We start from the raw sequence: 115,343 nt of genomic DNA, 5'->3' as shown, positions 1-115,343 counted from the left end.
TCCAGGTGATGGTGTAGGCGGAGGCGGTGGCCTGGGTGATGGTGAGGGTTCCGTTGACGTAGGTGAAGGTGTAGTTCTTGGCGGAGAGGGTTCCTGCGGCAGCGGTGATGGGGTAGCTGCCGACGGGGCTGGTGACGGTGTCGGTGGAGGTGAGCGATGCGGAGCCGGTGGTGGCCGAGGCGGTGGTGTCTCCGTTGACGAAGCCGGTGAGGGTGGCGGAGTAGGCGGGGTCAGCGGCCCCGAAGGCGCGGGTGGCGTTGTTGGCGGTGACGGTGAGGACGGCGGGGGTGATGGTGATCTGGGCGGAGGCGGACTGACCGGCGTAGTCGGTGGTGTCGGTGGGGGTGAAGGTGGCGATGACGGCGACTGCCGGGCCGACGTTCAACACACCGGCGGGGCTGTAGGTGAAGGAGCCGGGGATGCTGGAGGTGGCCTGGAGGGTGGCGGATCCGAGGGCGGTGCCGTAGACCGCGGTCTGGTTCTTCCAGGTGATGGTGTAGGCGGAGGCGGTGGCCTGGGTGATGGTGAGGGTTCCGTTGACGTAGGTGAAGGTGTAGTTCTTGGCGGAGAGGGTTCCTGCGGCAGCGGTGATGGGGTAGCTGCCGACGGGGCTGGTGACGGTGTCGGTGGAGGTGAGCGATGCGGAGCCGGTGGTGGCCGAGGCGGTGGTGTCTCCGTTGACGAAGCCGGTGAGGGTGGCGGAGTAGGCCGGGTCAGCGGCGCCGAAGGCGCGGGTGGCGTTGTTGGCGGTGACGGTGAGGACGGCGGGGGTGATGGTGATCTGGGCGGTGGCAGACTGACCGGCGTAGTCGGTGGTGTCGGTGGGGGTGAAGGTGGCGATGACGGCGACCGCAGGTCCAACGTTCAACACACCGGCCGGGCTATAGGTGAAGCTGCCAGGGATCGAGGCAGTGGCCTGGAGGGTGGGCGAGCCGAGGGCGGTGCCGTAGACCGCGGTCTGGTTCTTCCAGGTGACGGTGTAGGCCGAAGCGGTCGCCTGGGTGATGGTCAGGTTGCCCTTCACGTAGGTGAAGGTGTAGTTCTTGGCGGCGAGCGTACCTACGGTGGCGGTGATGGGGTAGCTGCCGACGGGCGAGGTGACGGTGTCGGTGGAGGTGAGCGATGCGGAGCCGGTGGTGGCCGAAGCGGTGGTATCGCCGTTGACGAAGCCGGTGAGGGTGGCGGAGTAGGCCGGGTCAGCGGCCCCGAAGGCGCGGGTGGCGTTGTTGGCGGTGACGGTGAGGACGGCGGGGGTGATGGTGATCTGTGCGGAGGCGGACTGTCCGGCGTAGTCGGTGGTGTCGGTGGGGGTAAAGGTGGCGATGACGGCGACCGCGGGGCCGACGTTCAACACTCCGGAGGGGCTATAGGTGAAGCTGCCGGGGATCGAGGCAGTGGCTTGCAGGGTGGGCGAGCCGAGGGCGGTGCCGTAGACGGCGGTCTGGTTCTTCCAGGTGACTGTGTAGGCCGAAGCCGAAGCCTGGGTGATGGTGAGGGTGCCCTGGACGTAGGTGAAGGTGTAGTTCTTGGCGGCGAGGGTTCCTGCGGCGGCGGTGATGGGGTAGGAGCCGACTGGCGAGGTGACGGTGTCGGTCGAGGTCAGGGCCGCGGAGCCGGTGGTGGCCGAGGCGGTGGTGTCTCCGTTGACGAAGCCGGTGAGGGTGGCGGAGTAGGCGGGGTCAGCGGCGCCGAAGGCGCGGGTGGCGTTGTTGGCGGTGACGGTGAGGACGGCGGGGGTGATGGTGATCTGGGCGGTGGCAGACTGACCGGCGTAGTCGGTGGTGTCGGTGGGGGTGAAGGTGGCGATGACGGCGACCGCAGGTCCAACGTTCAACACTCCGGAGGGGCTATAGGTGAAGCTGCCGGGGATCGAGGCAGTGGCCTGGAGGGTGGGCGAGCCGAGGGCGGTGCCGTAGACGGCGGTCTGGTTCTTCCAGGTGACGGTGTAGGCCGAAGCCGAAGCCTGGGTGATGGTCAGGGTGCCCTGGACGTAGGTGAAGGTGTAGTTCTTGGCGGCGAGGGTTCCTGCGGCGGCGGTGATGGGGTAGGAGCCGACTGGCGAGGTGACGGTGTCGGTCGAGGTCAGGGCCGCGGAGCCGGTGGTGGCCGAGGCGGTGGTGTCTCCGTTGACGAAGCCGGTGAGGGTGGCGGAGTAGGCGGGGTCAGCGGCGCCGAAGGCGCGGGTGGCGTTGTTGGCGGTGACGGTGAGGACGGCGGGGGTGATGGTGATCTGGGCGGTGGCAGACTGACCGGCGTAGTCGGTGGTGTCGGTGGGGGTGAAGGTGGCGATGACGGCGACCGCAGGTCCAACGTTCAACACACCGGCCGGGCTATAGGTGAAGCTGCCAGGGATCGAGGCAGTGGCCTGGAGGGTGGGCGAGCCGAGGGCGGTGCCGTAGACCGCGGTCTGGTTCTTCCAGGTGACGGTGTAGGCCGAAGCGGTCGCCTGGGTGATGGTCAGGTTGCCCTTCACGTAGGTGAAGGTGTAGTTCTTGGCGGCGAGCGTACCTACGGTGGCGGTGATGGGGTAGCTGCCGACGGGCGAGGTGACGGTGTCGGTGGAGGTCAACGAAGCGGAGCCGGTGGTGGCCGAAGCGGTGGTATCGCCGTTGACGAAGCCGGTGAGGGTGGCGGAGTAGGCGGGGTCAGCGGCCCCGAAGGCGCGGGTGGCGTTGTTGGCGGTGACGGTGAGGACGGCGGGGGTGATGGTGATCTGTGCGGAGGCGGACTGTCCGGCGTAGTCGGTGGTGTCGGTGGGGGTGAAGGTGGCGATGACTGCGACCGCGGGGCCGACGTTCAACACTCCGGAGGGGCTATAGGTGAAGCTGCCGGGGATCGAGGCAGTGGCTTGCAGGGTGGGCGAGCCGAGGGCGGTGCCGTAGACGGCGGTCTGGTTCTTCCAGGTGACTGTGTAGGCCGAAGCCGAAGCCTGGGTGATGGTGAGGGTGCCCTGGACGTAGGTGAAGGTGTAGTTCTTGGCGGCGAGGGTTCCTGCGGCGGCGGTGATGGGGTAGGAGCCGACTGGCGAGGTGACGGTGTCGGTCGAGGTCAGGGCCGCGGAGCCGGTGGTGGCCGAGGCGGTGGTGTCTCCGTTGACGAAGCCGGTGAGGGTGGCGGAGTAGGCGGGGTCAGCGGCGCCGAAGACGCGGGTGGCGTTGTTGGCGGTGACGGTGAGGACGGCCGGGGTGACGGTGATCTGTGCGCTGGCAGTCTGAACGGCGTAGTCGGCGGTGTCGGTGGGGGTGAAGGTGGCGATGACGGCGACGGCAGGGCCGACGTTCAACACACCAGTCGGGCTATAGGTGAAGGACCCGGGGATGGAGGTGGTGGCCTTGATGCCGGTGCCGATGGCGGTGCCGTAGACGATGGACTGGTTGGGCCAGGTGATGGTGTAGGTTCCCTTGTTGATCGTGAGGGAGCCGTTGACGTAGGTGAAGGTGTAGTTGGTGGAGGCGAGTGTGCCGGGTGCAGCAGTGATGGTGTAAGTGTTAGCGGTTGCGGGAGCTGCCGGGTTGGTGGTCAAGGACGGAGCGCCGGTGGTAGCTGAGGCGGCGGTGTCTCCGTTGACGAAGCCGGTGATGGTTGCCGTATAGGTTGGGTCGGCGGTGCCGTAGGGGATGGTGTAGCTGTTGGCGGTGACGGTGAGGTTGACCGCGGTGACGGTAAGGGTTCCGTTGACGTAGACGACGTTGTAATTGCCGATGTTGGTGCCCGAAGCAGTAGGAACGATATTGTAGGTTCCGGCTGGGCTGCTCGTCGTGGCAGTGGTGGACTCGGAGAAGGTGAAAGTATCACCGCTCGCGGCGCCTGCGGCGGTTGCGGTGAAGGTTGGATTCGCTGCTCCATAGGCGCGGGTCGCGTTGCCTGCGGTGACGGTGAGAGTGCCCTTGGTGATGGTGAGGGTTCCGGTGACGTAGGTGAAGGTGTAGTTAGTAGAGGCGAGCGTTCCCGGTGCAGCGGTGATGGTGTACGTGTTAGCGGCTGACGGGGCTGCTGGGGTGGTGGTCAAAGACGGAGAGCCAGTGGTGGCTGAGGCGGTGGTGTCGCTGTTGACGAAGCCGGTGATCGTGGCGGCGTAGGTCGGGTCTGCGGTGCCGTAGGGGATGGTGTAGCTGGTTGCCGTTACGGTGAGGTTGGCCTTGGTGACGGTGAGGGTCCCGTTGACGTAGACGACGTTGTAGTTGGCGAGGTTGGTGCCTGAGGCCGTCGGAACGATGTTGTAGGTGCCGACTGGCGAGGTAGCGGTGGCGGTGGTGGTCTCCGAGAAGGTGAAGGTGTCACTGTTTACAGCACCGGTGGCAGAGGCGGTAAAGGGTGGGTTAGCTGCTCCGTAGACGCGGGTGGCGTTGCCTGCAGTGACGGTGAGAGTGCCCTTGGTGATTGTGAGGGTTCCGGTGACGTAGGTGAAGGTGTAGTTAGTGGAGGCGAGCGTTCCCGGTGCAGCGGTGATGGTGTAGGTGTTCGGAGCAGATGGAGCCGCAGGAGTGGTGGTCAGTGACGGAGAGCCTGTGGTGGCTGAGGCGGTGGTGTCGCCGTTGACGAAGCCGGTAATGGTTGCTGTGTATGCCGGGTCAGCGGTGCCGTAGGGGATGGTGTAGCTGCTGGCGGTGACAGTGAGGTTTGCCGCGGTGACGGTGAGGGTGCCGTTGACGTAGACGACGGTGTAATTTGCGAGGTTGGTGCCTGCAGCGGTGGGGACGATGTTGTAGGTGCCGACTGGGGAGGTGGCGGTCGCGGTGGTGGTTTCCGAGAAGGTGAAGGAGTCACCATTCATGGCGCCGGTGGCGGAGGCGGTGAAGGCTGGGTTCGCTGCGCCGTAGATGCGGGTGGCGTTGCCGGCGGTGACGGTGAGAGTGCCCTTGGTGATGGTGAGCGAACCGGCAACGTAGGTGAAGGTGTAGTTGGTGGAGGCCAGGGTGCCGGCTGCGGCGGTGATGGTGTAGGTGTTCGGAGCAGAAGGAGCCGCTGGGGTGGTGGTCAGCGACGGAGAGCCAGTGGTGGCTGAGGCGGTGGTGTCGCCGTTGACGAAGCCGGTGATGGTTGCTGTGTAAGTGGGATCTGCGGTGCCGTAGGGGATGGTGAAGCTGTTGGCCGTAACGGTGACGTTGGCTTTGGTGATCGTGAGGATGCCGTTGACGTAGACGACGTTGTAGTTGGCGAGGTTGGTGCCTGAAGCCGTCGGAACAATGTTGTAGGGGCCCACTGGCGAGGTGGCGGTGGCGGTGGTGGTCTCTGAGAAGGTGAAGGAGTCACCATTCATGGCACCAGTGGCGGAGGCGGTGAAGGGTGGGTTAGCTGCTCCATAGACGCGGGTGGCGCTGCCTGCGGTGACGGTGAGAGTGCCCTTGGTGATGGTGAGGGAGCCGTTGACGTAGGTGAAGGTGTAGTTGGTGGAGGCCAGGGAGCCGGCGGCAGCGGTGATGGTGTAGGTGTTCGGAGTAGAGGGAGCGGCAGGAGTGGTGGTCAGTAACGGAGAGCCTGTGGTGGCCGTTGATTGTGTGTCTCCGTTGACGAAGCCGGAGATGGTAGCCGCATAAGTTGGATCTGCGGTGCCGTAGGGGATGGTATAGCTGCTGGCGGTGACGATGAGGTTACGCTGATCGACAACTATTTGAACGGAGGCCGTTGCGGTGGTGTAGTCGGTAGTGTCGGTTGGGGTGAAGGTGACGGTGAGAGTGTGGGGGCCCGCAGAGAGAATGGTGCCTGCGGCCGGGCTGTATGAGAAGGTTCCTGCCACAGAAGCTGTCGCGTTCAATTGGCCGGCGGGAGCTTGAACAAGTGCCGTACCGTAGGTGATGTCGGCTGGATTTGCCCAGGTGATGACCGGGGTCGCTTTGGTGATCGAGAGCGTTCCCGTTGCGAAGGTCAAACTGTAGTTGGACGACGCGAGCGTTCCGGGGCCAGCGGTGATGATGTAGTTGTTCACCGTAGTGGGAGACGCCGGAGTGGTCGTCAAAGTGGGATTGCCTGTGTAAGCGGTCGAAGCGGTATCACCGTTGACGTAGCCGGTTACGGTGTAGGTGTAGGGAGGAACTGCTGTTCCGTAGACGGCCGTTTCGTTGTTAGCTGTGAAGAGCAGAGCTTGTTTGTTGACTACGAGGTTTACGGTTGCCGTGGCCGTTCCAAAGGCCGGGTTGGTTGGTGTGAACTGTACGCTGAGAGGGTTGGTACCTACCGGGAGAACCGTTCCTGCGGGGGGCGTGTACACATAGCTGCCAGGGATGACGGTCGGAGTCGCAGCGGTGTTGACCGCCATCGCCACGATGACAACGTTGCGGTTGTTTGGGAGAGTGATGCTCTGTACGGTTCTCGTGTTGTCGAGTGGAATTTGATAGCCGTAGAGGGCGACGGTATTACCGGTCCGGCCGCCACTGCCAGTGTTGATGTATGGAGTCTCATTCACGAGGCTCTCGCCGGTGTTGTAGACGTAATGCGTCCAACTGCTGAGACTTATTGTGGCGAATGCGGTGGTTCCATCGGTATAGGTGATGGTGAAACGTTGTGCGGTCTGTCCGTCTGTAGTTGCAGCGCCGATCATGGTTAGACCGGAGAAGACTCCCTGGGGAAGGGCGATGGTAGTGCTGGTGACGGCGTCCGGAAGATTTGCCGGTCCAAGGGAATAGGTCTGGCCATTCCAAGTGAGAGAGGTGCCGACCTGGTTCGAGGAGTAAGCGTTTCCGGCGTTATCAAAGCCTCCGGTTGAGAACACAGATCCATCCGACTGGAAGGCGTTGACGCGATAGTACGACGCGAGTGAGACGGAAGTTACGCTGGGAGTGGTCTCAGCGACGGCGTCGAGCTGTGTGGAGCTGAGCGGAGTGCCGTATGTGATTGGGGCTGGGGTGGGCCAGACGATTACAGTCGAACTTGCTGGATTGACGAGCAGAGGTACAGATCCGGTGGCGGGGGTGTAGTTGGTCGTGTTAGTCGGGGTGAAGCTGGCATTGAGAGTGTTTTCTCCAGTCGGTAGAACCGTGCCAGATACTGGGTTATAAACGAGATTGCCCGGAATGGGAGGAGAGACCATGTCCATGGCGAGGATCGAAACATCTCCTGGTCCGTTGTATGCGGGGAGCGTGATGCTCGCAGCAATTTTCGAGCTATTGAGCGGAATCTGATAGCCATAGACGCAGGTCAAGTGGGCATCCTGACCGCCACTGGAGGTGTCGCGGTACGGGACGCACGTTATTTCGGATTCGCCGGAGTAGTTCAGTGGGAAGACCCAGTCACTCAGGCTTTGAGTGAAGGTCGAAGTCGTTCCGTCGGTATAGGTGATGATGAATGGATTGGCCGCGGTAGTGTTGTTGACCATCGCGCCAAGCAGGTTAATGCTGGCATAGAATCCAGCCGGCAGGGGGATGGTCAGCGTAGTGCCTGTGCTGCTTAGTCCGGCAACTGCATCGGGTGCGTTGGCAGGTCCCAACTGATAGGTGATGTTGTTCCATGTGACGGAAGTTCCCAGCAGATTCGCCGAGTAGGAGTTACCGCTTTGATCGAAGCCACCGCTAAAAGTCCTGCCATCGCTGTTGATCGCGTTGAGGTTGTAGTACGAGCTCAACGGGACTGGCGTGTAGACGGCCACCGTAGCGTCAAGCTGAATATTGCTCAGCGGGGTGGGGTAGGTGATGGGCGCGGGCGACGGCCAGTTGATCTGCGGGTTTGCCTGGTTGACGACGAGGGTGACGCTGCTGGTCGCAGAGTTGTAATTTGCGGCGTTCGCGGCGCTCGGCGTGAAGGTAACGTTAAGCGTATACGTGCCGATCGGCAACAATGTGTATTGGGCGATGCTGTAGGCAAAGGTTCCCGCAACTGTCGTCGTTGCGTTCAGCTGCATGGGCGATACCAGCGTGCCATAGGCGATCGGTGCTGGAGTAGGCCATGTGATGACGGGCGTCGCCTTCGTGACCGAATAGTTGACGGCGGAAGATGTGCTGGTTACAAAGTTCTTGTCACTGTTCGACAGGTTGTAACTTGCCGTGAGGCTATCGATTCCTTCAGGCAAGGAGGTCACGTTGAAGGTTGCGACTCCGCTAGTAAGCTTGCTGGTACCCAGAACGGTGGTGCCATTCAAGAAGGTGACGAGATCGTTGTTCGTGGTGTAGTTGCCCAGAGAGAAGGGAGTCAACGTCGCAGAGAGCACAACCTGCTGGCCGAAAGGGGTCGTCGAGGGATTGGTTCCCAGCAGGGTCAAGGTTGAAATCGGGGTTCCGGTGAGACCTAAGGTCGTAGAGGTACTTGTTTTGAAGAAGGTCTCTCCCGGATAAAGCGCGTCGACGTTGTGTGTGTTGGCTGCTCCTTGAGGGACGTTGGGTGTGTTGAGAGTCGCCTTCGCGGTTTGGGTGATCTGGTCGATCAGGATCGAGACTTTACCGTTGCCCGTAGTTGGGTTTGGCGTTGGCGTCGCAATGTCTGGAAATCCGTCGCTGTTGAAGTCTCCTGCCAGAGTCGCGGTTCCATTCACTCCAACCGAGAAACTGGCTGGGGCTCCAAAAGTTCCGTCGCCATTTCCGAGCAGAACACTCTGCGTCTGGTTGCCGGTTCCGGCTGGATTTACAACCGTGAGGTCGGCGATGCCGTCACCGTTGAAGTCTGCGAGTGCGATTGCGGTCGGGCCAGTTCCAGCAGCGTAGGCTACGGCTGTTTTGAAGGTCTTGGTCGCGTCGCCAAGAAGGATGCTGACCTTGTTATCGCCCGAGCTGCTGATGGCAAGATCGATTAGTCCATCGCCGTTGAAGTCTCCGGCGACGAGACCCATGGGAGACGTGCCGGCAGCGAAGGGGGAGCCTGTGGGCTGGGTGAAACCGCCTGTGCCATTGCCTTCGAGAATGCTGACCGTGTTCGAGCCTTTGTTGGTCACAGCCAGATCGAGATTCGTGTCGGAGTTAAAGTGCGAGACGATCAGACTGGTGGGAGTGGTCCCGACGGCGATGGGCGAGCTGAGGGCTTGGCTGAAAGTTCCTGGGTCGACGCTGCTGTTGAGAAGAATCGTGACGTTGTTGCTCGTCTGATTTGCGATGGCCAGGTCGGCGTTTCCATCGTCGTTGAAATCGCCAACAGCGACCGCTACTGGTCCGGTTCCGACGTTGTAGTTGACCGCTGTCTGGAATCCACCGCCCGCCTTACCCAGAAAGATGCTTACATTGTTACTGCCGAAGTTGGCTACTGCGATATCGAGAATGCCGTCGCTGTTGAAGTCCCCCACTGCTACACCCGTTGGGGTCGTTCCGGCGGTCAGCGCGGTTGGAGCGGCAAAGGTTCCGGTGCCGGTGCCAAGGAAGATATTGACGCTGTTCCCGGAGGCGACGGCGATGTCCAGAGTGCCGTTGTTATTAAAGTCGCCCAGAGCTGCGCCTCGCGGCGGAGTTGTTGTGAAGGCGTTGGTGACCGTGGCAGCGGGGAATGTCTGCGTGCCTACTGGTGTCCCCAATGGCGCTGTGCCGAAGACGTAGTTGCCGTTCGAGGTGTCCTGAAAGGACACGGGAGCGGAAGGAGCGAGCTGCATTCCACCTTTGGCAGCGACGACGGAAGCGGTCAGGACGTAGTTGCTGACGGTGCCTGTGCTGGAGAGGCTTGTTGTAGTTGTGTAAGCGGTGCCGGTTACGGTGAGGGGTTGCGGAGAGGAGGTGCTGGTTGCGTAGAGAGTGGTGCCGCTGAAGATGGCTTTGTAGCTATGATTTCCGATGGCGGGCACAAAATGCAGGACGGCGGTGCCGCCGGAGGTCAGTTGAGCCGTTCCAAGGACGGCTGAGTTTACGCAGAAGGCAGCCGTAGCATCGCAGAAAGTGACCAAACCGGGGGAGACAGCTCCGCCTAAACCGTTCGCGACAGTGGCTGTGAAGGTCACGACGGTTCCGTTGGCAACGGAGGATGAAGATAAGGTTAGATCGGTCGTCGTTAAGGCGCCAAAAGCAAAGCTGGCTGGCGTGGCTGTCGTCGCCAGAAGCAAGGCGAGCACGGTCATGAAAACACGTGAGAGCGAACGCGGGCTGAACTTGTGATTCTCTGAGCGACTAAATGTGGAGCAGTGTGACGACATTCGTATCTCCGTGACGACCAATGACAGAAAGGAAGACTTTTCAGACAGACGGGTGCTCTTACGCAAAATTTCGGGTGGTTTGTGGCCACCTTCGATCTCGTGCGTTGTTTTCTACGAAGACTTTTTGAGCGAGAACTTTTTGGTATTGCTAGAGCCCGAAGAGAACCAAGAACTTTTTTGTGCTGTTCTTATCAGGCCAACGTGTTCGCCGATAGAGAATGGAATCGCATAAGAGAGTTATTGGGCCTCCTTTGCTCCTCACTAGAATCAACTAGCTGCGGCTTAGCATCCATAGTCCAAAGGTGTCAGCACAAATTTCGCGAAAATGCGGGGTTTTTTCCCAACTCGGGAAAACTTTTTGGGGGGAGTGACACAGAAGTGTCAGGAGTGGTTACCGAAAGTCGGGTAGGAAGGCGAGGGAGCTACTTCCTTTACACAGAGAGGATAGCCAAGAAAATGACAATTCCGGCACAGCATGAATTTCGAAAAAGTGGATATAACAGCAGACAGCACGCATCGAAGATTGAGTCGTAGGGTGCCCTCGTTCATCACCGTTGCGGCCGAGAAAGAGAGGAATTGAATGGACTCATCATCTGCAGCAGCAAACTCAGCTAAATCTGAAGTCGTAGAGACCAGGCTCTCGGGCTACGATCTGCTCCTTCATCCGGGACTTAATAAGGGGACCGCGTTTACGGAGGAGGAGCGAGATGCGTTTGCGCTCCACGGATTGCTACCACCGCATGTGGGTAATCTGGAGGATCAGCTGGAACGCCGCATGAAAGCTTTTGACGGTGAGACCAACAGCTTTGACCGCTACAACTTCATGCGCAACTTGCAGGATTCGAATGAGACGTTGTTCTATGCGCTGATTACTGGGAACGTCGAGAAGTTTTTGCCGATCGTGTATACCCCTACGGTGGGTGAAGGGTGTCAGCGATTCAGTGAGACCTGGCTTAAGCCGCGCGGGCTTTTCATTAGCTATCCCAACAAAAAGCGTATCGACCAGATGCTGGCCGATCCACGCTATGACAAGGTGCGGTGCATTGTTGTGAGTGATGGCGAACGGATTCTTGGTCTCGGTGATCAGGGAGCCGGAGGAATGGGAATACCGATCGGAAAGATGGCTTTGTATACGGCGCTCGGCGGGGTTCATCCGGAACACTGCCTGCCTGTACTTCTCGATGTTGGAACGGACAATGAGGATCGGCTGAAGGATCCTATCTATATTGGTTGGCGCAGTAAGCGAGTGAGGGGACAGGAGTATGACGACTTCGTGGAGGCGTTCGTATCGGCGGTGAAGCGACGCTGGCCACATATTCTTCTGCAGTGGGAGGACTTTGCCGGCTCGAATGCCAACCGCTTGCTCGAGCGGTATCGCGACCGGCTTTGCACCTTTAATGACGACATTCAGGGAACGGCGGCGGTGGCGACGGCCACGGTGCTGGGAGCGGTACAGGCGACCGGCATTCCGATGAAAGAACAAAGGATCGGCTTCCTTGGTTTCGGTTCGGCCGGCATTGGGATTGCCAATCTGCTACTTGCGGCGATGAAAGAAGATGGGTTGAGTGACGAAGACGCACATAAGCAGTTCTACCCGGTGGATAGATATGGGTTGATCCTTGCGGGGCAGGCGGGGCTTCGGCCGGATCAGGTGCGCTATGCGCGGAAGAAGTCGGATCTGGCGGGGTGGACGCTTTCCGGTTCGGAACAGGTTTCGCTTGCGGATGTGGTTCGTAATGCGAAGCTGACGGTGTTAATAGGAGTTTCGAGCCAAGCGGGGGCGTTTACGGAGGAAATCGTGCGCGAGATGGCGAAGCACACAGATCGTCCGGCTATTTTCCCCTTGTCGAACCCTACGTCCAAAAGTGAAGCTACCCCCGCGGACCTTACGAAGTGGACGAATGGGCGCGCTTTGATTGGCACGGGAAGTCCATTCCCTCCAACCGAGATCAACGGAAAGACCGTGGAGTTCTCCCAGACGAACAACTCCTATATCTTTCCAGGTCTTGCTCTTGGGATTCTGACGTCGAGGGCGAAACACGTTTCGGATGCGATGATTATGGCCGCCGCGAAGGCTCTCGCGGCTCTCTCTCCGACGTTGAAGAACAAAGAGGCGTCTCTGTTGCCTCCGATCACAGATTCTCGCAAGGTCAGCCTGCCAGTTGCGGAGGCCGTTGGGCAACAGGCGATCGCAGAAGGACTTGCAGGAGTGGCTGATGAGAAGTCATTCGAGAAGGAACTCCGCGAATATGTTTGGGAACCGGTCTATCGGCCGTACGTGCGTTTGAACGATTAGCGCAGCGGATCTGGCCGAGAGCGGATTCGCTTACCGGCCAGGATTGGCTGCTGGCGGCTTAAACCCGAGTGAGGTGATATGGCTACACAAGAGAAGTATGAACTGAAGCAGATTCCGATAGGGGTGGGTGCGACAGGGAAGCGGAAAGAAACAGACTCGATGGGGGAGGTTGAGGTTCCTGCAGATCACTACTGGGGGGCTCAAACCGAGCGCTCGCTGATTCACTTTGCCATTGGCGACGACCGCATGCCGAAGCAGGTGTATCACGCTTATGGCTATGTGAAGAAAGCGGCTGCTCAGGTGAATGCGGCTGCAGGGAGGCTCGATCAGTGGAGGGCCGACGCGATCTCGAAAGTTGCAGACGAGGTTATCGCCGGGAAGTTGGATAGCGAGTTTCCGCTCTTTGTCTGGCAGACGGGCTCGGGGACGCAGTCGAACATGAACGTCAATGAAGTGATCTCCAATCGTTCGATTCAACTGCTTGGGGGAGAGTTGGGGAGCAACGATCCGATCCATCCGAATGACCATGTGAACATGGCTCAGTCGTCCAATGACACCTTTCCGACGGCGATGCATATTGCAAGCGTGATTGAGGTAAAGAAGCATCTGCTGCCGAGGGTGGGGGCCTTGGCGACTGCGATTGAGACGAAGGCGAAACAGTGGCACGATGTTGTCAAAATTGGACGTACGCACCTGGAAGACGCCGTGCCTTTGACGGTTGGGCAGGAGTGGTCAGGCTATGCTGTTCAGATTCGTGATGCCTTTGCATTGATTGATAGCTCGATGGTAGGGCTCTACCAACTGGCGGCCGGCGGTACGGCGGTTGGTACCGGGCTGAATGCTCCCCCTCGTTTTGGCGAGGAGATTGCGGCGAAGATTGCGGAGTTGACGGGGCTACCCTTCATTACTGCGCCGAATAAGTTTGCGGCGCAGGGCTCGCTCGACGCGATGGTGAACGCGCACGCCGCTTTGCGCTCTCTTGCTGTTGCTCTGATGAAGATTGCCAATGATATGCGATGGCTGGCTTCGGGTCCTCGTTGCGGGCTTGGTGAGTTGGTGTTGCCGGCCAATGAGCCCGGGTCTTCGATTATGCCGGGTAAAGTGAATCCGACGCAGTGCGAGGCGATGGTGATGATCTGCATCCAAGTGATCGGGGATGATTCGGCCGTGGCCTTCGCAGGCTCACAGGGCAACTTCGAATTGAATGCGATGCGACCGATCATTATCAACAACTTTCTTCATTCGGCACGGATCCTGGCCGATGGGTGTGAGAAGTTCCGTGTCTTCTCGGTCGAGGGGACGACGTTGAATGAAAAACGTATCGCGCAATTTGTGCAGAATTCGCTGATGCTGGTGACTGCGCTCAGCCCGGTGATTGGATATGACAAGGCGTCGAAGATTGCCCATAAAGCGCTTGATGAAGAGACGACGTTGAAGCAGGCAGCGCTGGCAACCGGATGGATCGATGAGAAAACTTTTGATCGTGTGGTCGATCCAAAGACGATGGTGTTTATCAATAACTAAACGTCGTGATCGTCCGTGCGGCTTAGGGACGCGAGCTACGATCCCTGGGCCTGGGTTTGTGTTCGATGCCAACTGGGTAGCGGCACTGCCAATGCAATCGCCAAGCCGAGGGCAATTGCGGAGGTCAGAAGGATTGTGTAGATAGCGAGGGATATGGTTTCAGCGACAACTGGGCTTGGCGTGCTACCCGCTGCGTGGAGGATCTGAATGCCTCCGATGACTGCGCGGAACGCGTAAGAACCTGGAACCAGAGCGACGACACTGGGGAATGCAAACGTGGTGGGGGGAGCCCGGAAAACTTTTGAGAAGATATGTGCCAAAATGCCTGCGACCATTGAGCTGATGAAGGTTCCACTGACAATGTCCAGCCCCAAATGCATCAGGGTTGTTCGAAACGCGTGACAACACACGCCGCAAAGAACGCAAGCCCACGCGACGCGGAGCGTAACGTTGAAGAGGAAGACGTAACCGATCGTCGTCAGCGCAGAGAACGCAGCGTCTTCGAAGATCGGAAGCAACGCGGTGGGTCCCCATACGGGGATGCCTACACCTGTTATTGCAGTTGCCGCGAAGAGACCTGATGCTATTGCTACTACCACGAGTACGGCGAATGACAGCCTGGCAAGGCTCAGCACCATATTGTTATTGATCGCGTCTCGAATACCGTTAATCAATGGCACTCCGGGTACCAAAATCATTCCTGGTGCGATGAGGCATAAGGCCGGGGTTGCGCCAGGGTGCAGCCGCATCCCCAAACCTCCAATGACCCCGCTAACCAGCGCGGAGATGAACGGGATCGCCAACGGATGGACATGCCAGCGGCCGAGTTGCTGGCGTACTACGGTCCCGATGGTCGAGGCAACATAGACCGTGGCAAACACGGGCCAGTCACCTCCGAAAAGCCTGGAGAGGCTTGCCGCGGTCAGTCCAAGGGCCGCTGCGACGAGCCACCTGGAATAGAGAGGCTTGGTGTTCTCTAAAGCCGTGAGCCGCGAAGCCGCCGCGGCGGCGTCCAGGAGGCCGTACGCTGTCTCGTTGGCAGTTCGACTGAGTTCCCCCACCGCGGCCATATTCACGTTCGTCGCTGGGATATGTGAGCCGACCTTCGTACGGAACTCATCGTCTGCGATCAGAGTGAGCAGGAGCGACTCGTAGGTGATCAACAGATGGGTTTCGAAGCCTAGCCCGAGGGCGAAATGTTCCACGGCATCCCTGGTATGTGCAGTGTCAGCGCCGCTAGCCAATAACAGACGGCCTAACTTCAGAGAGAGATGTGCCGCCTCCTCAGTATTGGCGGCATTTGATGAGGTTGTGGTCATGCAAGCTCCGTCAACGCTGAAGGTTCCGCAAAGTCAGCTGGCGAAATGTACCAGAATGACCAAACTCTTTTGCAGATTTTATCTAATTACGAGGTCGGTGAAATCAGGGTAGGTTTCCATGGCGCGGCGGAGGCGCCTGCTCCGGGATATGTCAGGAAGCGTACGAGGTAAGTACTAGTGATATGGGATTAGCGGCCGCGGAAGATCTGTATGAGGAGCCAGAGGTTGAGTCCGGCGATCAGGAGTGCAACGGCGTAGCTCAGATATTTCAGCCAGATGTGATTGACGAACTCGCCCATCCTCTTTCGGTCGCTCGTTAACGCGACCAGTGGGAAGACGGCGAAGCTGAGCTGCATGCTCAAGATGACCTGGCTGAGGATAAGGAGATTTGCTGTACCGCGTTCGCCATACAGGAAGGTCACGATCACGGTCGGAATAATAGCGAGGGAACGTGTGATAAGGCGGCGCAACCACGGCGCGAGCCGTAGATGGATGAAACCCTCCATCACGACCTGTCCGGCGAGCGTGCCGGTGATGGTGGAGTTCTGTCCTGAAGCCAGCAGTGCGAGAGCGAACATGGTGCTTGCACCGGTGAAGCCCAACATCGGCGTGAGGAGTTTGTAGGCGTCGCCTATTTCTGCAACCTCGAAGTGGCCACCTTTATGAAAGACTGCAGCCGCCAGCACCAGAATGGCTGCATTCACAAAGAGGGCGAGCATCAGTGCGGTTGCGGAGTCGATGTTTGCGAAGCGGATTGCCTCTCGTTTTCCCTCCGACGTTCGCTTATAGTCACGCGTCTGAACGATAGAGGAGTGAAGGTAGAGGTTGTGAGGCATCACCGTCGCTCCGAGAATGCTGATTGCGATGTACAGCATCTTCGGGTTGGTGACGATGGCTGCGGACGGAACGACAAGGTTTCGCGCAATGGCTAGCCACTCCGGCCGCGAGAGGAAGATCTCGATGCCGAACAGAACTGCGATTGTGCCGATGAGTGTGATCACCAGCGCTTCGAGATAGCGGAATCCTCGATTCTGGAGGAGCAAGATCAGCAAAACGTCTGTCCCGGTGATGAGGACGCCAATCAAAAGTGGAATATGGAAGAGCAGTTGGAGAGCAATCGCCGAGCCAATCACTTCGGCAAGATCGCAGGCGCCAATCGCGACTTCTGCGAACAACCAGAGAAAGATAGCTGTTGGACGGCTGTAAGTCTCACGGCAGGCCTGCGCCAGATCTCTCTCAGAGGCGATACCGAGCTTAAGGGCAAGGCTTTGGAGCAAGATCGCCATCAGGTTCGAGATCATGATGACAGAAAGCAGAGTGTAGCCGTACCGGGAACCGCCTGCCAGATCCGTTGCCCAGTTGCCGGGGTCCATATATCCGACGGAAATCAGGAAACCTGGACCCAAAAATCCCAGGACACGCCTCCAGAACCCACGCGACTGTGTGAGGCGGACGGAAGAAAACACGTCGGGCAGGGACGGCCGTTGCTGGTGGTCGAGCTCTAGAACAGGGGGCATGAATGGCGTCGGCACTATGTGCCTAAACATAGTATGCCACAGTATGTTAACGCAGGTTAATAATTTTTATGTTGCTTAGGTTTATCGCCGGTTTTGAGGCGTACCCAGACCCTACCTGCGGCAGATTGACCCAGAGTCACAGGACCGTTAGGCGTCGCTACTAGAATCGTGTCGTCGTAGTTGCGTTCTAGCACGCGAATTGTGATCTTCGGCCCAATCCCGAGTTTGTGAAAAAATTCGAGGAGCCGTGAGTCGCGTTCGTAGAGGCTCGCCACAACATAGTCCGTCGCTTGCTGAGCGTCAGAAAGCGCGACCAGTCCCCGGCGTTTGATTTGGTCCGGGGTTTCAGGAAGAACCTTGTTGCCGTGGGGACAATCGCCCTCTTTTCCCAATTTTTCGATGAGCTTGGCTTCGAATGCGGGCGAGATAGCATGTTCCAGGCGTTCCGCCTCGGTGTGGATCTGATGCCACTCCATGCCGAACATCTCGGAAAGCATTCGTTCGACGAGATGGTGGCGCAGCGCAGTATGGTGAGCTGCTTCTCGCCCTTTCGCGGTGAGTTTCAGTGCTCCTTCTCGCCCTGCCTCAAGATATCCGTCTTCTCGCAGCCGCTTTACGGCCTTTGTGACTGCGGGTGCAGAGACCTTTAGCCATTGTGCCAGCAAAGCGGGAATGACCGTGTGTCCTTCGCTCTCGGCTTCAATAATGGCCTTGAGATAGTCTTCCCTCGAAGTTGTCATTCCCTGAGACATGATTTCAAGTTAACCATGGTAAACCGGATCTGTCACCGTGGGGTTCCAGCCTCCATGTTAAATGGGAGTTCTGTAGGTTTGTAATGTCGCCGTTAGGACAGGCAAGATGCTCACCAACAAGACAGTAAGTTCATCTACTGTTCATTAGCTCTCTTCAAGAGAGCTAGAATATCGGTCGAACGGTCGTATTCATTTGTCTACGTCGTGGAAGATGTGGTCGTTGGTGAGGCGGGCGCGATTTCAAGTGAGCCACTCGGTAGCGTGCGCACTCAGAAGTGCCGTGAGTCTGTTTTTGTAGCTTTGGGTTTTGTCAGGCTAACCGTCATTCGCTTTTCGACTATTTCAAAAGCACGGATGCTTTTCCGAGACGTCCTATGGCAACCTCGTCCGAACCAGCGACGCAGTCTCCACGTAACGCGGCAGACCGCCTCGTCGTTAAGCTTCGGATGGCGTGGCAGGATCTGAGCGGTTGTACCGATAGAGCAGCCGCTGCTGTTGTTCAGCAGGCTCCTGCCGGCCCGCAAAGTCTACAGGAGATACGTGCCTGGTACGAGGAGACGAGCGGGCAACTTTTGATGGATCCTCTTGAGCGCTTTCTCAAATTGCACCCTGTTAAAAGCGCACTAGATGCGCTCAGTATGCGCGATCCGGAGATATCTACTCGCGCACTTAATGCGCGGTCGCGAATCGATAGGAAGTTCCAGCGGATCCTGATTGCGACGGCGCTTGATCTTCCCGAACTCTGGCGGATCTTCCGCGCTGGAAACAATGTTGCCGAGTCGCAGTCATGGCAGAAGCGTCGCGAGGCGCACAACAAAGAGGCTTCGGCGGTTCTCGACCGCTATGCACGGTGGGCACAGAAGGCGATAGGCGAAGAGAAGAAGAGAGATGAAGCACCAAGAGATCCGAGAAACGACTTATGGTGGCGGCATCATCGTGCGTTGCTTGAGACCCTCCAAATAGAGATGGCATGGCGCAACCTTACGCTAACCTGGTTTTCTGCGACCGAGACGTTGATCGGCGATGTTCATCGGGAGAGTGAGGAAGCCTGCTCGTACAGAGCCGCAACGTTGCGATGGCTTGAGGGAGGCGCACGATCCGATCTAACTCAGGACAGTAGTTTTGCCCTCATCACACCGGAGGAACGCCTGCGCGGATGGGCTCTTCCGATTGAATCCGCGGCTCGCCTTAAGTTGGCCGAACGGACGGAGTTACTGGTAGGCGGCTTTCGCCCACGGTTGCGGCGTATCGCGATGCACTCTCGATTCCTAAGGGCTTTCGATACCTATGCGCGCAAACGAATGCGAGGGCTCATTGAACATTCCTGGCAGATGACCGCGCGTATGGTGCGTGGCGCGGAGCAGTCGAAGGAGATTGTCGCTTATTGGGGCGAAACGTCCCTGAACCGGCCAGGTGAGGCATCGCAGCTCATCGAAGAGACACGTCAGAACGCGATGATCGCACTCGTCGAGGAGCCCACGCTGGTTCCGGTCGAAGAACTGAATCGAGAAACTGTCGAAGCATTCTGGAGATGGCATCAGGCTGGTTCGCTCATGCTCGAAGCGAACCAGGATGGATGGGTTGCCTTCCTACGGCGGCCACGCGCTCGCAGTTTTCTTCCGACTGCTGCTGAAATGTTGCGATTGCAAAGCCGGACAGGTCTACTGCGGAGCGTCCACTGGGTCAGGGGGCGCGTAGAACGCACGATGGAGTCAGTGGGAGGCAGAGTACCGGCTCATCCCGTTTTGCCCCCGGTGATTCGACGGACAACCCTTCGGGATACCTTGGCGCTTCCGGCGGCAAAGCGCGAGTTGCCTCCGCTCTATCGACTGCTCTTTCGGTTGGCTCCAGTGGAGGACCGCCGCTTTCTAGTAGGTCGGGATCAGGAGTTGGCAGGAATCGATCAGGCTGTAACAGATTGGGAGGCCGGAAGATTTGCAGCATGTCTGTTGATTGGCGCGCGAGGTAGCGGCAAGACGAGCCTGCTGAACTGTGCCGTTCGAGGAACACTTGCTAATCATCGGTTGATTCGTTCGGAATTCAACGATCGACTGCTCCGCCCGGAACAACTGGATGCATTTCTTCGTTCGTTGCTGGGATTGCGCGATGACGCCGATCTGTTGGAGGCGCTCGCCTCGGAACGGCGCATTCTCATATTGGAAGAGGGTGAGCGAATTTTCTTGAGAACGGTGGACGGCTTTGCAGTGGTTCATCATTTCATGCACTTGATTCATCGCACCGCTGCGACGACCTTATGGCTTATCGTGATGAACGACAGGTCGTTTCGTGTGCTCGATGCCGCGACGCATCTTCATCGAGTCTTCTCGCACCGGATCAATGCCATGAGCGTCTCCCGAAGCGATCTTGAAACCGCGATTCTGGAGAGGCATCGGCTCTCCGGGCTGCGGTTGGAGTTCGCGCCTCCGCCGGCAGGAGATCCGAGGGTAAATCGAGCGAAGCGATGGGTTGGCATTGAGGATTCGCCACAAACGCTCTTCTTCGACTCTTTGTTGCAGCAGTCGGAAGGCATCTTTCGCTCTGCATTCGAGCTTTGGCTCAGCTCCATCGAGCGCGTAGAGGGCGACACGATTCATATTCGCCAGCCGCTTGATCCTTCATTCAACCTGTTTCGCAGCGAGCTTGCGCAGGAAGACCATTTCACATTGCTCGTGATTCAGGAACACGGCTCACTGACTCAGGAGGAGTTGGCCGAGGTTCTGTGCGAATCGCAGGACAAGAGCCGAGGCCGGACCGAGCGCCTGACTGCCTTGGGCTTGATCGAGTTGGATCCCGAACATCCTGGTCTGCGGGTAAAACCGGAGGCGCAGCGCTTCGTAAACGACCTCTTACGGCGAGCAAATCTGACATAAGGAATACTACGCATGCTAAACAACGAACCGAAGATACCTCAGTTGACTCAAGGGGGAGAGGCAAATGTGCTGGCTCAGTTGTCCCTCGTAAAGATTCTTATTGTGGTCGTGCTGGTTGTCGCGGCATGGGTGCTTCTTAGATGGATACGTGGCCTTTTCGATGGACTCGAAAAGCATAACCCGAGGTTGAGGTTTCTTTTGCGGCAGGTGGAACCGCCACTGCGTGTCGCAATCTGGTTTGCCGCGCTTCTTCTTTCCGCCGAGATTCTGGCTCCATCGAAGAGTGCATTTCTAGCGGCACTGGGATCTGCAGCTCTCGCGATCGGTTTGGGATTGCAGGATCTGATTAAGAATCTGATAGGAGGCTTTGTGGTCATTGTCGACCGTCCATTTCAGACGGGCGATCGAGTGGAGTTCGGAGAGGCGCGCGGTGAGGTGAAGCAGATCGGGTTGCGCAGCACTAAGGTGCTTGCGGACTCCGGAATGCTGGTCACGATCCCAAACGCGGATGTGTTGACGAAGCCGATATTCAACGCCAATGTGGGAGTGGCTGAGTGTATGGTCTCTGCTGAAGTGGCGCTCCCTGCTAGTGCCGATGTGGATGAGGCTTTGAAACTGTGTCGCCAAGTCGCGGTGTGTTGCCCCTACACATACCTTGGCCGTCACGTTGAAGTAGATCTGCATGAAGATAACAAACGACAGAAGATGACGCTGCTCGTGATCCAGGCATATGTCTACGATCATCGCTTTGCTTCGGCTATGAAGACTGAAATCCTGCGTCGCGCACAGCGGGAGTTTCTATCTCACGGGATTCTTACGCATACGGAGGGCACGGCGCATCATCACGGGGAGTAGCAGTCGGCGGTAGATCGAGAGTTGACGCCGTGGCGGAAACATCTACGAATCCGCCGCAGAATTATCGCTTGAGGGTTGGCAACTATGGAACAGCCGGCGTGCCTTCAGGCCGCTGCAGATGCGACACGACCTCCTTTGAAATTTCAGAGGCGGTACTTTTGATTGTCTTTTCCGGAGCGTTTTTTTCCATGACAAACTTTGCTGCGGCCACGTACGGATTCAGGGTGATCACGGCACCAGGCGTGTTTTTACTCGTATTCTCTTTGGCAGTTTCATAGAGCGGCTTTTGGGGGCTGGCCAAATTGGATAGAGTCACGTACAGGTCCATCTTCACGTCGCCCGCCCCAAAACCGATGATAGCGCGCTGGCGGCGATTCCCTTCATCAACCTGAGTAAAGACACCATGCACCCAAGCGCCGGAAGTCGGTTTTGGATCGTCGTTGCCCAGTCGTTGGGCTTTGTAACCGGCTTTCTGCAGATCACTGACGATACTTTGCGACATCGTATCGACCAGCTTCTTAGCCTGGGCCTGTGGATCTTTTTGCTCCTTCTTGCTCGGCCTCTCCAAAATACCGGGACGCAGATGACTTACACCTGACCCCTGGTCGACTTGTACATCCTGTGCGTCCAGATCAAAGTCGCTGACGTATACCGTCATGTCTTTCGTGAACAGTAAGGTCGGAGGTCTTTGCGGCGCGACAGGCGATTGGGCAGGCAAAACCTGAGCGGCAATGACGAGCGATACGAAGAGTAATGAGCGTGTAGAAGACAGTCGGATTCGTTTCATGGCGCCTCTATGTAAAGGATTGCCGATGTGCTCTGGCAAACTCGGGCCCGGCCGCTTATTGAATTGCGAAGAGTGGGAATTATAGGTGGAAATCAAATTACCAAGCAACACACTTATTTTGGACTACGATCCGTAAGCCGGGTAGAGGCCCTGATCTTAGTAGATTGTCTCGAAATCGGAGGCGACGCACATGCGGCTAACACATGGAAATTGATCTTGTTGACTATCTACAATTCAATGGTGTAGATAGTCATACTATGGGCAAGCCAAGCGATCTCGTGCAGGGCACTCTCGACCTGCTTATTCTCAAAACTATCTCGCTCGAGCCGAAGCACGGTTGGGCCATTGCCAAGCGTATTCAACAGATCTCCAATGAGGTTCTGCAGGTACAGCAAGGGTCTCTCTACCCTGCACTTCATCGGCTAGAGCAGCAAGGGTGGATACGTGCCAAGTGGAGCGAGACAGACACTGGTCGTCAGGCCAAATTCTATGGGCTTACCGCGGCGGGACGCGCGCAGTTGGAACGAGAGAAGGAAAGTTGGAACCGACTCTCAACCGCCATTAATTTGGTCGTCGAAGCTGGCTAGTCTGGGAGGTCGAGATGCGCTGGTTGGAACAATTCCGCATGGCAGTATTGATGCTTTTCCGGCGTAAGAGCGAAACCGCGCGACTGAACGATGAGCTGCAGTTTCACCTTGAGCAGCAGATTGCCGAAAATAGATCCAACGGTCTGGGTATGGATGAGGCACGCTCCGCAGCGCTCCGCACATTTGGCAACCCAACTTTACTTCGCGATCAGGCGCGTTCTACCTGGAGTTGGAACTGGCTCGAGATTTGTTTACGCGACATTCGATACGGCGCACGAACGCTTGCTCGTTCTCCAGGTTTCGCGATCATAGCCATCCTCGTCATGGCACTCGGTATCGGCGCCACAACGTCGCTTTTTACAATCGCGCGCGCGGTGCTGCTGAAGCCGTTGCCCTTCCGTGAGCCCAACAAACTTGTAATGATTTATGAGCATTTCCGCTCAGCCACTGCCGGTGATGGCTTCAATGTTGTTTCGCCACATGATTTTCGTGACTGGCGTGAGCAGACCCATGGTTTTGAGGATATGGCTGCGTGGCGTAATTACGGCTTCAACCTTACGAGTGAGCACGATGAGTTGCCGGAGGTAGTGAGAGCCGCGGGCGGATCCTGGAATCTGTTTTCGGTCCTCGGCGTACAGCCAGTTCTTGGCCGGGCTTTTACACCCCGCGAAGATCAGCCGGGCGCCAATCACGTCGTATTGCTTTCGTGGAGTCTCTTTCAAAGGCGTTTTGGAGGAGACGCTTCCATTCTTGGCAAACCGATTCGCCTCGACACCAATTCGTATACCGTAGTCGGCGTGCTTCCCCGCTGGTTTACCTATCCAGAACCGCGCGTTCAGCTCTGGGTGCCGTATGCTCAGACATTCACCACAGACGAGTACGCTGCGCATGATCAACATCAGAGCCATGTAGTTGCCCGGCTGCGGACGGGTGTTAGCGCATCCATTGTTACGAAGGAAGTGAGCGCCCTGCAGTATCAGTTGTATCAGGCAAACGCATCGAAGCCGGTAGCTGAAGACGCCGTATTTCGGCCAATGATCGACGACCTGGTGCAGGACGTAAAGACACCGTTGATCGTTCTGCTTTGTGCGGTTGGATGCATGCTCTTGATCGCTTGCCTTAACGTCTCGAATCTCCTAGTTGCACGAAGCGCGGCACGGCGCAAAGAAGTTGCGGTACGCGGCGCGCTAGGCGGAAGCCGACTTACACTGATTCGCGAGCAGATGACCGAAAGCATGCTCATCTGCGCGGTTGGGGGATTGCTCGGACTGGTGATTTCGATTTTGGCAACAAGTTGGTTCGCTAACAACTGGCAGGGCTTGCCCCGCGCCGAAACGATTGGAGTGGACGGCAGCGTTCTTGTATTCTCGATCGGGCTGGTTTTTTTGACCGCACTGCTGGCCGGGTTACTGCCCGCGATCTCAGCGACCGGTAGTTCAGTTCTGACCGCTTTGCAGGAATCTTCCCGTGGCATCGGAGGAAGCGCATCGCGCGCTGTTCTTCGAAAGATTCTGCTTGCTGTAGAGGTCGCGCTTACGGTAACCCTGCTTATTTCTGCTGGCCTGCTCTTCAAGAGTTTTCTGCATCTGCGCACCTCTGATCTCGGCTGCGTGACGGATCAGGTGCTTACCATCAAGTATGGTCTGCCAGAAAAGCAGTATGACACACGTGAGAAAGTAGCCGCTTTCCACGAGTCTCTGCTGCAGCAGGTGCGGAATCTTTCCGGAGTCCGTGCCGCTGCCTTGGTCTCCACGCCGCCTGGAGGCGGCTACGATGGCGACGACGTCTTTACTATTCCTGAGCGTCCATCGGACAAATTCAACCTTCAATACGATGCTATTTATCGCACAGCGGATCCAGAGTACTTCTCGGCCCTGCAGATCCCGCTTATCAGGGGCCGCTTCTTCGCCGATCAAGAACGTCTTACGCGGGACCACTACGTCATCATCAGCAAACAACTTGCGAGTCAATTCTTTTCCGGTGAGAACCCGCTCGGCAAACATCTCAAAGTCGCGTGGGGGAGTAAACCTGAAGACTTCGAAATCATAGGAGTAGTCGGCGACACGCTTTACGATGTGACTCAGCCGAGTAAGGCAATGATGTACTTTCCGATCCTCTCGGGCATTCCCAGTCAGACCAGCGGGGCCACAATCGTAGTTCGTACTTCAGGCGATCCGCTCGCGTTGTCGCTCCCGGTGCAGAAGCAGGTTGCAGCGCTCGATCCGGCGCTTCCTGTCTATGAAGTCTTTACTATGCAGCAGATTCTCGGCAACAGCACCGCGAGCCAAAGCTTCAGCGCGACACTTGTACTTGCTTTCGCTGGGCTGTCTCTACTCCTTGCCGCTATCGGCCTCTATGGCGTGCTCTCGTATCTTGTTACCCAGCGAATGACAGAGATTGGCATTCGGATTGCACTCGGTGCTCAAAAATTCGAGGTGCTGCGCCTGATTTTGCTCGACGGACTGCGTCCCGTAGTAATCGGGTCGCTCATTGGTCTTGCGGGCGGTGCGATAGCAGGAGCGTTCATGCGGTCCATCCTGTACGGAACAAGCCCGCTCGATCCGTTAGTCTTCTCGACCATGATTGGCGGCCTCTTACTTACCGCTGTTGCCGCGTGCGCGCTGCCCGCTCTTCGAGCAGTGAGGATCGAACCGATACAGGTCCTGCGGACCGAATAGAGGCTACCTTGCTGCCCCTTTAAGAGAGGCAGGATCAAGTAATCAAAAATCCCCATTGATCTTTGCTCACATTCGGTTCGAACAGCGACTAGTAATGCTCCCATGTGACTGACCAATGCTCATCAGGTTGAGTGGATTTGATGATTAAATGACCGTCCTGTGTGAACTGATAAGACCGGGGTAGGTCTTTGCCCACGAGAAGGTCTCGCGTGTTCGATGCCTGCACATGATGAGTCAACGTGTGAGTTGATTCATCCACGTCGTAGCTCCCGAAGGAGGCCTCGTATCCGTCGAGGATATATTCGTTGGAATGAGTGCCAGCGGACTTGGGATACATAAGCTGAACGGAGATGTGACCGTCGCGCGTATAGATCAACATTCCAACAGGTTGCGGCATGTCAACGGTCTTTCCGTCGGGACCAGGTGAATCGATGCGCGCGAGATGCCAGGCGCCGATCAGCTTCTCCTTGTCAGAGAGATGGGTATCGCGGCGCTTCGCGGGCTGCGCCCGACCCAGACCAGTCATTGCAATGGAACACGCAAGGGCAATCAGGCAAATCATTTTCATCTTCATTCCTTTCAACGGCGCAGCTTAGCGGCCGACCAGCTGTTCGTGGAATTTGGGATATCGTGCGCCCGCGAGCTTGATCTTCGAGGAGGCGTTTTCCAGTGCCAAAATATCCTCTGCGCCGAGGTCAACGCTCACTGCACCGATGTTCTCTTCAAGCGTAGGCATCACTGTCTGCTCCGGCTACCGCCAGAATAGCGAATACTCGCTTCGCAACGCGGCAACTGGTTGCACCGCATGGGCGCGGTGGATGGTTTGCGCGGCCGCTTCGGAGGGGCTTTGCCGATAACTTCTTCCGGGGCCCTGGATATCGGATGACGGTGTGCGCGGCGCGAAAAGATCAACGCCAGATTTCAGTTGATGATAATAGAGATCCACATTTCAATGAGTGCTGTAGCTATTTATAACTCGTTTGAGACGGTAGCTCGGCGCCGGGAGTGGCTCGAGAACCAAACGTCAAAGTAGAATAGACACTCTAAATCGGATAGCCCGCCTCCGTCGGAATCAGGAAAAGGCAGAGCAGATCTCCAGATTGTCGAGTAAAGATTCCAGGGACCGCAAAGGCGATAAGATGTCACGTCTTAAGGGCCACGTAGTTCTACAGGTTGATTTGCATTCAAACAAACTGACTGAACTCAAGTGAGTACATCGGAGGAAGGACATGGCAAATTTGAAGAACGAGGTTAAGAGTAACGACGCGACGAGCGTCGCTAGAATCGACATGAAGTTCGAGGTTGTCGTCATCCCAGTTTCGGATGTCGATCGTGCGAAGGAGTTCTACGTGAAGCTCGGGTGGCGGCTCGACGCCGACTATGCCACCGATAACTTCCGCGTAATTCAATTCACGCCGCCTGGCTCCCAGTGCTCCGTCATCTTCGGTAAGAACGTCACCGCTGCGGCACCCGGCTCCGCCCAAGGTCTATACCTGATCGTCTCAGATATCGCGGCCGCTCGCGCCAAGTTGCTCGGTCTTAATGTCAAGGTGAGTGAGGTGTTCCATAATGAAGGCGTGTACACCGGCCCGGACGAACCCTACCTATTCGGGCGAATGCGGGTCAGCGGTCCTGATTCCGAGCATCGCAGCTATCGCTCGTTCGCCTCGTTCCAAGATCCGGACGGCAACGGCTGGCTGTTCCAGGAGCTCACAACGCGACTGCCCGGTCGCATCGACCCTGGGTCGACGAGCTTCGCATCGGCCAACGATCTTGCGAGTGCGCTCCGGCGTGCTGGAGCGGCCCACGGCGAGCACGAGAAGCGCACCGGCGGGCAGCGGGACGAGAACTGGCCGGATTGGTACGCCCAGTACTTGGTGCGCGAGCAGTCCGGCGAAGAGCTGCCGCAATGAATCGAACACTACTTCCCGGATCAGCTGACACGCGTGGTTCGGCTTGCTGGAATCAGTAAGTCCTCGATACGAACCGGCAGATCACGTACACGAATGCCAGTTGCGTGGTATACCGCGTTCGTGATCGCCGCGGCAATTCCAGCAAGACCTATCTCGCCAACCCCTCGAGCTCCGAGCGCGTTAAGTTCGTAGTCCGGGTAGTCGAGAAAGGTGACATCGATGTCCGGCGTGTCCGCGTTTACGGCCACAACGTAGTCGGCAAGGTTGTTGTTGATTGGCGCACCCGAGCGCGGGTCGTACACCGTCTCTTCGAACATAGCCATGCCGACGCCCATCACCACCGCGCCTTCTATTTGGTTGCGTGCTGGCCGCGGATTCAGGATGCGACCAGCATCGATGACCGTAACGACGCGGCTGACACGAAGGCGTGCTATCTCAGGCTGCCAAGTCACTTCGGCAAACTGCGCTCCATAGGAATGGAATGAGAACTTCGGCTTTGAAGATCCAAAGGTACCGTCAGACTTGCCAGTGCCTGAAACTGACTTGACTCTTGCGATCCTCAGTATCTCTGCCATCGGAACCGCGCCCGATCCTTGCCCTTTCAGACGAACAGTTCCGTCGACAAGTTCGAGATCCTCCTGCTTCTTACCCTGGAATGGCGACCCATCTGATTTGATCGCCGCGAGTAATAGGGTCTTGCCAGCATTCTGCGCCGCGGCGAGGACCGCCGGCGTCATAGAGGCAGTAACCCAGGAGCCTCCCGAAATCGGTCCCGGCGGAAGCGAGGAGTCACCGAGTACGACATCGATCCTGCTGACCGGAATTCCCGTCTCGTGACTCACTACCTGAGCCATAACGGTATAGGTTCCTCCGCCAATGTCCTGAGTACCGCAGGCAACGCGCGCAGAGCCATCTTGTAGGAGTTCGACCGTTGCCTCCGTCTCAATTCGTGCCGCCAGCCACGAGCATGCTGCGACACCCCAGCCCAACGTAAGACCATCGTGCTTCATCGATCCGACCTCGGGAGTCCGCCGCGACCAGCCGAACTTCTCCGCCCCGACAGTGAGGCACTCCTTCATGTGCCGTGAAGAGAAGGGGATGTTCAAGCTCTCGTCCAGCGCAGGCTCGTTCTTCAACCGCAACTGGACGGGGTCCATCTTCAGCGCAATCGCCAACTCATCCATTGCCGATTCCAACGCGAACAGTCCTGGTACCGCGCCGGGACCACGCATTGCGGTTGGGTTGCCGACGTTACGGCGTGCGAGGCCTCCGGTCACAAGCAGGTTGGAAGTGCTGTACATGAAAGGAGTGACTTCGCCACAACCCTCGTCGTAGTCATCGAGCATCGAAGTGTGGTTGATGTAATCCTGTTGTACAGCGGTTAATTTACCGTCGGCATCGGCTGCGAGTTGGATTCGCTGGTCGATTGCGGGCCTGTGGCCGACGCTTTGGAACATCATCTGCCGGCTTACCACCAGTTTGATCGGGCGCCCAAGGTTGCGGGCGCATGCTGCTGCTAATAACCCGTGTGGCCACGGCCACAACTTGCCCCCAAATCCCGACCCTAAGTACCGCGTGATCACCTGCACCTGTTCTGGAGGGACACCAAGCATCTGCGCCATCACATCGCGATGGTTCACAACCGCTTGCGAAGTCTCATACAGCGTGTATCTCTGCCCGTCGTAGACTGCGACGGAAGCATGCAACTCGATCGGGTTGTGGGTCTCAACCGGAATCGTGTATACCTCATCGACCTTCACCTTCGCCGCATTCAACGCTGAAGTCGTGTCTCCGCGTTTGCTCTTCTCTTCAGGCTTATCCGTCGTAAGTGGAGTTCCCATGAGTTTGGCGCTGGTGTCATGTCTAGCCTTGTTGTAAGTTACCGTGACACTTTCGGCGGTGGCTCGTGCCTGTTCTACGGTTTGAGCCACGACGACCGCAACATACTGTCCGTAATAACGGATCGTGTCATCCTCAAACGGGGGCCGCTTTTCATCGATGATCATAGTGAACCCGGTTGAAGGGGGTACACGGTAAAGCTTTCCGATGTTTTCCCGATGGTATACAGCGATAACGCCGGGCATCTTCTCCGCTACACCTGTGTCCAGGCGCGTAATTGTCCCACTCGAAATCGTGGCGCAGACCGGCCACGCATAGAGCAGGCCGGGGAAGTGGTGGTCTGAGGCGTACATCGCCGAGCCGCTTACTTTAAGTGGACCATCTATCCTAGGCGTCGCAACACCGATCACCTTCGACTCAGTTATCCGATCCATCGTTCTCTCCTTAGGCGCTTTGGCTCGCCTGGCCCATCGCGTGCACCAAACAGCGCTTTGCCAGCTCTACTTTGAATCCATTCTGGCTTTGAGGCTTCGCGCCGTGAAGGGCGCCCTCTGCGGCGGCGGCGAAGTTAGAGGCGGTTGCAGGTTTTCCAAGTAACATCTTTTCTGCTTCTACAGAGCGCCAGGGCTTCGTCCCGACTCCACCCATCGCGACGCGAATGAAATCAATTCTGCCACTGTTCTGCTTCATCACGATCGCGGCAGAGGCCAAGGCAAATTCATAGGAGGCGCGGTCGCGAAGCTTTAGGTAGACGCTCTTTGCGCCAGCGGGCATCTTGGGTAGTGTGACGTGCGCTACCAAATCCCCCGGCTGCAAAATGTTCTCAAGCTGAGGAGTGGATCCGGGCACAAGGTAGAACTCCTCAATCGGTACGGTTCGTTCACCCTTTACGCCCTCTATATGCACCACGGCATCGAGTGCCATCAGAGCTACGTTCTGGTCGGAGGGGTTTGTCGCAATGCAGTGCTCGCTCGTACCGAGGATCGCCAGCATCCGGTTATAGCCGCCGATAGCGGAACATCCAGAACCGGGTTCGCGCTTATTACACCCTGTCGCTATATCCCTGTAGTACACGCAGCGCGTCTTCTGGAGCAGGTTGCCTCCTGTGGTCGCCATATTGCGCAGCTGCGGAGACGCCCCAGACAGCAGGGCTTGCGACAGAACCGCATACTGCGCCCTCACCGTTGCGTCCTGAGCCACGTCCGCATTCCGCGCGAGAGCTCCGATCTTCAGCCCGCCGTCCGCGGTCTTCTCGATGCGGTCGAGTGGCAGACCATTGATGTCCACCAATTCCTTAGGACGTTCGACATTCAGTTTCATGCAGTCAATCAGATTCGTTCCGCCCGCAATGAACCGTACATTTGCGCCATTTTGCGCCGTGGACGACCTGGCCTGAGCCTTCACTGCATCTGGTATCGTGCTTGCCGTCACCAGTTCGAAGAGTTCCATCGTCGGTCTCCTGTTCTACCCTATTCGCCGAACCGCCTGAACTGCCGCGACGATGTTCGGATACGCTCCGCAGCGGCAGATGTTGCCGCTCATAGCCTCTTTTACATCGCCATCTTCGGCTCCCCACGGCTCCTTGACCATGGCCACGGCAGACATAATCTGCCCAGAGGTGCAATATCCGCACTGATAACCATCGTGCTCCACAAACGCCTTCTGCATCGGGTGCAGTTGGGCTGGCTGACCGAGACCTTCAATTGTGGTAATTTCAGCGGTTTGTTGCATTGCTGCAAACGTCAGGCAACTGTTCACGCGCCGGCCATTGATATGCACCGTGCAAGCTCCGCACTGTCCGTGGTCACAACCCTTTTTAGTCCCGGTCAGATACAACGCCTCGCGTAGGGTGTCTAGCAGCGTGGCGCGCGGATCAATCTGAACCGAATATGACTGGCCGTTCACCTTTAAAGTCACAGGTACTGTTCCTGGAATTGCGTGGCCTTCCGAGCTTGTTCTTTCTTGGGCATCAGTGACCACTGCAGAGATGGCCAGCGGAGCGACCCCAGTCGCGGCCGTAGCAACTCCCGCCGCTCCTATATGGGAAAGAAATGATCTTCGGCTCAACTTCCCTAGCGAAGTTGTCGGTCCGTTTGTGTTTTTCTCATCGATAGCCAAGCTCCACCTCCCGACACGGCTCTCTTGGATGCATGAAATTATCCCACATCCGACGATGACTGAGGTTTTGGTAGGTCAATATCGATACCAAGGGAGAGCTGCATTTTTGAGGCTATGCGCGAGAGGAAGGACATTCGACTACACAACCCGTCTCTCTTCGGGAATGAAGTATCTCGGCTTCTGCGGCCTTAGGAGTGGTGACAGCGGACATGTCGATGCCAGCGGCAAGACGCGCGCGAGGGTTGGCATCGATATTCTCCTGAACATCTGAATTGGTTTACGACGTCGATTTGTTAGGAACGAAGCTACGGTTTACTTAGCAGCTCCATCATGTAGTCAGTTGCGGCCTTGTCATTCATCAGAGCAAGCTGCGACACGATGCTTCGCTTCAATTCGAGGTCTTTCTCATTGCGGGCCAGCTCCACCATTCTCGGTGCATCCTGAGTAATAAATAGTCCGGAGATGACAGATTTCTTGATCTTCAAGTCACTAGTCGCCTTATAGACCTCCACGAGCGTGTCGTTCGAGCGCTTGCCTTCGAAGACAGCGATCGACCGAATAGCTTCACGTTGGAGGTCGGGACCCATCTTCCCCACCGCCGCATCATGCAGAATGGCGTCGGCATCGGGCGATTTGCTCTGTGCTAATACAAACAGCGCATGCTTCTTCATGGCAGGCGATCCGTTCCCAGTGAGAACTCCTCTCAAGAGAGGAATCGCCCGCGCCGGATCCTGATTTAGCAGCGAGTTCAGGGCCAACATCTTCAGATCCTCATCTGAACCATGCGGCGGATTGCTGTTATCCCAGAACTCCGCATCTTCCGTTGGGGAATCGGCCATTGCCCGTACCTGCGCATTCACACTTTTCATACTTTCAGCTATGGCCTGCGTATCGATATGTACATTCACAGTCAACGCGGAGCAGTCTCGATTCCACTGGCTGTTCGGGTCCTGTGCACGTAGTTGGTCGCATGTCGCCGCAGCTAATTGAGGTTTGCCCAACTTGTTCAGTGAATAAGCCTTCCAATAAACTGCCGCGTCCACGCGCTTCCCTTTTGCGTTGATCACCTTGTCAAAAGAGACAACCGCATCTTGCCAGCGATGCTCATCCATTGCCTTCGAGCCTGCCGAGTAGGCGACATCGTCCTGTACCGGTGCAGCAGCCAGTTCTGGCGTGAGCGCATGAATGGAAGACATGCCCATCGAAAAAAACAGCAGTGCCGAGGAGAGTGTAGTTCGAGTAAAAGACGTCATTGTGCCGCTCCTTGATTTTGATCGTCGTTCTGCCGCAAAATTCTGATGTCGAGCAGCAATCCGCTTGTATTCATCTCCAGACGCAGCCTCCACGTGCTGTGCGAAGTTTCGGGTTCGTTGTCCAATGTGGTGAGCACGCGGCCGAGGTTTTCTAGCACTGCTGCTTGTGCCACCTCTCCACTCTCTCTCGCCGCGTGGACATAAACAGCGTTTTTCAATAGCAAGTGATGTGCCTGTTCGCGGGTGGCCTCATCCAGCGGTCCGTGAGTGTTGTTGACCTCAGTGAGCAACCGCTCCGCGGAGTCAAGATGATCCGCAATCGCCGGGTCACGGGGCTCCATCGTCAGCGGCCCGTGCCCGTTGATCGCCAGGTTCCGCCGTGTCTTCATCGCGTGGCTCCCATGCAATGCAATGAAGACCACTAAGAGGAGAGCTGCCATTGCCAAGCCAATCGCCGGCCATATGAGCTTCCACCGAAGACGAAGCCGCTTCGGCTGGTCCGTGGCCAATGCGCTCAGATTTCCGCGTAAACGCTGCCAGTTTCTCTCCAGATCAAGCTTCGGGACCGGCTCTGCGGAAAACACACGCAGCGTCTCCGCAATCGACTCCGACATGGCGGCGCACTCAACACACCCCTCTAGGTGCCGGCGGATTGCAGCCTCGTTCGAGCTCTCATGCAACTGATATGAAATCAAATCCTCTTCTGCAAAATGTTTCATCGCAAACCTCCTGCAACAGGCGCGAGCGATCTTCGCAGTTTCGAAACCGCTCGAAAAACGGCTTGTTTCGCTGAGTTCACCGTGATATTAAGCGCCTCTGCAATCTCTAGCATCGGAACCTCTTCCATATGCCTCATCATGAACGCAGCCCGTTCCATCGGTGTCAGCGCCGCCATAGCCGTTTCCCGCAGAGTAGCGGCTTCTCTTCCAAGCAGCTCGCCCTCCGGCCCTGCCTGCCCGTCTGCTACACGCACCGTACCCTCTCCCACAGAGGGTTCATCCGCAATTCGCGGCGCTCGATAGGAGAGATCGCGGTTGCGTCGTTCCACCAGATTGATAGCCGTATTCATAGCGATTCGTACGATCCAAGTTGAAAAAGAAGAGTCCTGTCGGAAGCCGGGAAGCTTGTTGTAAGCGCGCAGAAACGCTTCCTGCGCCACTTCTTCCGCATCCTCTTCATTGCCAGTGATGCGAAACGCTACACGAGCCACCGACGAGAAGTGGCGATCCATCAACACACGATAGGCATCTCGATTTCCCCCGAGCACATCTCGGATCGCTTCTGTCTCAGCTCTATCCATTCGCCGATTAGACAACGGGTTTGCTCTCTGGTTAGGTTCCTTGGAAAAAAATAATCGGCGGATGGACATGGGTCCATTCCGCCGTTATCGAACTAATCCCCGGCCTTACGAATCGATGCTAAAGACTTCTTTCGATCAACGCACCAATAGGCGATTGCATGCAAACAACACGTCCTCAACAAAAACACGCCATCAGTCGGCTTCACCTTTTATCCGTGTGTCTTTCGCAATCCAGTTTACTTCCCAAGTCTTGCCCCCGTCGTCAGAGAATGCCTGTTCAAACCGGCATGAATTCGGAGTAATGTCCGATATAACAAATCGAACAAGGATAGCGCGGCCGTTTAGTGTTTCCTGATCGAAGAATTCACCGCGCCCGTTCTTGAACTCGCCAATCGTGGGCTGGCTGAAAGTTCCGGCACGACTGCTCGCAAAATTGAGACTCCATTGGTGAGACTGAGGGTTATATAAACGCACGCTCAACCCTTCAAAGTGGCCTGCCGAACCTTCCGCTTCGAGCTCGAGAAGATTGGCACGTCCATTCCAGACCTTACGTACGACACTAGTACCCTCGTACTTCACCCAGGTGTACGAACCCGATAAGGGATGTAAAAGCCGTGCTAGTTCAGTTTTCCAGGTACCGAACTCAAAGTCGAAATCGTGCTCGCCCCCGCGCTGCCCTGCAGACGTTGGCATGTCGGTTACTGATTTGCCGGAGTTCGTTTGTGCCAGCCCAAGTGAAGAAGCTGAGAAGGAGGTTCCGGCACAAAAAACGATGCGTCTCAGAACAATCCGAAATCGCTGCATTTTATCCATCCCGATTCCAAATCTGTTATCCATGTGCTCCAAAGCTTTATGGCTTCACCCTGGTCTGATCAGTGATCCAATTCGTCTCCCAAGTTTTTCCGCCATCGGTGGAAAAGGACTGTTCAAAGTGCGCTGAATTAGGAGTGATCTCTGACCAGATGAATCGGTTGTATATGGACTTACCTTCGTAGAATTCCTGGTCGTAAAACTCGCCTCGGCCATCCTTGAATCCTCCAATCAACGGCGTAAGGAAAGTTCCGTCCTTGGCATTGGCCCAATACAAGCTCCATTGATGAGATTGCGGGTTATAGAGGCGTACAGTCATCCCTTCAATGTGGCCTGCGGCACCATCCGTTTCGAATTCCTCCACGTCGGCGCGACCGTCCCAGGCTTTACGTGTCACCGAGGTGCCGTCGAACTCGACCCAAGTCGTCGAACCTGTGAGCGGATGAACCAGCTTCTTTAGATGGATCTTCCATGTGCCAATCTCGAAATCAAAATCGTGTTGACCATCCGTCGCAGAGTTTTGCGCCACAGGCCTTTCACTGCCGGAAGCCGTCTGACTCGAAGCGTGGGGAGGAAACCCAAGCAAGACGGCCACGCTAAATATAAAGATCCTGATACCGCGTCGATGTGACTTCACACTCTACCTCCGAGTTTCAGTCTGTTGTTCCATTGGAAACAACCTAGCGGCGTATAGTGGTCTCACGCAATACCCACTCATGACGATTTTGATATAACCACTTCCGCAGGGTAGCGAAGATGAAATTCGTTCCAACCAGTTTTTTCCCACCAGTCGCGCTGGACCTCACGAAGCGGATTCCGATGTACCGTCAGCTCTACGAGTGGTTCCGCGATGCGATCGTCAGCGGCCAGCTAAGGCCCGGGCAACGTGTACCCTCGACCCGCGCGCTCGCCGCGGAGTTGAATATCTCACGAGTGCCGGTGTTGAACGCCTATGAGCAACTCCAGGCCGAGGGTTATCTGCAAACACTCGTCGGTTCCGGAACCACAATCTCTGAATCTGTTCCGGATCACGCAACAAGACCCACAACAACGGCTCGCAAGTCCGACGTGAGGCCGAAGTCTGCAAACAGAATTTCACGCATCGGGACGGAAGCACTTTCGACTCCGCCACAGGTTTGGCTCGACAGCCTTGGCCCTTTTCGATCCAGCTTGCCCGCCCTCGAGCATTTTCCAAACCGCATCTGGTCTAAGTTGGTTTCTCGGCACTTAAGCGTGCCATCCAGACAATTGATGGCCTACGGCGACCCAATGGGATACATGCCGTTTCGAGAAGCGATTGCAGAATATCTGGGTGCGGCTCGCGCAGTCCGTTGCGATCCGAGGGAAGTCATGGTTGTGACAGGTTCGCAGCAGGGTTTACAACTCTGCGCTAAAGTTCTCTTCAATCCGGGCGATCCAATCTGGATGGAAGATCCGGGCTATCCCGGGGCCCACCAGGCCTTCTCGAGCGCTGGCGTACGCATGATACCGATTCCGGTAGATCACGAAGGAATTCTCGTCAAGGAAGGCCTTCGTCGCTGTCCAGCCGCTAACGGCGCATATCTCACGCCATCCCACCAATACCCGACAGGAAGCACAATGAGCGCGTCGCGGCGAGTCGAGATCCTCCAGTGGGCCGCAAAGTCTGGCTCCTGGATCATCGAGGATGATTACGACAGCGAGTTCCGGTTCGAGAGCAGGCCCATCGGGGCCCTTCAGGGACTGGACACACGTTCCTCCGTCATTTATTTGGGAACCTTCAGCAAGGTTTTGTTTCCTGCCCTGCGACTCGGTTATGTGGTTGTCCCCCCGCGCTTGGTTCAAGCGTTTTCCGCGGTTCGAGATGCCGCGGATATATTTTCATCAACGCTGTATCAAGTAGTCTTGACCGACTTCATCCGTGAGGGACACTTTGCTCGCCATCTGCGAAGGATGCGCACTCTCTACATGGAGAGACGTAGCGTATTAGTCGATGCAATCCACTCGCAACTTGGCGGCATGCTTGAGGTGATCGGCGCGGAGGCAGGTATGCATCTGGTCGCGTTATTGCCTCCGGGTATAGATGATCGTCAAGTCGCGAGGCAAGCCGCTCAGGACGGCATCTCCGCGATGCCTCTCTCCATGTGCCAATTGACGAAACAAGCAAGAGGCGGCCTGATCCTTGGCTATGGCGGCACCGATACAACGGAGATTCAAGACGGAGTCAGAAAACTCCGGGCAAGCCTCGACAAGTTGGCCAAATAGACACAAACAACGTCGACCGCGGGTCGCAGCACTGATTAGACGAAAAGCGCCTAGTCTCGAGAGTAATCGCATCTCTATCTTGTGACAGGATTTCTGTGCGCTTCGCGTGCCTTCGATGTAATGCAAGTTCGGCTCCGCCTGCGCTGCCCGGTTGAAAAGAAGCGAGATCGGTTCGGAGTGAAGTGGCACCTGGACGAAGCCTTCATCAAGATGAAGGGTTCCAGCATTACTTGTGGCGGCCCGTGGACCAGACCGAGCGGTCATCGATATGCTGGCGCAGCCGCGCCGGAACCGTTGGGCAGCTTTGCGTTTCTTTCGCAAGTTACTTCATACGGCAGTGAGAGCACCGTGCGTCATCATCACGGGCAAGCTATGGACCTATGCTGCAGCGAAGAAGCTGATCTTGCTGGACGTGGAACGCCGGCAGAGCTGTTATCTGAACAATCGAGCCGGGAACTCGCATCAGCCAACCCGCATGTGAGAAAGGCAGATGAATCGCTTTCAATCTCCAGAGCACGCTCAACATTTTCTCTGTATGTTCGAGTCGATCAACGCTCCCTTTCGCTTGCGCCGACATCGGACTGATAAATACACGTTGAAATGTGATGGTAGGGAGCACGCCGTCTTCGCGTGGGCGTTGTCCGTTGCCCACCGCATTCATCGGCACGACAAACGAGATTTCGTGAAATCGATGTTTGCCTACTTCCACGTCCTGCCCCGGGAGAACCGCGAAAACCTGTTCGGTTCCCTCTACGAGGCGCCTCAGAGTCGGAGTTCCGCTGTTAAGCATCATCCTCATTTGCGGGTTTGCGACGTGAAGCATGGCCGCGTTACTACCCGAGTCAAGTCCGCAGGAGTAGGGGCGCTTTCTGAAAGCTGGACATACTGGCAGCCACACTCATGGGTCCTGTAAACGGCAGGTCATTCGCCGGACCGTAGGGCTCCATAAGAGGAACACGTTCACCTTTGGCAAATAGAGCAAGTGTATTTGAGTCATCGAGGCATAGGATGTGCTCATGATTGTCGATGAGCAGATCGAAATGTTCGAGAAAATTGTCTCCCAGGATACCGCGGATCCGGGGATCGGCCGCCTTCAGTTGGGAGAGATTCTCGATAACCACAAGCAAATCAGGGACGAATTTCTCACCAGCCCGCAACTGCCCGAGATAGGCGAAATCATATCGGCCATGTGTTGCGGCTCCTCCTATACCGGTAGTGCCCTGAACGTTCAGCTGTAATACTGATGCCAGAGAAGAGTCGACAGTGGCAATCTGAGCACCCGTATCCACCAGAAAATCATAGGGGCCATTCTGGTTGACCCATAGCGGGACGATGCTTTGTGAGCCCTGGACGATACGTACGGGCAGACTGGCCACCTTTCCCGGACAGTGCGGTTCAGCCAAGACCGTAAGGGAGAGGGTTGCGAAGCTGACACAGGCAAAGAACGGGCGGAATGACATAGGAGTGTACCTCAGCCGGATGGGCTGGGTGCAATCTCACAGTGTGCTTCCACGCTGTCATGACTGAGTTGTGACGGGTTCCTGAAAAGAGAGTGACGGATTTATGACTGACAATAAGTCGCGTGTTTTCAGATTCGCGGATGTCGAAGTCATAGAGCGGGAGTTCCTTCTGGTCAAAGCAGGGAAGACTGCGCCGGTTGAGCCGAAGGCATTTCGGGTGTTCCTCTTCCCTTGCGGCGGCTGCTGGGGGACGATCCGCGCGAGCCCCAGTACATTGCCACGGTGCAAACTGTCGGATACCGTTTCCTCTGCGATGTGACTGTAACGGAACCGGCCCCAGGACCCTCCTTACCGTCCAATTCATCGGTAGACATCGCTACCCGTCCAGAATGCCAGCCGGTCCTCAATGATCCCCAGGTTCTTCCCGACTACACAGTTGCGGTTCTGCCCTGCGCGTCAACAGCCGTTCGTCGGAGAACGAAAGCGATCGTAATCGGGGCAAGCACCACGATGATCCTTCTCGTCGGAGCGATAGGACTCGTCCAAACCAGAAAGGCTCACCCGGTTAACGTCGTCGAATCGAGAATCACCGCTAACCCGCAAGATAGACCTGTCACAAGCTCCGCCATCTCACCTGATGGAAAATACCTCGCATTCACCGACAAAACCGGGATGTATTTGCGGCCGGTCGAAGGCGGAGAAACGCATAAGCTCTCTTTTCCAGAAGACTTCCCTCCTGCTCATATCGAAGGCTGGTTTCCAGACAGCGTGCATCTTGTTGTCTCCTCGTGGACCGAAGGCACAAGAAATACAAGGAGCCTCTGGCGAGTCTCCACGATGGGTCGGACGCCGATAAGACTGAATGGCGCTGGCTCATTCGCCCGGGTTTCTCCGGACGGTTCACAGATAGCTTTCCTTCAAGCTGGGCTCGGTCGAAGTGAACTGTGGTCGATGAGTTCAGACGGCGAAGCGCCGCATAAAATCGTCGGTGTTGACGAATCCGACGAGCAATACCTGAGTCCTGTCGCGTGGTCGCCAGACAGCAGGCGAGTCGCGTACGTCAGGAGAACCATTCATCCGTGGGGTAGAGACACTGCAACGATCGAGATCCTTGATCTTGCAAGCGGACGAACAGATCGCTTGATCTCGAATCCGGCCCTCGGCCAATTGCTTGCGTGGCCCCAGAAGAACTCGCTTATTTACACGCGCAGTGAAGATGCGCCCAATGAAAAAGACTCCAATCTCTGGCGCACACAACCAGACTCGCAGGGTTCGGGTGTGCGGGTAAGCAGCGGTCGCGGCTTCATAGCTGGGCTCAGCGCCACAAAAGATGGAAAGATACTGGCTTTGAAAGAGTAGAGTATCAGCCCGACATCTACATTGCAGATCTAGGAGAAGGTGGCAAAGAAGTTATTCTCTCCCTTCTGGATTCCGGATGAGCCACGGGCAATGTGTCCGCTCGGCCGAGAATTAGGTCTGGGAAAAGTTTGATTGTTGCGAATTGACTCGTTACGGCCTTCTCAATAAGGGCATAATCGCCGAGACACTCACCCATAAGCTTTCCTATCAGACTGACGAGACACGGCGCGCCGCCATCCCGAGGTTGCTATCGCGGTTGCCGCTCATATGCAACGAAAGAGAGCCGTGTTCATTGACCTGCTGCGGAAGTCTTCAGATATTTATTAAGAAACGCGAGTTGCCTCTCATAAGAGTCTTTTCTGTGTTCGCGCTGCTGGAACCCGTGGCCTTCGTTGGGGTAAGTGAAATACAAGTATGTCTTGCCCGCCTTTTTCAGTGCTTCAGCGAACTCTGCCGACTCTTGCGGCGGCACTTGGGGATCCTTCTCGCCGTGCAGAATCAATAGCGGAGTTTTGATGGACTCTACATCCGGAAGCACGTTGGCTTTGCGGTACACCGCAGGCTTCTCCTCGGGTGTTCCACCCATCTTGGTCTCCCAACGAATTTTTGAGTTGCGGTTGGTGTGCTGCAGAAAGAGGGCTCGATCAACTACGCCAAACATCTCGATACCTGCGGCGAAGGTATCAGGCAACTTGGCTACGGCGTTGGCGACGACCGTTCCTCCGTGGCTTCCGCCTCCGATGGCAACTCGCTTTGGATCGGCCAGGCCTGAATTAACCAGAAACTTAACACTCGCACCGATGTCGTCGATCTCGCCACCTCCGGAGTCTTCTACATTCGCATTGCGAAACCGTTCCCCATAACCAATGCTGCCACGAAAGTTTGGTTCCAAGACGACGTATCCCTGTTGAGCGAGGAAGAGCGACCACGGACTCAGGCTGAGTACCACTTGCCCCTCCGGACCGCCATGAGCCCAGATAACGGCGGGGTAGCGCTTGCCGGGTCCATATCCGGCGGGCTTGTAGAGAATTCCCGCGAGGGCTAGACCGTCCTTGCCTTTGAAGTGCGCTACTTCGGGTGTGATGCCAAGGCCCTCGTACTTCGATGGCTGCGATGGCTCTAGTAGACGTGGGTTACCTTTTCCGTTTGCATCTGCAACGTAAGTGGCTCCCGCGCTTAGCGAAGTGGCTCTCAAGAAATAGATGGAGCCACTATCAGGCGACCACTGCGGATTCGTTTCGATTCCTGCGAGCGATGTTAGCCGACGTGGTTTGCCTCCCGTAGCCGAAACGACCCATAGATGACGCTCTTCTGGTAGGTCACGATTTGAATTGAAGACGATCCATCGTCCGTCGGGAGAGTAGACCGGATTCTCGTCCTCACCTGTTCCCTTGGTTAATTGTTTGGGACCTCCGCCCGTTGCGGGGATCTGCCACAACTTATCCCATCCAGTCGACTGCAAGACCACGGTTAGTGTGGTGCTGTCGGGTGACCATGCGGCAGTGTTGACTGCCCAGGCACCACCTGGATCATTCTTTGCAGTGTAGAGGTCGATTACAGAGCCAGTGACGGAACCCGCCTTCTGATCGAATGGAATGACCTTCAACTTGCCGGAGAAGAACTGGCGTGACCGTTCCGTGTAAGAGATTCGTGTGCCATCAGGCGACCACAAGGGCTGAGGGTCGAAGCGGTCGGACGAGACGGCATCCCCGCGGTCTGCCGCAGTATTGGCGATCACGTCCGATCCGGTATAGATCTCTGTTGCGGCGAGCAGCTTTTCCTTTGTGCCGTCCTCACTTACGACGTATAGTTCGTTGAAACCTTTTCTACCCGATTCGAAGAGGATCCAATGCCCGTTCGGATTCCAATGTGGATGATGATCGGTTGCACCGCGCGGATCGCCTGGCCCGGCTGGATCATGCGTGAGGCGCTTTGACTCCCCACCGTCAGTGGCGACAGTCCATACATCCCCGTCACTGATGTAAGCAATGTGTTTGCCGTCGTGCGACCATTGCAGTTCAGACTTCGGCTTCGGTGAAGACGTGATCACTTTTGCAGGTCCGCCATTGACAGGAACAAGCGCGATCTGACCGCTCTCCTCTCGCGCGAAGAATTTACCATCAGGCGAAAGTTGTTCGGAACCACCACGCCTTGACCCTGCGGACAATAAATCGTCGATAGTAAGTCGCTCCGTTTGTGAGAGAAGCATTCCCGGAACGAGCAGCATGGAAAAAGCGATGGAAAGTTTTTTCATGGTTTCCCTTCAATACCGGTTATGTGACTAGAAGAGGAACTTGCCGAAGACAACAAGCACGCGTCCGGAGACGATCGCGCCTTGACCGGTTCCGTAGATGCTGGTGGGCGAACTGACCGTGGAAGTGATCAGGCCGAAGCCGCTTCCTCCTACGTTGCTGTTGGGGACGGCGAGATTCGTATGGTTCAGCAGATTGTATGCATCAGCACCGAGATCGAAGTGACTATGCTCAGTCACGGGTATCGTCTTACTGAGTTGTGCGGCGATGGAGAAGAATCCCGGCCCTCGAAAGCTGTTCGGAGCGGTATTACCAAAATCACGTTGGCCGCCTGGATTGGAGGCTGTGACGACGGATGCGAATTGGGTGGTCTTGAGGCAAGCTGACTTGACTGCAGATTTACCGCAACCCGTACCAAGTGCTCTTTTGTCTAACGTGTTGGCGAGGATCAAAGTGCTGCTGGGAAAGTTGTTCGTCTGGCCACTAGACACCAGGCTTGATTGAATCAGGCTGTCGGTGACGGAGAATGGACGCCCGCTGTAGCGATAGAGTTTGCCTCCTACCGTCCATCCTCCTGCGGTCGCGTTGAGCAGGTTCCCTAGCAGCTTGGGCTCGGTGTAGACGAGGTCCGCTTCCAGATTGTGGCGTGTATCGAAATTTGTAGGACCGTAAGAGCCTGCACTTTGCGATGCTTCTCCCTGACTAAAAAACGGAGGGTTGAAGATCGTACCGAACAGCAAAGCGTGACTCCAGGTGTAGCCGATCTGACCTTGAAAGCTACGCGCGAATGCGTGCCGCTCTGTGACGGTAACGCCCTGGTAGTTTGAGTAGCCAGCATTGGATATCTGCGTGACTGTTGAGAAGCGTGGATCGGGTGCAGATGTAGGCAGGCCTCCGAATCCATTCGGATAAAGCGTTGCGTTGGACGAGTAAGCGTTGGCCGCTGCATTGGTGAGCGGTTCGTCGTATCCATGGTTGCCGCTGTAGGAGAAACTGACTAGATCGTGTGCAGACAATGGCTGCTCTAACTCAGCACTCCATTCGAGAACCTTAATTGTGTGGAAGAGGTTGGGATTGACGTAGAGCGTAGGCGTGGCAAAGGTTGTTCCAGCAGGAACGGCCGCTCGAAGCTCTGGCAAGGTGGAACCTTGTGCAAAGCCTTCCTGAAAGGCCTGGTCCGATGCCGTAGCTGCTGCTTGAGAGCTGCCCGGGGTACCCGTGAGACCGACGGTACCACTGCTGACAGTTGGCGAAAATCTATTTGGAGCATTTCCGAAGACGCTCGCAGTGATACTGCCCTGAATCGTATTTGCGAAGAGCCCAATGCCACCCCTGATAACGGTCTTTCCATCACCCAGTGGGGAATAGGCGAAAGCGAATCTTGGCTCTGTCACGATGCCTTCGAAGTCTTTGAAGTCTTTTTTAAGTCCAGTCTGCAGCGTTGCATTGTAGGGAATAGAGAGCCCCGCCTGATAACCCGGCGTAAGGAAAGCTGTATTCGCGCGGGAATAGCAACTCTCTTTGCACGAGGGATTCCCTTGCAGCTCAAAGCGAACGCCGTAGGTAAGATTTAAGTTTCTGCGTATCTTCCACTCGTCCTGCACGTAGAAGCCAAGTGAGTTGAGACGAGTATGCACGGTTTGAAGTAACGGAAATGACTGAGTATAAGCAGTTCCTTTACTGGTGCTGTTCACGATGCCATCTGCAAAGTCAGTGAGGTCGTTGAAATTGTATGTGCCCACAACCGATCCGCTTGCGATACTTGAATCTGAGATGCGGTTGTTGCGATCATTCACGCCTGCTTGCAGGGTGTGACGTTTGACACTCCACGATAAGTCGTCGATGATGCCAAGTTGTTGCCCGCGTCTCCCGACTGGGAGAGATGGGCCAATTCCCGCGAAGCCCGGGGAACTGTTCACCGTAGTGGTGCTTGTAGGGCCTCCATTGGTTGTGTTGCTTCCGTTGGCGCCTCCGTCGGCAAAGCCAAATGCGGTCGGAAGATCTGTCTGTGCCAGCTTGAAGTCAGCGGGCCCCGTAATAGCGGAGTACCAGTTGCCATTAAGGATGAAGTTGTTCACGAGATTAGGCGTTATGGCATAGGTGTAATTCAGTTGCGGAATAACCCAGGGCTGAACGCTTTGTCGGTTATAGACAGGACTGATAGGGCTAGTGAAGCTGGCCTGTGTTCCAGCGTCGCGACTGATGCGAAAGTAGATCTTCTGTTTGTCGTTGATGCTGTAATCGAGGCGACCTGAGATGAAGTACTCCGTATTGATGCTCGACGCGGTTGTGCCGAAGGCTACTGCGCAGGGTGTGTCTACGCCGAATTGTGGCCCGGAGTTCCCGTTGATATATGTTCCGGTGAACGTCTGTCTGCCGCAGCCAAGATGACCGCTGCTGTCTTGTAGAGGAAGGTTCCCATTCGTCACTGGAATAGCACGTCCGACGCCCGGGGCCGAGTTATAGAGCTTGAAGAGACTCTGATAGATCGGCAAAGAGGATGCGGGTACGTGGTTAAGAATGTACTGCTGTAGCGCCGGTGATGGTAGTGAGACAACACCGCCTGAAGGCAACGCGTAGCGCAAGCCTTCCGTGTTCACGAAGAACGCGAGTTTATCTTTGAGAACTGGGCCGCCAACCGAAGCAGCGTATTGGTTTGCTACCGATCGAGCACGAGGCGTGTTGTTGAGTTTGTTGAAATAGTCATTGGCGTTGAGGAATTCGCCGTTGTAATTTTCGACCAGATTGCCGTGGAATTGGTTCGTTCCGGACTTGCTGATGTAGTTCACCTGAGCACCCGCCTCTCGCCCATACTGTGCGCTGTAGGCATTGATTACAACCGCAGCTTCCGCGACATCGTTAGCCCCCAGGGTGTTATTACTGGCGCCTGATTTGTTATTCAGGTTGTATGGTTCAACGATGTCAGCTCCATTCATCGTGAAGAGCACGGAGTTAAACGGCAGGCCGTTCACGTTGAAGTTTGCATTTCCACCCCCGACATTGAGACGTAATCCTGGCGTGGTGAATGCGACGTTTGTGATGTCACCGCCATTTACCGGAGTGTTTTCGATATATTGCTGGCTATAAGAAGCGACTTGGTTCCCATTCTCTGCTTGTACGAGGGTCGAAGCAGTGGTTACATCGACGGACTGCTGAACGGACTGCACTCCAAGCGTGATATTGACGGACTCTTCTTTGCCGACAAGAAGCTGCACATGAACGGGTATCGAGTTCAGCCCTCCGCCTTCGACCGTGACGGTGTAGTCGCCAGGTTTCAGGAAGGGGAAGCGATACTCCCCGGCACCATCTGTCGTTGTCGTACGGACTACCTCGGTGCCGGTTTGTGTAATCCGCACGTTTACTTGAGGAACGGATGCTCCCGAGGAGTCGGAGACCGCTCCGACAATCGTGGCGCTCGTAAGTGTCTGAGTGACGACAGTCTTTGTAAACGAAGCGAATATAACTAACAAGATTAAAGCTCTGGTGAAATTGACACGGATCATATCGGTCCTCACTGTCATGCAAATTTGGAAGAAGACGCGCTGGCGTCGAAGCATTTTTTTCGAATGCCGAAGTACTTCTTAGGAATTTGGTGCGCCTAGGCAGCGGTCTTTAGATAACGAGGCCAAAGAGAAGAAAATCCTCATAGCCTTACGAACTCTGCGCATCCCACGTGCAACTCATGCGCTGCTCAGCTATTACGGCTAAGTGGTGGGGATGCGGTTCGATAGGATTAAGTCAGTTGGGCAGGGGTCTTATGCGCGACAACAACAACAGCGAGTACCGGCACATAAGGATGTGCCGGACATCTCAAGCGGTCGTTCCAGGAAACGTCGTCGCATTGCAAACAAGATATCACATATCTAAATGTGGGGAGAGGCCAATAGTTATTTGAGCGATTTATTTCGAGAGAGGCCACTTGAAAGCGCGGCCCAACGACCTAACCAACAACTTCACGCGACAGGTGACCACGTTGGAGGCTAACTGTCGAAACGACAATCTCACGGCGGCATCCGCTCCGGGAAAATCTGGAAGATGTACCCAAAACAAATTCCGCTGCATCGTTGTTATGCATGGTCTGAAGCAGACCTCCGATTTGTGTTCAGCAATCCAGCTGACGACGACCTGAAAGGTCAGAGCATTGCGATAGCCAATGAGGACATTCCTATCGAAAGCAACCGCGTATTTTGCCTCACATCCTTGCTCCTCATCAAACCCAGCAGTGGGACAGTCGACAGGATCGACGTAGAAGCGAAGCAGAACGGACGGAGCGTTCGAGTTTATTGAGTGTCGAGGAAGCGCGGGATCACAGCCATTGGGGCAGATTGCGAAATTGAGCATAAATCTGCGAACGGCAGCTGCTTCGGAATCGGTCTTGGCGAGTACCGCAGTCCCTTCCGTCGGGATTTGGACTATGCTAGACTTTCTCTATGAACTTCGCTGGCCAGATGACCGGATGTTGTACCGCCTGTATGTGCGGTATTCCCCTGTCTTCTGGCATGAAGCGATTGCAGAGCTAAATAGAGTTTAGTTTCGCAAAGACTTCAATATGACCCACCGCCAGAGACCGCTGGCAGGTGGGTTTTGTTTTTGGGGCCAATCAATAAGGAGAAATCAGAGTGAGCGTTCCAGAGATTCAAGCTGAAGAACTAAAGCAACGTCTCGATCAGGGCGAAAATCTGTTCCTGCTGGATGTGCGCGATGAGTACGAATATGAGATATCCAACATCGGAGGCCACCTGATTCCTTTGGCGCAGCTTTCGAAGCGTTTGAACGAGTTGAATGCGGGCGAGGAGATTATTGCCGTTTGCAAGATGGGACCACGCGGTGTGAAGGCGGTCGAATACCTCCAGCAGCATGGCTTCAGCAAAGTTTCAAATTTGCGGGGTGGAATCCACGCCTGGTCGGATAAGGTCGATCATAAAGTCCGCAAATATTAGAGACGTGTTTTGACATCCACTAGGCTGAGTCGGACTTGCCTGGTGATGATGCACGTGCGATTTCCTTTCCCCCCTGTCTCAGGTAAAATCTCTGGGCGATGTGAAAGCGTTGCATAAAGGAGCCTTCCTGTGGCAGAAGCGACTACCCGTACATCTCTCGGCGAACAATCAGCCTACCAATTAGCCAATGTGACAAAAACAGCCCCCATTTATGGGGCGGTCACGCCAAGGTGGCTTGTCCGGTTGTTGGACTGGAAGCCGCTGGAGGCGGGTATCTTTCGACGGAACCGTGTCGTCGAAGAAAAGCCCATTGAGGTGCTTTGCGGCCATGTGGATGAGTCTGAGATTCCTCAGACCTATGCTGAATACGAAACCGCGCCGCGCGAGTATCGCCTGAGCAGCATCAACGCCCTGATCAATGTTCAAACCCGCGTCAGCGACCTCTTCAGCAATCCTTACGATCAGGTCCGGGAACAGTTACGAGTCACTATTGAAGGGGTGAAGGAGCGGCAGGAGAATGAACTCCTGAACAATGCTGACTACGGGTTGCTCAACAACGTGCCCGATTCTCAGAAGATCTCGACCCGCAAAGGGTCTCCTACGCCGGATGATCTGGATGAATTGTTGACGAAGGTGTGGAAAGAACCGTCCTTCTTCCTCGCGCATCCGCGCTCGATTGCAGCCTTCGGCCGTGAATGCACGCGGCGCGGCGTTCCACCGCCCACCGTAACTCTCTTCGGCAGTCCCTTCCTCACTTGGCGCGGTCTTCCCCTGATTCCCACGGACAAGATCCACGTTACTGGCAAGGTGCCGAAGTCGAAGATCCTCCTAGTCCGTGTGGGAGAGCGCAAGCAAGGCGTCATCGGTCTCTTTCAGCCCGGTCTGACCGGAGAGCAGAGCCCTGGCCTTTCTGTGCGCTTTACAGGAATCGACAACCGCGGGCTTGCTTCCTATCTGATTTCTCTCTATTGTGCAGCTTCTGTCTTGACCGACGATGCGATCGCGACACTCGAGAACGTCGAAGTCGGAAACTACCATGAGTACAAGTGATCCGGCCCAACTTTTCGTAGCCCCTGACACAGACCCACGAGCGGCGACAGCTCATCTCCCCTCCGGGGCGCTGTCAGGGGACGTACTGGACCCTGTAGCTCTGGCCCGTATGGCAAACGATTTTTTTACCGCGCTTCCCGACTCACTGGATGTGCCATCGAATCCGCTGCCTGCCCATGCAGTTTCAACGGATCCTGCGTTAGTGTCAGTTCCTGCGACAGTGCCAGCCTCTCCTTCGGAGATATCGCTTCCATCGGACCGGCACTTCTCGGGGCTCCCTGCGAGCATCGGCCCAGCCTCCTTTTCTCCGGTGACAGCGCCTGCGCAAGTAACGCCTCCGGCTGTACCGGGAGTGGTTGGAACCGCCGTCTCCAATTTTGCTGCAGAGGTTCCATCGTTCTCGTTTCTTCAGGACGCCCGCCCTATTTTCAGAGATCGGAACACTCTACCGGATGGGCCAAACCCCAGGGTGAGTCCAGTCTCAGCGTTCGTCCCGCAAACCGCTTCGGCAAGTGCGCTACCTACCGATTTCAACCGTGACTTCTTCGCACAAGCGATCCCGCCATCGCAACCTCCTGCAAGCGGGCTACCTAGTGCTCCAAGCATTGGTGACGTGTCTCCTGTCCCTACGTTTTCGTTTCTTGAAGAGTTGCGCCCTCTATTCTCGTACCCTCCAACAGTCCCCGGCCCGGTGCCCGCCGCGCCCGAGACCGCTCTATTCGGGAATCCTTCACTGTCCTATCTCGAGCTGCCTCACGAGTTCAGTAGATCGCCCGAACTCACCGATTTGGCAGAATACGATTCATTTGGGTTTCTTGAAGGCAACCGCAATCTGTATTTCGTTGAGCCCACCGCCAACCTCGAACCCATCGGCATAGAGCCGGACGTTCCACGCAATCTGAATCTCTCCTCCTACCCTTTCGACGCAGAGGCCATCAAGCGTGACTTCCCTATTCTTCGCGAACGAGTGAACGGGAGACCTCTGGTGTGGCTCGACAACGCCGCCACTACGCAAAAACCGCAGAGCGTCATTGATCGGCTGAAGTATTTTTACGAACACGAAAACTCCAATGTTCACCGTGCTGCACACGAACTTGCGGCTCGAGCAACAGATGCTTATGAATCCGCACGCGAGAAGGTTCGGCGTTTCGTCAACGCATCTTCAACACGCGAGATCATCTTTGTACGCGGAGCAACTGAGGGCATCAACCTTATCGCTCAGAGTTGGGGACGGCGCAATATCCAGAAAGACGATGAGATCGTCATCACCTGGCTCGAACACCACGCGAACATCGTTCCGTGGCAGATGCTTTGTTCAGAAAAAGGGGCCAAACTTCGAGTCGCACCCGTCGATGACAGTGGACAGGTGCTGCTCGATGAGTACGAAAAGCTGCTCGGACCAAAGACTCGTCTCGTCTCCATCACGCAGGTCTCGAACGCATTAGGCGTAGTCACGCCGGCGGACAAAATGATTGAAATCGCCCACCGTTATGGCGCGACCGTTCTACTTGATGGAGCGCAGTCGGTCTCCCACATGCGCGTGGATGTACAGGCCCTGGACTGCGATTTCTTCGTATTCTCCGGGCACAAGGTCTTCGGCCCAACCGGTATCGGAGTGGTATACGGCAAGCCCGAAGTTCTCGAATACATGCCACCCTGGCAGGGTGGTGGAAACATGATTCAGGACGTGACCTTCGAAAAAACCCTCTACCAGGAACCGCCGCAGCGCTTCGAGGCAGGCACCGGAAACATTGCCGACGCGGTCGGGCTCGGGGCTGCTATCGACTATCTGGATAGGGTAGGCATGCACAACATCTCGCGGCACGAGCATGAACTGCTCGTGAAAGCTACGAGCGAACTCGTTCGCATTCCTGGACTGCACATCATCGGAACAGCGAAAGAAAAAGCTGGTGTGCTGTCGTTTGTGCTCGATGGCTTCCGTACCGAGGAAGTCGGTGATTACCTCAACAAGAACGGAATTGCTGTCCGCTCTGGCCACCATTGCGCACAACCCATTCTTCGTCGCTTCGGGCTGGAGAGTACTGTTCGTGCCTCGCTGGCTCTATATAACACTCATGAAGACATCGACAAACTTGTGAGTGCAGTTTGGAATTTGCGCCTGGGACGAACGTCGATCTCCTGATCGTGGCGTGACGGAGGACATGTGGGGTGACAACCTACATGCCGAGTATTCTTGCAAGAGATTTGCAACGGTGATTTGGCGCAGGAGGCGAAGATCAGTACGTCTCATCTTCGCAGCTTCCGCCAGAGCACAGGCAAGACGCCGTATCAATATCTGCTTCATCAGCGCATTGAGCGTGCGCGATCGTTAATGCGCGACGATCGTACGCCTTCGACAGAGGTGGTACTGGCGAGCGGCTTGGAAGCCATGACAAACAGGTGTGCTGATCGCGAAAACCTGACCCCAAAAAACTAAGCAAAACCGATGAGTGGTTAGGCAATTGAGGTAGATGATTTTACCGTCGCGATGACAAAGTCAAGAAACGCGCGCGTCTTTGGCGGAAGATAATTACGAGAGGGATGTAGCGCATAGAGAGGAAATCGCTCATCGAGCCAATCAGGAAAGACCACCTCTAAGCGTCCGCTCTCGATCAGCGATTCGATTCCAAGTTCCAGCAGCTGTGCAATACCGTAACCGGCGAGGCAGACCGCGTGAATGGTCGCAACATCGCTGAGCAACAACTGTGCGTTCGAGCTGATCTCAATTTCCTTACGGCCTTGCCGAAAGGCCCATTCGTAGGCGCGCCCGGTTTCAGGGTCGCGAAAATCAATCAGACGATGATCGCCTTCCTCAAGCTCGGAGGGATGCTTTGGGCGACCCGTTCTTTTCAGATAAATTGGCGATGCGACCGTGATAACTCGTGTGTCGAGGAGTTTTCGCGCGACAAGTGCCGATGGACGGGGCTCGCCGAAACGGATGGCAAGGTCGAAGCCTTCTGCGACCAAATCGCCCAACCGGTCACGTGTAATCAGTTCGAGTTTGAGTGCCGGAAACCGCTTTAAAAATCGACTCAATTGTGGCCCAAGAATAAGCTGCGAGATGAACGGATCCATATTGACCCGCAGGGTTCCCCGAACAGCGTCTTTAGAGGTTGTTACCGAGGCCGCTGCTTCTTCCAATCCAGCGAGCAGCGGAACGATTTGTTCATAGAGCCTGCGCCCCTCTTCGCTCAAGGTGACTGTCCGGGTGGTGCGTTCGAGCAGACGTACACCGAGGCGCGCCTCTAGACGCGCGATCGCACGGCTCACTCCCGACTGCGACATGTCCAGCGATTTGCCGGCTACGGCGAAGTTTCCGCTCCTCACCACAGCAGTCAGGACATTGAGTCCGTTCAGGACACGATCATCAAATCTCATAGATTCATGATAATTAGTCATAGGCAAAATGCGAAAAGTTCTGGCGCTTCGTCCTTGCTGGCCGAGTCAGATGTACAGGTCGTACAGAACGGAAAGCGCAGCATTGATTCAAACGCTCTCCCGACCATCGAAAGGCAGGAGGAACCGGAAATGTCAGTCTGGAATGGATGGAGAGTCGTAATGTTTTGCGGGCTGGTAACAGGAGCCATTGCTGCGGGTCGCGCGCAAACGGCGGGTTCTAAGCCAACCAACGCGGCTCTTACTTTCAACGGAGATGGAGCACGGCGTTTTAAGGACATACATTGGCCGGATGGCTTTCACCCTGAGCAGGCAGAACTGTTTGCTCACAACGAAATTGTCGTTCACGCATCCTGCGAGAAGGTCTTCTCCGATATCGTTGATGCTAAGGTGTGGCCGTCATGGTACCCGAACTCCCACAATGTTAAGGTGCTAAACAGCCCGGATGGAAAGCTCCACGAGGGAGCGGGGCTTTCGTGGGATACCTTCGGTGTACACATTGAGAGCTTGGTGCATGAGTTCGTTCCAAACAGCCGCATCGGCTGGTTTGGCAATGGCACTGGAATGAACGCCTATCACACGTTTCTTCTATTAAAGACGGACGAAGGCTGCCACATCGTGACGGAAGAAGTTGTGAAGGGGCCCGGTGCAGTCGAATTCCGCGAGAGGCAACCCAACGCTATGCACGAAGGGCATGATCTGTGGCTGCAAACTCTCAAACAGCGGTCTGAACAGTAATCAGAGGGCGACGAACCTTCAATCGTTCGGTTTATTGTTCCCAGAAAGGAGATATTTATGGCTCGTGTTTTCATTACTGGATCATCCGATGGTCTAGGTCTCACCGCCGCACAGCTTTTGGTTGAACAGGGCCACAGTGTGGTATTGCACGCTAGAAGCCAACAACGGGCAGATGAGACTCAAAATAAATTTCCTGCAGCAGAATCGGTAGTCGTCGGGGACCTCACAAGCATTGCCCAGACAAGATACGTCGCCGATCAAGTCAATAATCTTGGAATCTTCGATGCCGTCATTCATAACGCGGGCATCGGCTACCGCGAGCCAAAGCGAATGGTCACTGAAGATGGCCTGTCGCATCTTCTCGCTGTCAATACGATTGCACCATACATCCTGACAGCGCTGATCACTCGACCAAAACGACTTGTGTATCTGAGTTCGATGCTGCATAAGAACGGCGACCCAAGTTTAAACGACCTGACCTGGGCGGACCGACCGTGGTTGGGACAGCAGGCTTACTCCGATACGAAGCTCCATGATGTGCTATTGGCATTCGCTGTTGCCAGACGGTGGCCGGGCGTGCTTTCAAATGCCCTGGAGCCAGGTTGGGTGCCCACCAAGATGGGCGGTTCAAGCGCTACAGACGATATGGATCAAGCGCATCGCACCCAGGTATGGCTTGCAGTAAGCGATGACCCTGTTGCTTTGGTGTCTGGTGAGTACTTCTATCACATGGAGAAACGGCATCCGCATCCTGCTACGCGTGACGCCGGTCTCCAGGATCGACTACTAAACTTCTGTTTCCGTGTGACAGGAGTGGAACTTCCATCCTGACCGACACTGTCCAACATCAACCTCGCATCAGCGAATAACATCTGAAGAAATAAAAAGGAGAAACAAAATGTACGCAATCATGGGTATTAGTGGAAGAGTTGGAGGCGCCATCGCAGAGAACTTATTGGCGCAGGGCGAACAAATTCGCGCGATCGTTCGGAATCCTGAAAAAGCCGCACGTTGGAGGGAACGGGGAGCAGAGATTGCGATTGCTGACGTCGACGATCCGGACGCACTGGCATCCGCATTCGCGGGAACGGACGGTGTGTTTCTCATGGTCCCGCCAAACTTTGCGCCGGCGCCCGGCTTTCCGGAAACGCGCAAGACTCTCGCGGCCTATCATGCGGCTCTCGTAAAGGCTCTGCCCAAAAAGGCGGTATACCTTTCTTCGATTGGAGCCGAACAGACCAGCGGGTTGGGACTTATCACCAGTTCGCATCTTCTGGAGCAGACGCTCGGAGATCTACCCATAGCCCACGCATTCCTGAGAGCTGGCTGGTTCATGGAAAATCACGCATGGGACGTTACTACCGCACAGTCAGAAGGAAAGATATTCTCTAATCTTTATCCCCTGGATCGCAAATTCTCACTGGTTGCTACCGCTGACATCGGCAAGGCTGGGGCGGATGTGCTGCGCCAGGAGTGGAAGGGCACTCGGCATATTGAGGTTGCAGGTCCCGAGCAGTATTCCCCCAACGATATTGCACATGCATTGAGCAGCTCTCTCGGACGTACCATCGAAGCAGTTGCCGTTCCACGTGAAAAGTGGACGGAGTTCTTCGTCGGTCAAGGCATGCCGGAAGGTCGGACCGAGCCTCGCGCCGAGATGGTCGATGGATTCAACTCGGGCTGGATTCATTTCGGTGTGGCGGGCACTGAACACATCACAGGCACTACAAGCCTGACGTCGGTGATTGCAAACCTTGCGGCAAACGGAAGCCAGGAGGCATAAGCGCCCGTAGGCTCGACATTCCGGTGTCGGGCCTACGGGTCTGACAATGTCGCTTCTGTGAGTTCTGGCCGCGGTCCTTCAGGAGTATTGACAGGTGGTTTATCGTTGCCGAGATCCGTTCATGAGCTAGACGAACTGTCCTTAACCTGGAACTTAGCAGCCTTGAGCGCTCTAAACTCCTGAGGCATGCCGCCGCCGTTGACTCAATCTCTCATTAGCGTCCTCTGCGTACACCGCGTGTGGCACCGCCTCCGCGACTCTGAAACTGTTCGAGCTGATCTCCCCGTGCGCGAGAGCGTGAATCACTTTGTAACTGCCCCATAGTGTCTGACGAAGCTGAACTACGCGGAGTAGCTTGGGTAGGAAGGGAAGCTGGCTGGCTCTGAGACCCTCTCCCCGCAGCGCGAGGATTCGTTGAATCCAATCCGCTCCCCGTTGTTGAAGGAGTTGTTCCTCTTTGCGCAGCTGGAGCCGAAGAATTTGTAGATCGCGATTGAGAAAGCTGATTAGGATTATTTGAACTCTGTTTCTGCTGCCGCGTCTGGTTTGCACCGGTGGATGGGTCTACCGGCGTCCAGCCACCGTTGTCATACTTACTCCAGTTGCCGCTGGAATCCTTTTTATAGACATTTCCGTCAGCTCCAGCGTAGACATTGTTGTTATTCGCATCTTTCGCAACAAAACCACTGTTTCCGTTAGCGCCCGAAAAACCAGCGCCAGCACTCCCCTTGGAGGTCTGGAAAGACCCAGCAGTCCCGTTGCTATTCGTTACATGCTGAGCCTGAGCCCAGTTGTCCCCGTTTGTAACTACAGAACTTCCCCATTGGCTGTACTGATTATGACCTTGCGAGGTTGCGGCATAGGTTCCAGTCCACGGGTTATAGCCTTGGGCATAGGTATGGCCACCGTAAGCGTTTTGAGTAGTGACTGCTCGCCCATAGGCTCCGGTACTTGGGTTATACCAGGCCGCTGTGCCTGCGGAGCCGTACGGTCCATACACGGCGTGTCCCACCCCATAAGCTCCGGTGTATGGGTTGTATACGGCAGCTACTCCGTAGCTGTAGGGGTATGGATAGTAGACAGGGTGAGGTCCCCAATAAACATAAGGCGGATAGTAATACCCAGTCCCATACACAATCGCTGAACCAACGGTCATACCCACTACGAACACTCCAAGATAGCCGCTCGAGTAACTTGTCTGCACGGTAGTCGGTGTTGGATTCGAGACAATTACGTATGTCACGTTGTACATCGGTGAAGTCGGTGGGGTGGTGTAGATGACCTGCGGCACCGAATCTGCGGTCTTCCATGGTCCACTCGGGCTTCGAGACACGAACCAAACGCCCTGAAAACAGAGGTAGTAAAGATCTCCGACACGAATCACTTTGTCTGACGTGTTCACCGCGTAGGACATGGTCGTAGTTGGTATAGGGTCAAACTTGGGTGGTCCGGCATAAGCCACTTTGACCTTTGCCTCCGCGGCAGCACGATTCACAACTGCTGTTGTGGGCACTTGGGAGAGCAGCACCGCATCGCTGGCCGCCTGGGTTCCGGGCACGGAGACGAGAACACTGTAACAAGGGCTCGACCTTGGGATCATTCTGAAGTCGGCGGGAAGAGAATCGCCTGCGTAGGTCCACTTGCCCTCAAGACTCGGCGCGCGGAACCATCGCCCCGATATCAGAATGTAGACCTGACCGTCCGGTTGATGAACGAACACCTTGCTATCCGTATTCGTCGCATAGTTGAGATTTGTGCTGGGAATCTTCAGGTAAACCGGTTTGCCCCTGAATACAATCAACTCAGAGGGCTTCTCCGCGAACAAGACCTTAGGCACAATCCCCGAAGTTGAACTTGGCGGCACAGCCTTCAGAGCATCATCCCAGTTCTGGTGAATTGGAAGTTTCGCCATATCCGGCGGCAGTTTAGCAGTCACAGCCCACGGGCCCCGCAGATCTTTGGCTTTGAGCCAGGTCTTTCCGCTCAGCAAATAATAGTCGGATTTGTCAAAAAATAGATCCCAGTTGGTGTTGACGACATACTCAAGACTAGTCCCTTCAATCGGAGCCAATACAGGTTTCCCATCAACCACAAGCACTATCGCGGGCGACATGGTTACCAGAATTGACGGCACCTCCGGGCTTTCCGATATCGACCGCACTGGGTCATTCACTTTCTCCAGACTGGCAATCATTCGCGGCAGTCCGATAGTGAGCGTCATGGTTGGATAAAGCTGATGTGCACGTTTCTGCATCTCTGCTTCCTGCGCCGCATTGAGCGAGGGAAACCGTGCATCGAGCACTTGAATGTTGCACACATAAACCGTCTGCGCGCTTACGTTGGTGATCGTATCGGCGCGCCACGAGATGACGCCAAGTATGGGCTTTTGCCCTTTGTCCGTCACCGAAACGGCGGTATCAGCGACCATCGTGCGGTATTTTTGCCAGGCTTTGAGTTGTGGCTGGTAGACAACCAGATGTACGTCGCCCCGGCCAAAAACCCTCGGCCACGGTGGAATGTTCGTTGAGGTTTTAGCGGGCTTACTGCTTGCAGGGGCGATTCCCTGCGCGGTGGATGAGATGGCCCCAATCAGGAGACAACTCGCAATCGCAAAGACCAGACAGCATCTTGATTCTCTCAAAACGGCCTACCTTATTGAGGTTTGAGATTGGTGGTATCTGGCCTGTTTTCGTGACGACGAGTGTATCCGATAGAACCAACTTGTGGAATTGGTTTTTTGCTTAAAACGCTTCGGGTCGTTTGTAAATGACGATTCACTTGAACGCTGGTACTCGCCGAGTCTCGTCACAGCGACACTCTAGATGCTGCCGATCGTCAGAGCTGCGACTCTAATACGAATCAGTGCCGATAAACGTTCTCCTCTTCACGCGTCTGATAGGACCGATAATTAGGTTCCCTGTGTGTGAGGGGCCGGCGTGAGAGCATCTTCTTAATGAGTCCAAACAGGCGGCGCAGACATCGATTCTTTGTCAACTCTTGACAATAAACGTGAATACCTTGTGTCGTGGATCAGGGAGATAGCAAAAGAAGTAATGGCAAACGCGACTGCAGGGTTCGCACGCACTTTTCGGGCTTTTCGTTACCGCGACTTCCGCTTGATGTGGATCGGAGCATGCGCATCCACCATTGGGACGTTTGTGCAGCAGTTCGCACAAAGCTGGTTAGTTTATGACCTCACGAAAGACCCGTTCTATCTCGGCTTGGACCTTTTCTTGGGCCAGCTTCCAATCATGATGTTCTCGCTCTTCGGCGGCGTCTTTGCAGATCGCATGGATCGCCGGAAGCTGCTACTTGCCTCGCAGTACATCCAGATGGCGTGCGCGTTTCTCTTGGCGCTTTTGTTCGCATTCCATGTCGTAAAGGTATGGCACATTCTCGCACTGTCATTCGTCGTTGGCCTTGGGCAATCCTTCGGTGGCCCTGCGTACTCTTCGCTTTTGCCGACGTTGGTCGGGCCAGAGGATCTATCCAACGCGATCGCGATGAACTCAGTCCAGTTCAACCTTGCCCGAATCATTGGTCCGACGCTTGGCGGCTTGACCTACACGACGCTTGGTGCAACTTGGTGCTTTACTCTGAACGGTTTCTCATATTTGGCGGTGATAGCGTCGCTTTTTCTGATTCAGGTGAAGTTCGTCCCTACAAAGACAACTGACTCTGTCTTGTCGAGCATGAAAGAGGGAATTCGCTTCATACGACAGCGGGACGGAATGAGCGCACTGGTTGTCCTGGCATTCTGTACGACGCTGTTTGGCTTTTCTCTCAACGGCTTTATTCCGGTCTTTGTTCGCGATGTGTTCCACAAAGGGCCGGAAACCTACACGCTGCTGCTCGTCTGCTCAGGCGCCGGTTCAATCTGTGGCGCTCTGGCTGTTGCGACTTCAGAAAGATTGAAGGGGCAGGGGCGGCTAACCCTCCTGATCCTCGCCCTATTGGGGTTGATTACAGCCGGATTTGCCGTATCGAGATGGCTTCCAGTATCTTGCACTTTGATGTTTTTCGCAGGGGCGGCAGTGATGGCGTCTGCATCCTTTATGCTCTCTCTGGCGCAACTCATCTCGACGGATGCAATGCGTGGCCGTGTCATGAGTGTCTACAACCTCGCGTTCCGCGCCGGCATTCCGCTTGGAGCGCTCGGGCTCGGGAAACTCATACCTGTATTTGGAGTTTCAAAGTCGCTGGCCGGCGCTGGCATTGCGCTAACTAGCCTGAGTCTCTATTTCCTTGTCTCAAGGAAGGATGAAACGTTTCGTTCATCTCGCTCCGGCCGCCTTTAGCCGGAGAGGCAGTACGTCTCTAGCTTCATCGGTTGGGTAGGTATGCGAAGTCGGCTTATGAGAAGCAGAACGACAAGTGCCGGATGACGGGCATCTTGGACAGCGGTTGGTCGTACTCCGCCCTTTTCATAAAGGGTTCTTTGTGCAATGGACAGAAAATGTTTCGTTCTGCTTCAAGATTCGCCCTCGCTGCGCGGTAAATTGAGAGCCAATGAGTCAAGTGATTGAGTACTCCACCACGATCAAGGCGCCCTCTTCTGAGGTGTGGCGCGTTCTGACGGACCCCAATTTGATGAAGCAGTGGATCGCCGAGCAGGAGATGCGGGTCAGGATCATCACAGACTGGAAAGTCGGAAGTCCAATCATCGTCGATGGACACCACAATAATGTGAACTTCGAGAACAAAGGCACTGTCTTGCACTTCGAGCCGAATTCACTTCTTCGCTATAGTCATTTCAGTTCTCTGTCCAGACTGCCTGACAAGGCCGAGAACTATACCATCATCGAGTTTCGGCTGGCGGGAACGAAAGAAAACTCCACATCGTTGAATGTCACGATCTCCAATTTCCCTAGTGAATCGATACTCAAACACTTTGAGTATTACTGGAGAATCACAATCGAGGTCATCAAACGGTTCATCGAGAGCAGCCGGCAGACCACAACCTTGCAGGTGTGAGATTGACGCGTCTGCTCGTTGAGTGTTGCGCAAAAGAAGGGCTCCAAGAGAGGGGGCAGCATGAAAGCGCCGCCCCCCACACAGTGGATACCAGAAATCGCCTTTACCGCGCGATGATCTTCGGATCCAGTCATCAGAACGAGATCTTGAAGTATGCTTGCCCTTGCCGTGGCGCATTTTCCTGGCAGGGTCTGCTTCCTCCACTCACAGGCGCGGGCTCAGCTCAACGCAGAGAGCCGCAAGCCGACTCTCCGCGCTTGCGGCTGCGGGTCCTTGGGGGTTACCAACGACCCTGGTGCGATCCACCGTCAACATGCAGCACCTCGCCGGTGACGTTGCGTGCTTCGGTTACGTAAACAACGGCGTCGACGACGTCGCTGACGCTGGAGATTGTACCCATCGGCGAGAGCGTTTTTAGGAAGTCCTTTGGGTTGTTTACGTGCATTGGAGTGTCAACAATCCCGGGTGCTACGGCGTTGAAGCGGATGTGCTCTTTCGCATACTCGGTCGCCAAACTGCGGGTAACAGCTTCAAGGCCGCCCTTAGTGATCATCGGTACGGACGCCGATATACCGGCGATCGGGTTGACAACCTGCGAAGAGGTGATGGTGACGACGCTGCCACCTTTCTTCTGCGTAAGCATCTGCTTCACAGAGCCCTGCGTCACGTACAGAAACCCTTTGAGGTTCACAGTCGAAAGCGCCTCGAAGTCGTCCGTCGTGAATTCCGTGAAGGGTTTGGCAAAGAAGATGCCAGCGTTGTTTACCAGAGCGTCGATGGAACCAAATCTTGTGATCGCAGTCTCCACAATCTTTGCTGCGACCGCGCTCTCTCCAATGTTGCCATCAACAAGCGCGAGTTTCTCAGACTCACGAAAGGTGCCCGAGCTGATAATGTTTCGCGAATTTGCCACCACGTTATACCCGCGGTCGAGAAACGCCTGCACCACACCCGCGCCGATACCCTGAGATGCTCCAGTTACGATGATTGTTCCCTTGCTTGCCATGTCCTTCTCCTTGGTTCCGACGGTTATCCTCGTCGTACACAACAAGAGATTCGGCTCGCATTGATCACGATTCGTCGTAAGTTTCGATCAAATGATAGGCATGAACTATCTATCCATTGATTAACGGAAAAGGGTCTTCTCACGAATGGAGGGAAGTTCTTCTTCGAGTAGTTGAAGGAACAATTTGAGAGGGACTGAGGGCTCCCTTTTTTGCCATGCGGCTACGAAATCGATACGAACGTCGTCAGGTTGCAGACGGAAGAACGAGACGTTGTCTGCGCGCAGGTTGCTGGCTGAGGCGGGAATGATAGCGACTCCTTCTCCGGCCTCGACAGTGGCGAGCACAGAGTTCATATTGTTCAGCTCGTTTTGCAGGCGGGGTGAAAATCCATTGTCGTTGCAGACACGAACGATTGTGTCGAAGACCGCAGGCGAGCTCGACCGCTGGAAAACGATGAACCGTTCCCCCGCGAGATCTGCGATCCGAATCCGTTTAGCACGGATCTTGCGCGACTTACATAGAGCTGCGACTAATGGTTCACTGAAGAGCAGGCGCGTGTCATAGTGGACCCGGCGGTCGGCCGACAGCGGACGCGTAAACGCGATGTCGATCTCGCCGCGATCAAACGCAATGTCCTGGCCCCCGGGCACATCTTCGACCAGGCGCATCGCAACGCCAGGATGACGGGCCTTGTACTTGCGTATTAGGTCGGGGAGAAACAGACAAGCTGTAAATCCCATGAAGCCTATCCCAAGCGTGCCGATCTCCCCTTTGGCGGCCCGTTGCGCAGTGGTTATGGAGCGCTCCGCCTGAGCGAGCGTCTTCAACGCTTCCTCGTAGAAAACTTGCCCCTCTGGTGTGAGCTTGGCGACACGTCCCTCGCGCGCGAACAATTTGATCCCTAGTTCGCCTTCAAGATCTGCCACAGCCTGGCTGATAGACGGTTGCGCAATGTAAAGATGCCGAGACGCTTGGCGGTAACCCTTCCACTGGACAATTGCAGTGAAATATCGGAGATGCCGCAGTTCCATCTGATAGTTCCTTCCTATCGATTGATTAGAACATGCGGACAATCAGTAATCACGCACATTGCCTTGCATCAATGCCCACCAGTCCCACCCGGGATATATGCCTTTTCATGAACAGGGCAATTTGGGCTCGTGAGCAACACATAGCCCCGGAAGCAATCGCCATGGTCAGTGCAACAGCAAAACGGCTATGCGCCTTCCCATATTCATCTTGCATTTGAATTTAATTCGATTGCTAATCAGACATCTCAAAATCACCTTCATCTGATCTCGAAATGAAGGTTTTGAATTTCAGTGTAAGCAGATTCGTTTGTTGACCTGCCCGAAATGCTTAGCGAATAGACACCGGGTTCAAGGGACGCCGCCGGTATCAGCAACGGGACTGTGTTTTGTACGTTCTCTTTCGACAAAGAGAACGACAGCATTTTTCTGCCCGCTAAATTCGAGATGTCGCATCGATATTCGCCGATAGCCTCACGCGGCGGAAAATCAACAAGCAGGAGAAAGGGCTTTCCAGGTTCGATCTTGAGCGCCGTTTGAACGCTACCTCGTGCGGTCTTGTCGGTCAGTGAAAAATATTGCAAGGCTTGAGGTGAGGCGGAGCTGCGGAGCCTCGGGATCACTAATATGTTCTGGTACAAGATGAACGAGAAGCATGCAACGGAAGCTGCAATTGCGTAACCTATAGGTTTCCATCGATTAAGGATAGGTAAAACCTTGGGTTTGGGTGCTCCAATTCGATCAGAGACGATCACCCTTCCGGCAAGTTCAAGAAACGCGGAGGTACTTCGCAAATCGCTGACGCATTCGCCGCATCCGAAGTAGTGCTCTTCGAATTCCTCTCGTTCCGAGGCGGAGAATTCCTTCAGCAGGTATCTTTCTACGGCTTGACTCTCTACTGCTTCCCTATGATCCACAAATCACGCCCTCATTGGATGGTGAAGCTCGCCCACTAAACGTTTCATTTGCCAATCAGTGATTCAACTAAAGTACAACAGGAGGGAAGGGTGAGGATTCACAAACGATTTATTTTCAGTTAGTTATTCGATATCTAACACTCAAATGGGGTCAGCTCGGCAGCTTGGCATAGAACTGGCTATCGCAGAGACGACGGTCAGCAAGAGGGCGAGTACCGAAAAAGGTCAAGTTGATCGCTTGAATCGATTGTTCTTAGGAGTCATCCCGAGTGCTGTTTGACCTCAAGGCGCGACGTTTTTATCCGGCAAATTCGTATGATTTAGGCATCACATACTTCATCAGAGGGGGATTATGCTTTAGCCGTCCCTCTTTCTACGTGCCGTTGGCGGTGCGATTGAGATGAAAAATCGGACTGCCGCAGAGCAATATAGGCTGTCGCTGCAACTTTCTTCAGACAGCTAATGGAAACAAACCGGCCAATCTGAAGGCAAAAAAACAGCGGCAATAGTTGACGTTGGTGGCTTGGCGTTGACGACCCAGCGTAGGGTCTTCGTTAGGAGTTGCCGAAAGATGTATTCATCGTCTGTAATGGATTGTTCACAATCGGGCTACTCCGATCCCTACGTTGAAAACCCAGCCTCGAAATCTGCTCGATCCCATTTCTTTTGCAAAGTTTTATATCGACGACACTTGAAACGAATCTCACGTTGAGCCACTATACTCGGAGACTTCAAAGCCGAGATGTCTAGTTCGATCGAGAAGGCAATGTTAGATTGGCCATCCGAGGCTAGATGTCGACAGGAGCGGAGATACAGATGGGAAAAAGAATTTTCTTATATCACGCGAATGGATTCGCGCTCGGTGGCAGGATCACCCAGCCTGTTGAACAGGAGATTAACAGTCATGCAGCCACGGCTCTCTCGATTGTGGGTGGTCTCGCCTCGGCAAAAGCAGACAGCTATCGTCTCAAAGACCTGATCTCTTACCGTTCGGCGCACACCTATATTTCGGGAATCCAGAACAATGACACCCGTCACAGTACGGTTGTGAATACGGTTGTAGAGGATCTCAATATTCTGGATGTGATTACTGCAGATTCAGTGGTTGGCAGGCTGTCCTCAACTCACGAAGACGGCCAGCCGGCCAAAATCATTCCCTTGGGTAGTACCTTTCAGAATTTGAAGATTGCAGGAAAACCGGTTGAGGTCGATCTCTTCGATACTGTCTTTGCGCATCATTCAACACATTCCTCTCTGGTCGATCACTTTCTCGGCAAGTGCAAGAGTAGTGACCCTTGCGCAGGATTCACTCCGCCGACTCAATTGCGATACGAGTGGGGTCATCCAGCTGCAAACATGCCGGACACTTTGAAGGAACGTCTACTAGCACCGCCAATCCCTGGTTGGCAGCAGTCGGGATCCCATTTGTACTGCAGTTTGGTGCGGTCCGTGCGAGAAGCAAGTCCATCCGGAGCGGTCAATGCACCACCTGTCCCTTATGCCCACGCTATTAAAATTCCCGACGTTGGGCGGCTCTACTTGGGCGAACTTACCTCCTCGGAAGATACAAAGCGGCTTACGATGATGCGCCTTGAACTAGGGAGCCCTGTTGTCGGGAGTTTGGCGGTGTCTGGTTTGGAAACCAACGGTAAGTGGTTCCCGTAGAATAATGTAACCATATGGACTTTCATTCAGGGTAATGAACTCATCCACGGACTCTCGAAGAAGCGAAATGTCGAAGATGAGGTCAGCATGGGGTGCGACTTCTTTAAAGCAAGTGCGTGTAACGCTCCTCTCGTTTATTTGCTTTCTGTTTGTAGCCTGTCGCCCTGGAGTCAAGTCGACGCCGAAGCCAACGTTCGAGGACGCGGAGTTGAAGTTCTCACAGGGTGATTTGGAATCCGCATCGCATGAAGCGGACGTCACATTACAGGATTTGAACGACAAACAGTCCAAGGAAGCTTGGCGGCTTCGCTTTCTCAAATCTGAGATTCTAATCTGGCAGGGATACTCCCGCGACGCGGTGAATCTGCTTACTCCGATGCCAAATTCCGTTTCTTCGCAGTCCGACCTTGCTGCGTTTCGATCTGTATTGCTTGGATCGGCCTACAGTAATCTCCAAATGTTTGACGATGCGGACCGGGAATTTGCTACCGCCAAGACGCTAAACTCTCCGGAGGTGCGTGAGGTAACCTGCAGATTATTACTTGGCGAGGGTCGATTAGCAGCTCTTCATCACGAGTCTGCGAGATCAGACCAGATGTTCCGGCAGGCGGCTGAGATTGCACACCAACAGAACAAACCGGTTCTCGAAACGAGTGCATTAGGCAACCTTGGCATGCTGAACATGCAACAGCACCGTTATGCAGAGGCTGCTGACTGGTTCAATGAGTCCATATTCTTAGCTCAATCCCATAACGCGGAAATTACGGCAACAAGAGCCCTCGGCAACCTGGGGTGGGCCTATCTAAAGATGGGTGATCTGGATCGAGCTTTCGAAAGTTTTTCTCAAGCGGAGACCATATCCGAGCGGCATAGCATGATCACCGATGAACAGACCTGGCTTATGAACGCTGCAGAGGTACAGTTTCTCCGCCGAGATCTTCCAGAGGCGGAAAAATCCTATTCACGATCTCTTGAGTTAGCGAGGTCTCTGAATGATCGGCAAGAGGTGATCTATGGGCTGCATGGATTAACCAAAATTGCACTCGCAAAAAAGCAATTTTCCCTTGCGGAGCGCGATAACCAGGAAGCAGCTGCTTTAGCAGATGCAATCGGGAGTCAGAACAGCAAGCTCTACACGAAGCTGAACAGCGCCAACGAAGCGTTTGCAACCGCACAGTACATCGTGGCCAATCAGCTGTTTCGGGAGGTGGTTAGTAACGCAGGCGACGACATCAGTCTGGAGGCAGCCGCTTTGGACGGCCTGGGCCAGACAGAAGACAAACTCCAGCAGCCGGAATTGGCCGACAAGCATTACAGATCGGCGATTGCAGTTCTCGACAAGGAACGAGAGTCTCTCGGTCGAGAAGAATTTGAGCTTTCCTATCCTACGAACGCTAAGGACGCTTATAACGCTTACATCAAATTTCTAATGGACCGGGGTCGATCGAATGACGCCTTCGCTGTAGCGGAATTGCATCGTGCCAAAACACTCACGGAGGGCCTGGAACTGCAAGGCGGCTTTAGTAGACAGACGGCGTTGAGCGTTGCCGACACCCAGCGGGTCGCATCGCGTCAGCACCGGGTAATCCTCGTTTATTGGCTCGGGCCGGGACAGAGTTATCTTTGGGTTTGTCGGCCTGACGGTTCGCAGGTATTCGTCCTTCCGGGTGAAGATCAGATTGGTGCAATGGTCGAACGACATCACACACGACTTGCTGGATCGTTTAAATCCCAAAACGCGGACTATACCGACGGCCAAGAACTTTACAAAATGCTCATTGGCCCGGCGGAGCGCTGGATTACGCCGGAGGCGCGGATAACCATCCTTCCTGACGGAGTTTTATGCGGATTGAACTTCGAGACCTTAGTGGTCGCTTCACCGAAGCCACACTACTGGATTGAGGACGTCTTCATCTCGAATGCCAATTCTACAGTCTTGCTATCTGCAGGTGCGCGTTCAACATCGCGGCGATCGGCAACGCCAAATAAAACGCTCCTTTTGATCGGGGATCCTAAAGCGCCCAAATATTATCAGCCGCTCGCACATGCTGGCGATGAAATGCGGCTCATACGAGGCCACTTTAGCGCAGAACAAGAAACTGTTATTTCAGGCACGGACGCTACTCCGACGGCCTATTTCAATGCGAAGCCTGAGACTTTTTCGTTTATTCATTTTGTTGCCCATGGAACAGCAAGCCGCGTAAGCCCACTCGATTCCGCCGTCGTTCTTTCGCAAGACGGGAGTTCATTTAATCTCTATGCGCGCGATATAGCAAAGATGAAGCTGAATGCCAGGCTAGTAACAATTTCAGCTTGCGACAGTGCGGGCAGCAGAATCTATTCCTCTGAGGGATTGGTTGGACTTTCTTGGGCATTTCTTAGAGCTGGAGCACATCAAGTACTTGCTGCACTGTGGGACGTGGACGATACGTCGACCCCCCGCCTCATGAACAACTTCTACTCCGGTATAGCCGAAGGAGAAGAGCCCGGAGTCGCGCTGCGGGCAGCTAAACTCGAGCTTTTACGGTCGCAAACTATTTATGCGAAACCGTATTATTGGGGGCCATTCGTTCTCTATGAGGGGGCCGTCACTGGAGAGCCCTAGTTTGAAGTCTTTCAACCGGCCTATCTCCCGGTAGCCAGTTACGAACTTGTGAGATCGATGACAGAGATCGAGCTCACCGAAAGCTGGCTCTTTCGTAGTCTTCGCCATGTCGAGAGAAGAAGCTCTACGATCCGGAAGATGTTTACCTCCAGGGTCGAGAACGTGAGGTCGAGCGGATCAGTCAGGGCCTTCCGCTACGCATCGAGTTTCTTGACGAGACCGACTCCGCCGCGCGTTGGAACGTAAACGGCGCTCGATGGGTTTGTAAATTGTTGAAAATGTGGTGGCCAGAGACGGGATCGAACCGCCGACGCCGGCCTTTTCAGGGCCGCGCTCTACCACTGAGCTATCTGGCCTTGGCATGCAACGCCTGTTATCGGGGATCGCCAAGAACCACCGTGCGCTAATGCTGCATCTGTCGCCCCGGCTTTTCAGGGGAGCCCATCACCGGCGGGGAGCCAGCAACGCAAACGCATTCTAAGTATAGCAACCCGGAGCTGTACCGCCAACTCTCCCGCTCGCGCTATCCTTTCTCATTACTTGAAATTAAACGCTAGGATGCCCATGCTCCTTTGTGCCCGAAGCTTTACCCCTGCATCTTTTCTTTTCTGTCTCGTCATTGCCGCCCACGCGCAAGTCGCAGCGACATCATCCGCACCGGCCGTTGCGAAGGCAACCGGCGCGGCCGCCACGCCGCGCGAACAGAGAGCCATCAAGGCTTTCAACGCCGCGAGGGAAAGCCCACTCCAGCTCAACGCCTTTCTTACTCGCATGCCTAAGGGCGCAGACCTGCACATGCATCTCGCGGGCGCGGTCTATGCTGAGACCTTCATCAAAGACGGAGCTGCTGATATTCTCTGCGTCAACCCCTCCACGCACAGCTTCTTTAAACCAGATGCCACGACCCGAAGCATCCCGCCGCAGCCCGTCTGTGGTGAAGGCAATGTTCGCGCCGAGGATGCCTTCAAAGACCAGAAGCTCTACGATGCTCTCGTCGATTCTTTCTCCATGCGTGCCTTTGTGCCCAGCGCCGGCGTCAGCGGACACGATCAGTTCTTTGCCACCTTCGATCGCTTCCGCAGTCTCAATAAATCTCATACAGGAGAGTGGCTCGACGAAGTGGCCACCCGCGCTGCGTCGCAGAACGAGCAGTACCTGGAGGTCATGGAGACACCAATCTTCACTAACCTCTCCAAGATCGTTTCCAACATTGAGTGGCCCACCACACCCGCCGATCCCGCGCAAAACCGCACCGGCGACGCTACCGGCACCAGCCGCGAAGATCTCAGCCATCTTCGCGACACACTCCTCAATGCAGGCCTCCGCGACCAGGTAGCCGTCGATCGCAAAGAACTGGACGACGCCCTCGACACCCGAGATCGCATCGAAAACTGCGGCCAGCCCAGTGCTCGAGCTGCCTGTTCCGTCAAAGTTCGCTTTCTCTACCAGGTTCTCCGCGCCTTTCCCCCGCAACATGTCTTCGCACAAACGCTGCTTGCTTTCGAGGTTGCCTCAGTCGACCCTCGCGTCGTAGGCCTCAACTTCGTCCAACCCGAAGACGCCTACCTTTCCATGTCCGAGTACCACCGCCAGATGCTGATGCTCGACTATCTTCACAGCGTCTACCCGAAGGTCCACATCGCGCTACACGCAGGCGAGATCGCCCCAGGCCTCGTCCCTCCCGATGGTCTTCGCTTCCACATCCGCGAGGCAGTTGACTTAGGCCATGCCGAACGCATTGGTCACGGCGTCGACGTCATGTATGAGAACGAGCCTCAAGCGTTGCTGAAGGAATTAGCAGACCGGCACATCATGGTTGAGATCAATCTCACCTCGAACGATGTCATCCTCGGTGTCACCGCGGCATGGCACCCGCTGCCGTCTTATCGAGCCGCTGGCGTTCCCATCGCTCTCTCCACCGACGACGAGGGCGTCTCCCGCATCGATCTCACCAACGAGTACACACGTGCCGCTATGGAGTTCAACCTCTCCTACCTCGACCTCAAGCAATCCGCCCGCACCAGCCTCGAGCACAATTTTCTGCCCGGACCCAGCCTCTGGCAGCAGCCAGACGTCTTCACAAAAACAGTCGCAGCCTGTGCCGGACAGCCTCTGGGCGGAGCAAATCCCACTCCAAACTGCCTGAGCTTTCTTCAATCCAGCGAAAAAGCTGCTGAACAATGGGAACTCGAACACCGCTACGATCTCTTCGAATCCAGCGTGCAATAGCTTCCGTTCTCTCGCACTAGATTCTGTGGAGAAAATCCGACCCCAGGCGAGCCTTCTCATCGCGCTAAGCGCTGTGTTTGCAGCATGCATGTCACAGTCGAACCCAAAGGCTTGAGTGCCATTGCCAAATATCGTCTCTGCGGCCTATAGTCCGTGTGCCATCCCTTAGTCCCCAAACGGTTCGATGGCAAGGGCCCTCCTGCGAAACACGTGAACCGTTTAATAACCTGTCATCCGGCCTTCGGTTCGTCGGGTGAAGCAATCGCACCCGGTGTGTTGCGGCTCGGATGAGAACGACCCCTGGCCCTCTAATTCGGCTTCCCAAGACTCAAAATCTGCGTACGACGTTCGAGTCCGGATCCGGAATCGCCAGATGGCCAGGAATAGGAGTGAGCAATGAATCTGACACCAGAAATACGTGATCAAGTCGCTTCGGAAGTAAAGAGATTTGCAGCGGATCTGCAACTCAACACAGATCAGAAGGAAAAACTGCAAAATGCTTTCCAGAGTGCTCGAGGAAAGCTGGGTGATTACATGCAACAACATCCAAACGTCACGAAGGCTGACATCGGCAAAGAACTAGTAAGTCGCCGCGCAGAGATTCGCCAGCATGTGGTCGGCTTCCTCAATGCAGACCAACTTAAAAAGTGGGATACCGAGATCGTCAAGGCCAAGGAATTTCTCGGCCAACATATGGCGTAAGTAACTTCCCTAACCGCTCGGTGGCGACGGCCAACTCTGATCGCCACCGACTCCTAACTCTCCCAAAAACACTTTCTTTCGACCGAAGCCACTACAGCTCTGATTCCCGAAGCTATGTAACTAAAATAATTACATAATTACAGGGTTCGGCTTGCTGCTTCCAGGAACTGTCTCGTCGTCGTAAGCGCCGTGCCACTGAGGATCTCCCGGCAACAACAACGCCGCCAGGGCCTCCGTGTTTTTTTGAATCTCTGCATCTCCGGCTCCCGCGCTAAACTCATCTCCAGAGCCCATGAGAAAAGCCATCATCACCATCCTCCAGTTCTTTCTCTTCCTGATCGTCTTCGGAGCCTTTTCGCTCTTTCCGCCGTTCCACATCGAGCATGTCCTCGGTACAACCCCAACCGGCACGCGCATCTTTATCGCCGATGGTCTTCTAATCGCACTCGTCGTGTATCTCCTTATTGTCCTCATCGAACTCTTGATGAAGCGTCTCCGGATCTCCGCACCTTGGACTACAGTCGCCTTTGTTTTCGCAGCCATTGTCGGATTCATGATGAAGTTCGGCTTCCTCACCCGCTCCACCTTCTAAGAATTCCCTCATGTCAGACGATCTCTTCCAACTCCTCAGCGACACACAGCACCGCCTCGACGCCGGTTTCGCCCACCTACCTCCAAACCCCACGCCCCCACTCGGCGAATCAGCCTCAGCGATTCTCCATCAGGTGGCAGACCGCCTGCACGACAACTACCCCTACGCCCACCCCCTCTACGCCGGTCAGATGCTCAAGCCGCCTCACCCTATCGCTCGCGCCGCCTACGCGCTTGCCATGTCGGTCAACCCGAACAATCACGCCCTCGACGGCGGTCGCGCCAGTTCTGCGATGGAGATCGAAGCCGTAGCCGCCATCGCAAAGATGTTTCAATGGCCTCGACACCTTGGCCATCTCACCAGCGGAGGAACCTTCGCAAACCTCGAAGCCCTCTGGGTAGCTGGCCAGCTCATGCCGGGCAAAGCAATCGCCGCCTCCGATCAGGCCCACTACACTCACAGCCGCATCTCGAGCGTCCTCGGCCTGCCCTTCGTCACCATCCCCTCCGACATCCGCGGTCGCATGGACCTCGCCGCTCTCGAGCAACTCCTTGTAGCTAAAAACATCGGCACCGTCGTCGTCACCTTAGGCACCACCGCCATCGGATCGGTTGACCCGCTCGACCAGATCCTGACCCTCCAGAAAAAGTACGACTTCCGCATCCACGTCGATGCAGCTTACGGCGGCTACTTCACCCTCGCCTCCAACCTCTCCTCCGAAACCCGCGCCGCCTTTGACGCCATACCCCACGCCGACTCCATCGTCATCGACCCCCACAAGCACGGCCTCCAGCCCTACGGCTGCGGCTCCATCCTCTTCCGCGACCCCACCGTCGGCCGCTTCTACAAACACGACTCCCCCTACACCTACTTCTCCTCAAAGGACCTCCATCTCGGAGAAATCTCCCTAGAGTGCTCCCGGGCAGGCGCCTCCGCCGTAGCTCTCTGGGCGACCCAGCAGCTTCTCCCCTACACCCCCGGCGGCACCTTCGCCCAAGGTCTCGAGTCCGGCCATGCTGCAGCGCTCGAGCTTCACCACCGCCTCACCGAAAGCACTCAATTCGTTACCCCAACGAGCCAGCCTCAACTCGACATCATCTTCTGGGCAGCGAGCGCTCCCACCCCCGAGGCTTCCTCGGCCCTGGCGCAGTCCATCTTTGACGAAGCAGCCAAAATCGACCTCCATATTGCTCTAGCCAAACTTCCGGCGCGGTTTTTTCCACAAGATACATGGAAAGATACCTCCCTCAAAAACAACGAAATAAATGTGACCTGTCTTCGATCTGTTCTAATGAAGCCGGAACATCTCCTTTGGTTAGACCACTTGTGGCAGCGCCTGCAGGCCGCATCTGACATAGTTACCGGTCAATACCCCAATAGAACCAACGTAACCTCACCGTAGTTCCATCTTTCGATTGAGATCCCTTTGATAGAATCACCTAAATTCGACGCTCCAACGATCTGTCTACGGGTCTCGTGTAGCGCAACTCACCGCCGATAGAACATGTGGTATCGAAATTCGGGCCATCGACGTACGAGATGCAAAATCGGATGAGAAAAGGAACCACCACCGCATGACTCTTCCCTCCGCTCTCACCCCTTCTTCGACGCCCGATCTCTCCGCCCGCACCATCGCCTATTTCTCCATGGAGATAGCTCTATCTCCCGCTCTACCCACCTACTCCGGTGGCCTCGGCATGCTCGCCGGCGATACCCTCCGCTCCGCAGCCGACACCGCCGCCCCCATGGTCGCAATTTCGCTCGTCCATCGCCGCGGATATTTCCGTCAGAAACTCTCCGACATAGGCCAGCAGACCGAAGCCGACGTTCCATGGTCCCCCGAGACCACCCTTCCCAGTGCCAACCGAATCATCGCCCTCACCCTGCAGAGCCGTCAGGTCCTCGTTCGCGCCTGGCGCTTCGACGTCGTAGGCGTTACCGGCCACATCATCCCCGTCTTTCTCCTCGACACCGACGTCGAAGGCAATGACCCCTGGGACCGTCGCCTCACCGACCACCTCTACGGCGGCGACACCTACTACCGCCTCTGTCAGGAGACCGTGCTCGGCCTCGGAGGCGTCGCTCTCTTAGAAGCGCTTGCTTGTCGACCCAAGGTCTATCACATGAACGAGGGCCACGCCGCCCTCCTGGCCATCGGCCTTCTCGAAGATCACCTCGCCGGCATCCCCCTCAAAGACGCAACCGAAGCAGATATCGAATTCGTCCGTCAGCAGTGCGTCTTCACCACCCACACTCCAGTCCCCGCCGGCCACGACCAGTTCGGCGTCGACCAGATGTACCAGGTTCTAGGTCACGACCGCGGCGCTGCCATCGAGCAGTTCGGCTGCCTTCACAACAGCCTCATGAACATGACCTACATCGCCCTGCGTTTCTCGCGCTTCGTCAACGGCGTCGCCATGCAGCACGGCAAGGTCTCCCAACAAATGTTCCCCGGCTACAAGGTCTATTCCATCACCAACGGCGTTCACGCCGCCACCTGGCTCTCCCCCCATTTTCAAGAGCTTCTCGATGGCGAGATCCCCAACTGGCGCACCGACAACCAATACTTCCGCTCGGTCTACGGCATCGACCCCGCCCGCATAGCCGCTGCTCACAACAAGGGCAAGCTTCGCCTCTTCAGCACCATCGCCAAGCGCACCGGTCATCACTTCAACCCTAACGTTCTCACCCTCGGTTTCGCCCGCCGCGTCGCCACCTACAAGCGCGCCAGCCTCCTCCTCCATGATCCCAAGCGTCTGGTCGAGATCGCGGAAAAGATCGGCGGTCTTCAAATTCTCTATGCCGGCAAGGCCCATCCCGCCGACACCGCCGGCAAAGGTCTCATCCGCGACGTCTTTGCCTCCGCAGCCAAACTCAACTCCTCGGCTCTCAAGATCTACTACATCGAAAACTATGACTGGGAGCTAGGCGCTCTCCTCACCCAGGGTGTCGATGTGTGGGTCAACACCCCCCGCCGCCCCTATGAGGCCTCCGGCACCTCGGGTATGAAGGCCGCCCTCAACGGTGTTCCTTCGCTCTCCATCCTCGATGGGTGGTGGATCGAAGGTTGTGCCGAAAATACCACTGGCTGGGCCATTGAAAACGGCGAAGACGAAGCAGCCGAAGCCACCAGCCTCTACGAAAAGCTCGAGAAGTCCATCGCCCCCATGTATGCGAACCCCGGTGCCTGGTCGCGTATGCAGCAGCACTGCATCGCCATCAATGGCAGCTTCTTCAACACTCATCGCATGCTGGCCCAGTACTTCGAAAACTCCTACTTCCCCCCCACGCCGCTATCCACAGTCCAGACCGGCTACCTTGAACATCGTCGCTCCACCGACACAGTCGTCGCCGAAGCCGCACTGGTCTAACCGAACAAACTCAGCACAGGCAACGGCCAATCGGTCGTTGCCTGTCTTCTTGACCACGAGAAGGCGCGTCAGCCTCGATGGCAGATCGCGCCGTGCGCGCAGCACGTCGTTGTCTTTCCGTCTTGCTCATATCAGAACGAGAGCGACTTAATCTCCAGCCACCACAACCTCTGCCACACGCCGCCCGGCCCGTCGTCTCCGCCCCATCCGCGCGAACCTGCCCCTCACCCGATCAAAGAACAGATAAACCACTGGCGTAGTAAACAGCGTCAGCGCCTGCGACACAATCAGACCGCCCACAATCGTGATTCCCAGTGGTCGCCGCGTCTCACTTCCAGCTCCGCGTCCCAGCGCCAGCGGGAGCCCACCCAGCATCGCCGCCATGGTCGTCATCATGATTGGCCGAAACCGCAGCATGCAAGCCTCAAAGATCGCTTCCTGCGGCGTCTTCCCATGTTGCCGCTCCGCCAACAGCGCGAAGTCGATCATCATAATCGCGTTCTTCTTCACAATCCCGATCAGCAGAATGATCCCGATCATGGCGATCACGCTCAGATCCACCTTGAACAGCAGCAGCGCCACAATCGCACCCACGCCAGCCGAAGGCAGCGTCGACAGAATCGTCAACGGATGAATAAAGCTCTCATACAAAATCCCGAGCACAAGATAAACCGCCACCAGCGCCAGCAAAATCAGCCATGGCTCGCTCTTCAGCGAATCCTTGAAAGCCTGCGCCGATCCCGCAAACCCACCATGGATCGCCGAAGGCATTCCGATATCCACCCGCGCCTGCTGAATCGCCTGCGTCGCCTCACTCAGCGAAGCCCCGGGCGCCAGATTGAACGACAACGTCGTAGCCGGCGACTGCGACTGGTGATTCACCGCCAGTGGAATTCTCTGCGTTTCAAAGTGAGTCATCGCCGACAGCGGCACCATCGCTCCCGTCGTACTCTTCACATAGATATTCTTCAGCGCATCAGGATCTTCCTGAAACTCCGGCGGAACCTCCAACACCACGTGGTACTGATTCAGCGGCATGTACGTCGTCGAAACCTGCGCCTGCGCAAACGCATCCGACAGCGTTGAATCAATCGTCAGCGGCGAAACTCCCAGACGGCTCGCCGTAGCCCGGTCGATCACGAGCTGCCCGCGCAACCCCTCCTGCTGCTCGTCCGTCGCAACGTCTTTGATCTGAGGTAGCTGGTCCATCGCAGCCTCCAGCTTCGGCCCCCACTCGTTCAACTCCTTCAGGTTGTCTGCCGTCAGCGTGTACTGATACTCCGTCGCCGTGTTCCGCCCACCGATCCTCAGATCCTGAAATGCCTGCAGATACATAACCGCGCCCGGAACGCTGGTCATCTGCGGTCGCAGCCGGTCCACGATCACCTGCGCCGTGTCACCCGTCTTCTTCCGCTCCGCATCCGGCTTCAGCGCCATAAACATAAAGCCAGAATTGACGTTTCCGCGCCCGCCGGCAAACGCCGTCACATCCTGCACTCCCGGATCTTTCCCCGCAATCGCCGCCAGCGCCAGCACTTTCTTCTTCAACTCAGGAAACGAAACATCCTGCTGGCCCTGCACCTGTCCGCCAATTCGCCCCGCGTCCTGCTCAGGAAAGAATCCCTTCGGCACCAGAATGTAGAGATAGACGTTGAGCACAAACGTCAGCACAGTAATCGTCAGCACCAGCTTCTGATGCTTCAGCACCCACCGAAGTCCCAGCTCATACTCCGCAGCCAGCCACTCCAGCGCCCGCTCTCCCGAGCGATAAAACCATCCATGCTTCCGCCTGTTGTGCGCCTCAAGAAACTTCGCGCTCAACATCGGCGTAGTCGTCAGTGACACCACCAGCGACACCATAATCGCCACCGACAGCGTCACAGCAAACTCGCGAAACAACCTCCCCACAATCCCACCCATCAGCAGAATCGGAATGAACACTGCAATCAGCGATGTGCTCATCGACACCACCGTAAACCCGATCTCCTTCGACCCCAACATCGCGGCTTGGTACGGTGACATTCCAGCTTCAAGATGACGGCTGATATTCTCGATCACCACAATCGCGTCATCGACTACAAACCCCGTCGAGATCGTCAGCGCCATCAGCGAAAGATTGTCCAGCGTATATCCCAGCAGATACATCACCGCGAACGTTCCCAGCAGACTCAAAGGCACCGCGACCGTCGGAATCAAAGTCGAACGCACTTCACGCAGGAACAGAAACACCACCAGGATCACCAGCAAAATCGAGATCACCAGCGTCCGCGTCACATCCTTCACAGACGCGCGAATCGTAGTCGTGCGGTCCAACGCAACATGCACCGAAATCGCCGGCGGAATCGACGCCTCCAGCAGCGGCAGCATCTTCTTCACGTTATCCACGGTCTCGATCACATTCGCCGTCGAGGTCTTGAACACAATCACCAGAATTGCAGGCTTGCCGTTGAACACTCCGGTGCCATGGACGTCCTCAACGCTATCCACTACCTTCGCGACGTCCTCGATCCGGACGATGCCATGCGCAGTGGCCGGCCCCGCCGTCATTCCCGTCGACGCACTCGCCGTCGGAGCCGCAACCGGACTGCTCGTACCTATCGAAGCGGCGGTGGTCGCGGTGTTAGTAGTCGTCGAACCCGCTCCCCCATTCACAGCCTGCGGATTGCTCGTCAACGCGCTTGCCACGGAAGCAGGCAGCCCTGAGCTTGCTGCAGCCGAACTCACCGGCCCCCTGTCCGTTGCAACAATCAACGGAGCATACGCAGCCGCACCAAATAACTGATCCGTCGCACTAACACTCCACCGCCGCGTGTCGTCCTGCAGATACCCCTTCGGCTGATTCACATTCACTGTGCCGATCGCCGCCCGTACCGCTTCCAACCCCACGCCGTAGTGTGCCAGTTGCAACGGATTCGCTTCGATTCGTACCGAAGGCTTCGAGCTGCCTCCGCAAAAGGTCTGTCCCACACCCGGTATCTGTGCGATCTTCTGCGCAAGAATGCTGTCGCACGCATCGTACAACTGCGGAATATTCATCGTGTCCGAGGTGAGCGCCAGAATCATAATCGGCGAGTCCGCAGGATTCACCTTATAGTACCCCGGATTACTCGGCAGGTTCGCTGGCAACTGACTCCGCGCCGCATTGATCGCCGCCTGCACGTCACGCGCCGCACCATTCACATCACGCGTCAGATCAAACTGCAGCACAATAGAGGCCGTGCCGGTAGAAGACGACGACGTCATCTCATTGACACCCGCGATCTTCGAGAACTGCCGCTCCAGCGGCGTCGCCACCGACGAAGCCATCGTCTCTGGATCGGCGCCCGGCAAACTCGCACCCACCGAGATCACCGGGAACTCCACCTGCGGCAGACTGGCCACCGGCAGCAGCGTGTAAGCCACTGCACCTGCCAGAATCACCGCCAGCGACAACAGAAATGTTGCTACAGGCCGCCGAATAAATGGTGCTGAAAAATGCATAGCTCTCTAGTCCCTAACCATCAATCCGCCGACATCGCATGCAACTCGACATCCTTCTGAGCCTTTCGGTATCTGCGCGCAATTCGATCGAAGAACAGATAAACCACCGGCGTAGTAAACAAGGTCAACACCTGCGACACAATCAGTCCGCCCACAATCGTGATGCCCAACGGCCGTCGCAGCTCGCTTCCCGTGCCGGTACCGAGTGCCAGCGGCAGGCCGCCCAGCAACGCCGCCATCGTCGTCATCATGATCGGCCGAAACCGCAGCAGACACGCCTGATAGATCGCCTCCGTCGGCGTCATCCCCTGTTCGCGCTCAGCCTCCAGCGCAAAGTCGATCATCATAATCGCGTTCTTCTTCACAATGCCGATCAACAAAATAATTCCGATCAGCGCAATCACGCTCAAATCCACGTGAAACAGAAGCAACGCCAGGATTGCGCCCACGCCCGCCGAAGGCAGCGTCGACAAGATCGTGATCGGATGAATGTAACTCTCGTACAACACACCCAGCACGATATAAACCACGATCAGTGCCGCCAGAATCAGCAGCGGCTCATTCGCAATCGAAGCCTCGAACGCCCTCGCCGATCCCTGGAACTCGCCCTTCACACTCGGCGGCATATTCAACTCCGCCTTGACCTTGTTCACCGCATCCACAGCGTCGCCAATCGACTTGCCCGGCGCCAGGTTGAACGAAATCGTCACAGCAGGGAACTGACCCTGGTGGTTGATCACCAGCGGGGTCTCTTTCTCTTCAAAATGAGTAAACGCGGACAAAGGAACCTGCGTCCCATTCGAGCTCTTCACGTAAATGTTGCCGAGCGCTGCCGGATTCCGCTGATACTTCGGAGCCACCTCCAACACCACGTGATACTGATTCTGTTGCGTGAAGATCGTCGAAACCTGCCGCTGTGCAAATGCATCATCCAGCGTGTCGTCGATGTTCTGCGGCGTAATCCCCAGCCGCGACGCAGTATCCCGATCGATCACCAGCTGCGCCTCCAGTCCACTCAACTGCTCATCACTGGCAACGTCACTGAGAATCGGAATCTGCTTCAGCCTGCTGACCATTCTGTCGGTCCACATCGCCAGCTCGTCGACGTTCGCATCTTCCAGCGAATACTGGTACTGCGTACGGCTAACGCGATCTTCCACCGTCAGGTCCTGAAGCGGTTGCAGAAAGCACTGAATCCCATCCACCGTCGCAACCTTCGGCTCCAACCGTTGAATCACCTCCAGCGCCGTCGAGCTCCTCTGCTCACGATCCTTCAGGTTGATCTGAATGCGTCCGCTATTCAACGTAGAGTTCGTCCCATCGATTCCGATGAACGACGAAACGCTCTCTACATCCTTGTCCTGAAGAATGATTCTCGCCAACGCCTGCTGCCGCGAGCTCATCGCATTGAAACTGACAGTCTGCGGAGCCTCAGTGATTCCAAGGAGCACGCCTGTATCCTGCACCGGGAAGAACCCCTTCGGCACAATCAAAAACAAATAAACGGTCAGTCCAAACGTAGCAAGTGTCACCAGCAGCGTCATCACCTGGTGCCGTAGAACAAACCGCACACCAACGGCATACTTGGCAATCACATAGTCGAAGAACTCTTCGCTCTTCTTATAGAACCTGCTCTGCTCACTCTCCGGCGTATGCTTCAATAGCTTCGCCGACATCATCGGAGTCAACGTCAACGACACCAGCGCCGAAACCAGAATTGTAACCGCCAGTGTTACAGCAAATTCGCGGAACAACCGGCCCACAATGTCGCCCATAAACAGCAGCGGAATCAGCACCGCAATCAGGCTCACCGTCAGCGAAACAATCGTGAACCCAATCTGCTCCGAGCCCTTCAGTGCGGCTTCAAGCGGCGAATCCCCCTGTTCGAGGTAACGCGCGATGTTCTCAATCATCACAATCGCGTCATCGACCACAAACCCCGTCGAGATCGTCAACGCCATCAACGAAAGATTGTTGAGGCTATACCCAAGCAGGTACATCACCCCAAACGTCCCCACAATCGACAACGGCACCGCTACCGAAGGAATAATCGTCGCTGCAATCGACCGCAGGAACAGGAAGATCACCATCACGACCAGCCCAATGGTCAGCACCAGCGAAAACTGCACGTCCTTCACGGAAGCCCGAATGGTATTCGTCCGGTCCGTCAGCACCTGCAGCGTCACCGTCGCCGGCATCGTCGACCGCAGCTGTGGCAGAATTTTCTGCACCTCATCCACAACGCCGATGATGTTCGCCCCCGGCTGCCGCTGGATGTTCACAATCACTGCCGGCTTCAACACCGCCTCACGCGCCGGTTGTCCCCCCACCGAAGCCTGCGCCGCAGTCCCCATCCACGCTGCCTGGAACAGGTTCTCCGCACTATCGACCGCATTCGCCACATCCGACAGTCGCACTGGCGAACCATTCCGGTACGCAACAATCACATTGTTGTAAGCCGTGCTCGAAGGCAGCTGATCGTTCGCGCCAATCGTATAAGTCTGGCTCGGCCCATTGAGATTGCCCTTAGCCTGGTCCACATTAGTCGTGCCTATCGCAGCGCGAATATCTTCGAGGCTCAGCCCATAGTTCGCCAGCGCCGTCGGATTTGCCTGAATCCGCACCGCAGGCTTCTGCCCACCGTTGATCGACACCAACCCCACGCCCGAAAGCTGCGAGATCTTCTGCGCAATCACCGTATCCGCCAGGTCTTCCACCTTCGAAAGCGGAAGCGTATCGCTGGTCAGCGCCAGTGTCATAATCGGCGCATCCGCCGGGTTCACCTTGCTGTAAACCGGAGGATTCGGCAGGTCCTTCGGCAGATACGTAAACGCAGCATTGATCGCAGCCTGCACATCCTGCTGCGCTATATCAATCGACTCCGACAACTCGAATTGCAGCGTAATCACGCTGCCCCCGCCCGAACTCGACGAAGTCATCTGGCTTAGCCCCGGGATCTGCCCAAACTGCCGCTCCAGCGGCGCCGTCACCGACGACGCCATCACCTCCGGGCTCGCCCCCGGATAAAACGTCTGCACTTGAATCGTCGGATAGTCCACCTGCGGCAGCGCCGACACCGGCAGCTGCTCATACGCGACAAACCCCGCAAGCAAAATGGCCACCATCAACAGCGAGGTGGCCACTGGCCTCAAAATAAATGGCTTCGAAGGACTCACGAACCCTGCCTCACACTGCTCGTCGTTCCCAACTCAGCAGTCGTCCCATCTCCGCTCTTCACCGGAGCGGTCTTCGGAAACACCTTACTCCCGTTCTTCAGCTTCTCCTGCCCGTCCACCACAATCTGATCGCCCGGCTTCACGCCACCGTTCAGGATTATCTGCGTCCCCTCGGTCAGCTCCACGTTCACCGTCTGCGCTTCGACATAAAAATTCGTCTTATTCTCAGGCAGCTCGATCGTCGGCCCATCGGCATCCTTCTTCGCCAGCGGATCGACCGGAGGCTGTCCTTCCTTCAACAAATAGACAAAGTTCCCCTGCGTTCCCGTTTGCAGCGCCGAAGCCGGAATCACGACAGCATTCCGCTTCTCTTGCAGAACCAAACGAACGTTCACGAACTGGTTCGGAAACAGCGAGCCATCTTTGTTCTCAAACACGGCCTTCGCCTTCACCATTCCGGTCGTCGTATCAATCTCGTTATCGACGGTCAGCAGGCTTCCGGTCGCCAGGTGCGTCGCAGCCGCACGGTCATACGCTTCCACCACCAGCTTGTCGCCTGCACGAGTCCGCCGCAACACCTCAGGCAACTGGTCCTCCGGCAGAGTAAAGATCACAGCAATCGGCTCCAGCTGCGTGACCACCAGCAGCCCGGTCGTATCGGCCGCATGTACGATATTCCCAGCATCCACCTGCCGCAACCCAACCACTCCGTTAATCGGCGACAGAATCTTCGTATACCCCAGATTCACCTGCGCCGCCTGGATCGCCGCGCGATCAGAGGCGATCGAACCCTCCGCCTGTCCCGCCGTCGAAGCCTGCGCCTGCTGGCTCTCCTTCGAAACCACCCCCGCCGACAACAAGGCCTCATACCTCGCAGCCTCAGCGCGAGCATTTACCGCGTTCGCCTGGTCTTTCACCAGCTGTCCCTGCGCCTGCTCCAGCGCTGCCTGATAAGGCTTCGGATCGATCTCAGCCAGCACCTGTCCCTGCTTGACTGCTTGCCCCTCGCGCACCGGCACCTGCATCAACTGCCCATCCACACGCGACTTGATCGTCACCGTGTTGTACGCCGTCACCGTTCCCAACGCCGTCAGAAAGATCGGCATCGTCTTCTGTTGAACCGACGACACCTGCACCGGCGTCGGCCTGTCCGCCTGCGCCGCCATCATCATCTGGACGCCGTTCTGCTCCTTGGTATTCCGGCGGATCTTCCAGATCGCCGCACCCACAACCGCGACAATCAGCAGCACTACAATCCACTTCCGCGCTCCAGAGCCCTTTGGCTCCTCGGGCAACGGCTCGGGCTGTCGCAGCGTCTTCTGCGACTCAGCCGTCGTTACCCCATCGTGTCGCTCTTTTTCGCTAATCTGTGCTGACAGCATGTGATGGTCTCTGCTCTCTCGGGAAAATTCACTGCACGAACAAATTGATTACGGTGCCAGATATCTAAGAATAAATGATAATGACCTTAGTTACCGAAGCCCTTCATCTCATGGCGGCCATGCTGGAAACTACGCAACATAGTGCACTTTGTTCCTAATATCTTGGTTAGACGTAAGGAAGGACACTTTTGCCTCTCCCGGCCCCCGCAATCGACACTGCCGCCTTGCCAGTGCTCTGCGTCGACCTCGACGGCACCCTCGTCAAGTCCGACACCCTGCACGACTCCGCGCTCGCCGTCGCCCGCCACCACCCGGCAGCCCTCCTGAAACTCCCCGCATGGCTCCTGGAGGGAAAAGCAGCCCTCAAACGTCACCTCGCCGCAACGGTCAAACTCGACGTCGCTCATCTGCCCTACAACCGCGAACTCCTTCAGTTTCTTGAGCAACAGCACGCCACCGGCCGCCCCATCTATCTCGCCACCGCCGCCGACGCCGACACCGCCAACCGCGTAGCCGACCACCTAAGGCTCTTCACCGGCGTCCTCGCCTCCGACGGCCAGCTCAACCTTGCCGGCAAAAACAAGCTCGCCGCCTTCCGGTCGCAGTTCGGCGACAACTTCTCCTACATCGGCAACGCTATCCCCGACCTCGCCCTCCTCCAAAACTGCAAGGAGCCGATGGTTGCCAACCCCACCCCCGCCCTACGCTCCGCCCTCCGCAAAGCCCGCGTCACCCCCGCCCGCACCTTCGACGAAACCGTCTCCCCTCTCAAAGCCTGGCCCAAAGCCATCCGCCTTCACCAATGGGCCAAAAACGCACTCATCTTTCTGCCTCTTCTCCTCGCCCACGCCTGGGCCCCCGGCCTGGTCGCTGGAGCAGCCCTGGCCTTCCTCAGCTTCGGTCTCTGCGCCTCCGCCACCTACATCGTCAACGACCTCCTCGACCTCGAAGCCGACCGCCAGCACCCCCGCAAGCGCCGCCGCCCCTTCGCCTCCGGAGATCTCTCCGCCCTCTCCGGGGTAGCTGTCGTCGTCCTCTTGCTCGCGGCCTCTCTTATCCTCGCCCTCCTCGTCCCACGCGTCATCACCACCATCTCTCCGTCTTATGCCCTCTTCCGTCCCTATCAATTTCTCCTCTGGCTCGGCATCTACCTCGTTACAACCCTCGCCTATTCGCTTCGTCTCAAACGCTCCGTCCTCGTAGACGTCATCGTCCTCTCCGGCCTCTACACCGTCCGCATCATCGCCGGTTCAGCCGCCACCGGAGTAGCCATCTCCACCTGGCTCGCCGGCTTCAGCATCTTCTTCTTCCTCTCCCTCGCCTTCGTCAAACGCTTCGCCGAACTGGAAAACCTACGCGAGCGCGGCGGCGTCAAGGCCGGTGGTCGCGGCTACCACGTCGCCGACATCGAACAACTCCGCAGCTTCGGCACCGCCAGCGGCTACGCGTCGGTCGTCGTCCTCACCCTTTACATCTCAAACCTCGACGCCGCCCAGCTCTACCACCACACCAACCGCCTCTGGCTCCTGGTCCCGCTCCTTCTCCTCTGGATCAGCAACCTCTGGCTCAAGGCCTCCCGAGGCGAACTCGACGAAGACCCTGTCGTCTACGCCATCACCGACCGCCGCAGCCTCCTCATGGGCGCCCTCGTCGTTCTCATCGTTCTATCCGCCCTCTGACACCATAAGTCCATCGATCCTCACCAGTAATTCTCCATCCACAGGCTCTCAAGCGCATCATGGAAGCAGGAGCTCATTCTCATGCGTGCAGATATCGTCCCCGGAGCCATCTTTCCCGACTACGAACTAAGCGACCACACCGCAACCCGCCGCAAACTCTCCGACCTCCAGGGACAACACCCCATGGTGCTCATCTTGAGCCGCGGAGGCTTCTGCCCGAAAGATCGCCGACAGTCCGAACTCCTCCGCCAATTCCACCCCGAGATGGAGGTAGCCTACAGCCGCCTCGTCACCATCAGCACCGACAACATCTCCGAGACCAACGAATACCGCACCGGCCTCGGCGCCCACTGGACCTTTCTCTCCGACGCCGGCCGCCACATCCAGAAAGATCTCGACATCGCCGAATACACCGACCCCGTCCACAATCCCATGATCCCCTACACCATCGTCCTCGAACCAGGCCTTGTCGTCTTCAAGATCTACAACGGCTACTGGTTCTGGGGCCGCCCCACCCTCGAAGAGCTCCGCCAGGATCTCCGCGCCGTCACAAAGAAATGCCGCCCCGACTGGGACATCACCGACGCCGAGCACAGAGCCGCCTGGCAACGCGGCGAAACCCATCGCTTTTACCCTTACGGAAAGACCTACGCCAAGGTCTTCGGCGAACAGGACTGAGAAGGAATTAAGAAGGAATAACGTTCCGAACAGATTCGGACGAACCTGCCCGCTGGAACCCTTTCCATGCTCGCCCGGAGCAGCTTCCAAGTTGCCATTTACGAACTACTTATGCGCCCCTCGGTAGCATTGCCCCAGTAGTCAGAAAGGGGGGCATGCAAAATGCCCAATGTGCATGGTATCGAGTTCAGCGCAAATCAATCCGAGCTCGTAAAGGATCTGGTTCGTGAACTCCTCAAAGATGGAAACTGCGCCGTATACGCGCTCAACAACATGAAGCCAAACGGCGAACTTAGGATGGCGACCACGGTGCCAACTCCAAACCAAAGAGAAGTCGGCGGAGTCTTTCTCAGGATTCGTCCCGGGATTAACCAGGCAACCATCGTTCGTCCGATGAACGCCAAAGCTGGCGATCCGCTCACCAAGCTAGCCAAGCTAACCCAGGCCGAGACGCTTGAGATGATTCGCATCTGGCGAAAAGAGACCAAATCCGGTCCCATCCTCATAAAATCAACACCCGCCTCAACCAAACCGATAAACCCCACAGCCACCGTTCAATCCAACCAGTCAGGCCTCTAGTGGAACACCCTAAACGGCCCTGATCGCTCGAGGCAAAGCCAGGCATCAGGGCCATTCTTCATCCTTCCTAACAATCCCGTCGCGTCCCTCGATCGCAACCCACTCTACGGTCAGCCTTTCATTTACTCTGAATAGGAAATGTCCGAAGAAATCACAGCATTACAGCACTTCGACGACGCCTCCCTCGACACCGCCTTCGCCGCCCTGGCCGAAGAAGCCCGTCTCGAAACCGCATCCCTCACCGACCCCGAGGCCTTCCGCCTCCACTGGCTCGGCCGCAAGCAGGGCCGCCTCAAGCTCATCAGCGAAGCCTGGTTAAAATCCGCGCCCCCCGAAGCCAAAAAAGCTCTCGGCATCCGCTTCAACCAGCTCAAGCAGCAGATCGAAGCCGCCCTCGAGTCCCCAGCCACAGCGACAAAATCCGCAGTGCAGGGAATCGACATCACTCTCCCCGGCACCCTCCGCACCCCTGGCATCCCCCACCCGCTCTTGAAGACCATGCACGAGATCGTCTCCGTCTTCCATCATCTCGGCTACAGCACCAACCTCGGCCCCCAGGTCGAGTCCGACTTCTTCAACTTCGAAGCCCTTAACTTCCCCCCGAACCACCCCGCACGCGACACGCAGGACACCCTCGTCATCGCGAACCAGCACTCGCGCCCCAGTCGCGACCGTCTCCTCATGCGCACCCACACCAGCCCCGTCCAAATTCGCACGATGATCGCGCAGGCCCCACCCATCCGCATCGTCATCCCCGGCAAAGTCCATCGCAACGACGCCGCCGACGCCACCCACTCGCCCATCTTCCATCAGATCGAGGGCCTCTGCGTCGACACCAATATCACTTTCTCGGATCTAAAAGGAACTTTAGATCACGCGATGAAGGCCCTCTTCGGCTCTGACGTAAAAACCCGCTTCTTCCCCAGCTTCTTCCCCTTCACCGAACCCAGCGCCGACGTCCAGATCTCCTGCATCTTCTGCGGAGGCAAAGGCTGTCGCAAGTGCAAACACTCGGGCTGGATCGAGCTCTTAGGCTGCGGCATGGTCGACCCTGCCGTCTTCGCCGCAGTCACCGCCGAGCGCCGAAAAATAAACCCCTCCGACGACGCCTACAACCCCGAGAAGATCACCGGCTTCGCCTTCGGCATGGGAGTAGAGCGCATCGCAATGATGCTCCACGGCGTCTCCGACATAGGCCACTTCTACTCCGGCGACATGCGCTTCTTAGAGCAATTCGCCTAAGCAGGAAAAAGATATACAAGTCACGAAGTGACCGCCCGCCGCGCAGGCGGCCCGTCCGGCAGGACACGCTGAAACGCCCGTCGAAACTCCCGCGGCGTCTGCCCTTTCAGCCCCTTAAACTGCCGATTGAAATTCGCCAGATTCCCATACCCCACCTCATCCGCAATCACAGCAATTGGCTTTTCACTATTCAGCAGCAGAGCACAAGCGTGCCCCACGCGCAGATGCGCCACATACATCCCCATCGTCATCCGCGTCTGCCTCTTGAACAGCCGATGCAGCGAGCTACGACTCAACGCTCCAATCCTCACCAGCTTCTCCACCACCATCTCATCGCGATAGTGTTCATGCAGATGCGAGATCACCCTCCCAATACGCTCCTCAGTAGCCTCCGCAAAACTCTCACTCTGATTAGCCTCTGAAGCCAGCGGCGCGCTCCCAGCATCCTCGGCCAGCAGCAGCAAAACACTCAACAATCCAGTCAGCCGAGCCCCCGGCCCCTGCTCAACCATCGCGCAGACAATCTCCCGCGCCTTCTCCCTCACCGGCTCCGAAAACGTCAACGCTCGCGAAGACCGCTCCAGCAGCCGCCGAATCGGTTTCAGCTCCACATGCGGATCGATCATCCCCTTCACAAACGCATCGCTGAACCAGAGCACCAGCGCCTGATGCTCCCGCTCCTTACAAACATCCTCACTCGAACACCACGTATGCGGAATCTTCGGCCCAATCAGCACCAGATCCCCATCGTCATATCGCGAGATGTTGTCCCCAATAAACCTCTGCCCGCGACTATTCAGCGTCAGCGTCAGCTCATACTCGCTGTTGTAGTGCCACTCAAACGGAATCGCAGGCAGCCGCCGGTCAAACAACACCCACGAAGAATCCTTCGACGTCTTGATGTGCTCCAGAAACGGTTTCATCCCGCCCCTTCAAAAAATCATCCACAAACCTGTGCAGGTGTAGTTGCTCTTGTCTTTCTGGCTGTCATCCCCGAAGGGGATCTGCTGTTGCGTTTGCAGTCGCCTTTCTTGTTGTCATCTTCGAAGGGGTCTGTTTTTGCTTTGCTGTGCCACAGCGAGTCTCCCAATCCAAAGCCGACGCAATTATAGCCATCCAACCCGCCCAAGTGAGATTCCAGTACCAGTATTTGGCACCCAAAGCCAACAACTCCCCTCCCTCCCGCTCTAAAGTTCTCTCGTAAGCAATCAGCGCAAGGATCGGAACCAAACATGAGAACCCATACCGCAGTCCTCGAACACAACGTCGTCGGCAAGCCCGGCGAAAACAGCCTCAACATCGAAGTCGCCCGCCAGCCTCTCCGCGAGATCAAGAAAAAACTCCCCCTCCGCGTCCTCTCGCAAGCCGACTTCGACCACTGGCAGACCTACGGCTACGTCGTCATCCGTCAGGCCGTCCCCGCCGCCAACGTCGAGCGCACCCGCAACTTCCTCTGGGAGTTCCAGGAAATGGACCCCAACGACGTCGGGACCTGGAGCGCCGCCCAACTCCGCAACCACGCCATGAAGGAGCTCAACAACAGCGGCATGGTCGAGGTCTACAACCACCAGACCCTCTGGGACAACCGCCAGCAGCCGCGCGTCTACGACGCCTTCGTCGACATCTGGGACGACGAGCGTCTCTGGGTTACCATCGACCGCGCCAACCTCAACACCCCCAACCGCAGCGGCCGCGCCTTCGCCGGCTTCATCCACAACGACGTCGACACCACCCTCGACCCACTCCCCGTCAACGTCCAGGGCGTCCTCTCCCTCGTCGACACCGACGAATCCACCGGCGGCTTCCAGTGCGTCCCCGAGATCTTCCGCAACTTCGAAGTCTGGAAGAAGACCCAGCCCGCCGATCGCGACGGCTTCAAACCCGACATCACCGGCTACGAACTAAAGCCCGTCCTCATGAAAGCCGGCGACCTCCTCATCTTCAACAGCCTGCTCACCCACGGCATTCGCCCCAACACCTCCGAAGACAAAGCCCGCGTCGCACAATACATCTCAATGACGCCCGCCGACGGAGGCAACGAAGAAATCCGCCAGCGCCGCATCGAATCCTGGCGCGAACGCCGCGCCCCCGAGGGCTTCGCCTTCCCCGGCGACCCCCGCGAGTGGGAGCGCACCAAATACAAAACCGCCGAACTAACCCCACTAGGCCGCAAGCTCCTGGGCGTCGACCCTTGGTAGCAATCACTGTACTACTGTCGTTGTCCTTGCTGTTCTTGTTGCCATCCCCGAAGGGGATCTGCTTTTGTCGTTGTTGTTGCTCTTGCAGTCGTCCTTTCAGAATGAAAACAGGTCACCCAACCGAAGCGGCGGACAGCCTCACCGTCCGTCGCGCAGTGGAGAGACCCCGCATCTGCTTTCGCCGTTGTATTTCTACCCGCCCAACCCAGCCCGCAAACTAATCAGATTCTGCGGCTGCACCCGGATCACCCCACCCCGCGGACTATCAATATCCGCGATCAAAAAGAACGCCACCGCCACCACCACCGGAAGCACCATAAATAACTTCGGCTCCATCTGCCGAGCTCCATAGCCCAGCAGCGCATTGCAAAAAATCGCAATCGCAAACATCAGGCACCAAGCCCCCGTTGGAATTCGGTTCCACCACGCCGCCTGCGTATACCCCTGCGAGTTCAGCACATCGTTCATACCGCCTACCGCCAGCGCAATCACCGGCGAAGGCTGCGCATTCGCCGGCTTTGAAGCCGCAGCCCAAAGCTCATTCTGCAACCGCGCCGTCTCCGAATTAATCTGCCGAAGATCCCCACCGTCTTGCGTCTTATAAAACCGTATTCGCAGATCCGTATATTGCTTCAGCAGCGAACGCACCTGCGCTCCCTCCGCCGCTGGCAACAAATCGGCCCGCACATACTCAGTCCCAATCGCATTCGCCTCAGCCTCTTCGTACGACTTACGCAGGTCGTACCGCGCAGTAGCCATCGAAAAGCTGAAGCCGATAATCAACCCCAGCAGCGTCAGCGTAGCCGCAAGAACCACCCCGAAGTCCGTCCGAACCGCTTCGGTAAAGTCACGCCGCCGCTGGCCCAGTCGCCCACCCACCCAGGCTGCCAGCCACAATAGGAAAAATGCAGCGACAAATACCACAAATGGATTGTTCAAAGGATTCCTCACGCGACTCCACAGTCATTAGAGACCTAAACCCGCTTCTTCATCGCCGACCCAAAAAGTCCAAACAGCAGATGCACCACCGCCAGCGCCAGCGCCCCAAGAAACGCCGCTTTGAACGTGGTCACAGCGAACCCCGGAACAAATTTGCTCGAAAACCACAGAATCACCGCATTGATCACCAGAAAGAAAATGCCAAACGTCAGAATCCCCAACGGCAACGTAATGATCTTCAAAAGCAGCCCCAGCGTAGCGTTGAACAATCCAATCACCACCACCGCAATCAACGCCGAAACAAAGTTACTTACATCAAAGCCCTGAACAAAATGTGCCACCACCAGCAAAGCCACCGCGTTCAGAATCCAGTGCAGAAGTAAACGAAGCATCGTCCATCCTCATTTAGAAAAATGTCCAGCAGAATTTTGTATCCAGAGTAGCGACCAGCATATCCGACCCCACCCGACTCCGCCACAAATTCCGCATCACTTCGCCGCTTCATGGTCGTAGCTGATCACCCGCGAAACCTTCCACGCTCCATCCTTGTACTGCCACAGGGTAATAAACTTCGCCTCGCCCACATTCCCCGGCATCCCCGGATGATAAAACCGATGCACGCCAAGCTCCACCGCCCCATAACCCTTCAGCGGATACACCTCCAGCGACCCATCCACCAGCTTCCGCGTCACCTTCCCGCAGATATTATTTTTGATCGCATCCAGAAACACCTGCCTGCCCACCGCCAGCCCCGTCTTGTCGTGATAGAACTCCAGATCGTCCACCACCAGCGTCCCCAGCTTGTCGATATCGCAGTTGTTATACGCATCGAACAGCTCCTTATCGAGCGTCGTAATCGCCTTCGTCAACTCCTCCTGACTTTTGATATCCCCAAGCGCCGGAACCGCCTGCGCCCGACCCCGCGCACACACGCCACTCAACACAACCACCATCAGCAAGACAGAAAACTTCCTCATCGCCGCTTCTCCTCGAATGAATTCGGAACACTCACCGCAGTACGCAACACGCAAACAGAATGTTCGTCTCAGTCAGGAGAAACCACACCCGCCGACACTAATGCGTTCCAGCCGTCACCCCAATCGTCTTCATCCACACATCCACCAAATCCGGCCACGCAGTCACGGGTAGCTTCGTCCGTCGGAGCCCATACCCATGTCCACCTTCGGCATACACGTGTAGCTCGGTCGGCACACCCGCGCGCTTCAAAGCCAGAAAGTACTCCACGGCATTCTCCACATGCGCTGTAGCGTCGTCCTCCGCCTGCACCAGAAACGTAGGCGGCGTCTCCTTCGTCACCGGAATATCTGGACTGAACGCCATCCCCTTTTCCGCAATCGCCAGATACCCCGGATACATCACTACCGCAAAGTCCGGCCTGCAACTCACCTCATCCGCCGCATCCACCCGTGGATAAAGCCGCGTCGCATAGTGCGTACTCACCGCCGCTGCCAGATGCGCACCCGCCGAAAACCCCAGCACGCCCACCTTGTTCGGCTCGATCTTCCACTCCGCCGCCCTCGCCCGCACCATCCCCACGGCTCTCTGCGCATCTTGCAACCCCTCATCAGATTTCGGATAAGGCCCCGTCTCTGGCACCCGATACTTCAACAGAAAACAAGCAACTCCCCGCGCCGTCAGCCAATCGCAAACCTCTGTGCCTTCAAGATCCATCGCCAGAATCCTGTACGCGCCCCCCGGAAACACCACCACCGCGGCCCCATTCCCCACGACCTTCGGCTCATACACCGTAATCGTCGGCACCGAAACATTCCCCAGCCGCACCAGCGGCCGCCCCGCAATCTTCTCGCTCGCCGCGGTCGTTGTATCCGCCTCCGGGCCGGTCGTCGTATTCACCCCCGGAGCCCCCTTCGGCCAAAGCGTCACCACCGCATGCTCCGGCCCCGCCGGCCAACCCGAGCTCTGCGCCTCAGCCACCGCACAACCAACCAGCAACATCCCAACAATCAAAGCTCCACGCATTCGCGGTTCTCCATAGTCACCCAGCCATCATCACCGGATACCTAACTTCAAGCAAGCCATCACTAGACGCGAAGTGTCTGATCGCGTGAACAAAGTAGTTTTTTCAAGAAGAAGATCTGATCAGGCAAACGACCAGTCAAGATTTACTCGAGATTCCGAGTATGCGATATTTCCATGGTCTTTGAGACAGCAATATCACGCCCTGTCACCATATCCGCAGCCGTTGGAGCCGATGCGACTTGGGGCTTGTCATAGTCACGGGGCGTCCCAGGCTTCTCCTTCTCTCCCGGATCCCCTGGTTCCTCAGGCTTGTCCTTCCGTCTTCTCATTCGCGAATCAAGGCTTCCCGCCAGCACAATCAGCGACCCCACCAGCGCGAACCCCGACTTGAAATCGATCCACGCCATCTCAGTCCGCCGTCCTTATTACGGCCCCGCACCCAAGAATGAATACTGCAATCCCGTAGTAAAAGCTGTGCATCGGAATCACGCCCTCAGGAATCTTCACCGGTTCACCATGGATCATCGTGCTGATAACCCCGAACTCGAACGAAACCATCACTGTGTACGCGATCGCAAACCCAACCCCCAGTATGTCCACAATCGCCTTCTTGCGTATCATCACGAACCGTCCGAGACTGTCCCCAACAAGTGCCACACAGATCAAATAAACATCCCCTCGGTCGACCACCTCACGAAACCCGGCCGACGTTTGGTGCAAGTCATCCCCGGTTAGTGCAAAGACGAGTGGAATCATCGCAAACGAAAACCCAAAGATCCCCCACACCAGCAGTCGCTTCCACGGCAGCGTGCTTAGCGTGAGTGTTCTCATACCCGTCATTGTGCTCCCACTCGGACCCAAAACAGGAGTTTTTTTTGTCCGTCTCTTCTCACTGGCAGCATGGTTTTTCTTCGGTTTGCTCCAAACTCGGCAGCATGAGCCGTTAGCAGAAAATCAAAGCATGAGAACGTTTCTCTGTGCTCAATAGGTGAGGGGTCAAAACATTTAGACTAGAAGCCGTCCATCATGAATATTCTCACCGCTTGGCTGCGCACCTACGTCCCCAACATCCCGGTCGATGATCACAAGCTCGCCGAAGATCTCACTCTCCGCGGCATCGCCGTAGAAGGCATCCACGCGCTCGGCGCCACGAATGGAAAAGCCAACGGCCACCTCTACGAGATGGACATCACCACCAACCGCGTCGACGCCATGAACCACTACGGCATCGCCCGCGAGGCCGCCACCATCTACAACCTGCCCCTCGCGCCCCTCAACACCAAGCTCCCCATCGGCAGTCTCGTCGACGAGCCCTTCCCCGTCCGCATCGCCCCCGAAGCCAAAGGCCTCTGCGGCCGCTTCACCGCGCAAGTAGTCCGCAACGTAACCATCGCCCCCAGCACAGGCAAAGTCGCAGAGTACTTCACCCTCCTCAGCCAAAAACAAATCTCCAACGCCGTCGACGCAAGCAACTTCGTTCTCCACGGCATGGGCCATCCCACCCACGCCTTCGACCTCGACAAGATCGAAGGCGGCATCGTCGTCCGCCTCGCCCACAAAGGAGAAAAGTTAAAACTCCTCGACGGCACCGACCGCACCCTCGAAGCCGACGACCTCGTCGTAGCCGACGAAAAGAACGCCCTCGCACTAGCCGGAGTCATGGGTGGTTGGGACTCCATGATCACCCCCGAAACCAAAAACATCCTCATCGAAGCCGCATGGTTCGACGCCGCCAGCGTCCGCCGCTCCTCCCGCCGCCACGGCCTACACACCGACGCCTCCCACCGCTTCGAGCGCGGCGCCGACTTCAACACTGCCCCGGTGGCCAACGCCCTCGTCGCGCAAATCATCCTCCAGCATGGAGGCAAACTCGAAGGCGAACTCATCGACCTCATCGATCCAGACGTAGAAGCCCGCACCGCCTCGCGTCCTCCCATCGAACTCTCCGTCGCCCAGGTCAAACGCCACCTCGGCACCACCCTCGACCCCGCCGGCATCACCTCCGAGATCGTCGCCCAGTACTTAACTTCGCTAGGCTGCGAACTCCTCCTCCACGGCCTCCGTCAGGATCAAGCCGTCTACGCAACCAAGCTCCCATCCTGGCGTCTCGACCTCGAACGCGAGATCGACCTCATCGAAGAAGTCGCCCGCGTCTACGGCTACAACCGCTTCGCCAACACCCTCCCCGCCCCGGGCATCGTCATCACGCAACCCACGCAAGCGAAAGAAGCCGCCGTCCGCAGTCGTCTCCTCGCCCTCGGCTTCAGCGAATCCGTCTCCAGCACCTTCGCTGGCCAACCCGACTCCGATCTCTTCTACCCTCAGAGCAACGAAACCAAGACTCAGGGGAAGGGAACCGTCCCCATGGAGAATCCACTCTCCGAAGAGGCTTCTCTCCTGCGCCCCTCGCTCATCCCCGGCATGGTCACCATGCTCGCGCACAACCTCAACCGAGACGTCCGCGAAGTACGCCTCTTCGAACAAGGCCAGATCTTCACCGGCACCATCCCCCCCGACGGCACCTTCATCTCCGACGTCCACGAGACCCCGCAACTCTCCCTCGGCCTCACCACCGCCGCCGCAAAATACTCCAACCTCTACTCCGCCGAAGACGCTCCCTTCTTCGAGCTCAAGGGCGCCATCGAGTCTCTCCTCACCCTCTTCGCCCTGCCCGGCGGCCCCAACGCACTCACCTTCACCCCCGAAGCCCCAGCCTGGCTACAACCCGGCCGCAGCGCAACAGCGCTCTTGAACAACCAACCCATCGCCCACTTCGGCGAACTCACCCAGACGCAAAAAGAGGCCCGCAAACTCCGCCAACCCGTCTACCTCGCGCAACTCGACCTCGCCGTCCTCTACGAGCTCCCCCTCAGGAAGATCACCGCCCACGATCTCTCCCGCTACCAGGCCGTCGAGCGCGACTTCTCCTTCGTCTTCCCCGACGCCACTCAGTGGCAAGCGGTCTCCTCCGCCATCCACGCACTAGCGATCCCCGAACTCCAAAGCCTCAAGCCCGTCGAAGTCTTTCGCGACCAGAAGAAATTTCCCGGTGTCTACTCGCTCCTCCTCCGCACCGTCTTCCAATCCAACGACCGCACCCTCCGCGACGAAGAGCTCACCGACTGGTGGTCCCGCATCATCGCCACCCTCACCGCACTCGGCGGCACCATTCGCGACGGCGCAAACGAAGCCTCAAAATAATTCTCAAAACAGTGGCGTATTTTTTGGCGATCGAAAACATCACCGCCAAAACACCACATCCAGCACGCAAATCACCACAACCACACCACAAATTCACCACATCAAAACCACATAAAATCGCGAAACCCCTTCAAATAACAGCCACTCCACCACAATCAAAATTTAATCCGCGCAAAACACGCACCCAAATAGATTCCACCCCACTTTTCCCCAGCAAAAATCCACGTCTTCCGCGTCTATACTGAAATCAATATGAGCTCCTCCACCATCTCCCCCAGCATCAGTGCCGACGAGTTCCAGGCCCTCGAACAAAAAGTCCTCCGTGCCGTCGAAGTCGTCAAGCGCGAGCGCGAAGCCCGCGCCACCGCAGAAGCCGAAGTAGCCAACCTCCGGGCCCAGCTCACTGAGCAGCAAACCCTCTCCACCATGGTCGAATCCGAACTCACCACCCTCACTAAAGAGCGTGAAGCCGTCCGCCAGCGCGTCGAAAAGATGCTCCAGCAGATGGACGAACTGCTCTAACTTCACCCGAAGGAGACCCGATGGCCCAGACTGCAGACCAGACCCTCGAAGCCCCGCAGGCAACCACTCCGGCGGCCGCCGAGCCCACGCAGAACCAGTCCATCGCCGTCGAAATCTACGACCAGATCTATAACCTCCGCGGCATCGATCCCGCCTACATCGAGCGCCTCGCCTCCATCGTCGACGCCAAGATGCGCGCCGTCTCAGCCCACGGCAACACCGTCGATAGCCTCCGTGTAGCCGTGCTCGCCGCCCTCAATATCGCCGACGAGCTATGCTGCGCCCGCGACCGCAGCGACAACCTCGCCGGCAGCCTTCAGAACTCGCAGCAATCCGTCCGCTCTCGCGCAGGCGATCTGTCCCACCTCCTCGACGAACTCCTCGAAGACCGCAAAGTAGGCTGATCCAGCCCAATCCAGGGTACTCGCCGCAATAAATCTTCTTGAGTTCTCCGCGTTCCGCCGATGGTGCTCTCCCAGCAGAGATGCTGGGCTCCGGATCAGATGTCGAGGGCAAACTCAAGAGACTCATCGCCCGCGCCAAAACTATTCCTCAGACCCAACCGACAAGCCATTCGGGCAATTAGGCTTATCCGACCTCCGCAGGCTCCGGAGTTGCGAATCTCATCACATCCCGTTAGCATCGAACCTAAGAATGCCGGCCTACAAAGCAGGTACGCGAACAACGCTGGTTGAACCAACATTCATTGAACAGGGGCCTGGCTCGTAGACATGGTTCGGTGTGCAGTCCTCCAGTCAGGAAAGCCTAAAGAGCCACGGCAGGGTCCCGCCGTCTTAGGACGGGTTCACCAGCGCTTCGACGTACGGCCCAGTGGGTCGGTCTTCTTTTTTCTCTAAGCAGAGTTCCTTCACGACGATGACGTCGAGGAAGCGAAACAGGATGGAACTCTAGAGTTCGTCATCCTGACCCTGAGCGTAGCCGAAGGGGAAGAATCTCTGTATTAAATCCCGAACGTGCACCCCTATCTCATCCACTCCGGTCATCTCCTCCTTCCTACCTTCGGCGTACTCGCCGCCCTTGGCCTTATGGCCGCCCTTACCCTAAGCCTGCGCACCGCCGCCATCGTCGGCCTCAACCCCGACAAGCTCTGGAACGCCGGCCTCTTCACCCTTCTCTCCGCCTTCGCCCTCTCTCGCCTCCTGCTCATCGCCGCCAACCTCCACAACTTCTTCTCCTACCCAATCCTTCTCCTCACCGTACCGTCCCTTACCTCCACAGGCATCCTCCTCACTTTCCTCGCAACGCTCGTCTACCTGCGCATCCGCCATCTCCCCATCCTCGACACGCTCAACGCGTGGAGCCCTTGCGCCACGCTCATCTGGGCCTTCCTCGCCCTCGGCCACTTCGCCGAAGGCAGCGACGCCGGTCTCCCAACCACTGTCCCTTGGGGTATGAGCATCCCGCCCGACCGCGCGCACCTCCACCCCGTCGCTCTCTACGCCGCAATCGCCGCGCTCCTTCTTACCTTTTGGCTCTTACACCAACTCAAGCGCAGCCCGCACTCCGCCAATTCCCTCGTAGCAGCCCTCGCCGCCGCAGGCACCATTCAGTTCCTTCTCACCTTCTTCCGCCAGCCCTACCCCTACACCACCAGCACTCTCTACACCGCGCTCGACCCCGTCCAGTGGATCGCTCTCGGTATGATCGTAGTAGCGGCCGTCCTCGTACTGCTGCCAGGAAAGCTGGTCACCCATGCCGTCTAAGAACATGCTCCCCAAGGGCCAGCGTCGCCGCACCGTAAAACACGAGTACCGCGCCACTCGCGGCGTAGAAGAAATCACCCCGCCCCCAATCCCTGTCCTCGAGTTCGACGAAGTCGAAGAAGACTCCGACGCCGTCCGCACCTTCACCGCCGACCCCGCCGCCGCCAACCTGCGCCTCGATCTCTACCTCGCCCAGGCCCTGCCCGACATCTCCCGCGCCCGCGTCCAACTCCTCATCGAAGCCGGCCAGGTCCGTGTCGACGGCAATCCTGCCAAGCCCAAACAAAAACTCCACGGTGGCGAATCCATCGAGATCGAAGGCTCCCCCCAGCCCGCACCCCTCCACGCCATCCCCGAGGACATCCCACTCGACATCCTCCACGAAGACAAGTACCTCGCCGTCATCAACAAACCCGCCGGCATGATGGTCCACGCCGGAGCCGGCACCACCGACGACGCCCGCAACCGCGGCACCCTCGTCAACGCACTCCTCTTCCACTTCGCCAAGCTCTCCGACGTAGGCGGCGATCTCCGCCCCGGCATCGTCCATCGCCTCGACAAGCTCACCAGCGGCCTCATCCTCGTCGCCAAAGACGACAGCACCCACCGCAAACTCGGCGACATGTTCTCCCGCCGCCAGGTCACCAAGACCTACCTCGCCCTCCTCCACGGCCACGTTAAAAAAGACGACACCACCGTCAACCTCCCCATCGCCCGCGACATCATCCGCCGCACCCGCATGACCACCCGCCGCGCCGATGGCCGAACCGCCGTCTCCCACTTCCACGTCCTCGAACGTCTAACCACTGCCTACGGCCCTTTCACAATGGTCGAGGTCCGCATCGAAACCGGCCGCACCCATCAGATTCGCGTCCATGCCCAATCCCTCGGCCATCCCGTCGTCGGCGACACACTCTACGGAGCTCCCCACGCCATCCCCGGCCTCGATCCAGCTCTCAATCTCGAGCGAAACTTCCTCCACGCCGCCCATCTCTCCTTCACCCATCCGCAAACCAGCAAGCCTATGGATCTCGCGGCCCCCCTGCCTATCGAACTTGAGTCGTTTTTGCAAGCAATTCGCACGAATTCGTCCACAATTGAGTAGAATCATCCGAGTGACCGCACCCAACCGAATGAACCAAGTCCCAAGACCCAAAGTCCCCGCGTCCCTACTGTCCGCTCTGCTCCTCCTGCCCCTCGCCGCGACGCCTCTTCAGGCTCAGACCGCCCCGACTCAAAGGCCCAACTGGTTACATCGTCTCTTCGCCTCTTCCGGCGACTCCGGCGCGTCATCCTCCGCCGAAATAGCCCAGACCACGTCCGGCCCTGCACCCACACCATCAGCCACAGCGCCTCCAACCAGTGCCACCCCAGCCCCCGCCGCCACTCCGCAGTCGGCCACGACGCCGGCGCAAGCTCCTGGCGCCCAGGCCCCCACCCCGGCCGGCCAAACTGCCGCCCCAAACACCCCACAGGCCCCTAACTCCCCACAGATCGACGAGCCCGTCACCACCCTCCAGGTCCAGGTCAACGAAGTCAATCTCATCTTCACCGTCATCGACAAGCACGGTAAGTTCATCACCGGCCTCAAGCGCGAAAACTTCGGCCTCCTCGACGACGGCCGTCCTCCTCTTGCGGTCCTCCGCTTCACCCAGCAAACAAATCTCCCCCTGCGTGTCGGCATCATGCTCGACACCTCCAGCTCCATCCGCCAGCGCTTCCAGTTCGAGCAGGACTCCGCCGTCGAGTTCCTCCTCCAGATCCTCCACCGCGACGACCGCGCCTTCGTCGAAGGCTTCGACATCGAGACCGATGTGTCCCAGGGCTTCACCAACAATGTCGACCTCCTCAACCAGGGCATCCGCAAGCTCCGTCCCGGCGGCGGAACCGCCCTCTTCGACGCCCTCTACAAGACCTGCAAAGACCAGATGCTTCCGCTTCAGGAGACAGGAGCCGTCCGCCGCGCCCTCATCCTCGTCTCTGACGGTGACGACAACTACTCCCGCGTTCAGGAGTCAGACGCCATCAAGATGTGTCAGCGTGCCGACACCATTGTCTACACCATCAGCACCAACATCAGCCCCAGCAAAGACAAAGGCGACGACGTCCTCAAAGCCATCTCCGATGCTACCGGCGGCCAGGCCTTCTACCCCGTCAAGCTCGAAGACGTAGCCGTTGGTTTCCGCAACATCGAAGAGGAGCTTCGCAGCCAGTACCACCTCGTCTACCGCCCCACAGATCTCAAGATGGACGGCTCCTTCCGTACCATCTACCTCCAGGCCAACGACCCCCGCTACAAAGTCCGAGCCCAAAAAGGCTACTTCTCCCCCCGCCCACCCCAATAAAGCAGTCGACCAACGGGAGACAGGGTACACAAGTCACGAAGTGACCGCCCCACGCGTAGTGGGCCCGTCCGGCAGGGACGTTTCCAGCGCAAAGCCGAACTTGCCACCCTCGCGTCAAAGGCAAATAATGCAGCCAAGGGGAGAACTCCCCGCAGAAATCCGGGTCCAATTACTCAGGGAGACATCCATGAAACTGCGTCCCGTCCTCTTCGCCTTAGCCCTTTCCGCCGCTGTCGCCATCGCGCAGCCACCCGCCGGTCCTCCGCCACCACCCCCGCCTCTCGACATCCAGGGCGCGCTCATGAACCTGGCCGACCAGCCCGCCACGCACACTTCCTTCAGCTTCGACCGCTCCGAGCTCCAGATCGCGCAGAACCTCCTCGCTTCCGGTGGCCTCGACGCTAACCACGCCGCTGCTGCCCTAACCGGCATCTCCGTCGACAACTACCGCTATCCCCGCCCCGCCTTCTACACCCCTGAGACGATGGACACGATCATCGCTTCCTACAACGCCGCCGGCTGGAAGCATCTCGTCAACGCCAATCAGAACTCCGCGAACACCGCTCAGCCCCGCAACACCGTCACCGATCTCTGGCTGCACTTCGCCGGCGCCGACATCACCGGAGTCACCGTCCTTACCCGTTCCCCACGCGATATGAGCGTCATCCAGATCGCCTGCGAGCTTCGTCCCCTCGACTTGGTCCATCTCAGCGGCCACTTCGGCATCCCCAAGGTCGATCCCAACGCCGTCATGGTTGCAGCGCCTCCAGGCCGCTAGTCCTGCCGGACGGGCCCACTACGCGTGGCGCGGTCACTTCGTGACGTGTATACCAGCTTCGCCCTACGCTCCCGATGGTCGCCAAGATATTTGCTCGCGACCAACGGGAGCGCCAACCGAAGGGGTATACAAGTCACGAAGTGACCGCCGCCCGCGCAGGGCGCACCTATCCGCAGTAGGTTATCTTGAACTAGCCGACTGCTATGCCCATCCGCCCCCATCTGGCCACCCTGCTCGACGACTTCCGCAGCTTCGGCAACCAGAAAGCAATCGTCCAGCACACCGGCAACCGCCGCAGGGTCACCACCTACAACGAGTTGGCAACCCAAGCCGGACGCTTCGCCGCACTCCTCGCCGCCCGCAACCTCCAGCCCGGTGACCGCGTTATTCTCTGGGCGCAAAACAGCGCCGAGTGGGTCGCCGCCTTCTACGGCTGCCTCCTCCGCGGAGTCGCCGCCGTCCCGCTCGACGCCTACGGCACACCCGAGTTCGCCACCCGAATCGCATCCGACGTACGCCCCTCACTAATAGTCGGCGACGCCACCCTCCTCCAATCCATCCCAGCCGACTGGCCAAAGCTCGCGTTCGAAGACTGGCCCACCACCCTCCCCACCCAGCAAGCCGGCCCCATCCCCACCCTCTCCCACGACACGCCCCTCCAGATCCTCTTCACCTCCGGCACCACCGGCGACCCCAAAGGCATCGTCCACACCCACGGCAACATCCTCTCCAGCTTCGATCCCATCCGCCTGGCTGCCCAGCCCTACATGCGTTACGAGCGCATCGTTCATCCCCTGCGCTTCCTCCACACCCTCCCCCTCAGCCACGTCTTTGGCCAGATGATGGGCCTTTGGGTCCCCTCCATCTTCGCCGCCGAGGTCCACTTCGAAACCCGCCTCAACGCTCCACGCCTCATCGAAACCATCCGCCGCGAACGCATCTCCGTCCTGGCCGGGGTACCCCGTGTCCTGGCCCTCCTCAAGACCCACCTCGAAGCCGAACACCCAAATCTCCCCGCACGCATCGAGGCCGCGAAAGGCATCTCCGCACAAAAACGCTGGTGGCGCTTCCGCGACATCCACTCCGCCTTCGGCTTCAAGTTCTGGGCCTTCGTCACTGGCGGTGGCGCGCTCCCCGGTCCAATCGAGCAGTTCTGGAACGCCCTGGGCTTCGTCCTCGTGCAGGGCTACGGCATGACCGAAACCTCCGCCCTCATCACCCTCAACCACCCCTTCAAAGTAGCCCGCGGCACGATGGGCAAGCCCCTCCCCGGCCGCGAGGTCAAGCTCCAGCCCGACGGCGAAGTCCTCGTCCGCGGCCCCATGATCTCCCCCGCAACCTGGTCCGGAGGCGCCCTCCGACAACGCACCGACGAGTGGCTCGCCACCGGCGACCTCGCCGAAGCCCAGCCCACCGGAGAGCTCCGCTTCCTCGGCCGCAAAAGCGAGACCATCGTCACCGCCACCGGCGTCAACCTCCATCCCGAAGACCTCGAAGCCGCCTTCGAGCCCGAACCCGAAGTCGCCGCCTGCGCCGTCGTCCCAATCGAAACCCCCTCAGGCCCAGAACCCTGCGCCGTCCTCGCCCTTCGCACCACACCCGACCGCGCTCCCGCCATCCTGCAAAGCGCCAACACCCGGTTAGCCGAGTTCCAACGCATCCGCCGCTTGGCCGTCTGGCCCGAACCCGATCTCCCCCGCACCTCCACGGGAAAAATCAAACGCGCCGCCGTCGCAACATGGCTCGCCAGCAGGGAAGCGAACGACGGAAGATCCTCCGCCACCACAGGCACCGACTGGCTCCTCACCCTCATCGCCCGCATCACCGGCGAAGGCCTCCCCGCCGAAAGCGAATCCCAAAATCAAGACCTCCGCTTAGCAGAAGACCTGCGCCTCGACAGCCTCGGCCGGGTCCAACTCATGGCCGCGCTCGAAGAGCGCCTAGGCACAGCCCTCAACCCGAACGACTTTGACAACGTCGAAACCCTCAACCAACTTCGAAACCTGATTACTCACCCCGATCATTCAGAACCCGACAGCACCCTTCAATCAGCAACCAAGCCCAACCCGAACCACTCTCATCCCAGCACCTCCGTAGCCCTGAACTCCGAACCTCAACACCACCCCAAGGCAGATCTCCCTCCGCCTTCGACACACATCTATCCCCACTGGCCCTGGTCGCGACCAATCAGCCTTCTCCGCGCCGCCTTCGTCGAGTGCGTCACCCTCCCACTGGTCTGGTTCCTCGCCGCACCCCAGGTCGACCCACTCCAACCCGACCCAATCGCGAAGCAGCCAGCCGCACCCGGCCCAATGTTAATCATCGCGAACCACGTCACCACCTACGACTTGCCGTTGCTCCTCTACGCACTCCCTCGCGCCATCCGCCTCCACACCGCAGCCGCCATGTCTGGCGAGATCCTCGAAGACCTGCGCCGTGGCCAAAACCGGCAACCACGCTGGCTCAATCCACTTGGCCCCCCCGCGTGGTTCCTCATCACAGCGCTCTTCAACGTCTTCCCCCTCCCACGCCGTCGAGACTTCCAACGCAGCTTCGCCCACGCAGGCGAAGCACTCGACCGAGGCCTCAACGTCTTCATCTTCCCCGAAGGTACCCGCTCACCCGACGGCACTCTCGCCCCCTTCCGTCCCGGCATCGGCCTGCTCGTCAAGCAATCCTCTGTACCGGTCCTCCCCATGGCGCTCCGCGGCCTCGGCGAACTCAAAACCCGCAAACGCCGCTGGTTTCGCTCAGGAACCCTTCAGGTTCGCGTAGGCCAACCCATCCACTTCCCACCCGACGCAACCGAAGCCGCCATCACCGCCCGCCTCCACGCCGAAGTGGGAGATCTACTCGCAACAGATCAATCAAAAAGCGAATTACCGGAATACCATCGATAAGAGCTCTTATCGTGATGAGAAAAAATCGCAGAGAGAAGCAGCTACCCGACTCACTCAGCATGTCGTCGACTAGCTGAGAGATCACCTTCGAACTCCAGTTTTATTGGGAAGAGAAGATAGAGCTGCTTACAATCGCTCACTTCCGTCTTCATTGAGAATCAGCGCTGGCCCTCCCACCGCTCTTGCTGGCGACGCCTGGCGGCAGGTCTCCTAGCCTGTTCATCTAGAAGGTTGGCTGCGGGCGAGCCCTTGGGCCGGATTCCAGTTATTTGGCGGTATGATACATACCCCAAAACGGTCGCCGCTCCGATGGCAACTTCAAGAAAAATAGAGAGTTATTGGAAATCGCCATGCTCTTACCCGTTGGAGCTTTGTCCTCAACTTATTCATATATTAGATTCTGCAATCGTAGTCACCCACCTCTCCCCAAACAATTCCGGATAAATACCGTCCCGCAGGAGTCAAAGTTACAAGTGAAAAGTTTTCGAAATGCCTACAAAGGTAATAGGCGAGATGGAATTACAGACAAATGAATCAGGTCCCTAAATTCCAAGGTTATTTATTTGCAATAGCTGTGTGCACCGGAGCGGCGATCTTGTCGTGGATTGCAGGCGCTCCGTCCTCCTGTTTTCACCTTGCTGTCGTGATTTGCAGCCTCTATGGAAGAAAAAGAGTTGGCATCTTTTCGGTCGGTCTTTCTGTTCTGATCTTCGATTATTTCTTCCTTTCGCCTCACTTCCAATTCGTCCCCGATCATTCGACCTATCCGCGGCTCGGGGCTTTTATCGCGACTGCTGTGTCGATCAATCTGGTCATCGCAGCCAAGCAGCGTGGGGACGAAGCTCATCGCGAGGTGGAAGAGCAGCATAGAGTCGTCTCCGAGACAGCCATCGATGGTGTGTTTTCCGTCGGCCACTACGGTGAGATTTTGTTAGCCAACCCGTCTGCCCTAACAATCTTCGGCTATTCGGCGAGTGACATGATCGGACAACCTATTGCTCGTTTTCTACCGCAGATTCGCGGCTACGATACGCCATCTGTAACCGAGACGACTGGCGTTCATCAGGATGGGACCGAATTCGTTGCCGAAGTTGCTTTCGGTCGAGTTGTTACAAGCAACAAGTGCGCCGCTGTCATCTTTGTTCGCGACATCACACAGCGCAAACTGAACGAAAACGCGCTGCGAATGAGTGAGTCGTATCTGGCAGCAGCTCAACGGATAAGCCATACCGGCAGTTTTGGCTGGAACGTTCTCAGCGGGGAGATCGTCTGGTCGGCAGAGACCTTTCGAATCGCCGGTGTGGATCCGAACTTGAAACCGACCCTACAGCTCATCCATGAAAGGATTCATCCGCAAGATCGGGCCACCGTAAAGGAAATCATGGAAACTACGTCGAAACATGGCGCGGATTTGGACTTCGAACACCGATTTGTTTTGCCTGATGGGTCTGTCAAGTTCGTCCATGTGCTGGGAAAACCAGTCCATGACAAAGTCGGCGAGCTTCAGTACATAGGCGCGGCGATGGATATCACGTCTACCAAACTCGCGCTGGAGTCAGTGCAACGGTTGGAAGAAAGACTTGCCCGCGCATCACAGATAGCTACGCTTGGCGAAGTGTCCGCATCGATCGCGCACGAGATCAACCAGCCGTTGACCGCAATCATAGCCAATGCGCACATGTGTTCCGAGGCGCTCTCAGACGAGAGCGTCGACATCGCAAGCGCGCGCGATCTTATTCGGGAGGTCTTGGACTGTGGCTACCACGCAAGCGACGTGGTGCAACGTGTGCGCAACCTTTTCAGAGGTGGGGGCCCAGTAAAAGTACCGCTCGATATCAATGAAGTTGCAAGGGAGGTTCTAAACCTCATTCGCAACGAGGCAACGAAAAGGAGCGTCGGCGTAGAAATCGACCTGGCACCCGAACTGCCAGAGGTCTGGGGCGACCGCGTACAAATACAGCAGGTCCTGGTCAATTTGTGCATTAACGGATTTGACGCGATGGACTCCCTGATCGATGGTCCGCGTGTATTGGCTGTGCGAACAAGGGTTCATGGTGAAGGGGCAATTAGGGTTGAAGTGCAAGACAACGGTGTTGGCCTTTTCGATCACGACAAAATCTTCGACGCGTTTTATACAACCAAAGAACATGGGATGGGCCTGGGTCTACCCATTTGCCGTTCCATCATCGAACTACATAACGGTCGTCTTTGGCCACAGAGCGACGATCGGACCGGAACAACGTTCTGCTTCACGATGCCGGTGCCTTGAGCTCACAATCGTTTCCCAACAACTAGGCGTACACTACCCGGACTGGGGTGATTCAGGCCGCATCAACGCCCTTTCTTTTACCATCACGCGCCCAACGGCAGCATGTGATCTGAATCGGGCATCGCGCCTGACGAGCCCCTTGATCACATCGCTGGAAGGGACGGAATATGCCACTTATCGTCATCGCCGCCAGCACCAGAAGCCAGGATTTCGCTGTCATCGACTTCGAAAAATCGCCTCCTAAAACGACGATGGTGCGCGCATCGGCAGCGGGCAATGTGGTGGATTGTTACGGGAAACTGGCCGCCGTTGGAGATTGGGGCAGCGGGACAGTGACGCTGTTCGACATCTCGGACCCGGAGACTCCCGTGAAGCGCGGATCGGTTAGTACCAGCCTTGCCAGCGTGACCGCAATCTCGATTGACGACGTGCATGTGCTCGCCGCTGGCCGGACCGGAGGCGAGGCGCAGCTCGTACTCATCAGCATCGCCAATCCACAGCAGCCTCAAATCGTTTCGGTCTTCGGCCACACCGGCGTGACGGGCACCGACAGCATTTCGGGAGTCGTGATCCGGGGAAACAACGCTCTTGCCTGCGCGACCTTCGGCTGTCTCGTGATGGACTACGCCGATGCCTCGCACCCGAGCGGTGTCGGATACCCAAGCTCAAGCAGCACAATCGGTCTCGACGGCCAGGTCGTTGGGGATTTCGACGGACTGAATGCGCTGATCACCGCCCCGCCAACGGGCTGGAACGGCACGCAGCCTGTTTATGCTTATTTATTCAGCATCGCCAAAGGAGTTCCGACCCCGCCAGTGCAGCAGAAAGAGGGTGGAAACCTATTGTCCTCCGTTGCCGTCGCGGAGATACCTCAAGGCGGACACTACTTGGCGACTGCCGATCTGTCCTCAGTGACGATCCGGGCCTTTCCCGAGGGCCCAAAGGCATCGGTAAGCTTTTTCGTGCCTGAGGAGGGTGTTTCGAACACGACCGTGGCGCTCAAATTTTTGAACAACCCGGCGGTCGCACCGTTCTTGGCGGTTGCCAACGTGACCGCCGAGCAGGGTTATCTTGTCACCGCGAGTTTCCTCGTTCTTCAGACCGGCGAGCTGACCTCCACCCTGACGATCGCGACCCCTAACCCGGTAGCGAAGGTTGCGCTCGCACCCACCCTGAACCCAACGCTCGGCATCACCGGCTGGATAGCGTAAATGCAGAAGTTGTCTTCATCCTTTGCGCCGCAAATCGCAAAGCGTCCCTGAACTTCGGCCAAAAATCTTGTCAAGCCCCTTAGTCCACAAAACCCGCGCCAATCCAGCAGATTCGCGTGGCGTATCAGTTATGCTCCAACCGCTATAATAGTAAGTACAGTGACAAAGAGCCTCGGCCTAAGCCGAGGTTTTTTTACTTTGAAAGGAACAACGACCCGTAACCCCTTTGCTTGGACGAATTTGGCCGTAACCCCTTTGGAATGACGTTTTTGCACGGCACTGTGCCAGTTAAGTCATTTCATATGAATAATTTAGTCAATTCATATAGGGGGGGCGGGTACTCCTTGGATCAGTGCCCGTATTGCTCTACACGCCGCAACAGATCCAGCTTGCGCTCAGGCGGCAGAAAGCTAGCCTCCACGGCGTTCGCCGCCAGCTCCCGCATCTGCTCCAGTGAAAACTCGAATCGACTCTGCACCAACACGTACTCCTCGAGCAGGTTGCTCCCGAACATCGGAGGATCGTCCGAGTTGATCGTCACCATCAGCCCTGACTCGAAGTAATCCTTCACGGGATGTTCGTCGAAGCTCTTGCAACAGCCAGTCCGAATGTTGCTGGTCACGTTCAGCTCCAGCGGAATCTGTCTCTCCGCCAGCACCTCCAGCAACTCCGCGTCATGCTGAGCAGAAAGAGCATGCCCAACCCGCTCCGCTCCGATGTTGATCGCCGCCCAGATACTCTCCGGCCCGATCGTCTCGCCTGCGTGAGCCGTCAGCCGCAACCCGGCCGCCTTGGCCTCCGCATACGACTCCTTGAAGATATCCGCACTCCCCCGCGCCTCATCCCCACCAATACCGATCCCAACAATGCTCGGATACAGCTTCCGCAACTCGGCGGCCTTCCGAAACACCTTCACGGCTTCCTCCGCCCCGAAGTGCCGCACCGCATCGATAAGCCAGTAGACGGTCGTCCCAAAATCCTTCTCGCCCCGCACCCGGCCGCGCTCCATCGCCTCAGCGTACGGTTCCACCTCCTGGTTCTTCCAGTAGTAGATAATCCCGAACGAGATATACACCTCGGCATGCACCACGCCCTGCGCCGCCAGATCCCGAATCATGTTGTAAGTAATCAGCTCATAGTCGTCCGGCCCCTTCAAACGAGCCGAAACAGCCTTGAACGAGTCCATGAAACCAAGAAAATTCTCATAAATATAGAGCTTCTTGGCTTCTTCAACCGTCAACGGCTCCGCATCATGCCGCTTGCTCAACTCGAGCAAAGTATCCAGCTGAATGGTTCCCTCGAGATGCAAATGCAGCTCGACCTTCGGCAGCTTTCGCAGCCACTCAACGACGTCAATCTCAGCGTCTTGTTTCGTCTGTTTGCGCGCCATCTGTCTATCCTAGACTTGTTACAAACCTCGTTGCGCAGACCCACCTAAACTTTGGGTATGTAAAACTCACTACGCTTTCGGCTGTAGAAGAAGTAGATCAGCAACCCAATTCCAAGCCACACGAAGAACCGCATCCACGTGATGATCGGCAATCCCATCATCAGCAGCACACAGAACGCCACCGAAAGCACCGGAATCACAGGCCCAAACGGAACCCGAAAGCGCCGTTTTCTCTCCGGTTCACGATACCGCAGAATGATCACCCCAATCGAGACCAGAGCAAACGCGAACAACGTCCCGATGTTCGACAGATCCGTCAGCGTCCCGATGTCGAGCAACCCTGCAGGAACTCCGACCACGATTCCAGCCACCCAAGTCGCAACCGCTGGAGTCCGGAACCGCGAATGCACCTTCCCGAAGACCGCAGGCAGCAGCCGGTCACGCGACATGGCGAACCATACTCTCGACTGCCCCAGCTGAAACACCAGGATCGACGAGATCATCCCCATCATCGCGCCGAGCAGCACAGCCAGCCTCACCCAATGCAGACTATGTCCTCCCGGCTCGAGCGACAGCTTCTTCAGCGCATTCACCACCGGAGCAGCATCATCCACCATGCTCTGCCAAGGCACCAGCCCGGTCAGAATCGTCGCCACACCTATATACAGGATCGTGCAGATGACCAGCGTCGCGATGATCCCGATCGGGACATCCTTCTGGGGACACCTGCACTCCTCCGCCGCGGTCGATACCGAATCGAACCCGATGTAGGTGAAGAAGATGATCGAACCACCTGTCAGAACGCCCGACCAGCCGTTCGGCGAGTAAGGATGATAGAGCGTCGGCTTGATGAAGTGCGCGCCAGCGAAGATGAACAGCAAAATCGCGGCGAGTTTCAGCAGCACCATGATGTTATTGGTCCTGGCGGACTCGCGAATTCCGCGCACCAATACCACAGTAAGAAGCATGACAACCAGAAACGCTGGCCAGTCGAAGCCGAAGTGCCAACCAGGCGGATACAAATCGTGTCCCTGTAGGTCCTGCAGACCACCTGGCAGAAAGGCAGGCGATATCCAGCGCAGCGCCGGATGGAATCCAAACCAGTCCAGCAGATCCACCATATGCGCGGCAAATCCGACGGACACCGCCATGTTACTGCCCGCATATTCCAGGATCAGATCCCACCCGATGATCCAGGCAACAAGCTCTCCCAAGGTCGCATAGGTATACGTGTAAGCTGATCCCGCGATCGGGATCATCGACGCCAACTCCGCGTAGCAGAGTCCAGTTAGACCGCAGACGATCGCAACCAGCACCAGCGAGATCGCGAGCGCAGGTCCCGCGCCAGGGCGTCCCGCCAGCGCTGAGTGGTGAATCAGATAGTCCAACACCGGGGCTCGTAGAATCGACGTGGTGTCGAACTTCTCACCCGCAATCGCGGTCCCTACTACTGTAAAAATGCCTGACCCAATCACCGCACCGATACCCAGTGCAGTTAATGAGACCGGACCAAGCGTCTTCTTCAACGCGTGCTCCGGCCTCTCCGATTCAGAGATCAGTTTGTCGATCGACTTGGTTGCGAAGATTTGCCTGGCCAGCGCGCTCGCTCCTGCTTACGAATGAGTTGGTGCGGGGCGTTTCCGACTACACAATGCGATTTCAGAAGTATTGATCTTCCGGGCGGAGCCGACGCGGGAACAGCAGCCCAGCGACTCCGACAAGAAATCAGCTACCGCTTGCTCTGACCACGAGCTGCCTTCTTGACCTTCTGCTTGTTCTCGCCCCGGGCGCCGGTGCGCGGACCTTTCGCCGGTGCGGCTTTGCGTGCTGCGCGCTTTACCTTCTTGCGCTCCTGTGTGTCGGTGATGCTCTTCGTATTTGCCATGTATCTTCGCCAATCTTTCTTAAAATGCGATTTTCAAACTCTAGAGGCGCTCCAGCTGGGCAAACTTCTCCACAAGCTTCTTTACGCCGTGCTGTTGAAATTGTACTGTAATCTTCGCGTCATCCCCATCGCCTTCGCGACGAAACACAGTTCCTTCACCATATTTGGGATGCCTGACTCGCGAACCCTGCCTCAATCCAGTCTTCCCGGTCTGCTCTTGGACCTCCAACTTCGGACGCGAGACCTTCTGTCCCCGTGCAGCGAAGAAGCTGGCAATGTTGTCCATCGACTGTCCTGGTGCCGCGGTCTTGGAACCATATCCAGCGCGATTGTTCACTCCAGGAAGCCCAGACGGCCGCGTCTGGACTCGGTCACCGCTTTGGTCCTCATCTTCATAACTGTAATGCCGCGCGTTCTCTTCGCCGCTAGGACGGCCGAACCTGTTCGCCTTGGGATAGGGAGTCGCGTATGCCCCGCCGTAAGCTGAACCATAATCGGATCCCGAAAACTGTGGCCGTGCAGGTGGACTTCCTAAATCCTCCACAAGTCGGCTTGGGACCTCTTCCAAAAACCGCGAAGCAATGCTCGATTCCGGCATATCGCTTCCGTATCGTCGTCGATATCTTGCGCGTGTCATGATCAGCGTATCCATCGCCCTTGTCATTCCGACATAGCAGAGGCGGCGTTCTTCTTCGAGTCCAGTAGGATCACTCAGCGTTCGAGAGTGTGGAAATAGCCCCTCTTCCATACCAGATAAAAAAACGAGTGGAAACTCTAGACCCTTAGCTGCGTGTAAAGTCATGAGCGTTACCTTGGCCTCTTCGCTGTAACTGTCTGCATCGCTGACCAGCGCTGCGTGGTCCAAAAACTCATGCAGTGTTTCGCCGCGCTCCTGTGCATCCTGCGCCGCGTTTGCAAGTTCCTTCAAGTTCTCGATTCGCGAGAAGGACTCGGGGGTAGCCTCTTCTTCGAGCGCTCGAATGTATCCACTTCGATCGTTCAGGAATTTGATGAGTTCCGGCAGCGTGGCTGCATCCCCCGGTCTGCGAAACGCTGGCTTCTCGTCTTCCATTTTGATCTCCGCAGCCCTCTCATTCGTTATATCTGCGGATCTTTTGAGGACCACTGGAGCAAACGGATTGAAATTAGCTGAATCGATTCCATGGGCAGCATCCGAGTCGGAAGAGTTTTCCGCTGCGATCGTCGAGATCTCTTCGCTCGGGCCAAAGTCGAACCCAAAGTTGAAGCTTGTATCGAAAGAAGCATTTGAAGTCGCGTCCTCGGGTTCTGGTTCTGAGTTAGCCTCCCCAAAACCAAAAGAAACATCTGCTTCGGCATCTCCCTCTGTTTCGGAGAGCAGGGAGGTGCTGTCGTACGGAGCGAGATCGCCAGCAAGCTTCTCTGCAAACCCGGTTCCCAACATTGCCCTTGCATCCTCAATCAGCCGTCTGAAACTACCCAACGCCTGCAATGCTCGCGGAGGTAATAGCTTGTCTTCCAAGGCGCGCCCCATCGCATTCCAAGTGCTCATACTGCTCGACAGGGCCATTCGCTCCAACGTCTCCATCGTCGTTTTGCCGATTCCGCGCGGCGGAGAGTTCACCACTCTTCCCAGTGCCACTGAGTCGTGCACATTCTGCACCAGTTTCAGGTAGCTCAGAATGTCTTTCACCTCAGCGCGATCATAAAAACTGAATCCGCCCACCATGTGGTACTGAATTTGATAGCGACGCAACGCCTCTTCAACGAGGCGCGACTGAGAGTTCGTTCGGTACAGCACTGCACATCTCGGCAGATCCGCCTGTCCACCAGCTTCCCTTAGATAGCGCTGGATTCGATCAGCAATAAACAGCGCTTCATTTTCGCCATCAGGAGCTTCGTAGTAGCCGATCAGGCTGCCTCCCTCTCGGGTGGTGAACAGATTTTTACCTTTGCGCTGCGTATTCTGCGCTACGACTGCGCCCGCGCCTTCCAGGATGATCTGTGTTGAACGATAGTTCTGCTCGAGCCGGATTGTCTTTGTGTCGGGAAAGTCCTTCTCAAACTCCAGTATGTTTTTGATGTCTGCGCCGCGCCAGCTGTAGATCGACTGATCCTCGTCGCCTACAACGCAGACGTTTGCGTCAGGACCGGCCAACAGCTTCATCAGCTCATATTGAGGCCGGTTCGTATCTTGATACTCGTCGATCAAAAGATATTTGTAGCGTCGGTTGTATCTTTCTCTGGTCTCTCCGGATGACTTCAGCAGGCGAACAGTCTCCAGAAGTAGATCGTCGAAGTCCAAGGCATTCGCTTTAAAAAGCTCCTTCCTATAGATCTCGAAGATATGGGCGATCTTCTCTTCCATAGGGTTGGTGCTCGCAAGAAAATACTCTTGCGGGTCAATCATGTGGTTCTTCGCCCAAGAGATTCGTCCAAGCGCCACTCTCGGCTTCAGAGATTTGTCATCAATTGCGAGACGCTTTAGCGCCTGTTTCACCACGGCCTGCTGATCCGTCTCATCGTAGATCGCGAAGGTTTTGGTCAGACCAACGCCTCCCGTACGGAGCGCTTCTATGTCTCGTCGCAACACTCGAACACAGAAGCTGTGAAACGTGGCTAGCACCGGTTTCGTAAGACTACTGTGGCCCAGAATCTTATCCACCCGTTCTGCCATCTCTTTGGCAGCCTTATTCGTGAAGGTCACAGCCAGAATCGCATCAGCCGGCACGCCACGTTCCTGAATGAGGTAAGCGATGCGATGCGTAATAACACGCGTCTTACCAGATCCCGCTCCTGCCAGCAAAAGCACAGGTCCATCCACTGACCGGATTCCCTCTTGCTGCTGAGGATTCATATTTTCTAAAAGTCGACTCAACTGCACACACTCCAATATCTATTTTAAGCTCTTCCGGATCAGTCTCTCTGTGCGCGCAAGAAAGCGATCCAACCCCCGCGCTTTTATTGTTCACTTACGAACAGCATGTCCAATCATGGACAGGAAGCGAACTGATATAAGACTGAAACGTTAATTCGAAGGTCAAATCGATTTTTTGGGGAACTAGATTCGTCCAGCTTGCGTAACTCAATTCACGACGGGCTCCCTGATCCATGGCAGAGAACTTCAGTCGAATCCTTGAAGTAACGGAGCGTAGTATGAAACGTCACAACCTTTTGACCGTCGCAGTCGTCGCTACCTCTCTCCTCGCAGTACCGGCTATATACGCTGCTCCTGCAAGCATCTCATCTCCTGTTCATGCGATGTTTGGGAAGACGAAGACCAGTACTGTTAAACTTAACCTTCGCAATGACACCGCTACTTCTTTGCAGATCCTAGTCGGTGATAAGCCTATGACGCTGGAGCCCGGCAAACTGGTAAACCTCGAGGTCCCAGTTGGAACACGCATTGTCGCCAATAGTGCAACGCCAAACCACGCGGTAGGATCCCTCATTGAAGAAGTGATTAAGGATCACAGCGGCGCCACGATCGCAATCCGCTAAGATGGCCTACGATATTGACCCCGAGGGCCGGCCGCGCTCACATCAAGCTCCGGTCGGCCAACGGCTCCAATGGGGATTCAGATTGCCACACGCTTGATATCCTCATTGTATGATTCGCAACGTCGCAGTCTTCTGTGCGTCCTCCAATGGGCTTCATTCTGACTATCGAACCGCCGCCGAGAATCTGGGTCACGCTCTCGCCATCCGCAATATCGGCGTGATTTATGGAGGCGCCAATGTTGGTCTAATGCAGGCCGTCGCCCAGGCGGCCTTAATAGCTGACGGCAGAGTGATAGGCGTCATTCCTGAGGTTCTGGTAGATCTCGAAGTGGCACATCACGGCATCACCGAACTTCACGTCACGAGCACCATGCACACGCGCAAGGCACTTATCGGAGAAAAAGCCGACGCGTTCATCGCATTGCCGGGAGGCTTCGGCACATTCGAGGAACTCTTCGAAGTCCTCGCTTGGCACACCCTCAAGCTACACGCGAAGCCCATTCTCTTGCTGAATACGCATGGTTTCTACGACAAGCTTCTCGCTTTCCTTGACCACTGCGTAGAAGAAGGAATGCTCAAGCCGAAGAACCGCGAGCTCCTTCTCGTCGCAGATACAGTTGATGAGGCGCTTGCAATGTTGAACTTGGACGACCGACGAGCTTCTGCGGCAGGATCGCACAATTGATAGAGTATGACGCCAGCCAAACCTCGTAATGCAATCCGATTTGGTTGTATGGGGCGCACTGTTACTTAGGTCTGCAACTGCTCTATCTGCGTTGGACATCTCATGCACCGTCTGCCAATTCTTACTTCGTCACGCAGATGTCGCAACGACACACCCGCCGGAGATACTCCCAGGAGTAGATTCCACTTTCGTGTCCATCGTTCCACTTGAACCGTAGCGCGTACTTGCCTACCGGCGTCACCTCCAACGGTTTCACTGGGGCCTGATACATCTTCAGCAAAGTCTGGTCTTGTGCCCTCGCTTCTCCCGGTAGCCTGCCCGCTTTCTCTCGATCCTCGTGGCATGTAGCGCAAGGACACGCATTTCGCAACCACACGAAGTTCCACACGCTTTTGTGCCCGTCATGCCACTCGATCTCGACGCCAGTTCCCTCGGTCTTCTTTACCCGTACCTTCTTCGGAGTTACAGAGCTTGTCGGCATCTCTTCGTGCTCCGCGTCTTCGCGGCGCGCCTGCTCCGCGGTGACAATACGAATTCCCTCATGACTCATAGCGCGTTCTCCCTCTGCGGTTCCCATATCGTCACTACATCTCCAGACACCTTCACCCTTATAACGTTCATCAGCCATTTCTCCAGAAGAAATAAGCAGCCATCACGCATCCGGTAATCACAACGATGGTGCGTAGCACGTTTGAATTCATCCGCCGGGCATATTGTGCTCCAACATATCCGCCAACGCCGGCGAATATCATTGAGATTAGGCAGTAATGCCAGATTACTGCGCCGCTGAATAAAAACGTGACTACGGCGCAGAAGTTAGACAAACAGGCGGCGAGCACTTTGAGCGAGTTCAGTGCGTTCATCTCCTCTACTCCAAATAAAGCCAGCGCGCTCATAATCAAAAATCCAGCTCCAGCACCAAAGTAGCCGATATAAAAGCACACTGGCAGTAGAACAAAAAACAACGGGGCCAGAGCAGGGACTCTCTTGATATGAGGCTCACTTGATCGTTTCCGTAGCCATTGCGACACCGGACCGCTGATTCCAAACAACAGGGAAGCGACCAGCAGAAGCCAAGGCACCATATGCAGAAACGTTATTTGCCTAGTATGGAGCAGTACGACAGCGCCGCTTACCCCGCCGAGAACCGAAGCCGCACATACAACCGGCAAAAGATCCCGCCTTAGATCTTCGCGTAATGCAGCGACCGACGTTAGTTGTCCGGGCCATAGCGCGACGGTATTTGTCGCATTTGCCTGAATAGGGGCCACTCCGATTGACAGCATCGCCGGAAAGGACACAAAGGATCCGCCTCCCGCCATCGCGTTCATCACACCAGCGATAAAAGACGCCGTGACGAGCCAAACGTAATGCCAATGTGAACCAAGACTCGAGATCATCCATCTTCAATTGTATCGAGTCCAGGTCGACCGTCTGACTTGTACTCTCACATCTCTTAGGTTTCACACTGCTGTTGGCATTTCCGGAGTCGCCGCAATCAGCCGACGCGTATATTCGTGTCGCGGCGTATCGCAAACCTGTTCGCACTCCCCCAACTCCACCAGGCGCCCGCGCTGCATTACCGCCACCCTGTCGCACAAATATCGCACGAGGGGCATGGAATGCGAGATGAATAAATAGGTCAGTCCATATTCTCTTTGTAAGTCCCGTAGCAAATTCACAACTTGAGCGCCCACGCTTACATCCAGCGCACTCACAGGCTCATCCAACACCACAAACTCGGGTCTGAGCGCCAACGCACGCGCAATATTAATTCTTTGTCGTTGCCCTCCGCTGAATTCATGGGGAAACCGTTCAAGCGCCGACTCGTCCAAACCTACTGTCCGCAACATCTCTTTCAAGCGCGAAGCCAGGCCCTTAAATGGTCTCTCCCCATGAATCTCAAACGGCTCGGTGAGAATCTGCTTCACCCGCATCCGTGGATTCAACGCCGCGTAGGGATCCTGAAATACAATCTGCATGCGCCGCCGCATTCCTCGCGTCTCGCGTGAAGTCGCGGACAGTAAATTCTGCTCTCTGTAGAGCACCTCACCAGCAGTAGGTTCTCCCAGCCGCAACAAAAGGCGTGCGACAGTGCTCTTTCCTGAACCGGATTCACCAACCAATCCCAACGTTTCTCCCTGCCTAATCACAAACGAAACGTCGTCCACTACTCGGTATCCCCTCCGATACTCCTTGACCAAGCCTCGAGCCTCTACCAACGTTGCTGCCTCATTCGTGGACATAGCCGGATGGTAGCATCGACGGTTCAGAATGCGTATGTGGTACGCCGCATCTCGCAGGTATGGAGTTCGCGCTTCTAAAGCGTCCTGGAGAGAACCTCAGTTCTTCGGCGACTTCAAGGGCACGCGAAGATCAATACGGCAAAGCTGAACGTAAATTCGTTTCTATGCGCAGTGCTCAGTAGATTTTTACCGAAACACCTAGCGATATACTTCTCCGGAGGAAATATCAGATGTTTCCCTTCCTGTAGGGATTTTTGAGATTCTGCGGGGAACTATCACTCAGACCGGAGTTCTTCTAAATGTTCATGCGCAAACGTCCTGCTCTTACATACCGCGCTATCGTGGTCGGTGCCCTATTTCTGACGAGTCTCCATAGCTTCGCACAGTTCGTTGGTAACAACCCCCAGGCTGTGGACAAACGCGTGAACGATCTTCTTGCGAAGATGACGCTCGATGAAAAGATCGATCTGATCGGCGGCGATACACCCTTTCGGACTCATGCTGTGCCGCGGTTAGACATACCTTACTTCCAAATGGCGGACGGTCCTGTGGGCGCGCACATCCCGGCACCAACGATTGCTTATGCC

85 protein-coding genes, 1 tRNA gene, 1 other RNA gene and 1 pseudogene (1 of these 88 running past the window's edge) are annotated in these 115,343 nt (G+C 56.6%); 45 read left to right on the top strand and 43 right to left on the bottom strand.

What is annotated here, in order from left to right; all coding sequences use genetic code 11:
- Positions 1-9,961, bottom strand: partial view of a beta strand repeat-containing protein gene (locus RBB77_RS00435; RefSeq protein WP_353064215.1) — the start only. 19,724 nt of this gene lie to the left of the window's left edge; only the first 9,961 of its 29,685 coding nucleotides appear in the window; its start codon is at positions 9,959-9,961; its stop codon lies beyond the left edge, outside the window.
- 655 nt (positions 9,962-10,616) lie between these two features.
- Between RBB77_RS00435 and RBB77_RS00430 the strand changes: the two genes are divergently transcribed.
- Complete coding sequence (locus RBB77_RS00430) at positions 10,617-12,332, top strand: NAD-dependent malic enzyme (protein ID WP_353064214.1); 1,716 nt, start codon at positions 10,617-10,619, stop codon at positions 12,330-12,332.
- Between the two features lie 78 nt (positions 12,333-12,410).
- The gene (gene fumC / locus RBB77_RS00425; protein WP_353064213.1) at positions 12,411-13,856 is read left to right on the top strand and encodes a class II fumarate hydratase; all 1,446 of its coding nucleotides are present in this window, start codon (positions 12,411-12,413) and stop codon (positions 13,854-13,856) included.
- A 35-nt stretch (positions 13,857-13,891) separates the two neighbouring features.
- Here the strand turns inward: fumC and RBB77_RS00420 are convergent, their stop codons facing one another.
- The 3 genes from RBB77_RS00420 to RBB77_RS00410 all read right to left on the bottom strand — a co-directional run bounded on the left by RBB77_RS00420 (position 13,892) and on the right by RBB77_RS00410 (position 17,432).
- Positions 13,892-15,175 (bottom strand): threonine/serine ThrE exporter family protein, encoded by a 1,284-nt coding sequence (locus RBB77_RS00420; protein WP_353064212.1) that lies wholly within the window; start codon positions 15,173-15,175, stop codon positions 13,892-13,894.
- Positions 15,176-15,363: 188 nt separating this feature from the next.
- Positions 15,364-16,692 carry an Nramp family divalent metal transporter gene (locus RBB77_RS00415; protein ID WP_353064211.1) on the bottom strand — a complete coding sequence of 443 codons (1,329 nt, stop codon included), beginning with the start codon at positions 16,690-16,692 and terminating at the stop codon, positions 15,364-15,366.
- A gap of 56 nt (positions 16,693-16,748) precedes the next feature.
- Positions 16,749-17,432: a metal-dependent transcriptional regulator gene (locus RBB77_RS00410; RefSeq protein WP_353064210.1), complete on the bottom strand. Its 684-nt coding sequence runs from the start codon at positions 17,430-17,432 to the stop codon at positions 16,749-16,751.
- A 386-nt stretch (positions 17,433-17,818) separates the two neighbouring features.
- On the opposite strand from RBB77_RS00410, the gene RBB77_RS00405 reads away from it, so the two are divergent.
- Positions 17,819-20,314, top strand: a complete 2,496-nt coding sequence (locus tag RBB77_RS00405; RefSeq protein WP_353064209.1) for an ATP-binding protein — start codon at positions 17,819-17,821, stop codon at positions 20,312-20,314.
- A 12-nt stretch (positions 20,315-20,326) separates the two neighbouring features.
- Entirely contained in the window at positions 20,327-21,169 is an 843-nt protein-coding gene (locus RBB77_RS00400) for a mechanosensitive ion channel family protein (protein WP_353064208.1), read from the top strand.
- 82 nt (positions 21,170-21,251) lie between these two features.
- On the opposite strand, the gene RBB77_RS00395 is transcribed toward RBB77_RS00400, so the two are convergent.
- Positions 21,252-21,956 carry a DUF4410 domain-containing protein gene (locus RBB77_RS00395; RefSeq protein WP_353064207.1) on the bottom strand — a complete coding sequence of 235 codons (705 nt, stop codon included), beginning with the start codon at positions 21,954-21,956 and terminating at the stop codon, positions 21,252-21,254.
- A 257-nt stretch (positions 21,957-22,213) separates the two neighbouring features.
- Between RBB77_RS00395 and RBB77_RS00390 the strand changes: the two genes are divergently transcribed.
- Both RBB77_RS00390 and RBB77_RS00385 read left to right on the top strand, forming a co-directional pair.
- Complete coding sequence (locus tag RBB77_RS00390; RefSeq protein WP_353067704.1) at positions 22,214-22,543, top strand: PadR family transcriptional regulator; 330 nt, start codon at positions 22,214-22,216, stop codon at positions 22,541-22,543.
- Positions 22,544-22,557: 14 nt separating this feature from the next.
- Positions 22,558-25,221, top strand: a complete 2,664-nt coding sequence (locus RBB77_RS00385; RefSeq protein WP_353064206.1) for an ABC transporter permease — start codon at positions 22,558-22,560, stop codon at positions 25,219-25,221.
- Between the two features lie 88 nt (positions 25,222-25,309).
- On the opposite strand, the gene RBB77_RS00380 is transcribed toward RBB77_RS00385, so the two are convergent.
- The gene (locus RBB77_RS00380) at positions 25,310-25,783 is read right to left on the bottom strand and encodes a lipocalin-like domain-containing protein (protein WP_353064205.1); all 474 of its coding nucleotides are present in this window, start codon (positions 25,781-25,783) and stop codon (positions 25,310-25,312) included.
- A 30-nt stretch (positions 25,784-25,813) separates the two neighbouring features.
- The gene (locus RBB77_RS00375) at positions 25,814-25,957 is read right to left on the bottom strand and encodes a hypothetical protein (RefSeq protein WP_353064204.1); all 144 of its coding nucleotides are present in this window, start codon (positions 25,955-25,957) and stop codon (positions 25,814-25,816) included.
- 493 nt (positions 25,958-26,450) lie between these two features.
- Between RBB77_RS00375 and RBB77_RS00370 the strand changes: the two genes are divergently transcribed.
- A complete protein-coding gene (locus RBB77_RS00370) occupies positions 26,451-27,134 on the top strand; it encodes a VOC family protein (RefSeq protein ID WP_353064203.1) in 684 nt (227 codons plus the stop codon).
- A gap of 20 nt (positions 27,135-27,154) precedes the next feature.
- Here the strand turns inward: RBB77_RS00370 and RBB77_RS00365 are convergent, their stop codons facing one another.
- The 9 genes and pseudogenes from RBB77_RS00365 to RBB77_RS00325 form a co-directional block, all read right to left on the bottom strand.
- The gene (locus RBB77_RS00365) at positions 27,155-29,407 is read right to left on the bottom strand and encodes a xanthine dehydrogenase family protein molybdopterin-binding subunit (RefSeq protein WP_353064202.1); all 2,253 of its coding nucleotides are present in this window, start codon (positions 29,405-29,407) and stop codon (positions 27,155-27,157) included.
- Between the two features lie 10 nt (positions 29,408-29,417).
- Positions 29,418-30,422: an FAD binding domain-containing protein gene (locus RBB77_RS00360; protein WP_353064201.1), complete on the bottom strand. Its 1,005-nt coding sequence runs from the start codon at positions 30,420-30,422 to the stop codon at positions 29,418-29,420.
- Between the two features lie 15 nt (positions 30,423-30,437).
- The gene (locus tag RBB77_RS00355; protein ID WP_353067703.1) at positions 30,438-30,890 is read right to left on the bottom strand and encodes a (2Fe-2S)-binding protein; all 453 of its coding nucleotides are present in this window, start codon (positions 30,888-30,890) and stop codon (positions 30,438-30,440) included.
- 84 nt (positions 30,891-30,974) lie between these two features.
- Positions 30,975-31,040 (bottom strand): annotated as a pseudogene (locus RBB77_RS00350) (twin-arginine translocation signal domain-containing protein); the annotation flags it as partial.
- A gap of 356 nt (positions 31,041-31,396) precedes the next feature.
- Positions 31,397-32,344 carry a HEAT repeat domain-containing protein gene (locus tag RBB77_RS00345; protein WP_353064200.1) on the bottom strand — a complete coding sequence of 316 codons (948 nt, stop codon included), beginning with the start codon at positions 32,342-32,344 and terminating at the stop codon, positions 31,397-31,399.
- Positions 32,341-33,063, bottom strand: a complete 723-nt coding sequence (locus RBB77_RS00340) for a hypothetical protein (RefSeq protein ID WP_353064199.1) — start codon at positions 33,061-33,063, stop codon at positions 32,341-32,343. The genes RBB77_RS00345 and RBB77_RS00340 overlap by 4 nt, the downstream gene beginning before the upstream one ends.
- Positions 33,060-33,611: an RNA polymerase sigma factor gene (locus RBB77_RS00335; RefSeq protein WP_353064198.1), complete on the bottom strand. Its 552-nt coding sequence runs from the start codon at positions 33,609-33,611 to the stop codon at positions 33,060-33,062. Before RBB77_RS00335 ends, RBB77_RS00340 begins: the two co-directional genes overlap by 4 nt.
- A gap of 225 nt (positions 33,612-33,836) precedes the next feature.
- Positions 33,837-34,481, bottom strand: coding sequence for a hypothetical protein (locus tag RBB77_RS00330; RefSeq protein ID WP_353064197.1), 645 nt, complete (start codon positions 34,479-34,481; stop codon positions 33,837-33,839).
- A gap of 13 nt (positions 34,482-34,494) precedes the next feature.
- The gene (locus RBB77_RS00325; protein WP_353064196.1) at positions 34,495-35,091 is read right to left on the bottom strand and encodes a hypothetical protein; all 597 of its coding nucleotides are present in this window, start codon (positions 35,089-35,091) and stop codon (positions 34,495-34,497) included.
- A gap of 119 nt (positions 35,092-35,210) precedes the next feature.
- Here RBB77_RS00325 and RBB77_RS00320 point away from each other — a divergent pair, with 119 nt between their 5' ends.
- A complete protein-coding gene (locus RBB77_RS00320; protein ID WP_353064195.1) occupies positions 35,211-36,698 on the top strand; it encodes a PLP-dependent aminotransferase family protein in 1,488 nt (495 codons plus the stop codon).
- A 268-nt stretch (positions 36,699-36,966) separates the two neighbouring features.
- Positions 36,967-37,179: a DDE-type integrase/transposase/recombinase gene (locus RBB77_RS00315; protein WP_353067702.1), complete on the top strand. Its 213-nt coding sequence runs from the start codon at positions 36,967-36,969 to the stop codon at positions 37,177-37,179.
- Positions 37,180-37,540: 361 nt separating this feature from the next.
- Here RBB77_RS00315 and RBB77_RS00310 read toward each other — a convergent pair whose 3' ends face one another.
- Positions 37,541-38,158 carry an aspartyl protease family protein gene (locus RBB77_RS00310; RefSeq protein WP_353064194.1) on the bottom strand — a complete coding sequence of 206 codons (618 nt, stop codon included), beginning with the start codon at positions 38,156-38,158 and terminating at the stop codon, positions 37,541-37,543.
- 510 nt (positions 38,159-38,668) lie between these two features.
- Between RBB77_RS00310 and RBB77_RS00305 the strand changes: the two genes are divergently transcribed.
- Positions 38,669-39,517 carry a TolB family protein gene (locus RBB77_RS00305; RefSeq protein ID WP_353064193.1) on the top strand — a complete coding sequence of 283 codons (849 nt, stop codon included), beginning with the start codon at positions 38,669-38,671 and terminating at the stop codon, positions 39,515-39,517.
- Between the two features lie 289 nt (positions 39,518-39,806).
- Here RBB77_RS00305 and RBB77_RS00300 read toward each other — a convergent pair whose 3' ends face one another.
- Entirely contained in the window at positions 39,807-41,771 is a 1,965-nt protein-coding gene (locus RBB77_RS00300) for a S9 family peptidase (RefSeq protein ID WP_353064192.1), read from the bottom strand.
- 27 nt (positions 41,772-41,798) lie between these two features.
- A complete protein-coding gene (locus tag RBB77_RS00295) occupies positions 41,799-45,239 on the bottom strand; it encodes a carboxypeptidase regulatory-like domain-containing protein (RefSeq protein WP_353064191.1) in 3,441 nt (1,146 codons plus the stop codon).
- 1,149 nt (positions 45,240-46,388) lie between these two features.
- Here RBB77_RS00295 and RBB77_RS00290 point away from each other — a divergent pair.
- The 4 genes from RBB77_RS00290 to RBB77_RS00275 all read left to right on the top strand — a co-directional run bounded on the left by RBB77_RS00290 (position 46,389) and on the right by RBB77_RS00275 (position 50,196).
- On the top strand, positions 46,389-46,709 hold the full coding sequence (locus RBB77_RS00290; RefSeq protein WP_353064190.1) for a rhodanese-like domain-containing protein: 321 nt from the start codon (positions 46,389-46,391) through the stop codon (positions 46,707-46,709).
- A gap of 129 nt (positions 46,710-46,838) precedes the next feature.
- Positions 46,839-47,759, top strand: coding sequence for a family 2A encapsulin nanocompartment shell protein (locus tag RBB77_RS00285; RefSeq protein ID WP_353064189.1), 921 nt, complete (start codon positions 46,839-46,841; stop codon positions 47,757-47,759).
- Entirely contained in the window at positions 47,746-49,902 is a 2,157-nt protein-coding gene (locus RBB77_RS00280) for a family 2A encapsulin nanocompartment cargo protein cysteine desulfurase (RefSeq protein WP_353064188.1), read from the top strand. Before RBB77_RS00285 ends, RBB77_RS00280 begins: the two co-directional genes overlap by 14 nt.
- A gap of 51 nt (positions 49,903-49,953) precedes the next feature.
- Complete coding sequence (locus RBB77_RS00275; RefSeq protein WP_353064187.1) at positions 49,954-50,196, top strand: helix-turn-helix domain-containing protein; 243 nt, start codon at positions 49,954-49,956, stop codon at positions 50,194-50,196.
- Between the two features lie 17 nt (positions 50,197-50,213).
- On the opposite strand, the gene RBB77_RS00270 is transcribed toward RBB77_RS00275, so the two are convergent.
- On the bottom strand, positions 50,214-51,158 hold the full coding sequence (locus RBB77_RS00270; protein WP_353064186.1) for a LysR family transcriptional regulator: 945 nt from the start codon (positions 51,156-51,158) through the stop codon (positions 50,214-50,216).
- 129 nt (positions 51,159-51,287) lie between these two features.
- Between RBB77_RS00270 and RBB77_RS00265 the strand changes: the two genes are divergently transcribed.
- The 3 genes from RBB77_RS00265 to RBB77_RS00255 all read left to right on the top strand — a co-directional run bounded on the left by RBB77_RS00265 (position 51,288) and on the right by RBB77_RS00255 (position 53,676).
- Entirely contained in the window at positions 51,288-51,893 is a 606-nt protein-coding gene (locus RBB77_RS00265; protein WP_353064185.1) for a hypothetical protein, read from the top strand.
- Between the two features lie 57 nt (positions 51,894-51,950).
- Positions 51,951-52,724, top strand: a complete 774-nt coding sequence (locus RBB77_RS00260; protein WP_353064184.1) for an SDR family NAD(P)-dependent oxidoreductase — start codon at positions 51,951-51,953, stop codon at positions 52,722-52,724.
- Between the two features lie 67 nt (positions 52,725-52,791).
- Complete coding sequence (locus RBB77_RS00255; protein ID WP_353064183.1) at positions 52,792-53,676, top strand: NmrA family NAD(P)-binding protein; 885 nt, start codon at positions 52,792-52,794, stop codon at positions 53,674-53,676.
- 214 nt (positions 53,677-53,890) lie between these two features.
- Here the strand turns inward: RBB77_RS00255 and RBB77_RS00250 are convergent, their stop codons facing one another.
- Positions 53,891-56,317 carry a hypothetical protein gene (locus RBB77_RS00250; protein WP_353064182.1) on the bottom strand — a complete coding sequence of 809 codons (2,427 nt, stop codon included), beginning with the start codon at positions 56,315-56,317 and terminating at the stop codon, positions 53,891-53,893.
- Between the two features lie 412 nt (positions 56,318-56,729).
- Here RBB77_RS00250 and RBB77_RS00245 point away from each other — a divergent pair, with 412 nt between their 5' ends.
- Together RBB77_RS00245 and RBB77_RS00240 are read left to right on the top strand one after the other, a co-directional pair.
- A complete protein-coding gene (locus tag RBB77_RS00245) occupies positions 56,730-57,974 on the top strand; it encodes an MFS transporter (protein WP_353064181.1) in 1,245 nt (414 codons plus the stop codon).
- Between the two features lie 211 nt (positions 57,975-58,185).
- Complete coding sequence (locus RBB77_RS00240; RefSeq protein WP_353064180.1) at positions 58,186-58,650, top strand: SRPBCC family protein; 465 nt, start codon at positions 58,186-58,188, stop codon at positions 58,648-58,650.
- A gap of 280 nt (positions 58,651-58,930) precedes the next feature.
- Here RBB77_RS00240 and RBB77_RS00235 read toward each other — a convergent pair whose 3' ends face one another.
- The 3 genes from RBB77_RS00235 to RBB77_RS00225 form a co-directional block, all read right to left on the bottom strand.
- On the bottom strand, positions 58,931-59,656 hold the full coding sequence (locus RBB77_RS00235) for an SDR family NAD(P)-dependent oxidoreductase (protein ID WP_353064179.1): 726 nt from the start codon (positions 59,654-59,656) through the stop codon (positions 58,931-58,933).
- Positions 59,657-59,776: 120 nt separating this feature from the next.
- Complete coding sequence (locus RBB77_RS00230; RefSeq protein WP_353064178.1) at positions 59,777-60,688, bottom strand: LysR substrate-binding domain-containing protein; 912 nt, start codon at positions 60,686-60,688, stop codon at positions 59,777-59,779.
- A gap of 257 nt (positions 60,689-60,945) precedes the next feature.
- Positions 60,946-61,602 carry a hypothetical protein gene (locus tag RBB77_RS00225; RefSeq protein ID WP_353064177.1) on the bottom strand — a complete coding sequence of 219 codons (657 nt, stop codon included), beginning with the start codon at positions 61,600-61,602 and terminating at the stop codon, positions 60,946-60,948.
- A gap of 816 nt (positions 61,603-62,418) precedes the next feature.
- Between RBB77_RS00225 and RBB77_RS00220 the strand changes: the two genes are divergently transcribed.
- Complete coding sequence (locus RBB77_RS00220; protein ID WP_353064176.1) at positions 62,419-63,267, top strand: choice-of-anchor P family protein; 849 nt, start codon at positions 62,419-62,421, stop codon at positions 63,265-63,267.
- Positions 63,268-63,475: 208 nt separating this feature from the next.
- Positions 63,476-65,872: a CHAT domain-containing protein gene (locus RBB77_RS00215; protein WP_353064175.1), complete on the top strand. Its 2,397-nt coding sequence runs from the start codon at positions 63,476-63,478 to the stop codon at positions 65,870-65,872.
- Positions 65,873-66,153: 281 nt separating this feature from the next.
- Here the strand turns inward: RBB77_RS00215 and RBB77_RS00210 are convergent.
- Positions 66,154-66,228: transfer RNA gene (locus RBB77_RS00210), tRNA-Phe, on the bottom strand.
- A gap of 208 nt (positions 66,229-66,436) precedes the next feature.
- Here RBB77_RS00210 and RBB77_RS00205 point away from each other — a divergent pair.
- A complete protein-coding gene (locus tag RBB77_RS00205) occupies positions 66,437-68,101 on the top strand; it encodes an adenosine deaminase family protein (RefSeq protein WP_353064174.1) in 1,665 nt (554 codons plus the stop codon).
- 396 nt (positions 68,102-68,497) lie between these two features.
- On the top strand, positions 68,498-68,803 hold the full coding sequence (locus tag RBB77_RS00200) for a hypothetical protein (RefSeq protein WP_353064173.1): 306 nt from the start codon (positions 68,498-68,500) through the stop codon (positions 68,801-68,803).
- 129 nt (positions 68,804-68,932) lie between these two features.
- On the opposite strand, the gene RBB77_RS00195 is transcribed toward RBB77_RS00200, so the two are convergent.
- Positions 68,933-69,112, bottom strand: a complete 180-nt coding sequence (locus RBB77_RS00195) for a hypothetical protein (RefSeq protein ID WP_353064172.1) — start codon at positions 69,110-69,112, stop codon at positions 68,933-68,935.
- Here RBB77_RS00195 and RBB77_RS00190 point away from each other — a divergent pair.
- The 3 genes from RBB77_RS00190 to glgP all read left to right on the top strand — a co-directional run bounded on the left by RBB77_RS00190 (position 69,096) and on the right by glgP (position 72,766).
- Entirely contained in the window at positions 69,096-69,395 is a 300-nt protein-coding gene (locus RBB77_RS00190; protein ID WP_353064171.1) for a hypothetical protein, read from the top strand. The two genes, RBB77_RS00195 and RBB77_RS00190, sit on opposite strands and share 17 nt — an antisense overlap.
- 10 nt (positions 69,396-69,405) lie before the next feature.
- The gene (locus RBB77_RS00185; RefSeq protein WP_353064170.1) at positions 69,406-70,797 is read left to right on the top strand and encodes a pyridoxal phosphate-dependent decarboxylase family protein; all 1,392 of its coding nucleotides are present in this window, start codon (positions 69,406-69,408) and stop codon (positions 70,795-70,797) included.
- A gap of 172 nt (positions 70,798-70,969) precedes the next feature.
- Positions 70,970-72,766, top strand: a complete 1,797-nt coding sequence (gene glgP, locus RBB77_RS00180) for an alpha-glucan family phosphorylase (protein WP_353064169.1) — start codon at positions 70,970-70,972, stop codon at positions 72,764-72,766.
- 147 nt (positions 72,767-72,913) lie between these two features.
- Here the strand turns inward: glgP and RBB77_RS00175 are convergent, their stop codons facing one another.
- From RBB77_RS00175 to RBB77_RS00165, 3 genes are read right to left on the bottom strand one after another with little or no spacing between them, the layout of a single operon-like run.
- The gene (locus RBB77_RS00175; protein ID WP_353064168.1) at positions 72,914-76,246 is read right to left on the bottom strand and encodes an efflux RND transporter permease subunit; all 3,333 of its coding nucleotides are present in this window, start codon (positions 76,244-76,246) and stop codon (positions 72,914-72,916) included.
- A 20-nt stretch (positions 76,247-76,266) separates the two neighbouring features.
- Positions 76,267-79,422 (bottom strand): multidrug efflux RND transporter permease subunit, encoded by a 3,156-nt coding sequence (locus RBB77_RS00170; protein ID WP_353064167.1) that lies wholly within the window; start codon positions 79,420-79,422, stop codon positions 76,267-76,269.
- Entirely contained in the window at positions 79,419-80,804 is a 1,386-nt protein-coding gene (locus RBB77_RS00165) for an efflux RND transporter periplasmic adaptor subunit (RefSeq protein ID WP_353064166.1), read from the bottom strand. The genes RBB77_RS00170 and RBB77_RS00165 overlap by 4 nt, the downstream gene beginning before the upstream one ends.
- 188 nt (positions 80,805-80,992) lie before the next feature.
- Between RBB77_RS00165 and RBB77_RS00160 the strand changes: the two genes are divergently transcribed.
- The 4 genes from RBB77_RS00160 to pheS all read left to right on the top strand — a co-directional run bounded on the left by RBB77_RS00160 (position 80,993) and on the right by pheS (position 84,982).
- A complete protein-coding gene (locus RBB77_RS00160) occupies positions 80,993-82,483 on the top strand; it encodes a UbiA family prenyltransferase (RefSeq protein WP_353064165.1) in 1,491 nt (496 codons plus the stop codon).
- Between the two features lie 81 nt (positions 82,484-82,564).
- On the top strand, positions 82,565-83,161 hold the full coding sequence (locus tag RBB77_RS00155) for a peroxiredoxin family protein (RefSeq protein ID WP_353064164.1): 597 nt from the start codon (positions 82,565-82,567) through the stop codon (positions 83,159-83,161).
- Between the two features lie 162 nt (positions 83,162-83,323).
- Positions 83,324-83,740, top strand: a complete 417-nt coding sequence (locus tag RBB77_RS00150) for a CRISPR-associated protein Cas5 (protein WP_353064163.1) — start codon at positions 83,324-83,326, stop codon at positions 83,738-83,740.
- 138 nt (positions 83,741-83,878) lie between these two features.
- Positions 83,879-84,982: a phenylalanine--tRNA ligase subunit alpha gene (gene pheS, locus RBB77_RS00145; protein ID WP_353064162.1), complete on the top strand. Its 1,104-nt coding sequence runs from the start codon at positions 83,879-83,881 to the stop codon at positions 84,980-84,982.
- Positions 84,983-85,002: 20 nt separating this feature from the next.
- Here the strand turns inward: pheS and RBB77_RS00140 are convergent, their stop codons facing one another.
- Complete coding sequence (locus tag RBB77_RS00140) at positions 85,003-85,905, bottom strand: AraC family transcriptional regulator (RefSeq protein ID WP_353064161.1); 903 nt, start codon at positions 85,903-85,905, stop codon at positions 85,003-85,005.
- A 309-nt stretch (positions 85,906-86,214) separates the two neighbouring features.
- Between RBB77_RS00140 and RBB77_RS00135 the strand changes: the two genes are divergently transcribed.
- Complete coding sequence (locus tag RBB77_RS00135; protein ID WP_353064160.1) at positions 86,215-87,180, top strand: phytanoyl-CoA dioxygenase family protein; 966 nt, start codon at positions 86,215-86,217, stop codon at positions 87,178-87,180.
- Positions 87,181-87,372: 192 nt separating this feature from the next.
- Here RBB77_RS00135 and RBB77_RS00130 read toward each other — a convergent pair whose 3' ends face one another.
- The 6 genes from RBB77_RS00130 to RBB77_RS00105 all read right to left on the bottom strand — a co-directional run bounded on the left by RBB77_RS00130 (position 87,373) and on the right by RBB77_RS00105 (position 90,951).
- Complete coding sequence (locus RBB77_RS00130) at positions 87,373-88,131, bottom strand: hypothetical protein (RefSeq protein WP_353064159.1); 759 nt, start codon at positions 88,129-88,131, stop codon at positions 87,373-87,375.
- 23 nt (positions 88,132-88,154) lie between these two features.
- Entirely contained in the window at positions 88,155-88,511 is a 357-nt protein-coding gene (locus tag RBB77_RS00125; protein WP_353064158.1) for a phage holin family protein, read from the bottom strand.
- 96 nt (positions 88,512-88,607) lie between these two features.
- Positions 88,608-89,096 carry a nuclear transport factor 2 family protein gene (locus RBB77_RS00120; RefSeq protein WP_353064157.1) on the bottom strand — a complete coding sequence of 163 codons (489 nt, stop codon included), beginning with the start codon at positions 89,094-89,096 and terminating at the stop codon, positions 88,608-88,610.
- Positions 89,097-89,193: 97 nt separating this feature from the next.
- Positions 89,194-90,120: an alpha/beta hydrolase gene (locus RBB77_RS00115; protein WP_353064156.1), complete on the bottom strand. Its 927-nt coding sequence runs from the start codon at positions 90,118-90,120 to the stop codon at positions 89,194-89,196.
- Between the two features lie 143 nt (positions 90,121-90,263).
- On the bottom strand, positions 90,264-90,527 hold the full coding sequence (locus tag RBB77_RS00110) for a hypothetical protein (protein WP_353064155.1): 264 nt from the start codon (positions 90,525-90,527) through the stop codon (positions 90,264-90,266).
- A 1-nt stretch (position 90,528) separates the two neighbouring features.
- A complete protein-coding gene (locus RBB77_RS00105; protein ID WP_353064154.1) occupies positions 90,529-90,951 on the bottom strand; it encodes a hypothetical protein in 423 nt (140 codons plus the stop codon).
- Positions 90,952-91,146: 195 nt separating this feature from the next.
- Here RBB77_RS00105 and pheT point away from each other — a divergent pair, with 195 nt between their 5' ends.
- The 11 genes from pheT (at position 91,147) to RBB77_RS00055 (ending at position 105,070) form a co-directional block, all read left to right on the top strand.
- Positions 91,147-93,321 carry a phenylalanine--tRNA ligase subunit beta gene (gene pheT, locus RBB77_RS00100; protein WP_353064153.1) on the top strand — a complete coding sequence of 725 codons (2,175 nt, stop codon included), beginning with the start codon at positions 91,147-91,149 and terminating at the stop codon, positions 93,319-93,321.
- Between the two features lie 252 nt (positions 93,322-93,573).
- The gene (locus tag RBB77_RS00095; RefSeq protein ID WP_353064152.1) at positions 93,574-93,843 is read left to right on the top strand and encodes a hypothetical protein; all 270 of its coding nucleotides are present in this window, start codon (positions 93,574-93,576) and stop codon (positions 93,841-93,843) included.
- A gap of 20 nt (positions 93,844-93,863) precedes the next feature.
- Positions 93,864-94,247, top strand: coding sequence for a cell division protein ZapA (locus tag RBB77_RS00090; RefSeq protein WP_353064151.1), 384 nt, complete (start codon positions 93,864-93,866; stop codon positions 94,245-94,247).
- 252 nt (positions 94,248-94,499) lie between these two features.
- Positions 94,500-94,685, top strand: a non-coding RNA gene (gene ssrS, locus RBB77_RS23690) — 6S RNA.
- 132 nt (positions 94,686-94,817) lie between these two features.
- Complete coding sequence (locus RBB77_RS00085; RefSeq protein WP_353064150.1) at positions 94,818-95,567, top strand: prolipoprotein diacylglyceryl transferase family protein; 750 nt, start codon at positions 94,818-94,820, stop codon at positions 95,565-95,567.
- Positions 95,557-96,672: an RluA family pseudouridine synthase gene (locus RBB77_RS00080; protein WP_353064149.1), complete on the top strand. Its 1,116-nt coding sequence runs from the start codon at positions 95,557-95,559 to the stop codon at positions 96,670-96,672. The genes RBB77_RS00085 and RBB77_RS00080 overlap by 11 nt, the downstream gene beginning before the upstream one ends.
- A 10-nt stretch (positions 96,673-96,682) precedes the next feature.
- Positions 96,683-97,912, top strand: a complete 1,230-nt coding sequence (locus RBB77_RS00075; RefSeq protein WP_353064148.1) for a VWA domain-containing protein — start codon at positions 96,683-96,685, stop codon at positions 97,910-97,912.
- A gap of 187 nt (positions 97,913-98,099) precedes the next feature.
- A complete protein-coding gene (locus RBB77_RS00070) occupies positions 98,100-98,690 on the top strand; it encodes a hypothetical protein (protein ID WP_353064147.1) in 591 nt (196 codons plus the stop codon).
- A 203-nt stretch (positions 98,691-98,893) separates the two neighbouring features.
- Positions 98,894-101,590 carry an AMP-binding protein gene (locus RBB77_RS00065; RefSeq protein WP_353064146.1) on the top strand — a complete coding sequence of 899 codons (2,697 nt, stop codon included), beginning with the start codon at positions 98,894-98,896 and terminating at the stop codon, positions 101,588-101,590.
- A 529-nt stretch (positions 101,591-102,119) separates the two neighbouring features.
- A complete protein-coding gene (locus RBB77_RS00060) occupies positions 102,120-103,859 on the top strand; it encodes a PAS domain S-box protein (protein ID WP_353064145.1) in 1,740 nt (579 codons plus the stop codon).
- Between the two features lie 167 nt (positions 103,860-104,026).
- Positions 104,027-105,070, top strand: a complete 1,044-nt coding sequence (locus tag RBB77_RS00055) for a hypothetical protein (RefSeq protein WP_353064144.1) — start codon at positions 104,027-104,029, stop codon at positions 105,068-105,070.
- Between the two features lie 349 nt (positions 105,071-105,419).
- Here RBB77_RS00055 and add read toward each other — a convergent pair whose 3' ends face one another.
- From add to RBB77_RS00035, 4 genes are all read right to left on the bottom strand, one after another.
- On the bottom strand, positions 105,420-106,460 hold the full coding sequence (add, locus tag RBB77_RS00050; protein ID WP_353064143.1) for an adenosine deaminase: 1,041 nt from the start codon (positions 106,458-106,460) through the stop codon (positions 105,420-105,422).
- Between the two features lie 44 nt (positions 106,461-106,504).
- The gene (locus tag RBB77_RS00045; protein WP_353064142.1) at positions 106,505-107,986 is read right to left on the bottom strand and encodes an amino acid permease; all 1,482 of its coding nucleotides are present in this window, start codon (positions 107,984-107,986) and stop codon (positions 106,505-106,507) included.
- A gap of 203 nt (positions 107,987-108,189) precedes the next feature.
- On the bottom strand, positions 108,190-108,345 hold the full coding sequence (locus tag RBB77_RS00040; protein WP_179636514.1) for a hypothetical protein: 156 nt from the start codon (positions 108,343-108,345) through the stop codon (positions 108,190-108,192).
- A gap of 40 nt (positions 108,346-108,385) precedes the next feature.
- Positions 108,386-111,181 (bottom strand): ATP-dependent helicase, encoded by a 2,796-nt coding sequence (locus RBB77_RS00035; RefSeq protein WP_353067700.1) that lies wholly within the window; start codon positions 111,179-111,181, stop codon positions 108,386-108,388.
- A gap of 299 nt (positions 111,182-111,480) precedes the next feature.
- On the opposite strand from RBB77_RS00035, the gene RBB77_RS00030 reads away from it, so the two are divergent.
- The gene (locus RBB77_RS00030) at positions 111,481-111,825 is read left to right on the top strand and encodes a hypothetical protein (protein ID WP_353064141.1); all 345 of its coding nucleotides are present in this window, start codon (positions 111,481-111,483) and stop codon (positions 111,823-111,825) included.
- A gap of 109 nt (positions 111,826-111,934) precedes the next feature.
- Positions 111,935-112,510 carry a TIGR00730 family Rossman fold protein gene (locus RBB77_RS00025; RefSeq protein WP_353064140.1) on the top strand — a complete coding sequence of 192 codons (576 nt, stop codon included), beginning with the start codon at positions 111,935-111,937 and terminating at the stop codon, positions 112,508-112,510.
- Between the two features lie 121 nt (positions 112,511-112,631).
- Here RBB77_RS00025 and RBB77_RS00020 read toward each other — a convergent pair whose 3' ends face one another.
- The 3 genes from RBB77_RS00020 to RBB77_RS00010 form a co-directional block, all read right to left on the bottom strand.
- On the bottom strand, positions 112,632-113,087 hold the full coding sequence (locus tag RBB77_RS00020) for a DUF971 domain-containing protein (RefSeq protein ID WP_434557090.1): 456 nt from the start codon (positions 113,085-113,087) through the stop codon (positions 112,632-112,634).
- 43 nt (positions 113,088-113,130) lie between these two features.
- Positions 113,131-113,910 (bottom strand): sulfite exporter TauE/SafE family protein, encoded by a 780-nt coding sequence (locus RBB77_RS00015; protein ID WP_353064139.1) that lies wholly within the window; start codon positions 113,908-113,910, stop codon positions 113,131-113,133.
- A 63-nt stretch (positions 113,911-113,973) separates the two neighbouring features.
- Positions 113,974-114,756, bottom strand: coding sequence for an ATP-binding cassette domain-containing protein (locus RBB77_RS00010; protein ID WP_353064138.1), 783 nt, complete (start codon positions 114,754-114,756; stop codon positions 113,974-113,976).
- 305 nt (positions 114,757-115,061) lie between these two features.
- Between RBB77_RS00010 and RBB77_RS00005 the strand changes: the two genes are divergently transcribed.
- The coding region (locus tag RBB77_RS00005) for a hypothetical protein (protein WP_353064137.1) at positions 115,062-115,343 on the top strand (282 nt) is incomplete at its 3' end.

It is taken from the genome of Tunturibacter psychrotolerans, assembly GCF_040359615.1.
In the GTDB taxonomy this organism is placed as follows: domain Bacteria; phylum Acidobacteriota; class Terriglobia; order Terriglobales; family Acidobacteriaceae; genus Edaphobacter; species Edaphobacter psychrotolerans.
This window is presented reverse-complemented; position numbering and strand designations above follow the sequence as displayed.

Coding starts and splice junctions, on each gene's coding strand:
- RBB77_RS00430 (WP_353064214.1), top strand. CDS start 10,617: ATGGACTCATCATCTGCAGCAGCAAACTCAGCTAAATCTGAAGTCGTA.
- fumC (WP_353064213.1), top strand. CDS start 12,411: ATGGCTACACAAGAGAAGTATGAACTGAAGCAGATTCCGATAGGGGTG.
- RBB77_RS00420 (WP_353064212.1), bottom strand. CDS start 15,175: ATGACCACAACCTCATCAAATGCCGCCAATACTGAGGAGGCGGCACAT.
- RBB77_RS00415 (WP_353064211.1), bottom strand. CDS start 16,692: ATGCCCCCTGTTCTAGAGCTCGACCACCAGCAACGGCCGTCCCTGCCC.
- RBB77_RS00410 (WP_353064210.1), bottom strand. CDS start 17,432: ATGACAACTTCGAGGGAAGACTATCTCAAGGCCATTATTGAAGCCGAG.
- RBB77_RS00405 (WP_353064209.1), top strand. CDS start 17,819: ATGGCAACCTCGTCCGAACCAGCGACGCAGTCTCCACGTAACGCGGCA.
- RBB77_RS00400 (WP_353064208.1), top strand. CDS start 20,327: ATGCTAAACAACGAACCGAAGATACCTCAGTTGACTCAAGGGGGAGAG.
- RBB77_RS00395 (WP_353064207.1), bottom strand. CDS start 21,956: ATGAAACGAATCCGACTGTCTTCTACACGCTCATTACTCTTCGTATCG.
- RBB77_RS00390 (WP_353067704.1), top strand. CDS start 22,214: ATGGGCAAGCCAAGCGATCTCGTGCAGGGCACTCTCGACCTGCTTATT.
- RBB77_RS00385 (WP_353064206.1), top strand. CDS start 22,558: ATGCGCTGGTTGGAACAATTCCGCATGGCAGTATTGATGCTTTTCCGG.
- RBB77_RS00380 (WP_353064205.1), bottom strand. CDS start 25,783: ATGATTTGCCTGATTGCCCTTGCGTGTTCCATTGCAATGACTGGTCTG.
- RBB77_RS00375 (WP_353064204.1), bottom strand. CDS start 25,957: ATGCCTACGCTTGAAGAGAACATCGGTGCAGTGAGCGTTGACCTCGGC.
- RBB77_RS00370 (WP_353064203.1), top strand. CDS start 26,451: ATGGCAAATTTGAAGAACGAGGTTAAGAGTAACGACGCGACGAGCGTC.
- RBB77_RS00365 (WP_353064202.1), bottom strand. CDS start 29,407: ATGGATCGGATAACTGAGTCGAAGGTGATCGGTGTTGCGACGCCTAGG.
- RBB77_RS00360 (WP_353064201.1), bottom strand. CDS start 30,422: ATGGAACTCTTCGAACTGGTGACGGCAAGCACGATACCAGATGCAGTG.
- RBB77_RS00345 (WP_353064200.1), bottom strand. CDS start 32,344: ATGACGTCTTTTACTCGAACTACACTCTCCTCGGCACTGCTGTTTTTT.
- RBB77_RS00340 (WP_353064199.1), bottom strand. CDS start 33,063: ATGAAACATTTTGCAGAAGAGGATTTGATTTCATATCAGTTGCATGAG.
- RBB77_RS00330 (WP_353064197.1), bottom strand. CDS start 34,481: ATGGATAACAGATTTGGAATCGGGATGGATAAAATGCAGCGATTTCGG.
- RBB77_RS00320 (WP_353064195.1), top strand. CDS start 35,211: ATGAAATTCGTTCCAACCAGTTTTTTCCCACCAGTCGCGCTGGACCTC.
- RBB77_RS00315 (WP_353067702.1), top strand. CDS start 36,967: ATGCTGGCGCAGCCGCGCCGGAACCGTTGGGCAGCTTTGCGTTTCTTT.
- RBB77_RS00310 (WP_353064194.1), bottom strand. CDS start 38,158: ATGTCATTCCGCCCGTTCTTTGCCTGTGTCAGCTTCGCAACCCTCTCC.
- RBB77_RS00305 (WP_353064193.1), top strand. CDS start 38,669: ATGATCCTTCTCGTCGGAGCGATAGGACTCGTCCAAACCAGAAAGGCT.
- RBB77_RS00300 (WP_353064192.1), bottom strand. CDS start 41,771: ATGAAAAAACTTTCCATCGCTTTTTCCATGCTGCTCGTTCCGGGAATG.
- RBB77_RS00280 (WP_353064188.1), top strand. CDS start 47,746: ATGAGTACAAGTGATCCGGCCCAACTTTTCGTAGCCCCTGACACAGAC.
- RBB77_RS00270 (WP_353064186.1), bottom strand. CDS start 51,158: ATGACTAATTATCATGAATCTATGAGATTTGATGATCGTGTCCTGAAC.
- RBB77_RS00265 (WP_353064185.1), top strand. CDS start 51,288: ATGTCAGTCTGGAATGGATGGAGAGTCGTAATGTTTTGCGGGCTGGTA.
- RBB77_RS00260 (WP_353064184.1), top strand. CDS start 51,951: ATGGCTCGTGTTTTCATTACTGGATCATCCGATGGTCTAGGTCTCACC.
- RBB77_RS00255 (WP_353064183.1), top strand. CDS start 52,792: ATGTACGCAATCATGGGTATTAGTGGAAGAGTTGGAGGCGCCATCGCA.
- RBB77_RS00245 (WP_353064181.1), top strand. CDS start 56,730: ATGGCAAACGCGACTGCAGGGTTCGCACGCACTTTTCGGGCTTTTCGT.
- RBB77_RS00240 (WP_353064180.1), top strand. CDS start 58,186: ATGAGTCAAGTGATTGAGTACTCCACCACGATCAAGGCGCCCTCTTCT.
- RBB77_RS00235 (WP_353064179.1), bottom strand. CDS start 59,656: ATGGCAAGCAAGGGAACAATCATCGTAACTGGAGCATCTCAGGGTATC.
- RBB77_RS00230 (WP_353064178.1), bottom strand. CDS start 60,688: ATGGAACTGCGGCATCTCCGATATTTCACTGCAATTGTCCAGTGGAAG.
- RBB77_RS00220 (WP_353064176.1), top strand. CDS start 62,419: ATGGGAAAAAGAATTTTCTTATATCACGCGAATGGATTCGCGCTCGGT.
- RBB77_RS00205 (WP_353064174.1), top strand. CDS start 66,437: ATGCTCCTTTGTGCCCGAAGCTTTACCCCTGCATCTTTTCTTTTCTGT.
- RBB77_RS00200 (WP_353064173.1), top strand. CDS start 68,498: ATGAATCTGACACCAGAAATACGTGATCAAGTCGCTTCGGAAGTAAAG.
- RBB77_RS00190 (WP_353064171.1), top strand. CDS start 69,096: ATGAGAAAAGCCATCATCACCATCCTCCAGTTCTTTCTCTTCCTGATC.
- RBB77_RS00195 (WP_353064172.1), bottom strand. CDS start 69,112: ATGATGGCTTTTCTCATGGGCTCTGGAGATGAGTTTAGCGCGGGAGCC.
- RBB77_RS00185 (WP_353064170.1), top strand. CDS start 69,406: ATGTCAGACGATCTCTTCCAACTCCTCAGCGACACACAGCACCGCCTC.
- glgP (WP_353064169.1), top strand. CDS start 70,970: ATGACTCTTCCCTCCGCTCTCACCCCTTCTTCGACGCCCGATCTCTCC.
- RBB77_RS00175 (WP_353064168.1), bottom strand. CDS start 76,246: ATGCATTTTTCAGCACCATTTATTCGGCGGCCTGTAGCAACATTTCTG.
- RBB77_RS00165 (WP_353064166.1), bottom strand. CDS start 80,804: ATGCTGTCAGCACAGATTAGCGAAAAAGAGCGACACGATGGGGTAACG.
- RBB77_RS00155 (WP_353064164.1), top strand. CDS start 82,565: ATGCGTGCAGATATCGTCCCCGGAGCCATCTTTCCCGACTACGAACTA.
- RBB77_RS00150 (WP_353064163.1), top strand. CDS start 83,324: ATGCCCAATGTGCATGGTATCGAGTTCAGCGCAAATCAATCCGAGCTC.
- pheS (WP_353064162.1), top strand. CDS start 83,879: ATGTCCGAAGAAATCACAGCATTACAGCACTTCGACGACGCCTCCCTC.
- RBB77_RS00140 (WP_353064161.1), bottom strand. CDS start 85,905: ATGAAACCGTTTCTGGAGCACATCAAGACGTCGAAGGATTCTTCGTGG.
- RBB77_RS00135 (WP_353064160.1), top strand. CDS start 86,215: ATGAGAACCCATACCGCAGTCCTCGAACACAACGTCGTCGGCAAGCCC.
- RBB77_RS00125 (WP_353064158.1), bottom strand. CDS start 88,511: ATGCTTCGTTTACTTCTGCACTGGATTCTGAACGCGGTGGCTTTGCTG.
- RBB77_RS00120 (WP_353064157.1), bottom strand. CDS start 89,096: ATGAGGAAGTTTTCTGTCTTGCTGATGGTGGTTGTGTTGAGTGGCGTG.
- RBB77_RS00115 (WP_353064156.1), bottom strand. CDS start 90,120: ATGCGTGGAGCTTTGATTGTTGGGATGTTGCTGGTTGGTTGTGCGGTG.
- RBB77_RS00110 (WP_353064155.1), bottom strand. CDS start 90,527: ATGGCGTGGATCGATTTCAAGTCGGGGTTCGCGCTGGTGGGGTCGCTG.
- RBB77_RS00105 (WP_353064154.1), bottom strand. CDS start 90,951: ATGAGAACACTCACGCTAAGCACGCTGCCGTGGAAGCGACTGCTGGTG.
- pheT (WP_353064153.1), top strand. CDS start 91,147: ATGAATATTCTCACCGCTTGGCTGCGCACCTACGTCCCCAACATCCCG.
- RBB77_RS00095 (WP_353064152.1), top strand. CDS start 93,574: ATGAGCTCCTCCACCATCTCCCCCAGCATCAGTGCCGACGAGTTCCAG.
- RBB77_RS00090 (WP_353064151.1), top strand. CDS start 93,864: ATGGCCCAGACTGCAGACCAGACCCTCGAAGCCCCGCAGGCAACCACT.
- RBB77_RS00080 (WP_353064149.1), top strand. CDS start 95,557: ATGCCGTCTAAGAACATGCTCCCCAAGGGCCAGCGTCGCCGCACCGTA.
- RBB77_RS00070 (WP_353064147.1), top strand. CDS start 98,100: ATGAAACTGCGTCCCGTCCTCTTCGCCTTAGCCCTTTCCGCCGCTGTC.
- RBB77_RS00065 (WP_353064146.1), top strand. CDS start 98,894: ATGCCCATCCGCCCCCATCTGGCCACCCTGCTCGACGACTTCCGCAGC.
- RBB77_RS00060 (WP_353064145.1), top strand. CDS start 102,120: ATGAATCAGGTCCCTAAATTCCAAGGTTATTTATTTGCAATAGCTGTG.
- RBB77_RS00055 (WP_353064144.1), top strand. CDS start 104,027: ATGCCACTTATCGTCATCGCCGCCAGCACCAGAAGCCAGGATTTCGCT.
- add (WP_353064143.1), bottom strand. CDS start 106,460: ATGGCGCGCAAACAGACGAAACAAGACGCTGAGATTGACGTCGTTGAG.
- RBB77_RS00040 (WP_179636514.1), bottom strand. CDS start 108,345: ATGGCAAATACGAAGAGCATCACCGACACACAGGAGCGCAAGAAGGTA.
- RBB77_RS00035 (WP_353067700.1), bottom strand. CDS start 111,181: ATGAATCCTCAGCAGCAAGAGGGAATCCGGTCAGTGGATGGACCTGTG.
- RBB77_RS00030 (WP_353064141.1), top strand. CDS start 111,481: ATGAAACGTCACAACCTTTTGACCGTCGCAGTCGTCGCTACCTCTCTC.
- RBB77_RS00025 (WP_353064140.1), top strand. CDS start 111,935: ATGATTCGCAACGTCGCAGTCTTCTGTGCGTCCTCCAATGGGCTTCAT.
- RBB77_RS00020 (WP_434557090.1), bottom strand. CDS start 113,087: ATGGGAACCGCAGAGGGAGAACGCGCTATGAGTCATGAGGGAATTCGT.
- RBB77_RS00015 (WP_353064139.1), bottom strand. CDS start 113,910: ATGATCTCGAGTCTTGGTTCACATTGGCATTACGTTTGGCTCGTCACG.
- RBB77_RS00010 (WP_353064138.1), bottom strand. CDS start 114,756: ATGTCCACGAATGAGGCAGCAACGTTGGTAGAGGCTCGAGGCTTGGTC.